At 73.8% G+C, this 112,379-nt stretch carries 108 protein-coding genes, 2 pseudogenes and 2 riboswitches (2 of these 112 running past the window's edge); of the genes and pseudogenes, 61 read left to right on the top strand and 49 right to left on the bottom strand.

The annotated features are described in order from the left end of the window. The 5 genes from OG896_RS39085 to OG896_RS39065 form a co-directional block, all read right to left on the bottom strand. Positions 1-835, bottom strand: partial view of a sensor histidine kinase gene (locus tag OG896_RS39085; RefSeq protein WP_329373156.1) — the beginning only. The gene continues 857 nt to the left of window position 1, outside the view; only the first 835 of its 1,692 coding nucleotides appear in the window; it begins with the start codon at positions 833-835; its stop codon lies beyond the left edge, outside the window. 7 nt (positions 836-842) lie between these two features. After that, positions 843-1,640 (bottom strand): ABC transporter permease, encoded by a 798-nt coding sequence (locus OG896_RS39080; RefSeq protein ID WP_329373154.1) that lies wholly within the window; start codon positions 1,638-1,640, stop codon positions 843-845. A gap of 93 nt (positions 1,641-1,733) precedes the next feature. Then, positions 1,734-2,642: an ABC transporter ATP-binding protein gene (locus OG896_RS39075; RefSeq protein ID WP_329373152.1), complete on the bottom strand. Its 909-nt coding sequence runs from the start codon at positions 2,640-2,642 to the stop codon at positions 1,734-1,736. Between the two features lie 196 nt (positions 2,643-2,838). Continuing rightward, positions 2,839-3,894: a GlxA family transcriptional regulator gene (locus OG896_RS39070; protein WP_329373150.1), complete on the bottom strand. Its 1,056-nt coding sequence runs from the start codon at positions 3,892-3,894 to the stop codon at positions 2,839-2,841. A 5-nt stretch (positions 3,895-3,899) separates the two neighbouring features. Next, positions 3,900-4,547, bottom strand: coding sequence for an HD domain-containing protein (locus OG896_RS39065; RefSeq protein ID WP_329373148.1), 648 nt, complete (start codon positions 4,545-4,547; stop codon positions 3,900-3,902). Positions 4,548-5,115: 568 nt separating this feature from the next. Between OG896_RS39065 and OG896_RS39060 the strand changes: the two genes are divergently transcribed. From OG896_RS39060 to OG896_RS39025, 8 genes and pseudogenes are all read left to right on the top strand, one after another. Further along, positions 5,116-6,483, top strand: a complete 1,368-nt coding sequence (locus OG896_RS39060; protein WP_329373146.1) for a bifunctional o-acetylhomoserine/o-acetylserine sulfhydrylase — start codon at positions 5,116-5,118, stop codon at positions 6,481-6,483. Further along, the gene (gene metX, locus OG896_RS39055) at positions 6,480-7,694 is read left to right on the top strand and encodes a homoserine O-acetyltransferase MetX (RefSeq protein ID WP_443057292.1); all 1,215 of its coding nucleotides are present in this window, start codon (positions 6,480-6,482) and stop codon (positions 7,692-7,694) included. Before OG896_RS39060 ends, metX begins: the two co-directional genes overlap by 4 nt. Positions 7,695-7,725: 31 nt before the next feature. Beyond that, positions 7,726-7,851: riboswitch (cobalamin riboswitch) on the top strand. 37 nt (positions 7,852-7,888) lie between these two features. Next, positions 7,889-8,107 carry a CbtB domain-containing protein gene (locus tag OG896_RS39050; protein ID WP_402443661.1) on the top strand — a complete coding sequence of 73 codons (219 nt, stop codon included), beginning with the start codon at positions 7,889-7,891 and terminating at the stop codon, positions 8,105-8,107. A gap of 29 nt (positions 8,108-8,136) precedes the next feature. After that, positions 8,137-9,003: a CbtA family protein gene (locus tag OG896_RS39045; protein WP_329373142.1), complete on the top strand. Its 867-nt coding sequence runs from the start codon at positions 8,137-8,139 to the stop codon at positions 9,001-9,003. 50 nt (positions 9,004-9,053) lie between these two features. Continuing rightward, a complete protein-coding gene (locus OG896_RS39040) occupies positions 9,054-9,950 on the top strand; it encodes a (2Fe-2S)-binding protein (protein WP_329373139.1) in 897 nt (298 codons plus the stop codon). A gap of 171 nt (positions 9,951-10,121) precedes the next feature. Next, a complete protein-coding gene (locus OG896_RS39035; RefSeq protein WP_402443952.1) occupies positions 10,122-11,195 on the top strand; it encodes a HoxN/HupN/NixA family nickel/cobalt transporter in 1,074 nt (357 codons plus the stop codon). Beyond that, positions 11,153-11,719, top strand: a pseudogene (locus tag OG896_RS39030) (class I SAM-dependent methyltransferase); the annotation flags it as partial. The gene OG896_RS39035 and the pseudogene OG896_RS39030, both read left to right, overlap by 43 nt. A 482-nt stretch (positions 11,720-12,201) precedes the next feature. Further along, entirely contained in the window at positions 12,202-13,122 is a 921-nt protein-coding gene (locus OG896_RS39025) for a hypothetical protein (protein WP_329373136.1), read from the top strand. A gap of 45 nt (positions 13,123-13,167) precedes the next feature. Here the strand turns inward: OG896_RS39025 and OG896_RS39020 are convergent, their stop codons facing one another. After that, positions 13,168-13,548, bottom strand: a complete 381-nt coding sequence (locus OG896_RS39020; RefSeq protein WP_328459825.1) for a VOC family protein — start codon at positions 13,546-13,548, stop codon at positions 13,168-13,170. A gap of 183 nt (positions 13,549-13,731) precedes the next feature. Next, the gene (locus OG896_RS39015; RefSeq protein WP_329373133.1) at positions 13,732-14,742 is read right to left on the bottom strand and encodes an alcohol dehydrogenase catalytic domain-containing protein; all 1,011 of its coding nucleotides are present in this window, start codon (positions 14,740-14,742) and stop codon (positions 13,732-13,734) included. Positions 14,743-15,414: 672 nt separating this feature from the next. Here OG896_RS39015 and OG896_RS39010 point away from each other — a divergent pair. Next, positions 15,415-15,840, top strand: coding sequence for a hypothetical protein (locus OG896_RS39010; RefSeq protein WP_329373131.1), 426 nt, complete (start codon positions 15,415-15,417; stop codon positions 15,838-15,840). Between the two features lie 710 nt (positions 15,841-16,550). Here the strand turns inward: OG896_RS39010 and OG896_RS39005 are convergent. Continuing rightward, the gene (locus OG896_RS39005) at positions 16,551-18,086 is read right to left on the bottom strand and encodes an MFS transporter (protein WP_329373129.1); all 1,536 of its coding nucleotides are present in this window, start codon (positions 18,084-18,086) and stop codon (positions 16,551-16,553) included. An 87-nt stretch (positions 18,087-18,173) separates the two neighbouring features. Here OG896_RS39005 and OG896_RS39000 point away from each other — a divergent pair, with 87 nt between their 5' ends. Beyond that, complete coding sequence (locus OG896_RS39000; protein ID WP_329373127.1) at positions 18,174-18,794, top strand: TetR/AcrR family transcriptional regulator; 621 nt, start codon at positions 18,174-18,176, stop codon at positions 18,792-18,794. Positions 18,795-19,402: 608 nt separating this feature from the next. Beyond that, complete coding sequence (locus tag OG896_RS38995) at positions 19,403-20,029, top strand: NADPH-dependent F420 reductase (RefSeq protein WP_329373125.1); 627 nt, start codon at positions 19,403-19,405, stop codon at positions 20,027-20,029. A gap of 449 nt (positions 20,030-20,478) precedes the next feature. Here OG896_RS38995 and OG896_RS38990 read toward each other — a convergent pair whose 3' ends face one another. The 4 genes from OG896_RS38990 to OG896_RS38975 form a co-directional block, all read right to left on the bottom strand. Beyond that, positions 20,479-21,828, bottom strand: coding sequence for a tetratricopeptide repeat protein (locus OG896_RS38990; RefSeq protein ID WP_329373123.1), 1,350 nt, complete (start codon positions 21,826-21,828; stop codon positions 20,479-20,481). Next, entirely contained in the window at positions 21,825-22,559 is a 735-nt protein-coding gene (locus tag OG896_RS38985; RefSeq protein WP_329373121.1) for a class F sortase, read from the bottom strand. Before OG896_RS38985 ends, OG896_RS38990 begins: the two co-directional genes overlap by 4 nt. After that, entirely contained in the window at positions 22,556-24,274 is a 1,719-nt protein-coding gene (locus OG896_RS38980) for a DUF4331 domain-containing protein (RefSeq protein ID WP_329373120.1), read from the bottom strand. Before OG896_RS38980 ends, OG896_RS38985 begins: the two co-directional genes overlap by 4 nt. A 279-nt stretch (positions 24,275-24,553) precedes the next feature. Beyond that, complete coding sequence (locus tag OG896_RS38975) at positions 24,554-25,636, bottom strand: HoxN/HupN/NixA family nickel/cobalt transporter (protein WP_329373118.1); 1,083 nt, start codon at positions 25,634-25,636, stop codon at positions 24,554-24,556. A 520-nt stretch (positions 25,637-26,156) separates the two neighbouring features. On the opposite strand from OG896_RS38975, the gene OG896_RS38970 reads away from it, so the two are divergent. From OG896_RS38970 to OG896_RS38950, 5 genes and pseudogenes are all read left to right on the top strand, one after another. Beyond that, positions 26,157-27,869, top strand: coding sequence for a nickel/cobalt transporter (locus OG896_RS38970; RefSeq protein ID WP_329373115.1), 1,713 nt, complete (start codon positions 26,157-26,159; stop codon positions 27,867-27,869). Positions 27,870-27,886: 17 nt separating this feature from the next. Further along, a complete protein-coding gene (locus tag OG896_RS38965) occupies positions 27,887-28,231 on the top strand; it encodes a hypothetical protein (RefSeq protein ID WP_329373113.1) in 345 nt (114 codons plus the stop codon). Between the two features lie 186 nt (positions 28,232-28,417). Continuing rightward, the gene (locus OG896_RS38960; protein ID WP_329373111.1) at positions 28,418-29,749 is read left to right on the top strand and encodes a hypothetical protein; all 1,332 of its coding nucleotides are present in this window, start codon (positions 28,418-28,420) and stop codon (positions 29,747-29,749) included. A gap of 219 nt (positions 29,750-29,968) precedes the next feature. After that, a complete protein-coding gene (locus OG896_RS38955; protein WP_329373109.1) occupies positions 29,969-30,445 on the top strand; it encodes a hypothetical protein in 477 nt (158 codons plus the stop codon). Between the two features lie 64 nt (positions 30,446-30,509). Further along, positions 30,510-30,605 (top strand): annotated as a pseudogene (locus OG896_RS38950) (sigma factor-like helix-turn-helix DNA-binding protein); the annotation flags it as partial. Between the two features lie 116 nt (positions 30,606-30,721). Here the strand turns inward: OG896_RS38950 and OG896_RS38945 are convergent. From OG896_RS38945 to OG896_RS38915, 7 genes are all read right to left on the bottom strand, one after another. Then, complete coding sequence (locus tag OG896_RS38945; protein ID WP_329373107.1) at positions 30,722-31,528, bottom strand: putative protein N(5)-glutamine methyltransferase; 807 nt, start codon at positions 31,526-31,528, stop codon at positions 30,722-30,724. 203 nt (positions 31,529-31,731) lie between these two features. Beyond that, entirely contained in the window at positions 31,732-34,224 is a 2,493-nt protein-coding gene (locus OG896_RS38940) for a glycoside hydrolase family 2 protein (RefSeq protein WP_329373105.1), read from the bottom strand. A 151-nt stretch (positions 34,225-34,375) separates the two neighbouring features. Continuing rightward, positions 34,376-35,032 (bottom strand): hypothetical protein, encoded by a 657-nt coding sequence (locus OG896_RS38935; protein WP_329373103.1) that lies wholly within the window; start codon positions 35,030-35,032, stop codon positions 34,376-34,378. After that, positions 35,029-36,450: a DUF58 domain-containing protein gene (locus tag OG896_RS38930; RefSeq protein WP_329373101.1), complete on the bottom strand. Its 1,422-nt coding sequence runs from the start codon at positions 36,448-36,450 to the stop codon at positions 35,029-35,031. Before OG896_RS38930 ends, OG896_RS38935 begins: the two co-directional genes overlap by 4 nt. Beyond that, positions 36,447-37,457 (bottom strand): AAA family ATPase, encoded by a 1,011-nt coding sequence (locus OG896_RS38925; RefSeq protein ID WP_329373100.1) that lies wholly within the window; start codon positions 37,455-37,457, stop codon positions 36,447-36,449. Before OG896_RS38925 ends, OG896_RS38930 begins: the two co-directional genes overlap by 4 nt. Positions 37,458-37,593: 136 nt before the next feature. Further along, the gene (locus OG896_RS38920) at positions 37,594-38,142 is read right to left on the bottom strand and encodes a hypothetical protein (RefSeq protein WP_329373097.1); all 549 of its coding nucleotides are present in this window, start codon (positions 38,140-38,142) and stop codon (positions 37,594-37,596) included. Beyond that, a complete protein-coding gene (locus OG896_RS38915; RefSeq protein WP_329373095.1) occupies positions 38,139-39,077 on the bottom strand; it encodes a DUF4129 domain-containing protein in 939 nt (312 codons plus the stop codon). Before OG896_RS38915 ends, OG896_RS38920 begins: the two co-directional genes overlap by 4 nt. Before the next feature lie 192 nt (positions 39,078-39,269). Here OG896_RS38915 and glsA point away from each other — a divergent pair, with 192 nt between their 5' ends. The 5 genes from glsA (at position 39,270) to OG896_RS38890 (ending at position 44,578) form a co-directional block, all read left to right on the top strand. Next, positions 39,270-40,655: a glutaminase A gene (gene glsA, locus OG896_RS38910; protein WP_329373093.1), complete on the top strand. Its 1,386-nt coding sequence runs from the start codon at positions 39,270-39,272 to the stop codon at positions 40,653-40,655. 195 nt (positions 40,656-40,850) lie between these two features. Then, positions 40,851-41,948, top strand: coding sequence for a baeRF3 domain-containing protein (locus tag OG896_RS38905; RefSeq protein WP_329374564.1), 1,098 nt, complete (start codon positions 40,851-40,853; stop codon positions 41,946-41,948). A 131-nt stretch (positions 41,949-42,079) separates the two neighbouring features. Beyond that, positions 42,080-42,514, top strand: a complete 435-nt coding sequence (locus OG896_RS38900) for an XRE family transcriptional regulator (RefSeq protein WP_328459855.1) — start codon at positions 42,080-42,082, stop codon at positions 42,512-42,514. Between the two features lie 266 nt (positions 42,515-42,780). Then, positions 42,781-43,341 (top strand): ParH-like protein, encoded by a 561-nt coding sequence (locus OG896_RS38895; RefSeq protein ID WP_329373091.1) that lies wholly within the window; start codon positions 42,781-42,783, stop codon positions 43,339-43,341. Continuing rightward, positions 43,334-44,578 (top strand): MAB_1171c family putative transporter, encoded by a 1,245-nt coding sequence (locus tag OG896_RS38890; RefSeq protein WP_329373089.1) that lies wholly within the window; start codon positions 43,334-43,336, stop codon positions 44,576-44,578. Before OG896_RS38895 ends, OG896_RS38890 begins: the two co-directional genes overlap by 8 nt. 97 nt (positions 44,579-44,675) lie before the next feature. Here the strand turns inward: OG896_RS38890 and OG896_RS38885 are convergent, their stop codons facing one another. Continuing rightward, on the bottom strand, positions 44,676-45,290 hold the full coding sequence (locus OG896_RS38885; protein WP_329373087.1) for an SRPBCC family protein: 615 nt from the start codon (positions 45,288-45,290) through the stop codon (positions 44,676-44,678). 222 nt (positions 45,291-45,512) lie between these two features. Here OG896_RS38885 and OG896_RS38880 point away from each other — a divergent pair, with 222 nt between their 5' ends. After that, on the top strand, positions 45,513-45,977 hold the full coding sequence (locus OG896_RS38880; protein ID WP_328459863.1) for a universal stress protein: 465 nt from the start codon (positions 45,513-45,515) through the stop codon (positions 45,975-45,977). An 81-nt stretch (positions 45,978-46,058) separates the two neighbouring features. Here OG896_RS38880 and OG896_RS38875 read toward each other — a convergent pair whose 3' ends face one another. Both OG896_RS38875 and OG896_RS38870 read right to left on the bottom strand, forming a co-directional pair. Further along, entirely contained in the window at positions 46,059-46,679 is a 621-nt protein-coding gene (locus tag OG896_RS38875) for a winged helix-turn-helix domain-containing protein (RefSeq protein WP_329373084.1), read from the bottom strand. A gap of 107 nt (positions 46,680-46,786) precedes the next feature. Continuing rightward, positions 46,787-46,915 carry a hypothetical protein gene (locus tag OG896_RS38870; protein WP_328459867.1) on the bottom strand — a complete coding sequence of 43 codons (129 nt, stop codon included), beginning with the start codon at positions 46,913-46,915 and terminating at the stop codon, positions 46,787-46,789. A 163-nt stretch (positions 46,916-47,078) separates the two neighbouring features. On the opposite strand from OG896_RS38870, the gene OG896_RS38865 reads away from it, so the two are divergent. Then, on the top strand, positions 47,079-47,219 hold the full coding sequence (locus OG896_RS38865; protein ID WP_328459869.1) for a hypothetical protein: 141 nt from the start codon (positions 47,079-47,081) through the stop codon (positions 47,217-47,219). A gap of 146 nt (positions 47,220-47,365) precedes the next feature. Here OG896_RS38865 and OG896_RS38860 read toward each other — a convergent pair whose 3' ends face one another. Then, a complete protein-coding gene (locus OG896_RS38860) occupies positions 47,366-48,598 on the bottom strand; it encodes an acyl-CoA dehydrogenase family protein (protein ID WP_329373081.1) in 1,233 nt (410 codons plus the stop codon). 207 nt (positions 48,599-48,805) lie between these two features. Here OG896_RS38860 and OG896_RS38855 point away from each other — a divergent pair, with 207 nt between their 5' ends. The 6 genes from OG896_RS38855 to OG896_RS38830 all read left to right on the top strand — a co-directional run bounded on the left by OG896_RS38855 (position 48,806) and on the right by OG896_RS38830 (position 55,193). Next, a complete protein-coding gene (locus OG896_RS38855) occupies positions 48,806-49,453 on the top strand; it encodes a TetR family transcriptional regulator (protein WP_328459874.1) in 648 nt (215 codons plus the stop codon). Positions 49,454-49,796: 343 nt separating this feature from the next. Then, positions 49,797-51,035 (top strand): Mur ligase family protein, encoded by a 1,239-nt coding sequence (locus OG896_RS38850; protein ID WP_328459876.1) that lies wholly within the window; start codon positions 49,797-49,799, stop codon positions 51,033-51,035. A gap of 86 nt (positions 51,036-51,121) precedes the next feature. Then, entirely contained in the window at positions 51,122-51,850 is a 729-nt protein-coding gene (locus OG896_RS38845) for a type 1 glutamine amidotransferase (RefSeq protein WP_329373079.1), read from the top strand. Positions 51,851-52,049: 199 nt separating this feature from the next. Then, positions 52,050-53,075, top strand: a complete 1,026-nt coding sequence (locus OG896_RS38840; protein WP_328459880.1) for a 6-phosphofructokinase — start codon at positions 52,050-52,052, stop codon at positions 53,073-53,075. A gap of 132 nt (positions 53,076-53,207) precedes the next feature. Beyond that, positions 53,208-54,188: a cytochrome c oxidase assembly protein gene (locus tag OG896_RS38835; RefSeq protein WP_329373076.1), complete on the top strand. Its 981-nt coding sequence runs from the start codon at positions 53,208-53,210 to the stop codon at positions 54,186-54,188. A gap of 18 nt (positions 54,189-54,206) precedes the next feature. After that, positions 54,207-55,193 carry a hypothetical protein gene (locus OG896_RS38830; protein WP_329373074.1) on the top strand — a complete coding sequence of 329 codons (987 nt, stop codon included), beginning with the start codon at positions 54,207-54,209 and terminating at the stop codon, positions 55,191-55,193. A gap of 309 nt (positions 55,194-55,502) precedes the next feature. Here the strand turns inward: OG896_RS38830 and OG896_RS38825 are convergent, their stop codons facing one another. Beyond that, entirely contained in the window at positions 55,503-57,092 is a 1,590-nt protein-coding gene (locus OG896_RS38825) for a TROVE domain-containing protein (RefSeq protein ID WP_329373072.1), read from the bottom strand. 577 nt (positions 57,093-57,669) lie between these two features. Here OG896_RS38825 and OG896_RS38820 point away from each other — a divergent pair. Next, a complete protein-coding gene (locus OG896_RS38820; protein ID WP_329373070.1) occupies positions 57,670-58,713 on the top strand; it encodes an NAD-dependent epimerase/dehydratase family protein in 1,044 nt (347 codons plus the stop codon). A gap of 150 nt (positions 58,714-58,863) precedes the next feature. Here the strand turns inward: OG896_RS38820 and OG896_RS38815 are convergent, their stop codons facing one another. Continuing rightward, positions 58,864-59,637: a DUF1707 SHOCT-like domain-containing protein gene (locus OG896_RS38815; protein ID WP_329373068.1), complete on the bottom strand. Its 774-nt coding sequence runs from the start codon at positions 59,635-59,637 to the stop codon at positions 58,864-58,866. A 187-nt stretch (positions 59,638-59,824) separates the two neighbouring features. Between OG896_RS38815 and OG896_RS38810 the strand changes: the two genes are divergently transcribed. Both OG896_RS38810 and OG896_RS38805 read left to right on the top strand, forming a co-directional pair. Beyond that, positions 59,825-60,655, top strand: coding sequence for a TIGR02452 family protein (locus tag OG896_RS38810; RefSeq protein ID WP_329373066.1), 831 nt, complete (start codon positions 59,825-59,827; stop codon positions 60,653-60,655). A gap of 57 nt (positions 60,656-60,712) precedes the next feature. Then, positions 60,713-61,288, top strand: a complete 576-nt coding sequence (locus OG896_RS38805) for a YbaK/EbsC family protein (RefSeq protein WP_329373064.1) — start codon at positions 60,713-60,715, stop codon at positions 61,286-61,288. Positions 61,289-61,348: 60 nt separating this feature from the next. Here the strand turns inward: OG896_RS38805 and OG896_RS38800 are convergent, their stop codons facing one another. The 7 genes from OG896_RS38800 to OG896_RS38770 all read right to left on the bottom strand — a co-directional run bounded on the left by OG896_RS38800 (position 61,349) and on the right by OG896_RS38770 (position 66,563). Continuing rightward, positions 61,349-62,092, bottom strand: coding sequence for an urease accessory protein UreD (locus tag OG896_RS38800; RefSeq protein ID WP_329374562.1), 744 nt, complete (start codon positions 62,090-62,092; stop codon positions 61,349-61,351). 104 nt (positions 62,093-62,196) lie between these two features. Continuing rightward, positions 62,197-62,880, bottom strand: a complete 684-nt coding sequence (gene ureG / locus OG896_RS38795) for an urease accessory protein UreG (RefSeq protein WP_329373062.1) — start codon at positions 62,878-62,880, stop codon at positions 62,197-62,199. A 189-nt stretch (positions 62,881-63,069) separates the two neighbouring features. Further along, positions 63,070-63,819 carry an urease accessory protein UreF gene (locus OG896_RS38790; protein ID WP_443057291.1) on the bottom strand — a complete coding sequence of 250 codons (750 nt, stop codon included), beginning with the start codon at positions 63,817-63,819 and terminating at the stop codon, positions 63,070-63,072. A 6-nt stretch (positions 63,820-63,825) separates the two neighbouring features. After that, on the bottom strand, positions 63,826-65,565 hold the full coding sequence (locus tag OG896_RS38785; protein ID WP_329373058.1) for an urease subunit alpha: 1,740 nt from the start codon (positions 65,563-65,565) through the stop codon (positions 63,826-63,828). Next, positions 65,558-65,890 carry an urease subunit beta gene (locus OG896_RS38780; RefSeq protein WP_329373056.1) on the bottom strand — a complete coding sequence of 111 codons (333 nt, stop codon included), beginning with the start codon at positions 65,888-65,890 and terminating at the stop codon, positions 65,558-65,560. Before OG896_RS38780 ends, OG896_RS38785 begins: the two co-directional genes overlap by 8 nt. A 12-nt stretch (positions 65,891-65,902) precedes the next feature. After that, positions 65,903-66,205: an urease subunit gamma gene (locus tag OG896_RS38775; protein ID WP_329373055.1), complete on the bottom strand. Its 303-nt coding sequence runs from the start codon at positions 66,203-66,205 to the stop codon at positions 65,903-65,905. A gap of 67 nt (positions 66,206-66,272) precedes the next feature. Next, positions 66,273-66,563, bottom strand: a complete 291-nt coding sequence (locus tag OG896_RS38770) for a type II toxin-antitoxin system Phd/YefM family antitoxin (RefSeq protein ID WP_329373053.1) — start codon at positions 66,561-66,563, stop codon at positions 66,273-66,275. Positions 66,564-66,751: 188 nt separating this feature from the next. Between OG896_RS38770 and OG896_RS38765 the strand changes: the two genes are divergently transcribed. The 3 genes from OG896_RS38765 to OG896_RS38755 all read left to right on the top strand — a co-directional run bounded on the left by OG896_RS38765 (position 66,752) and on the right by OG896_RS38755 (position 68,950). Continuing rightward, positions 66,752-67,417 carry an ATP-dependent Clp protease proteolytic subunit gene (locus OG896_RS38765; RefSeq protein ID WP_329374560.1) on the top strand — a complete coding sequence of 222 codons (666 nt, stop codon included), beginning with the start codon at positions 66,752-66,754 and terminating at the stop codon, positions 67,415-67,417. 6 nt (positions 67,418-67,423) lie between these two features. Then, entirely contained in the window at positions 67,424-67,759 is a 336-nt protein-coding gene (locus OG896_RS38760; protein ID WP_329373051.1) for a hypothetical protein, read from the top strand. 558 nt (positions 67,760-68,317) lie between these two features. Beyond that, positions 68,318-68,449: riboswitch (cyclic di-AMP (ydaO/yuaA leader) on the top strand. A 3-nt stretch (positions 68,450-68,452) separates the two neighbouring features. Then, positions 68,453-68,950, top strand: coding sequence for a C40 family peptidase (locus tag OG896_RS38755; protein ID WP_329373049.1), 498 nt, complete (start codon positions 68,453-68,455; stop codon positions 68,948-68,950). A 197-nt stretch (positions 68,951-69,147) separates the two neighbouring features. Here the strand turns inward: OG896_RS38755 and OG896_RS38750 are convergent, their stop codons facing one another. The 5 genes from OG896_RS38750 to OG896_RS38730 all read right to left on the bottom strand — a co-directional run bounded on the left by OG896_RS38750 (position 69,148) and on the right by OG896_RS38730 (position 72,918). Beyond that, the gene (locus OG896_RS38750; RefSeq protein ID WP_329373047.1) at positions 69,148-69,330 is read right to left on the bottom strand and encodes a hypothetical protein; all 183 of its coding nucleotides are present in this window, start codon (positions 69,328-69,330) and stop codon (positions 69,148-69,150) included. Positions 69,331-69,373: 43 nt separating this feature from the next. Further along, a complete protein-coding gene (locus OG896_RS38745; protein ID WP_329373046.1) occupies positions 69,374-70,546 on the bottom strand; it encodes a permease in 1,173 nt (390 codons plus the stop codon). 108 nt (positions 70,547-70,654) lie between these two features. After that, positions 70,655-71,587: a hypothetical protein gene (locus OG896_RS38740; protein ID WP_329373044.1), complete on the bottom strand. Its 933-nt coding sequence runs from the start codon at positions 71,585-71,587 to the stop codon at positions 70,655-70,657. 98 nt (positions 71,588-71,685) lie between these two features. After that, the gene (locus OG896_RS38735; RefSeq protein WP_329373042.1) at positions 71,686-72,132 is read right to left on the bottom strand and encodes a hypothetical protein; all 447 of its coding nucleotides are present in this window, start codon (positions 72,130-72,132) and stop codon (positions 71,686-71,688) included. Between the two features lie 117 nt (positions 72,133-72,249). Further along, positions 72,250-72,918 carry an ADP-ribosyltransferase gene (locus OG896_RS38730; RefSeq protein WP_329373040.1) on the bottom strand — a complete coding sequence of 223 codons (669 nt, stop codon included), beginning with the start codon at positions 72,916-72,918 and terminating at the stop codon, positions 72,250-72,252. 239 nt (positions 72,919-73,157) lie between these two features. Between OG896_RS38730 and OG896_RS38725 the strand changes: the two genes are divergently transcribed. Continuing rightward, positions 73,158-73,907, top strand: a complete 750-nt coding sequence (locus tag OG896_RS38725; protein WP_329373038.1) for a GNAT family N-acetyltransferase — start codon at positions 73,158-73,160, stop codon at positions 73,905-73,907. Between the two features lie 29 nt (positions 73,908-73,936). Here OG896_RS38725 and OG896_RS38720 read toward each other — a convergent pair whose 3' ends face one another. Continuing rightward, a complete protein-coding gene (locus tag OG896_RS38720) occupies positions 73,937-74,365 on the bottom strand; it encodes an ATP-binding protein (RefSeq protein ID WP_329373036.1) in 429 nt (142 codons plus the stop codon). A 265-nt stretch (positions 74,366-74,630) separates the two neighbouring features. Between OG896_RS38720 and OG896_RS38715 the strand changes: the two genes are divergently transcribed. Both OG896_RS38715 and OG896_RS38710 read left to right on the top strand, forming a co-directional pair. Beyond that, positions 74,631-75,485 carry a helix-turn-helix domain-containing protein gene (locus OG896_RS38715; protein WP_329373034.1) on the top strand — a complete coding sequence of 285 codons (855 nt, stop codon included), beginning with the start codon at positions 74,631-74,633 and terminating at the stop codon, positions 75,483-75,485. After that, positions 75,482-75,733, top strand: coding sequence for a DUF397 domain-containing protein (locus OG896_RS38710; RefSeq protein WP_328459929.1), 252 nt, complete (start codon positions 75,482-75,484; stop codon positions 75,731-75,733). The genes OG896_RS38715 and OG896_RS38710 overlap by 4 nt, the downstream gene beginning before the upstream one ends. On the opposite strand, the gene OG896_RS38705 is transcribed toward OG896_RS38710, so the two are convergent. After that, positions 75,705-76,904, bottom strand: a complete 1,200-nt coding sequence (locus OG896_RS38705) for an 8-amino-7-oxononanoate synthase (protein ID WP_329373031.1) — start codon at positions 76,902-76,904, stop codon at positions 75,705-75,707. The two genes, OG896_RS38710 and OG896_RS38705, sit on opposite strands and share 29 nt — an antisense overlap. 120 nt (positions 76,905-77,024) lie before the next feature. Here OG896_RS38705 and bioB point away from each other — a divergent pair, with 120 nt between their 5' ends. Together bioB and OG896_RS38695 are read left to right on the top strand one after the other, a co-directional pair. Next, entirely contained in the window at positions 77,025-78,263 is a 1,239-nt protein-coding gene (bioB, locus tag OG896_RS38700) for a biotin synthase BioB (RefSeq protein WP_329373029.1), read from the top strand. Beyond that, the gene (locus tag OG896_RS38695) at positions 78,256-79,560 is read left to right on the top strand and encodes an adenosylmethionine--8-amino-7-oxononanoate transaminase (protein ID WP_329373027.1); all 1,305 of its coding nucleotides are present in this window, start codon (positions 78,256-78,258) and stop codon (positions 79,558-79,560) included. Before bioB ends, OG896_RS38695 begins: the two co-directional genes overlap by 8 nt. Positions 79,561-79,669: 109 nt before the next feature. Here OG896_RS38695 and OG896_RS38690 read toward each other — a convergent pair whose 3' ends face one another. Further along, a complete protein-coding gene (locus OG896_RS38690; protein ID WP_329373025.1) occupies positions 79,670-80,890 on the bottom strand; it encodes a 3,4-dihydroxy-2-butanone-4-phosphate synthase in 1,221 nt (406 codons plus the stop codon). A 372-nt stretch (positions 80,891-81,262) separates the two neighbouring features. Between OG896_RS38690 and bioD the strand changes: the two genes are divergently transcribed. Further along, the gene (gene bioD, locus OG896_RS38685) at positions 81,263-82,000 is read left to right on the top strand and encodes a dethiobiotin synthase (RefSeq protein WP_329373023.1); all 738 of its coding nucleotides are present in this window, start codon (positions 81,263-81,265) and stop codon (positions 81,998-82,000) included. 58 nt (positions 82,001-82,058) lie between these two features. Here bioD and OG896_RS38680 read toward each other — a convergent pair whose 3' ends face one another. Both OG896_RS38680 and OG896_RS38675 read right to left on the bottom strand, forming a co-directional pair. Then, positions 82,059-82,430: a fic family toxin-antitoxin system, toxin component gene (locus OG896_RS38680; protein WP_328459940.1), complete on the bottom strand. Its 372-nt coding sequence runs from the start codon at positions 82,428-82,430 to the stop codon at positions 82,059-82,061. Beyond that, a complete protein-coding gene (locus tag OG896_RS38675; RefSeq protein WP_328459941.1) occupies positions 82,427-82,663 on the bottom strand; it encodes an antitoxin in 237 nt (78 codons plus the stop codon). Before OG896_RS38675 ends, OG896_RS38680 begins: the two co-directional genes overlap by 4 nt. A 157-nt stretch (positions 82,664-82,820) precedes the next feature. Between OG896_RS38675 and OG896_RS38670 the strand changes: the two genes are divergently transcribed. From OG896_RS38670 to mug, 8 genes are all read left to right on the top strand, one after another. Further along, positions 82,821-83,243 carry a GNAT family N-acetyltransferase gene (locus OG896_RS38670; protein WP_329373020.1) on the top strand — a complete coding sequence of 141 codons (423 nt, stop codon included), beginning with the start codon at positions 82,821-82,823 and terminating at the stop codon, positions 83,241-83,243. Between the two features lie 181 nt (positions 83,244-83,424). Continuing rightward, on the top strand, positions 83,425-84,789 hold the full coding sequence (locus tag OG896_RS38665; protein WP_329373018.1) for a hemolysin family protein: 1,365 nt from the start codon (positions 83,425-83,427) through the stop codon (positions 84,787-84,789). After that, positions 84,786-85,802 (top strand): hemolysin family protein, encoded by a 1,017-nt coding sequence (locus OG896_RS38660; protein ID WP_329373016.1) that lies wholly within the window; start codon positions 84,786-84,788, stop codon positions 85,800-85,802. Before OG896_RS38665 ends, OG896_RS38660 begins: the two co-directional genes overlap by 4 nt. Positions 85,803-85,995: 193 nt before the next feature. Further along, positions 85,996-87,726: an aa3-type cytochrome oxidase subunit I gene (ctaD, locus tag OG896_RS38655; protein ID WP_329373014.1), complete on the top strand. Its 1,731-nt coding sequence runs from the start codon at positions 85,996-85,998 to the stop codon at positions 87,724-87,726. A gap of 27 nt (positions 87,727-87,753) precedes the next feature. Next, positions 87,754-88,095 carry a hypothetical protein gene (locus tag OG896_RS38650; protein ID WP_329373012.1) on the top strand — a complete coding sequence of 114 codons (342 nt, stop codon included), beginning with the start codon at positions 87,754-87,756 and terminating at the stop codon, positions 88,093-88,095. Positions 88,096-88,162: 67 nt separating this feature from the next. Continuing rightward, a complete protein-coding gene (locus tag OG896_RS38645; RefSeq protein WP_329373010.1) occupies positions 88,163-89,017 on the top strand; it encodes an SGNH/GDSL hydrolase family protein in 855 nt (284 codons plus the stop codon). Positions 89,018-89,057: 40 nt separating this feature from the next. Next, positions 89,058-90,491 carry an adenylosuccinate lyase gene (gene purB, locus OG896_RS38640; RefSeq protein ID WP_329373008.1) on the top strand — a complete coding sequence of 478 codons (1,434 nt, stop codon included), beginning with the start codon at positions 89,058-89,060 and terminating at the stop codon, positions 90,489-90,491. After that, positions 90,488-91,117 carry a G/U mismatch-specific DNA glycosylase gene (gene mug, locus OG896_RS38635; RefSeq protein ID WP_329374558.1) on the top strand — a complete coding sequence of 210 codons (630 nt, stop codon included), beginning with the start codon at positions 90,488-90,490 and terminating at the stop codon, positions 91,115-91,117. Before purB ends, mug begins: the two co-directional genes overlap by 4 nt. Here the strand turns inward: mug and OG896_RS38630 are convergent. Continuing rightward, on the bottom strand, positions 91,104-92,066 hold the full coding sequence (locus OG896_RS38630) for a LysR family transcriptional regulator (RefSeq protein WP_329373006.1): 963 nt from the start codon (positions 92,064-92,066) through the stop codon (positions 91,104-91,106). The two genes, mug and OG896_RS38630, sit on opposite strands and share 14 nt — an antisense overlap. A gap of 159 nt (positions 92,067-92,225) precedes the next feature. Here OG896_RS38630 and OG896_RS38625 point away from each other — a divergent pair, with 159 nt between their 5' ends. Further along, complete coding sequence (locus OG896_RS38625) at positions 92,226-92,969, top strand: SDR family oxidoreductase (RefSeq protein WP_329373004.1); 744 nt, start codon at positions 92,226-92,228, stop codon at positions 92,967-92,969. 82 nt (positions 92,970-93,051) lie between these two features. Here OG896_RS38625 and OG896_RS38620 read toward each other — a convergent pair whose 3' ends face one another. Then, positions 93,052-93,360: a DUF2255 family protein gene (locus OG896_RS38620; protein WP_329373002.1), complete on the bottom strand. Its 309-nt coding sequence runs from the start codon at positions 93,358-93,360 to the stop codon at positions 93,052-93,054. Between OG896_RS38620 and OG896_RS38615 the strand changes: the two genes are divergently transcribed. Together OG896_RS38615 and OG896_RS38610 are read left to right on the top strand one after the other, a co-directional pair. Beyond that, positions 93,317-93,796 (top strand): MmyB family transcriptional regulator, encoded by a 480-nt coding sequence (locus tag OG896_RS38615; protein ID WP_329373000.1) that lies wholly within the window; start codon positions 93,317-93,319, stop codon positions 93,794-93,796. The two genes, OG896_RS38620 and OG896_RS38615, sit on opposite strands and share 44 nt — an antisense overlap. 234 nt (positions 93,797-94,030) lie before the next feature. After that, positions 94,031-95,188: an ROK family protein gene (locus OG896_RS38610; RefSeq protein WP_328459958.1), complete on the top strand. Its 1,158-nt coding sequence runs from the start codon at positions 94,031-94,033 to the stop codon at positions 95,186-95,188. A gap of 181 nt (positions 95,189-95,369) precedes the next feature. Here the strand turns inward: OG896_RS38610 and OG896_RS38605 are convergent, their stop codons facing one another. Next, complete coding sequence (locus tag OG896_RS38605; protein ID WP_329372998.1) at positions 95,370-96,134, bottom strand: GntR family transcriptional regulator; 765 nt, start codon at positions 96,132-96,134, stop codon at positions 95,370-95,372. 356 nt (positions 96,135-96,490) lie between these two features. On the opposite strand from OG896_RS38605, the gene OG896_RS38600 reads away from it, so the two are divergent. After that, a complete protein-coding gene (locus OG896_RS38600; protein ID WP_329372996.1) occupies positions 96,491-97,237 on the top strand; it encodes an SDR family oxidoreductase in 747 nt (248 codons plus the stop codon). Positions 97,238-97,560: 323 nt separating this feature from the next. Then, positions 97,561-99,039: an NCS2 family permease gene (locus tag OG896_RS38595; protein ID WP_329372994.1), complete on the top strand. Its 1,479-nt coding sequence runs from the start codon at positions 97,561-97,563 to the stop codon at positions 99,037-99,039. Positions 99,040-99,397: 358 nt separating this feature from the next. Here the strand turns inward: OG896_RS38595 and OG896_RS38590 are convergent, their stop codons facing one another. Continuing rightward, positions 99,398-100,384 carry a DMT family transporter gene (locus tag OG896_RS38590; RefSeq protein ID WP_329372992.1) on the bottom strand — a complete coding sequence of 329 codons (987 nt, stop codon included), beginning with the start codon at positions 100,382-100,384 and terminating at the stop codon, positions 99,398-99,400. 47 nt (positions 100,385-100,431) lie between these two features. Here OG896_RS38590 and pdxR point away from each other — a divergent pair, with 47 nt between their 5' ends. The 4 genes from pdxR (at position 100,432) to OG896_RS38570 (ending at position 106,259) form a co-directional block, all read left to right on the top strand. Next, positions 100,432-102,018, top strand: coding sequence for a MocR-like pyridoxine biosynthesis transcription factor PdxR (gene pdxR / locus OG896_RS38585; RefSeq protein ID WP_443057214.1), 1,587 nt, complete (start codon positions 100,432-100,434; stop codon positions 102,016-102,018). An 81-nt stretch (positions 102,019-102,099) separates the two neighbouring features. Continuing rightward, a complete protein-coding gene (locus tag OG896_RS38580) occupies positions 102,100-103,572 on the top strand; it encodes a GNAT family N-acetyltransferase (RefSeq protein ID WP_329372990.1) in 1,473 nt (490 codons plus the stop codon). 218 nt (positions 103,573-103,790) lie between these two features. Further along, positions 103,791-105,479, top strand: coding sequence for a DUF885 domain-containing protein (locus tag OG896_RS38575; RefSeq protein WP_329372988.1), 1,689 nt, complete (start codon positions 103,791-103,793; stop codon positions 105,477-105,479). 255 nt (positions 105,480-105,734) lie between these two features. Beyond that, a complete protein-coding gene (locus tag OG896_RS38570) occupies positions 105,735-106,259 on the top strand; it encodes a GNAT family N-acetyltransferase (protein ID WP_329372986.1) in 525 nt (174 codons plus the stop codon). Between the two features lie 66 nt (positions 106,260-106,325). On the opposite strand, the gene OG896_RS38565 is transcribed toward OG896_RS38570, so the two are convergent. Beyond that, complete coding sequence (locus OG896_RS38565; RefSeq protein ID WP_329372984.1) at positions 106,326-106,841, bottom strand: rhodanese-like domain-containing protein; 516 nt, start codon at positions 106,839-106,841, stop codon at positions 106,326-106,328. 93 nt (positions 106,842-106,934) lie between these two features. On the opposite strand from OG896_RS38565, the gene OG896_RS38560 reads away from it, so the two are divergent. Then, the gene (locus OG896_RS38560) at positions 106,935-107,381 is read left to right on the top strand and encodes an Lrp/AsnC family transcriptional regulator (RefSeq protein WP_329372982.1); all 447 of its coding nucleotides are present in this window, start codon (positions 106,935-106,937) and stop codon (positions 107,379-107,381) included. Positions 107,382-107,442: 61 nt separating this feature from the next. Here the strand turns inward: OG896_RS38560 and OG896_RS38555 are convergent, their stop codons facing one another. Further along, a complete protein-coding gene (locus OG896_RS38555; RefSeq protein WP_329372981.1) occupies positions 107,443-108,156 on the bottom strand; it encodes a TetR family transcriptional regulator in 714 nt (237 codons plus the stop codon). Between the two features lie 148 nt (positions 108,157-108,304). On the opposite strand from OG896_RS38555, the gene OG896_RS38550 reads away from it, so the two are divergent. Further along, complete coding sequence (locus OG896_RS38550) at positions 108,305-109,192, top strand: SDR family NAD(P)-dependent oxidoreductase (RefSeq protein ID WP_329372979.1); 888 nt, start codon at positions 108,305-108,307, stop codon at positions 109,190-109,192. After that, a complete protein-coding gene (locus tag OG896_RS38545) occupies positions 109,189-109,932 on the top strand; it encodes an SDR family NAD(P)-dependent oxidoreductase (protein WP_329372977.1) in 744 nt (247 codons plus the stop codon). Before OG896_RS38550 ends, OG896_RS38545 begins: the two co-directional genes overlap by 4 nt. A 234-nt stretch (positions 109,933-110,166) precedes the next feature. Here the strand turns inward: OG896_RS38545 and OG896_RS38540 are convergent, their stop codons facing one another. Beyond that, a protein-coding gene (locus OG896_RS38540) for an AAA family ATPase (protein WP_329372975.1) crosses the window boundary here: on the bottom strand, positions 110,167-112,379 show its 3' portion. 1,090 nt of this gene lie beyond the right edge of the window; 2,213 of the gene's 3,303 nt are visible here — the last part of the coding sequence; the start codon falls outside the window, past its right edge — the gene reads right to left on this strand; its stop codon occupies positions 110,167-110,169.

Below are 112,379 nucleotides of genomic sequence, written 5' to 3'. Positions count from 1 at the left end.
TGCGGCGCTGCGGGTCGGCGTCGAACCGGTCGGCGGCCTCCAGCTGGGTGACGATGCCGGTCAGGCCCTGCGCGATGGTGTCGTGGATCTCGCCGGCCATCCGCTGCCGCTCGTCGAGGATGCCGGCCTCCCGCGCCTGGGTGACCAGTTGGGCGTGCAGACCGGCGTTCTCGGCCATCGTCTCGCGCAGCCGCCGGTTGGCCTCGGCCAGCTCGTCGATCATCCTGGCCCGCCGCCGGCTGCGCTGGTCCTCCTCGATGCCCTGGTAGGTGATGGCACCGGCGACGAGCATGTTGACCAGGACCAGCCCGACGTACGCGGCGACGCCCTCGCCGTGCAGGTTGCGGACGCCGCCGACCTGGCTGAGGGCCATCGCCGCCGCGTTGACCGCGATGGCCGGCGGCCGCAACCACCGGGGCAGCAGGGCCGCTTGGAGATAGCCGGTGAAGCCGAAGAAGCCGAAGAACGGGTTGAGCAGGATCAGGCCCACGATGAAGGCCATCAGCCCGGCGTAGAAGACGATCGCCCGGCCCTGGCGCGCGGCGGGCGTCGGGTACGGCACGTCCATGAACCGCAACCACAGCGCGGCGCCCGCCGACAGGACCACCGCCACCCCGATGTACAGCGCGCGGTAGGGCCCCAGGCCGACCGCCAGCACCAGCGAGACCGCGAGCCCGCCGTAGGGCAGGTAGTGCTGGAGCTGCTGGAAGCGCTCGTCCTTCGCCTGCTCGCCGCCGGGTGCGGCCGGCGGGCGCACCCGCACGGGGGCGGGCGCCCGCGGGATGCCGTGGGGCGGCTCCGAGCCGGTACTGCGCACTGTCCGCTCCGCGTTCACCGGCTCATCATTCCCAACGGAAGGCGCGGACCGCCACCACGCTGCCGGCCACGGTGTACCCGGCCAGCACCAACAGGTGCTGCCACAGGGCCCCTTCACCGGACCACGCCGCCATCACCGCGCCGAAGGGGACGTAGCCGCCGATCTCCCGCAGCGCGTGCGGCATCTGCGCGACGGGGAAGTACAGGCCGCTGAAGAAGAAGTTCAGCACCATGACGGGCACGCCCGAGCCGCTGGCGGCGCCGGCGGTGGGCGCCAGCGCGGCGACCACCAGGCCGAGGGCGAGGACCGCGGTGCTGCCGAGGACGAAGGACGCGATCACGGCGCCGATGTCGGACGGCGGCCTGACGTGGAAGGCGAGCCGGCCGACGGCGATGATCAGCGCGACGCCGACCGTGATCAGCGCGGCCATGACCGTGAGCAGCGCGGCGAGCATCCCGGCGACCGGCACCGGGCTGACCGACAGCCGCCGCAGGATGCCCTTCTCGCGCAGGCTCGCCATGTTCATCGGCAGCATGACGCAGCCGAGGAAGAGCGGCACCATCGCGGCGATGGTCGGCACGTAGACGTCGATGACGCTCCTGCCGCCCAGGGAGTCCGAGTCGGTCCTGAAAGCGGGGATGTTGCCGAAGAGGATCACCATGCCCAGCGGGAAGAGCAGCCAGAACACGGCGGCCGGCTCGCGGAGCAGCAGCCTGGCCTGGGTGGCGGTCAGCGCGCGGAAGCCCTGGCGGGTCATGCGCGGAACGGCGGGTGCGGACGGCGCGGTGGGTGCGGTGGGTGCGGTGGGTGCGCTGGCGCTCATCGGGGTGTCCTTGTCTGTGGCGGCGCGGAGGATACGGGGATGCGGGACGGCGGCCTACGGGCCGGGGCGGGCCGCGGTGCGGGCGATACGGGCCTACGCCCCGCTGTCGTCACCGGTGAGCGCGATGAACGCGTCGTCGAGGGTCGCCTGCTCCACCCGCAGGTCCGCGGCGATGATGTGCCGCCGGGCGAGCAGCGAGGTGACGGCGAGCACGAGATTGCCGTCGCCGGTGATCTCGACCTGCGAGCCGTGCCAGGTCAGGGTGCTCACCTCGGGCAGTTCACGCACCAGGGCCTCGTCGAAGCCCGTCGAGGGCCGGAAGCGCATCCGCTGGGTCCGGTCGCCGCGCGTGGCCAGCCCCGCCGGGGTGTCGACGGCCACGACCCGGCCGGCGTCGATCAGTGCGACCCGGTCGCACAGCCGCTCGGCCTCCTCCATGAAGTGGGTGACCAGGACGACGGTGACGCCGGACGCCCGGACCTGCTCGACCAGGTCCCAGGTGGTGCGGCGGGCGTGCGGGTCCAGGCCGGTGGTCAGCTCGTCGAGGATGACCGCCCGGGGGCTGCCGACCATCGCCAGCGCGATCGCGAGGCGCTGCTTCTGGCCGCCGGAGAGCTTCTTGTAGCGGGCGTCCGCCTTGGCGCGCAGGCCGAGCCGGTCCAGCAGCTCGCCGATGTCGGCGGGCCGCCGGTGGAACGACGCGAACAGGTCGAGGATCTCGCGGACGGTGAGCCTCTCCGGCAGCCCGCTCTCCTGGAGTTGGACGCCGAGCACCTGGCGGAGCGCGTCGCGCGCGCGGGCCGGGTCGTGGCCGAGTACGGACACGGTGCCGCCGTCCGGGACCCGCAGGCCCGACAGGCACTCGACGGTGGTGGTCTTGCCGGCGCCGTTCGGGCCGAGAACGCCGAAGATCTCGCCCTGTTCGACCGTGAACGAGACGTCGTGCACGGCGGTGACGTCGCCGTAGCGCTTGTGGAGCCCGTCGACCTCGATGACCGTCATGCCGTGCGCCTCTTCCCGTCGGGTTCTTCCCCGGTGGACGGCGCGTGTTCGCCGTCGTGGAGAAGCCTCCCGCCGCTGCGCGGGCGGGCGGATCGACCACCGGGGCGGGGCGCGGGCGCGATGGGTGGACGCGGCCGTCCACCGATCGGTTGATGCCCCGCGCCCTGAGCCGTACGGCCGTCGGGGGCGGTACGGCTCAGGGCGCGGGGTCGAGGACGCGGGCGGTGCTGCGGAAGCGCGCCCGGTAGGTCGTCGGGGCCACCCCCAGGGACTGCTGGAACGCGCGGCGCATGGACTCCGCCGAGCCGAACCCGGCCTGCTCGGCGACGGTGTCCACGGCGTCGTTGCCCGCCTCCAGCAGGGCCTGGGCCGCTTCCAGGCGGACGGACTCCGCGTACTGCCCGGGGCTCAGTCCGGTCTCCGCGCGGAAGAGCCGGCCGAGGTGGCGGGGGCTGACCCCGGCGGCGCGGGCGAGGTCGTCCATGCGGTGGGCCGCGGCGGGGTCGGCGCCCACCGCGTCCATGACCTGGCGCAGCGCCGGGTGCCGGGCCTCGCGCGGCACCAGCCGGGCGCTGAACTGGGACTGCCCGGCCGGCCTGGCCATGAACACCACGAGCTGCCGGGCGACGGCCCTGGCCAGGTCGGCGCCGTGGTCCTCCTCGACCAGCGCGAGCGCGAGGTCGATGCCCGCGGTGACACCCGCCGACGTGGTCACCCGCCCGTCGCGGACGAAGAGCGGGTCGGGCTCGACGGACACCCGCGGGTAGGCGGCGGCCAGTTCGGCCGCGAGCTGCCAGTGGGTCGCCGCGCGCCGGCCGTCGAGCAGGCCCGCCTCGGCGAGCAGGAACGCGCCCGCGCAGACCGACGCGACCCGGCCGGAGCGGGCCGCGAGCGCCTCGACGGTGCCGGTCAGCGTGAGGTTTCCGACGGCCTGCCGCCAGTCGGCGCGGCCGGGGACGACGAGGGTGCCGAGCCGGCCGGGGAGCGTGTCGGCCGCGCTGTCGGCGCCGATCCGCACGCCCGCGGAGGTGCGTACGTCGGCGCCCGCCGCGCTGACGATCCGTACGTCGTAGCGGGCGCCGTGGGCGTTGGCGGTGGTGAAGACCTCGACCGGGCCGGTGACGTCGAGGAGTTGCACCTGGTCGAAGGCGAGCACGGCGACCAGGTGGCGGGGGCGCGCGGCGGCCCGGCCCGTAGCCCCCGCCGTTCCGGACGCACCCGGGGTTCCGGGCGCCCCCGGGATTCGCGTCATCGGCCTCACTCCGGCCACGGTGAGTCGAGGATCGTGGTGACGAAGTCGCCGCGCTCGAAACCGGGGACGTACGCGGCCAGCACGTCGGCCTTGACGTTGCCGAAGGTGGTCTCCGGCTTGGAGCGGATGCCCTCGGTGAAGGCGGCGAGGATGCGGCGCTTGAAGTCGGGGCGGGGGTGCAGCGCGACGATCGCGGCGCGGTCGGCGTCGCTGATGTCGCGGTAGCCGATGCCGAGCACGTCGTACTCCACGCCCGCGGTGGTCAGCGCGACTTCGGGCTCCATGTGCTCCGGGATGCCGGGCGTGGTGTGCAGGGCGATCGCGGTCCACACCCGGCGGACGCTGTCCTCGGGGACGCCGTGGGCGTGCAGGAACCGGCGGGCCTCGTCGGCGCTGTCGACCTCGAAGCGGCGGCCGCTGTCGTGGAACCGCTCGCCGAGGCCGAGGTCGTGGAACATCGCGGCGACGTAGAGCAGTTCGGGGTCGAAGCTCAGGTCGCGGCGGCGGCCCTGGAGGCTGCCGAAGCAGTAGACCCGCCGGGAGTGGTGGTAGATCAGCTCGGTCGCGGTGTCGCGGACCAGTTCGGTGGCCTCGCGGGCCAGGGCGGTGTCGGGGAAGCGGACGCCTGTCTGCTCGAGAGCTTCGGTCGTCATCGGTGTCACCTGCGCAGTTCTTCGATCAGCCGGCCTGCCGGTTCGCCGGTCCTCCGGATACGGCCGGGGTCCCGGCCGCCACTCCTCCAGGATCGGCTCGAACCCGTCCGCCCGCCATGGCCGTGGCGACCTGCTCCCCACAGATCCGGACATCGTGCCACGGCCCCGGCGCGGCGAATACCAACGGCGTGTTAAGCCTTCGCCGGGGCCGGGACACCCGGGTGGGGCCGTGCTTCCATGGCGCCATGACCCCGTTGGTGAGGCGCCGCCACGTGGACTACGCGCGTGTCACGAGCACGGGCTGTCCCGGCGCGCGCTGACGCCTCCGCGCCGCCGCCCGGCAGCCGACCGCGTCCTTCTTCCGCGCCCCTCCCCCGCCCTCGGTACGCACCCGGGGCGCCCGCGGGGAGCCGCGTACGTCCAGCGGCCGGCCGTCACCGCCGCCGCGCAACGCCGCCCCCGCGCCCCGCACCATCGACCGCGCCACACCCACGCCGCACGTCTCACACCACGCACCACACGCCACACCCGCAGTGACACCGCACGCACGACAGCACCTGGGAGAGCCATGACCGAGCAACAGCCCGTCGACTCCGTCACCGCCGGGCACACGCCCGAGACCGCGGCCGCCGCGGCACAGGAGGAGCCGAACTGGTCGTTCGAGACGAAGCAGGTGCACTCGGGGGCCGTTCCCGACCCGACGACGGGGGCGCGGGCGGTGCCGATCTACCAGACGTCGTCGTTCGTGTTCCGCGACACCCGCCATGCCGCGGACCTGTTCGCGCTGGCGGAGCCGGGGAACATCTACACCCGCATCCACAACCCCACCCAGGACGTGTTCGAGCAGCGGATCGCCGCGCTGGAGGGCGGGATCGCCGCGGTGGCGCTGGCGTCGGGCCAGGCCGCGGAGACGCTGGCGATCCTGACGCTGGCGAGCGCCGGCGACCACGTGGTGGCGGGCGCGTCGCTCTACGGCGGGACGTACAACCTGTTCAAGCACACGCTGCCGCGGTTCGGGATCGAGGTGTCGTTCGTCGACCCGGACGATGTCGAGGCGTGGCGTGCGGCGGTGCGGCCGAACACGAAGGCGTTCTTCGCCGAGACGCTGGGCAACCCGCGCGGGAACGTACTGGACGTGCGGGCGGTGGCGGACGCGGCGCACGCCGAGGGGGTGCCGCTGATCGTGGACAACACGGTGCCGACGCCGTACCTGCTCCAGCCGCTGCGGCACGGCGCGGACATCGTGGTGCACTCCGCGACGAAGTTCCTCGGCGGCCACGGCACCACCATCGCCGGGGTGGTCGTCGACGGCGGCACCTTCGACTTCGGGGCGCACGCCGACCGCTTCCCCGACTTCAGCACGCCCGACCCGAGCTACCACGGGTTGGAGTACTGGCCGGCGCTCGGCCCGGGGGCGTACGCGATCAAGCTGCGCGTGCAGTTGCTGCGCGACCTGGGTCCCGCGCTGTCGCCGCACTCGGCGTTCCTGCTGCTCCAGGGCGTCGAGACGCTGTCTCTGCGGCTGGAGCGGCACTCCGCGAACGCGCAGGAGCTCGCGGAGTGGCTCCAGGCACGCGACGAGGTCGCGGTGGTGCACTACCCGGGCCTGCCGTCCAGCGCCTGGTACGAAGCCGGGCAGCGCTACCTGCCGCGCGGCGCGGGCGCGGTCCTCGCCTTCGAGCTGCGCGACGGAGCGGAGGCGGGCAAGCGCTTCGTGGACGCGGTGCGGCTCTTCAGCCATCTGGCGAACATCGGCGACGTGCGCAGCCTGATCATCCACCCGGCCTCCACCACGCACAGCCAGCTGGACGAGGAGCAGTTGGCGGCCACCGGCACCTCGGCCGGCCTGGTGCGGCTGTCGGTCGGCATCGAGAACGTCGCGGACCTCAAGGCGGATCTGGACGCCGGGTTCCGCGCGGCCAAGGCCGCGTCCTGACCGTGCCGGGGCGCACGGCCGCGGAGGTCCCCCTGCCGCCCGCCTCCGGGGCGTGGCGGCCGGGGGACCCGCCCGGGCGGCGCCGCTGGCACCCGCTCTCCGACCCGCTGCCGCTGGAGGCGGGCGGTGAACTGCCGGGCGTGCGGCTGGCGTACGAGACGTGGGGGCGCCTCGCGCCCGACGCGTCGAACGCGGTGCTGGTGCTGCACGCGCTGACCGGTGACAGCCATGTCGCGGGTCCGGCCGGACCCGGCCATCCGACCGCCGGGTGGTGGGACGGGCTGGTCGGGCCCGGCCTCGCGCTGGACACCGACCGCTTCTTCGTGGTGGCGCCGAACGTCCTGGGCGGCTGCCAGGGCAGCACCGGACCGGCGTCCGCGCGGCCGGACGGCCGCCGGTGGGGCAGTGCCTTCCCGTTCCTGACCCAGCGCGACCAGGTCGCGGCGGAGACGTCCCTGGCGGACGCGCTGGGCGTCGAGCGGTGGGCGCTGGTGGCCGGCGGGTCGATGGGCGGGATGCGGGCGCTGGAGTGGGCGGTGGGCCGGCCGGAGCGGGTCGGGTCGCTGCTGCTGCTCGCCTGCCCGGCGGCGGCGAGCGCCGAGCAGATCGGGTGGGCGTCGGTGCAGCTCCGGGCGATCAGGGCGGACCCGGGCTGGCGCGGCGGCGACTACCACGACGCGGCCCCCGGCGGCGGCCCGCACGCCGGGCTCGGGCAGGCCCGGCGGCTGGCGCACCTGACCTACCGCAGCGAGCCCGAGCTGCGGGAGCGGTTCGGCCGCGCCGCGCAGCGCGCCGAACGCCCCTGGCACGGCGGCCGGTACGCGGTCGAGTCGTATCTCGACCACCACGCGGACAAGCTGGTCCGCAGGTTCGACGCGGGCAGCTACGTGGTGCTGACCGAGGCGATGAACGCGCACGACGTCGGGCGGGGGCGGGGCGGCACCGCGGCGGCGCTGCGCCGCGTAACGGCGCCGACGCTGGTGGCCGGGGTGGACTCCGACCGGCTCTATCCGCTCTCGCAGCAGCGGGAGTTGGCGGCGGGCATCGCGGGCGCGGACCGGATGCGGACGGTCCGCTCGCCGTACGGGCACGACGGCTTCCTGATCGAAGTCGATCAAGTGGCGTCGCTGGTCGGCGAGCTGACGGCGGGTCTCCGGCTGCCGTATCCGGACCGGGAGCAGCCGGACCGCGGTGTGGCGAAGGGCACGTGACATGCGTTGACGTGCACATTCCTACGCCCGTACGCTGATGGTTCGTGAAGGTGTGAGGAAGCCGGTGGGAATCCGGCGCGGTCGCGCCACTGTGTACCCGGTCGCCTCCAGGGGCGTTCCGGGAAGTCAGACACTTCGCCGTCACGAAGCCCCATATGACCGAGGGACGCAGCATCCCCGAAGGAGGCACCACCGTGAGTTCTCTGTCCACCCACACGTCGTCCGACGCCACGCCGGTCGTCCTGCCCGTCTCCAAGGCCGTGCTCTGGCTGGCCGGCACCACGATCCTCGCGCTCGCCGTGTACTACTTCATCGGCGTCGACCAGGGCGCGGTCTCCGTGTTCGGCAGGGACATGCACATCCACGAGTTCGTGCACGACGCGCGGCACTTCCTCGGTTTCCCCTGCCACTGACGGCCCTCACGGCAGGCGGACAACTCGACATGGAGAAGCGACTCATACTGCGCGGCGTGCTCGCCGGCGCGATCGCGGGGCTGCTCGCGTTCGTCTTCGCCCGGATCTTCGCCGAACCGCAGATCAACAAGGCGATCGACTACGAGAGCGGGCGGGACGCGGCGCAGAACGCCCTCGACAAGGCCGCGGGCCTGCCGGTCTCCCCGGCCGGCCCCGACCTGTTCAGCCGCACCGTGCAGGCGGACGTCGGTATCGGCGTGGGGCTGATCCTCTTCGGCGCCGCGATGGGCGCCATCTTCGCGGTGGTGTACACGGTGTGCCTGGGCCGGGTCGGCAACGTCCGGCCGCGCACCCTGGCGCTGCTGGTGGCCGGCGGCGGCTTCCTCGGCTTCTACCTGGTGCCGTTCGTGAAGTACCCGGCGAACCCGCCGGCGATCGGGCACGAGGACACCATCAAGGCCCGCACCGGGCTCTACCTGATCATGGTGGTCTGCTCGATCACGCTGCTCGCCCTGGCGGTGTGGCTGGGACGGCGGCTCCAGGAGCGGTTCGGCACGTGGAACGCCACGCTGCTCGCCGGCGCGGCCTTCCTGGTCGTGATCGGCGTGGTGATCGGCCTGCTGCCGGCGCTGGGCCATCTCGCCACCAACCGCGAGCAGTACGGCAACCACGGCACCGAGACACCGGTGCCGCTCACCGACCCGCACGGCCGGATCGTCTACCCGGGCTTCCCGGCGGACGTGCTGTTCAAGTTCCGGTTCTACTCGGTGGCCGCGCAGTTGCTGCTCTGGTCGGCGATCGGGCTGGTCTTCGGGCCGCTGGCGGAGCGGGTGCTGAGCCCGGCGCCGGCCGGCCGGGCCGTCCGGGCGCCCCGGGCCGACCCGGTGGAGGCGTGACGGCGCGCGCCGCGCACGGCCACCCGGCCCTTCGGTGACATGGTGGCGCGGTGAACGACGATGACGTGAGGGCGGCCCTGGCGGAGCTGGGGCCGTTCTTCGCGGTCGAGGCGATCAAGGCGGTCGAGCCGGTCCAGGCGGCTGGGAGGGCCGAGGCGGCCGGCGAGGGCCCTGGCCCGTGGCGGTCGATGGCCGAACTCGCCGACCCGGCCGACCCGGCCGACGGTAGCGGGGTGCTGGCCGCCCGGGTGGCCGCCGTACGGGGGGTGCTGGCGGCGGGCGGCGGGCAGCCGGCGGAGGCGGTCGAGGAACGGGTGGCCGCGTCGGTGGTCCATCTCGGCCTGGTGGCGCGGCTGCTGTCCCCGTACCTGGCGCTGGCGGTGCTGTACGGGCGGGTGCCCGGGCGGGTGCGGCTGGCCGATCTGCGCTGGCGGCCCGCGCTCGGCGGACCGTACCCGCTGGCGTTGCCGCTGCCGCTGCCGCCCGGGACGGACCACATGCCCGGGACGGCCGCAGATCGTACGGGCGTCGCGGCCCTCGGTACGGGCGCTGACCTCGGTACGGTCACGGACATCGGTACGGGCGCGGACCTCGCGGCGCTCGCCGACCGGTTCTCCGCCGCGCTGTGCGAGGGCGCCGTGCGCGAGGTCGAGTCGGCGTGCGCGGGGTTCCGCGTGTCGCCGCACGTCCTGCGCGGCAACGCCGCGTCCGCGGTGAACGGCGCGGCGCGGATGATCGCCGCCGCGCGCCCGGACGCCGCCGCGCGGGCCGAGGCGCTGACCGGGCTGCTGCTGGAGCGCGGACGCTTGCGCGGGAGCGGACGGCGTACCCCCGGTGGCGGGTTCCGGCGCAACAGCTGCTGCCTGATCTACCGGGCGGCGCCCGGGCACGCGGGCGCGTTGTGCGGGGACTGTGCGCTCTCGCGTGTCCCCGTGCGCCCGGGATGAGCCTGGTCGGAGCGATGGGAGTACGCCGACGCCCGCTTGTTGCAAGCGAGTCGCAACAAGTAACGTGTCGCGTTGAGAAGTCCCCGTCCCCTCGCAAAGGACCCCACGTTGAGTTCCACCATCGAGGCCCCCTCCGCTCCGGTGTCCCGCCTGCACCGGATATCGGCGTCGATGTCGCGCGCCGAATGGACCCGGTTGGGCGGCATGGCCGCGTTCATCGTGGCGCTCCACGTCATCGGCTGGTTCACGCTCGCCGTGATCGTCGCACCGCACCACTACAAGACCGGCACCGGGGTGTTCGGCGTCGGCATCGGGGTGACCGCCTACACGCTCGGGATGCGGCACGCCTTCGACGCCGACCACATCGCGGCCATCGACAACACCACCCGCAAGCTGATGGGCGAGGGCAAGCGGCCGCTGTCGGTGGGCTTCTGGTTCTCCCTCGGCCACTCCTCGATCGTCTTCGCGCTGGCCTTCCTGCTCTCCATCGGCATCAAGTCGCTCGCCAACCCGGTCGAGCAGGACAACTCCGGCCTGCACAACGTCACCGGCTGGGTCGGCACCACCGTCTCGGGCACGTTCCTGTACGCCATCGCGCTGGTCAACCTGCTGATCCTGGCCGGGATCTGGAAGGTCTTCCGGCGGATGCGGCACGGCGAGTTCGACGAGGCCGCGCTGGAGGACCAGCTCAACAACCGCGGCTTCATGAACCGCCTGCTCGGCCGCCTGATGAAGTCGGTCACCAGCCCCTGGCAGATGTACCCGATCGGCCTGCTCTTCGGCCTGGGCTTCGACACCGCCACCGAGATCGCGCTGCTCGTGCTGGCCGGCTCCGGCGCCGCCTCGGGCCTGCCCTGGTACGCGATCCTCTGCCTGCCCGTCCTCTTCGCCGCCGGGATGTGCCTGCTCGACACCATCGACGGCTCGTTCATGAACTTCGCCTACGAGTGGGCGTTCTCCAAGCCGGTCCGCAAGGTCTACTACAACCTCACCATCACCGGCCTGTCCGTCGCCGTCGCCCTCATCATCGGCACCGTCGAACTCCTCGGCCTCGTCGCCGACAAGGCGAACCTCCACGGCGCCTTCTGGGACTGGGTCGGCGGGCTCGACCTCAACATCGTCGGCTATGTCATCGTCGGCCTGTTCTTCCTCACCTGGGCCGTCGCCCTGACCGTCTGGAAGTTCGGCAACATCGAGGAGAAGTGGTCCACCGGGCTGCGTGCCACGGACACCCCCGCGGAATAGGGCGTGGCGGCCGGACCGGCAGGTCCGCTACGGTCAGATCCCGGCCGTGGAGTGCCGGGTCCCAGGGGGTTGATGCCGCGGTGACCGGTTTCGACGGGCGCGGGTTCGACGAGAGCGGGCGCTCGATCTGGTCGGGGCGGGCCGTCGCGTACGCGGAGTCCTTCGCGGCGGTGTGCGCGTATCCGATCGGGGCCCTGCTCGACGCCGTCGGGGCCGGTCCCGGCGTCCATCTGCTGGATGTCGGCACCGGGTCGGGGAACGTCGCCGCGGCGGCGTACGCACGGGGCGCGCGGATCACGGCCGTCGACGCCGAACCGGGCATGGTCGAGCTCACCGCGCAGGCGGTGCCGGCGGCCGACGTCCGTGTCGCCGAACTGCCGGTCCTGCCCTTCGCCGACGCCACCTTCGACGCGGTGACCGCCAACTTCGTGCTGGACCACGTCGGCCGGCCGCGGCGCGCGCCGGCCGAGCTGAACCGGGTGACCCGGCCGGGCGGCCGGATCGCGGTGACGGTGTGGTGCGTACCGGCCGGGAGCGGGCAGGCCCTGCTGGGACGGGCGACCGAGGCCGCCGGCGTGCGGCGCCCACCCCACCGAGCGGTGCTGCCGCCCGAGACCGACTTCCCGCGCACCGAGCGGGGCCTGCTGGACCTCCTGCCGTCCGCCGGCCTCGCCCACCCGTCCTGCCGCACCCTCGCCTGGGACCATCTGACCTCCACCGGGCAGTGGTGGCAGGGCGCGGCGTCGGGCGTCGGCTTCACCGGTCACCTCATCGCCGCCCAACCGGCCGCGACCCGGGCGGAGATCAAACGGCACTTCGATCTGCTCAGTGCGGGGTTCACCACTCCCGACGGCCGGCTCGCCCTCCCGCACCAGGCCCTGCTCGCCGGCGCGACCGCCCAGCCGGGACGTACCGGTACCCCGGACCGGTTGACCGTCCCCGGCCGGGCCGTCGCCGGGCGGTCTCTCACGGAACCGGCCCTGTCGCTCCACGCGTCTTGTGTGCCATGGCTTCCGACCGGCAGCAGGACCACGCGGGCGGGTCCGAAAGCGTCCGGCCGAGGTCGCCCGCCACGCCCACCACCCTCGCCGCGCCCGGCGAGCCCGCCCTTCCCGTCCCCAAGAGCCGAGCGGACACCCGGGGCGAGGAGTTGGTCGGAGAGGCCACGGAAGGCGGGCCGATCATCGTCGTCACCGCCATCGCGCTCAAGCCGCGCGTCCGCGACGCCCTCGCCCAGCGCCTCGGTCCCGGTCACATCCTCCTGGACATCCGCCACGCGGGACCGGACGCCGACATCGTGCTCATCCCACCCGCCAGCGCCCAGCTCCTCGGCCACCTGCGCCGGCAGTTCCCCCAAGCGCGCATCCTCGCCACCGAGTTCACCGACGACAGCTACTGCGCCGACTTCCGGGGCCCCATCAGCCACATCCTCGACAGCGACATCGACGGGTACTTCATGGCACCGACCCTCGACGACCTGGCGCGCGTCACCCACAGCGTCGGCCGAGCCGTTGCCGGAGCCCTCGCCGGCGGCACGGGAAGCGGCTCGCGGCGTCCCGTCGACTTCCTCGCGGCCAACCGGCGCCTTCTGCTGGAGAGCGGCCACGCGGCCGAACCGAGCCCCACCGATCCGAGCCCCGCCGAACCGAGCCCCGCCGAACCGGACCAGGCCGAACCGGACCAGGCCGATCCGGGCCAGGCCGACGCCCCCGCGGAGGGCGGGGTCACGATCGATCTCGACGCGTGGGCCCGCACGCTCGAAGGCAGCGCGCCGATCCTGGCGGGCCTGGCATGGCCGCTGATCCTGCAGTTCCTGCGGCAAGGTGTGCCGGTCACCGTCGTCGGCGGCCCGCCCGGGAGCTGGACCGACCGGGCACGCACGGCAGGGGTCCAGGTCCGTCCCTCGTCTCGGCGGCTCCCCGGCTGACGTGCGGGCGCCGGGCACCTGGTGCCGGGGCGGGACCCACGAGCCTCACAGGGGGTTGAGGCGAGCCTTGAGCAGGCAGAACTCATTGCCCTCGGGGTCGGTCAGGACATGCCACGACTCCTCCCCCGTCTGGCCGATGTCGGCTGGGCGCGCGCCCAGCCCCAGCAGGCGTTCGAGCTCGGCGTCCTGGTCCCGGTCGGTGGCGTTGACGTCGATGTGCAGCCGGGACTTCCCCGGCTCCGGCTCGTCCCTGCGGCTGAGGAAGATCGTCGGCTGCGGACCGCCGAACCCTTCGCGCGGCCCGATCTCCACCGAGCCGTCGTCCTCGCGATCGAGCACGACGAAGTCCAGGACCTCGCACCAGAACCGCGCCAGCACCTCGGGGTCGCGGCAACCCAGCACGAGTTCACCGATACGACACGCCATCACGCAACCTGCTCTCAGCCAGGGAACCGCGGGGGAACCGCCGGGGAACCCTCTCGCCCACCCGTGGGCGCCCGGCGGAAACCAACCCCGCGACCGTACCGGACCGGCCGAGCGCGGGCGAAGCGATTTCGGGGCCCGTCCGCCAGGACGTCGGTGCGGCCGATACGAATGTCGAGAGCGCGGTCAGGCGAAGGTGATGACGCTGCGCCCGTGGGCGGTGCCCGCGTCCATCGCGTCGAGCACGGACGGCGCCTGTTCGAGGTCGACGGTGCTGATCTCGGGGAGGATGCCGTGCTGTACGGAGAACGCCAGGGTGTCCCGCAGGTCGTGGGGCGAGCCGGACGGGTTCGCCACGATGTGCAGCCGGTTGAGGATCATCAACTGGGCGGGCGGGGAGAAGGGTTCCGTGTTGTAGCCGCACAGCACGAGCGTGCCGTCGGGCGCCAGCCCGCTCATCGCCGCGACGGCGGGCGCGTTGGAGGGAGCCGCGTTCAGGACGACGTCCGCGCCGCCGTCCCACGCCCGCAGGGTCTCGCCGGGGTCCTGGTCGTCGGTGGCGACGAACAGCTCCGCGCCCAGTGCCTTGGCGGCGTCCTCACCGCGCCGCGACCGTGCGACCACCGCGACGCGGGCGCCCATCGCCACGGCGTAGCGGATCGCCAGGGCGCCGATGCCGCCGGCACCGACCACGGCGACCCTCGACGAGGCGGTCGCCCCGCCCTGCCGCAGGCCGTTGAAGGCGGTCAGGCCCGCGCACATCAGGGGTGCGGCGGCGATCGGGTCGAGGCCGGCCGGAAGGGGCGTGGCGAACCCCTCCTTGAGGACGGTGTACTCGGCGTACCCGCCGTCGACCACCACCCCCGTGATCCGCTTGCGCGGGCACAGGATCGGCTCGCCGCGCGCACAGTAGTCGCAGTGGCCGTCCGAGTCGTGGAGGAACTGGCCCCCCACGGCGGTCCCGACCTCGGGCCAGCTCACCCCCGGGCCGAGCGCCGCCACCACCCCGCTGATCTCGTGCCCGGGGACGACCGGGAACGCGGCGAACGGGTACTCGCCCTTGAGGAGGTTCAGATCCGAGTAGCAGATGCCGCACGCGGTGACCTTCACCAGCAGCTCGCCGGGTCCGGGTTCGGGGACGTCACGCGTGGTGAGGGCGAGCGGTTCGTGAACTCCTGTCGCAACAGCGGCACGCATCAAGTCCTCCAGAGATCGAGCCAGTCCGCCGGCCCGCGACCCTCCGCGCCGCTCCTCGGCGCTCCTCGGGCCCTTCACGGTGGGCCTCAGCCCGGCACCCGGAGATCCCGCGCAGCCGTTCCCAGGCTAGAACGGACAAAACGGGCACGCAATGCTGAAGGGAGCCTGCCCCTGGGCCCGCCCCTCGCCGCCCGCTTCCGACCCCACCGCGGGGTCACGGCGGCGCCCGGACCCCGCCCCGGCCACCGCCGACGCGTCCTGCACCGCGCGATACCGCACGAAAGCCTCCCTCGGTGAAGGCCGGGCAGAGCGACCGAAGCGCGGGGACGGGCGACGGGCTCGCCCCTCGGGCTGTCGGGGCCGTGCCGGCGAAGGCCGGCTGAATCGTCGGCGCGGCCAGGGTGCGGCGTGGCCAGGGTGCGGCCATGGCTGTCATGGATGTCCGCAACGATTCCAAGGGTGAGGAACTTGGACACTCGAAGATCAGCTGGTGGCCGCCTTTCCATGCGGACGCCAATCCGAACGCCGGGGCAAACCGCCCGATCGGGTCCGACCCGCCACACCACTTCCGGAGACGCGACCGTCGCCGGTGCCGTGGGGATATTCGCTGGCGCTGCCCGTGTGCCCGGATGCATCGTGCGTCCTTGGGTATTCCGAGGCGGGGAGGACGGCGTGAAGACGAGACTGCGCGTGTTGCGTGTCGGCAACCGCAGATGCGCGTGGACAGCCACGATCGGCCATGTGCCGGGCGATGGCGACTGCCACCGGGTCATCCGCTTGCGTGTGTGGGGCTCCGGGAAGAACGGCCGAGTGCTGCAGGTGGACCTGCTGTCGAAGACCCCGTCGGGACCCTGGGGCGCCTGCGCGACGGACGGCGCCCATCCGACGTCCCGCGATGTGCGGGCGGTCGTCGAATACGCGCTGGCCCACGGATGGGAGGCTGACGAGGTCGGAGGGAGGTTCCTGCTGACCGAGAACGAGCACGCCGCAGCATTCGAGCTCGCCGACTTCCTGATCACTGATCGAGTCCGGGACCCGGACGCGCCGGACCCGAGCGCGCGGGTGCTCGCGCTGCCGCGCGGTGTGTCTGCTCGGTGACCGCGCCGGACGTCAGCCGCACGAGCCGATCACGGTGGTCCGGGCGGCTGGTGGTCGCGTCACCGGCCGGGCCTGAGTGAGCGTGGCTCGAAGATGGACGATCTCCTCGTGCCGGGCCGAGAGCCGGGCGAGTGCCGGGCGAGTGCCGGGGCGCGGAATTCGGGCAGGTCCCCGTTCGCGTTCTGCGACGCGACCAGGCGTGCCTTGACCCCAGCCACCGGCCCCGACAGGTAGTGCGCGGCCGCGAGCACCTTCCGCAGCGTCGAGGTCGTCCCCGCCGGCCGCGCCGGAGTCGGCACGCCGCCAGATCCCGGGCCACGCGCTCCGAGGGCCCAACCGGCGGCGCCGGGTCCTTCATCCGCATCTGATACAGCTCCGAGGCCCGCACCCCGACGATGTAGATCGACGTCGACATCACGTGGTCCCCGCACGCCACCGCCCCCTTGCGGGCGTGCGCCGACTCCCGCCGCAGGCCGGCGAAGAACCCGCCGATCGCCCGCGTCGACGACGGTACCCGCAGGACGAAGTCACCGCGGTGTGCGTGCCTGGTTGAACGGGTCGATCGGCGAGTCGACCGCCGCCCCGAACCGCCGGAAGATCCCGCGCGCGGAGCGCTGCTCCCGGAACGCGAAGAAGCGGTCGATCCGGCTCAGCGGCCCCGGGGAGGAGAGGGGGACCGTCGGGACGCGCGGGCGCCGCCGATCGACGGATCAGCCGCGCTCGGGGGATGCCTCGCGCAGGTCGATCGAGGAGGACGCGAACTCGCCGGCGAGGCTCAGCGCCTCCTCCTCGCGTTCCTCGGTGGGGGTGAGCCGGCTGCTGGTGGTGCGGGGGATGCCGAAGAGGGCCAGCAGCGCGGCGAGCAGGAAGAAGGCGCCGCCCAGGCCGAAGGTCCAGACGAAGGCGCTCTCGGTGGGGAGCGAGACCGGCCCGGTGGGCAGGCGGTGGGTGGCGACCTGGCTCGCGAGGATCGTGACGACGAGCGCGCTGCCGATGGCGCCGCCCACGGTGCGCATGATGGAGTTGATCGAGTTGGCGACCCCGGTCTCGTGCGGGCCCACGTTCATGACCAGGAGCGTCGGCATCGACGCGTACGCGACGGCGATGGCCGCGTTGCAGATGATGACTCCGACGATGACCTCGGCGGTCGTGTCGTGGAGCACGGCCAGCAGCGCCATGCCGACCAGTCCGATGACGCAGGCCAGCAGCAGGACCAGTCGCGGGCCTATTCGGGCGACGAGACGGCCGGCCAGCGGTCCGGTGAACATCGAGACGATCGCGCCGGGGAGCATGAAGACGACGCTGGTGCGCAGGATCGACGCGGTGAAGCCGTACCCGGCGACCGCGTCCGGGGTCTCCACGAAGTAGGTGATCCCGAGGAAGACGCTGAACATCGCGAAGCCGATGCACAGCGCGGCCAGGTTGGTCGCGAGGACGGGCCGGCGGACCAGCAGGGCGAACGCGACGAGGGGTTCGCGGGTACGGCGCTGCAGGACGATGAAGCCGGCCAGGATGACGACCGCGGCGACGAAGAGCCCGATGACCTTTGCCGAACCCCAGCCCCACGCGTGCCCCTGGGACAGCGGCAGGAGCAGGCAGACGAGCCCGACGCCCAGGACCGCGGCCCCGCGGTAGTCGACCCGGCCGCCCTGGCCGGGCAGCCGCGGGATCGCGATCGCGGAGAGGACGAGCACCACCACGGTCATGCCGACGCAGAGCCAGAAGATCCGCCGGTAGTCGGCGCCGCCTTGTGTCAGCAGGCCGGTCGCGACGAGGGCGATCCCGCTGCCGACGCCCAGCGCGGAGGCGGTGACGGCCATCGCGCCGGTCAGCTTCTCCTTCGGCAGCGCCTGGCGCAGGACGCTGATCGCGAGGGGGAAGAGCCCGAAGCTCGCGCCCTGCAGGACGCGCCCGGCGATCAGCAGCTCGATGCTGTGCGTGACTGCCGCCAGGATGCTGCCGGCCAGCGTCACGACCAGCGCCGCGAGGATCACCCGACGGTGCCCGAAGACGTCGCCGAGCCGGCCCAGCAGGGGCGTCACGGCGGAGGCGGTGAGCATGGTCGAGGTGGTGACCCACCCGACGGCGGTGGCCGACGCGCCCAGTTGCGTACCGATCTCCGGCAGCACCGGGACCACGAGCGTCTGGATCATGGAGAGAAGGAAGACCGCCGCCGCCATGGTCACGACGACAAGGCGCGCCGGGACCGCTGGTTCGACCCCGGCCGAGGTTCGTTCATCAGGCATGGGGAGCACAGTAACGCGCGGACTCGACGGATGTCGATTATTGCCGACGCCCGTCGACAACACAGGACGGGAGGCTAGGATCGGGGCATGGCATCAGACACCGGCGTCCGTCCCGCCAGGCGGCGCGGCCGGCCGAGCAAGGGCGAGTTGCGCGAGGAGCGGATTCTCGACGCGACGCGGCGCCTGGTCGGCGAGCGCTCGATGGCCGACATCACCATCGACGAGATCGCCGCCGCGGCCGGCATCTCCCGGACCAGCTTCTACTTCTACTTCCCGACCAAGCAGGCGGTGCTCGCCGCGCTGATGGACCAGGTGTGGGAACGCCTCGGCCAGACCCACGTGTGGTTCGGCAGCGGGGGTCCCAGCCCGGACGAGCTGGGCGAACAGCTCCGGCGAGTGGCCGGGATATGGCAGGAGAACAGCAGGGTCCTCGCCTGCGCCATGCCCAGCGGGTTCGCCGGCGGCTACCCCCCGATGGAAGAGCTCATGGGCCGCGCGAAGCAGCGGTTCGTGGACGGCGTCGCGGAGAAGATCCGGCGCGACCGGACTGCCGGGCACGCCCCCGAAGGCATCGACGCCGCCGTACTCGCACGCATGGTGTCGGTCGTGCGCGACCACAGGCTCGCGGAGATCGTCGAACTGCCCGAGGCCGAACGGGAACGCGCCCTGGACGACCTGGCCGGGGTGATCCTCCGGATGATCTACTGACCCGCCACCGTCCCTCCGACCCGCGCGCGTGACAGAGGGCCCGCGCGTGACCGCGTGACCGCTGGTGACCGGTGGGAGCGACGACCGATCCCGACCTGCCGCGGCTGACGCGAACCGGAGGGCGTCGGCCCTGTCGCGGCCCCAGGCCCCAGGCCCCGGGCCCCGGGCGCACACACTCGCCGCCCTGGATACGGCGCTCCGCCGGTCACGCCGAGTCGCCGCTCCGGATGCGGGCGTCCGCGGCCTCCCGCAGGATGGCAGGGGCGCCGACGTCCCAGGTCGCGTCCGCGAAATCCCCGCCCCGACACCCCGGCCTCGGCCTTCCGGAGCACGACCCACCGGGCCGGAGCCGGAGCAGCGCGGCACCACCCGGCGCCGGTGGTACGCGCATCGCCCGGCGCGTCCTGGCCGTGCCCGACGGTATCGACCTGTTGCCGGCGCCGCCCGAGGGCCGCGCAGCGACCTGAACGCACCTCCCCGGACGGGGAGTCGAGTACCCGGGCAGCGTCACCGGACCGTACCGCTCCCCGATCGACCCGCGGCGCGGCGCCGCCCGCGCTGACCGGACCGGCCGCAGCCCGGCGCCCTTCACAAGGAAAGAGGCACCCATGGAGATCACGATCGTCGGCGCGGGCAAGATGGCCCGCGGCATCGGCACGCGCGCTCTGGCGGGCGGCCATCGGGTCCGCCTCGTGGACAACACCCGGGCCAAGGCGGACGCTCTCGCCGCCGACCTCGGCGGGGGTGCGAGCGGCGCCGACTTCGACGCGCTGGACGGCGCCGACATCGTCGTGCTCGCCGTGCCGTTCGAGGCGGCGAAGAGCGTGGCCCGCGAGCACGCACAGGCCCTCGCGGGCAAGGTCGTGGTGGACATCTGCAACCCCGTGGACTTCTCCACCTTCGACTCGCTCGTCACCCCGCCCGGCGAGGCCGCCGTCTCCCTGATCGCGGCCGAGGCGCCGCGGGCCCGCTTCGTCAAGGCGTTCAACACGACCTTCTCGACCGCGCTGGTGGCGGGCGAGGTGGGCGGGCTGCCCCTGGACGTCTTCATCGCGACGGACGACGACGCGGCGCGGTCCGCCGTCACCGAACTCGTCAGCAGCGGCGGCCTGCGCCCCGTCGACGCGGGCCCCCTGCGCCGGGCCCAGGAACTGGAGGCGTTCCAGTTCCTGCACATGACGCTCCAGGGCCGGCTCGGCCTGAACTGGTCCAGCGCGATCAAGATCCTGCCGTAGCCCCGAGCCGCCCCGCCACGTCCGGCGGTTCCGCGTACCTCGCTCCCCTGCACTCTGACTACGACGAGCCACCCGGGCTCGCGTCGGCGGGCTGATCGAGACCGGCGTCATCGCCCGTGTGACGGGGTGGGCCCTGTCCGCCGGAGCCGACCTGGCCCAATGCCACCGCGATCGGCGCGCCCGCCGACTCCTCCGCCTCCGCTTCGATGTCCTCGACGCCGCTCGGCCGTCCCGCCCACGTCCCACGTGCCTACATCGCTGCGGTGGTCAGCAACGTGGCGCCGCCGGATGCACGAGCTCCGACCAGTACGGCGTGCTGCCGTCCCGGCGCAGCCGTCCGCTCCGAGCGGGTGCGGCCCCACCCGTCCGGCGCGTGCCTCCGGAGCTGCCCCCGACTGCGCCTTCCACGTGTCGCCTACTGCTGAGGGACTGCGGCTTTGCTGCTCCGGTCACTTCAGGGTTGCGAGGGCGGCCCGTGCTTTGGGGGCGAGCAGGGGGCTGAAGTGGGGGTTGATGGCGAGGGCTTGGGTGAGGTCGTCGCGGGCTGAGGCGTTGTCTCCGAGGGATCGGTGGATCATCGCGCGGTGGTAGTGGAAGAGGGCGTTGCGGGTGCCTTGGGCGAGGGCCTTGTCGGATTCGGCGAGGGCTTCGGTGTCCTGGCTGTTGACGTGCAGGGCCCAGGCCAGGGCGTCGTAGGTGTCCATGAAGGGGCGGGTCTTGATGCCTTGTCGGGCGATGGTGAGGGCTTGCGCGGCGTTGCCGTGGTCGGCTTCGAAGAGGGCGGCGTCGGAGTCGAGGGCGACGCCGTTGGTGCTGAAGAGTTTCTGTTCGGCGCGGAAGACCTGGTACTGCTGTTCGGCCTGCCGGGTGCGGCCGAGGGACTGGTAGAGCTCGCCGAGTTGGAGGATGTACTCGGGCTGGGGAACCCGTCCCACGGCCTCGGTGAGGTCGGTGATGGCCGCGCCGGTCTTGCCGAGAGCGGTTTCGGCTCGGGCTTTGGCCTGGAGGAGGGCGGTGTAGGTGGGGGCGATCCGCAGGCCGGTCTCCGCCTGGTGGAGTTCGGTGGCCGGGTCACCGTTGTTGAAGGCGAGTTCGCCCAAATAGTAGTAGGCGAATGCCTGGTCGGCGGGGCCTGCGGAGTCGTCGAGGGCACGTTGCATGTCGGTCCGGGCGGTGGGGATGTCGCCGTTCAGTTCCGCGACGTAGGAGGCGCGGGACAGGGAGGGCGATCCGGGCCGGATGTCGACCATGTGCTGGACGGCGTCCGCGGCGTCGGAGTACCGGCCGAGTTGGGTGTAGGCGTCGGCGAGCGTGCCGTAGAGCGAGGAGTTGTACGGGTTGGCGGCGAGAGCCCGTTGTGACCAGGTCAGTGCCTGGGTGAAGTGGTGGCGGCCGGCTTCGAGGGCGGCCATGCCGCCCATCGCGGTGAAGTTCCCCGCGGACTGCAGGGCCAGTGACCGTTTGAGGACGCCTTCGGCCTTGGGGTAGTACGTCGGGTCGGCGGTGGCCTTGGCCTGCTGGACGTAGTCGAGGCCGAGAGTGGCGAGCGCGACGGCGTCGTCCGGGGTCTGGCGCAGGTGGGTCTGGATGCCGGTGATGTCGGCGGCGAGGGGATCGGCCGGAGAGGCTGCCGCCCCTGCCTCGGCGGCAGGGGCCGCTCCGTGACCGGTCGGCGCGGCGGGCCAGGGGGCCAGTCCCACGCCACCGGCGAGGAACAGCCCGACTCCCAGGGCGGTGGTGAATCCGGCGGCCAGTACGGTGCGGCGCCGCGAGGGGCGCCTGCGAGGCGATGTGGTCAATTCCTGCTCCGGGTGGGTGTGGTGGGGGCCGTCGGGTGGGGCGAGGAAGTGGCGGCGCGGCCGGCGAGGGTGGCGTAGACGACGACGTTGTCGCGGTATCCGCCCTGCGCGTGGTCGTAGGAGCCGCCGCAGGTGATCAGGCGCAGGGCGGGGGCGCCGGTCAGTGCGTAGACCTGGCTGTCGGGGAAGTGGTCCTTGTCGTAGAGCCGCAGGGCACGGACGGTGAACGCGACGCGGGTGTGGTCCGCGCGGTCGACGGTGATCGCGTCCCCGGGGCGCAGCGAGGAGATGTTGTAGAAGGCGGCCGGGCCGGTCGTGGAGTCGACGTGGCCGACGATCACCGCGGCGCCCTGGTCGCCGGGCCGGGGCCCGTCACTCCACCATCCGACCTGGCTGGGCTGCTGGGGTGCGGCGAGGTGGCCGTCCTGCTGGACGTCGAGCCGGGTGAGCGGGTCGTCGAGGGCTATCCCGGCGATCCGGATACGGGTGGGCGGCGCGGCGGACGGTGCCGGTGCGGCCGCGCCCGCGGTCGGCAGGGCGGGCAGTGCTCCTATGTCCGGCGCGGCCCGCGGATGGGGCCGGGAGACGAGCCCCCAGGCACCGACCGCGGTCAGGACCAGTCCGGCGGTCACCGCCAGCGCGGCGGCGGTCAGCGGCAGGGTCAGCCCGCGCCGGGGCCATCCGCCCTCCGGTGCGGAGGACGGACGGCCGGTGTCGGCGGGGCTGGTCACACCCGGCTCGTACGCCGCCGGCGCAGGGCCAGGACGCCGGCCGCGGCCAGCAGGGAGCCGCCGCCCAGGGCGGTCACGGGCACGATCGGGAAGCCGCCCTTGAAGGCGGTGCCGCCGAAGCCGGCGCCGACGCCGCCACCGGGCTGCACGGAGTCAGCCTGGTTCACCGCGGCAGTGTTGGGCAGCGCCACGTACGGGAAGGTGGACCCGGGCTGACGGTAGGGGGTGTTGACCCCGTCACCGGAGGCCAGTCCGGGAACGATCTTGCCGGTCTGCGCAGCGCCTTCGAGGGCCTGCAACTCGATGTCGACGACGTCGTCGTTCAGCCGACGGCCGTTGGGGAAACCGCCGAGGTCCTGGCCGAGCACGCCGAGCCGGTTGGGCGTGGCGGTCGGCGGGACGGACATGTTCAGCCGCAGTTCCTCGGACGGGGTGAAATTGGCCTTGTTCACGTCGGCGTTGAGCAGCTGCGAGTTGAGGTCGGCCTTGATCGGCCCGCACGCCTTGCAGACACCGGTCAGGAAGATCTCCACCAGGTCGTTGCGGGGGGTGGCGGGCGCCGGGATGCCGTAGATGCTCTGGATGAGCTTCGGCACGATCGGGTTCTTCACCGCGTTCACGACCGGCGTCACCGTGTGGTCCTGGTCAGGGTTGAGGGTGTTGAAGGCGTCCTTGTAGTTCAGCGGGACGACCACCTCGTTGACCAGCGGGTTGCCGAGCCGGGAGACCTGGTGCCAGCCCGTCGCACCGTCCTTGCCGGGCAGCGCCTTGGCCGGCGCGTCGGCGTTGACGGCGTCGTCCGCGCCGGAGTTGGCGGTGCGTTGGGAGGCGCTGCCGTGGGAGGCGGTGCCTTCGCTGCCCTTGCCCGCCGACGAGGCGACTTCCGCGCCCTGCCGGTCGGTGGTGGACCAGACGCCGATCACCGGATTGCGGGTGGCGTTGTGGTTCAGCGCCAGGTCCTTCTTGGGGACCTGGAGCGCGATGGTGTTGACGTTGTAGCCGGCGAGCGTGTTGTGGCCGGTCTCCTTGAGGTTGCCGCCGTACAGCAGGTCGAAGATCCGCAGGTCGAGGAAGAACGGGTCGGCCGCCTGGCCGGCGTAGGTCCGGCCGCCGCCCGGCAGCGCGACGGTGGCCTGCTTGCGCAGCGACGCATAGTCGGGCATCGACGCCTTGCCGACGTTCGACGGTGCCGCGGGCGCGTCCTTCAGGATCGTGCGGGTGTCGCCGTGGGCGTCGGTCTCCGTCAGGGTGTACGTCTGGCGGAAGTTCAGCGTCGGGTCGTCGAGGTTGTTGACGACGCCGGTGTTGTAGAGGAACTGGTTCTGGCCGTCGCGCAGGTGGTCGGTGAAGGACCAGGTGTAGGTGGTGTCGGCCTTGCCGTCGCCGTCACTGTCGATCTTGATGTTGTAGTGGGCGTCGTTCGCGAACGGGTAGAAGTTCGGGCCGCCGTTGGGCTCCTCGAACGGAATCCAGTTCGCCACCATGGTCACCGTGTCGGGGTTGTCCGGGCTGGTGAACGCGTACACGTCGGTGTTGTCGGCCTTCGGGTCACCGGCGATCAGCGGCGCCTCGCGGTGGCTGGAGGCGGAGCTGACGCCCGGCGTGAGACCGGCGACGGCAGCGGCGCTCAGCAGGGTCAGGGAGCCGATGGTCGCGAGCACACGCTCAGCGGGCCGGGCGAATATTCTGCGGCGCGGCAGGCGGGGACGATGCATGGGTCATCCGTTCGGGGCAGGCCGTGCCCCTTCCCGGAGCGCGGCGGCGGAGATCAGAGACGCTCGAAGCCCCACACGGAAATCCTCACGGCCGCGCCACCCGTGGGCGGCGGCTACTCGAGGACCCGCTCGTTGTGCGGCTTAAGCTCCATGTAAAGGCACCACGGGTGATCGGGGGTCGCAATCCGTCGCCGCCGAACGGGGGGCGTTCCCCGCGGTATCGGGTCCATGCGGGTGGTGCCGGCACCGACCGAGCACGCGGCCTCGGTGGGCCGGCGTTCACTCGGCATCCTGCGCCTGCGGCGCGGTCACCGGGATCGCGGCGGCCCATCGCTTCTCGATGTGCGCGAACCTCCACACCAGCAGCGCGCCGGCCCACGCCACGGCGAACAGACCGACCACGACGAAGCCGACCGTGTTGAGATTCAGCGAGGAGACCCAGGACCAGAAGCCGCCGTGCAGCGCCAGCTTGTCGGCGAGCAGCGCGAGGAGTTCGACGGTGCCGATCACCAGGGCGACGGCCACCGACAGGCCCGTGATGGTGAGGTTGTAGTAGATCTTGCGGACCGGTTGGGAGAACGCCCAGCCGTAGGCGAAGTTCATGAACGATCCGTCGATGGTGTCCAGCAGGCTCATGCCTGCGGCGAACAGCACGGGCAGGCACAGGATGGCGTACCAGGGCAGGCCGGTGGCCGCGCCCGAGCCGGCCAGGACCAGCAGCGCGACTTCGGTGGCGGTGTCGAAGCCGAGGCCGAAGAGGAGCCCGACGGGGTACATCTGCCAGGGCTTGTCGATCGACCTCATCACCCGGCCGAGCAGCCGGTTCAGCAGGCCCCGCTTGTCGAGTTGCTCTTCCAGCGCCTGCTCGTCCAGTTGCCCCGCCCGCATCCTCCGCAGGACCTTCCAGATCCCCACCAGCACCACGAGGTTCACCGCGGCGATGGCATACAGGAACGTTCCCGAGACCGCGGTCCCGACCAGGCCGGTGACCGTGTGGAGCGTCGATGAGTCGTCCTGCAGCGGCCCGGCCAGGGATTTCACCCCGAAGGAGAGCAGGAGGGTGAGGCCGAAGACGATGCTGGAGTGGCCGAGGGAGAACCAGAAGCCCACCGACAGCGGGCGCCGGCCCTGACCCATCAGCTTGCGGGTGGTGTTGTCGATGGCCGCGATGTGGTCGGCGTCGAAGGCGTGCCGCATACCGAGCGCGTAGGCGGTGACACCGATGCCCAGACCGAAGGACTGCCCGCCCGCGCTGTAGTGCCCGGGCGCCACCACCGCGACGAGCGTGAACCAGCCCACGATGTGCAGGCCCGCGATGAAGCTTCCCATCGCGGCCAGACGTCCCCACTCGGGGCGGGTCATCAGGCGCGCCAAGCGGGCGAGACGCGAGGGAGAAGCTGCGGCGGGGCGGGGGGTGCGGTGGCGGCCATCGGCGCTCGTCTTTCGTCCGCAGGGGCGCGCTGGTGTCAGGGCACGAAGCTCCTTGTTGCAAGGTAGAGGCAGATACGACCACCAGGCAGGCGGTGTTAGCGCACACGGGGGGGAGAGCCCGGCCGAGCCCCGCGCGCTCGGGCGGCGCCCGTGGCCCACGGGCCAGGGCCCCGCGGGCGGCGTCCGAGAGCCGTGCGGTCGGCGCGAACAGGCCATGCATGGGGCCGACCGGGTCGTCCGGCAGGGCCGCGTGGGTGATCGGAGTGCGATGCCACGGCGTGGGAACCCCGCATCCGGTCATCACTCACTGCGTTGTCCCCTGCCCTCGACGGTCGGCGTCCGATGGCGACGCCCACGGTGCCAGCGGACCAGGCCGAATGTCCGGCCACGCCCTGAGCACGGTGACAGGCCGCACGCACTGAGCTCCCCCGCTGCTCCAGGAGGCCATCCCATGACGAAGCGCCCGCTCGCCTGCCGGGTGGCGGCCACCGCTGCCGGCGTCACGTGGCTGCTCGCGGCAGCCGTGCCCGCCGCTCAGGCCCACCCGCTGGGGAACTTCTCGATCAACCACTACACCGGGTTCACGCTGCGCCCCGACCGCGTCGACGTCCTCGCGGTGACCGACACCGCCGAGATCCCCACGCTCCAGGCCGCCCCGAGCGTCGACAGCAACGGCGACGGAAAGCAGAGCGCGGCGGAGCGTTCGGCGTGGGCAGCCGCCCGCTGCGCCGAGACCGCACGCAAGCTCAAGGTCACCGCCCCGACGCGCTTGAACTGGACGGCGGCCTCCGCCACGTTCGCCTACCGTCCGGGCCAGGCAGGTCTGCATACCAGCCGGCTCGAATGCCGCCTGCACGCCCCGTTGAACCTGACGGCCGGTCCGGTCACACTGCGCGTCGCCACCGGCGCCGACACCAGCCGCGTCGGGTGGAACGAGATCACCGCGACAGGCGCCGGCACCCACCTGCGGCAGTCCACCGTCCCCCGGAAGTCGGACTCCGACGAACTGCGACACTATCCGCGCGACCTGCTCGCCACCCCCCGCGGCGACATCACCGCACAGTTCACGGCGGTCAACGGAGAGGGCACGTCGACCACCGCCGGAAGCGGCCCCTCCGTCCACAGCGGTGGCCTGACCGCACGGGTCGAGGCACTCTCCCAGCACCTCACCGCACTGACAGGGGCCCGGCGCCTCACTGTCCCCGTCGGTCTCCTGGCCGTCCTGCTCTCCATCGTCCTGGGCGCGGGACATGCCCTGCTGCCCGGACACGGCAAGACCGTCATGGCCGCCTACCTCGCCGGCAAGCGCGGGCGGACCCGCGACGCCATCACCGTCGGCGCGACCGTGACCGCCACCCACACCGCCGGCGTCCTCATCATCGGCCTGTGCCTCACCACCTTCTCCTCACTGGCAGGCGACACCGTCCTGAACTGGCTCGGCGTCGCCAGCGGCGCGCTGGTCGCCGTCGTCGGCGCGGGCCTCCTCCTCGACGCGACGAAGCGCGCCCGCAACCAGGCCCGCTCCTCACTCGACGACGCGGCGGCAACGGACCTGCCACAACCCGCGCTCGTCGGCGCGAGCGGTCCGGCCGCGGTCGCCACCACTGCCCAGGACGCCCCGCCTCACAGCCACGACCACGTGCACGGCACCGCGGGCCACCACGCACACGACCGTCCCCACGACCACGACCACGACCACGACCACGACCACCATGAGCAGGACCACGACCACGGTGTGGGCCACGCCCACGATCACGGACACGGAAAACCGCACCGGCATGGCCTGTTCGGACACCACCACAGCCACGCACCGACCCCCTCCGGCGCCCAACCCTTCACCACCCGCGGCCTGGTCGGTCTCGGCATCGCCGGCGGACTCGTTCCGAGCCCCTCGGCCCTGGTCGTCCTCCTGGGTGCCATCGCCCTGGGCCGGACGGCCTTCGGCGCCGGACTCGTCGTGGCCTACGGCCTCGGCATGGCAGCCACCCTCACCGGCGTCGGCCTCCTCCTCGTACGGCTCGGCGGCCGGTTGGGCGGCCTCAGTGACCGGCCGATATTCGCCCTTGCCCGCCGCATCGCCCCGCACACCGCGTTGCTGACCGCCGCACTCGTCCTTGTCGTCGGCCTCGGACTGATGGCACGCAGCCTGCCGACCGTCCTCTGACCAAACGGGAGCACGACATGATCCGCCGCCCGCTCGCCGCCGCTCTCACCACCGTCTTCGCCGCGGCCGCCCTCAGCGCCTGCGCGGGCCCCACGACCGGACCGCTGGACGCCCAGACCACCACCCCCTCCCCCACCTGCCGGGTGCACCAGACCAAGCAACCCGCGCTCCCCTACACGGCGGGCGCCCACGCCGACACCATCTCCGTCCTCCAACTCATGCACTACTACACCGCCAACGGCACCAAGGCGTTCTGCGACGGCAAACCCCCCACCGACGCCGACCGCCAGTGGACGGACCTCTACACCAGGCTCGGTGGCGCGCCCGCTCACCTGTCCGCCCGGACCGTTCGCACCCCCTGAACTCCGTAAGCCTCCAAGCGCCCTCCCGACCGCTGCGGCGCCCGGCCGCAGTCCGGTTCCGGCCGTATGCGGCCCTCAACGGATGGACGCGGCGCACCGGGGGTACGCATAGCGGCGCCGCGGGAACGTGAGGTCCGGCATCGATGCCCCGAGACCGCGTTCCCGCATCGTCCAGGGGGTGAGGTCATGCCGACGACCGGACACGGGATTCTCGCGCTGATGGGCTCCGGCGAGACCAGCCCCACGATGGTGACGCTGCATCGGGAACTCGCCGCCCTGCTGCCCGCCGACCCGGACGCCCTGATCCTGGAGACGCCCTACGGGTTCCAGGTCAACCGCGACGACATCTCCGCCCGCGCCCGCGAGTACTTCCAGCGCAGCGTGGGCCTGGCCACCGTCGTGCTTCCCGACGACGCCCCGGCGGGCGCCTCGGCGCATGCAGGCCCGGACGCCGCTCGCGACCACGTGCGCAGGGCCGACTGGGTCTTCAGCGGTCCCGGCAGTCCCTCCTACGCACTCGGCCGATGGGAGGCGCAGGGTCTCGCCGAGGTCTTCGTCGAACGGGTACGCCGGGGCCACGGCGTCACGGTGATGGCATCCGCGGCAGCCTGCACCGTGGGGCTCGCCGCGTTGCCGGTGTACGAGATCTACAAGGCCGGGCACCCGCCGCGGTGGCTGAGCGGACTCGACCTGCTCGGCCCTCTCGGCCTTCCGGTCACCGTGATCCCGCACTACGACAACGCCGAGGGCCGCACCCACGACACCCGCTACTGCTATCTGAGCGAAACCCGCCTCACCGCGATGGAACGCCAACTCCCCGACGGCAGCGCCGTCCTCGGCATCGACGAGCACACCGCGCTCGTCATCGACCTGGCGCACCACCGAGCGCGCGTATGGGGACACGGCGTCCTGACCGTACGCCGCGGCGGCATCAGCACCACGGTCCCCGCCGGCACGAACTTCACGCTGGACGACCTGCGTGAACTCGTTGCCGGCGGCACGGCCGTGCCCATATCCGTACCCGGCCCGCACGAGGCCGGCGATCGACCGTCGGCGCAACCCGTACCCTCGCCCGTGACCCTCCAGGAAGCCGTCGGCGCGGCCGAGGCCCGCTTCGACACCGCGCACGGGGTCGGAGACGCCGCAGGCATGATCGAGGCGGTGCTCGACCTGGACGCGGTGATCGCCGAGTGGTCCGCCGACACCGAGGAGGACGAGGGCGGCACGCAGTGGGCCCGGACCGTTCTTCGCGGCATGATCCGGCAGCTCGGTCCGGCCGCCCAGCAGGGCATGAGCGAACCCGGCCGCACCCTGGACCGGGTCCTCGGCCCCCTTCTGGAGCTGCGCCGATCCCTGCGATCCCAGGGCGCCTACGAACTCGCCGACCGCCTGCGCGCGGCTTTTGCCGCCGGAGGCGTCGAGATCCGCGACGGCGCCGAGCGCACCACGTGGCGGCTCACCGAGGACGAACGGCCGAGACCCGCCTCTCCCCACTCCACTCCGCCGTCATACGGGTGACCTCCCGGGGCTCTCGACATGCCACTGCACATACTGCGCAATAAGGTCATGTCGCGGCCTCAGCGCGCCCCGTCGAACTGCGCACGGCCGCGACACCCGGCACCACTGCGTCGCCCGAACGCGAAGGCGGAGCTCCTCGTGCACGACACCAAAGGTCCTGTCAGACGGGACGCGCCCGCTCCTCACGTTGCATCGCCACCGGTCCTCGTCGAGGCCCTCGTGCTGCGGCACGACCCGGTCGAAGGACTCGTCTACCGCCGACTCCTCGGCCGCCTCGAACATCGGGCCGATCCCGACGACACCGCCCGCGGACTCGCGTGTCTCGACGAGGACGACGACAACCACCTCGTGCACTCCACCAGTTGGCGGGCCACCGACGAAGGACACATTGTCCTGACCTACCTCGTCCACCCGGACCCCGAGCCGAGCCGCCCCGCGACAGCGGTGGCCCCGCCCGACACGATCGCTCACGCGGCCCGACCTGGCCGTCCCACTCCCCCACGCCTTGCCACCGACCATGTCGCGACCCACGCGATCAGGCACCTCGCGTTCCTCAGCCGCACCGACCCCGCTACGACCACCCACCTGGCACAGCACCCTGACACGCGCGACGCCCTGATCGGCATCCCCGGCCACCCCGCCGGCCGCCTCCCCCGACCCGAGACCGTCGAAGCCGGCGCAAGCGCACGCCCGTAGGGACTCGCCGGGGCCAGGTGTCCCGCCGCCCTTCTCAAACTGGACGAGCGGCGGCGAGCGGCATCCGGAAGCGGCGGAACGCCTGGGTGTCCCCGTCGGCACCGTGAAGTCCCGTATCCGGGACGGCCTCGCTCGGCTGCGCAAGGATCTGGAGGGGTGAACGCGCTGCCGCCACGCGGCCGCGCCGTCCCGTGAGAAGCTGCCGGCCGGGCCCTCCGCCTTCCGCGTGGTGTCCTGCCGGGGGAGGCGTGGACCGCACGAAGGCGCCCCGCGGGGCTACTCCCGGGTCGCCATCAGGACCGTGGCGTCCAGGTCGGGGTCGTGGGCCGTGGTCGCGGTGAAGCCGCCGGCGCGCAGGGCCCGCAGGGCGGGGGGAACCTGCGGCTCGCTGGTCTCGGAGAGCAGCGTGCCGCCGGGGGCGAGCCAGGCGCGGGCGGAACGGGCGACGCGGCGCAGGAGGTCGAGCCCGTCGGCGCCGCCGTCGAGCGCGAGCGGCGCCTCGTGGTCGCGCGCCTCGGACGGGAGGAGGGGGATGTCGCCGGTGGGGACGTAGGGGACGTTGGCGGCGAGCACGTCCACCCGCCCGCGCAGGCCGGCGGGGAGCGGCGCGAAGAGGTCGCCTTCGTACACCCGCCCGCCCGCGCCCGCGAGGTTGCGGCGGGCGCACCGTACGGCCGCGGGGTCGAGGTCGGCCGCGTGCAGTTCCACCCCGGGCACGGCCGCGGCGAGCGCGGCGCCGACCGCCCCGGACCCGCAGCACAGGTCCAGCACCACCGCGCCCGGGCGCAGGAGGGCGGCGGCGCGGGCGACGAGGAACTCGGTACGCCGGCGCGGCACGAACACGCCGGCGTCGACCTCGATCCGCAGCCCCGCGAACTCGGCCCAGCCGACGACGTGTTCGAGGGGCAGCCCGCTGGCGCGCCGCGCCACCATCGCGGTCAGCTCGTCCGGGGTCCGGGCGACCTCGAGGAGCAGGCTCGCCTCTTCCTCGGCGAAGACGCACCCGGCGGTGCGCAGTGCGGTGACGACGTCGTCGGGGTGCGGCCACAGCGGTCGCGGGGAGCGGGCGAGGGGTTCCGACATGCGTGGGGTGCCTTTCGGGAAGCGTGCTGCGCTCCCCCGGCCGTGCCGGCGCCGCGTGACGTCGACGTCAGTGCGCGCGGCCGTACGGTGGGAGCGACCGGTGTGCGGTGCTGCGGTTGATCGGTCCCACCTCCTCGGCTCGTCGCGGGGCGCGCTGCGGCGCCGCGCCCAACTTACCGTACGACCGCCTGCCGTACGACCGTCTACCGTTCGACCGCCGCGTTGACGGTGTGCAGGGCGGCGGTCGCGGCCTCGGCGGTGGGGTGCGGCCAGCCGTGCACGGTGATGGTGGCGCGCTCGCCGGGCAGCAGCGTGGTCAGGCCGCGGTCGGCGGTCGCGGCCGGGCCGAGCCGGTCTGCTTGCAGCAGCAGGTCGCGCAGCAGCGTGCGGGCGGTGACGGTGATCTCGACCGCGGGCGCGGCCCCCTCCGGGCCGCCGGCGCCGTCCCCGCGGACGGCCAACTCCAGGTCCCAGCGCGGCCGCGGGTACGCGAAGTCCTTGTCGCGGGCGGGGAACCAGTACGCGCGCAGCCCGTCGGCGCCGGAGCCCGCATCCGCATCGGCATCCGCATCGGCATCGGCGGTGAGGAGTTGCGTCGTGCTGCCGGCCGCGGGCCGGAGCTGCTCGGGGACCGGGAGGTCGGCGACGGTGCGGGCGGCCGCGGTGAACGGCACCCGGGCCTCAGCGAGCACCTCGCCGTCGACCGAGACGCGGCGCAGCAGCACTGCGCCGGACCACCCCTGCCCGGCCTGGTTGACCACGGCGAGCACCAGGGCGCCGTCCCGCTCCTGGAAGGTCAGCAGCCGGTCGGCGTAGAGCCGCTTCAGCTCGTGGTGGAGCGGCTTGGGCCGGCCGTCGCCGTCGATCGCGGCCCACGAGGTCACCGGCCAGCAGTCGTTGAGCTGCCAGACGATCGTGCCGGCGCAGCGCGGCCAGTGCGAGCGCCAGTGCTCGACGCCGGTGGCGACGGCCCTGGCCTGGTTGACCTGGGTGAGGTAGTGCCAGGTGTCGAAGTCGGCCGGGACCGGGAAGTGGCGGGCCAGGCCCCGTTCGAGCTTGCCGTTGCCGTCGCCGGCCTTCTGGTGGTGCAGCATGCCGGGCGAGTCGGGTGCGAGCGGCTCGTCGCCGATCGCGCGGCGGACGGTGGCGTAGGCGGGCGGGGCCTGCCAGCCGAACTCGGCGACGAAGCGCGGGACGCTGTCGCGGTATTCGGTGTAGTCGGTGCGGTTCCACACGTCCCAGGAGTGGGCGGTGCCGTGGTCGGGGTCGTTGGGGTGGTGCTGCCAGGAGCCGGACCAGGGGCTGCCGGGCCAGTACGGGCGGGTCGGGTCGGTCTCGGCCACGATCCGCGGCAGCACGCCGAGGTAGTAGCCCTCGCCCCAGGAGTCGGTGGCCAGTTCCGGCTCCCACTCCCAGTCGCGGAAGCCCCACAGGTTCTCGTTGTTGCCGTTCCACAGCACCAGCGAGGGGTGCGGGGCGAGCCGGGCCACGTTCTCCCGCGCCTCCGCCTCGACCTCGGCGCGCAGCGGCTGCTCCTCGGGGTAGGCCGCGCACGCGAAGAGGAAGTCCTGCCAGACCAGCAGCCCCAACTCGTCGCAGGCGTCGTAGAAGTCGTCGCTCTCGTAGATCCCGCCGCCCCACACCCGGACCAGGTCCACGCCCGCGTCGACGGCCTGCTCCAGCCGGGTCCGGTAGCGCCGCGCGTCGATCCGGCTGGGGAAGACGTCGTCGGGAATCCAGTTCACGCCGCGCGCGAAGAGCGCGGTGCCGTTCACCACCAGGGTGAACGCCGATCCGTGCGCGTCGGGCGCGGTGTCCAGCTCGACGGTGCGGAAGCCGATCCGCCGCTGCCACGCGTCGAGCGGGTCGGCGCCGTCCAGGACGGTCACCTCGCAGTCGTACAGCGGCTGTTCGCCGTAGCCGCGCGGCCACCACAGCCGGGCGTCGGGCACGTCGCAGGCGACCGTGAGGTGGTCGGTGCCGGGCGCGGCGGTGGTCTCGGTGACGGTGTCGCCGACCCGCAGCCGTACGGTCAGCGGCCGGGCCGTGCCGGAGGGGGTGCGTTCCAGGTCGATCCGCGCCTCGACCCGGCCGGTGCCCGCGTCGATGGTGGCCAGCGGGATCACCCGGGCGAGCCGGGCGGTGGACCAGCGCTCGACGCGCACCTGCTTCCAGATCCCGGCGGTGACCAGCGTCGGCCCCCAGTCCCAGCCGAACGAGCAGGCCATCTTGCGCAGGTACTGGAACGGCTCGGGGTAGGCGTTCGGCCGGTCGCCGACCAGGGCGCGGACCCGTTCGGCCTCGGTGTAGGCGGAGGTGAAGGCGACGGCCAGCGGGGTGCCGCCGGTGGCGTCCGGCCGGCCGGTGACGTCGAAGCGGTAGCCGCGGTGCATGTTGCGGGTGGTGCCGAGCACGCGCCCGCCGAGCCGCACCTCGGCGACGGTGTCGAGCCCGTCGAAGACCAGGTCGGTGCGCTCGTGGCCGGGCCCGTCGAGCCGCGGCAGCGCCGTTTCGTACGTCCAGTCCGCGCGGCCGACCCAGGCCACCTCGGTCTCGTTGCGGTCGAGATACGGGTCGGGGATCACCCCGGCGGCCATCAGGTCGGTGTGCACGCAGCCGGGCACCTGCGCGGGCACGCTGCCGCGGTCGGGAAGGCGCAGCTCCCAGCCGTCGGCGACCGGCGTGATGTCCTTCATGCGTACTCCCCTGCCTGCTGGTCCGTCGGCGCCAAAGGACGGCGCGGATCAAACGGTAAAGCACGCCGAACACGACATGACAGAGGGGGCACTTGACGAGCGGGGGGCCGCGCGCTGAACCGCTCCAGTCGCGGCGGGCGCGCCGGCCCTGCTACCGGCCGGCGACCGGGCCCCCGCCCGCCCCACCCGGACGGCCCGCGCCGCCCGGACTGCCCGGACTGCCCGGACCGCCTGCCCCGTCGTGCTCGGCCGCTCCGGCGCGGTCGGCCGCCGCGCCGCGGTGGCGCAGGGCCAGCGCCAGGCAGGTGGTGGTCGCGGCGACGGCCGGCGCGGCGACCAGCCGGGCCCACGAGGTGTGCGCCAGCGGCGCTTCCGCGGCGAGGAAGACCAGCGCGCAGGCGGCCGCCGTCACCAGCGCGGTACCGGGCTCGGGGCGCCCGGTGGGGGCGGTGGCGCCGGTGGTCCAGGCGTCGGTGAGCAGCAGGTAGGCCAGCAGCAGGGCGCCGACGCACGCGCCGAGCCACACCGGCGGGTCGGTCATGGCGGCGATGACGATCGAGGCCGCGGCCAGGATGGTGCAGCGGCGTCGGGCCGCCAGCGCGGGCCAGCGCATCGAGGTCTGCGCGGGCCGCTCGTCGACCATCGGGCTCGCCCACCAGCCCAGGACCGCGGCCGCCACCACCAGCGCCACCATCAGCTTGGAACCGTGCACGGCGGCCGGCGGGTCGCAGGCGGCCACCACGAGCGCGGTGCCCACGCAGCGGACGGCGAGCCGGGCGACACGCGGGCCGCCCGCCATACGGCTCATCGGGAACCTCCGTGGATGCGGGTGCGCAGCAGCGGCGCCAGCGCCAGGTCGAGGGTCTGGCCCGGCTGGTGGGCGATCAGCGCGATGCCGCGCTCGATCAGCGCGAACCGGATCGCCTGGCGGTTGGCCCGCCACAGCCGCAGCGCCATGGCCGCGTGGTCGTCGCCGGGTTCGACCTGCGGGTCGCCGGAGGGGATCTCCACGACGACCATCGGGTTGGCGCCGGCCCGGATCTGGTGCAGCGCGTCGAGGATGCGCTGGTCGGTGAGCGGGGTGAAGACGTAGACGAGCGCGCCCTCGGGCAGCGCGCGCGGGGCCAGCCGGATCGGTCCCGCGCCCCGGTGGGCGAAGTCCTTGCGGACCTCCAGCACGCTCTCCACGATCCGGTAGAAGTAGGCGTCGCCGCTGCCGGGTTGCAGCCACCGCGTGGTCCCGCCGACCGCGACCACCCCGACCCGGTCGTGCGTCCGCAAATACGCCCGGACCAGGCCCGCCGCCGCACGGAACGTCTCGTCCAACGACGACAGACCCGTCACCGGATCACGGATGTCGCCCAGCACATCGAGCATCACCACGGTGTCAGCGGCCCGCTCCGCCGCGAACTGATGCAGTTGCAGCGACCCGCGCCGCGTCGTCGCGGGCCAGTTGATCCGCCGCTGCCGCTCCCCACGCACGTACGGATGCACCCCGATCACCTCGATCCCCTCCCCCCGCTGCGGCGACGCGTGCTCCCCCAGCCGCGTCGGCAACCGCACCGGAATCGGCGTCAGCCCCGCCGCCGCCGGCAACGGAAAGACCGCCACCTCACCCAGATCCACCCGCACCGTCCGCCGCGCCACACCCCCCGCGTCATAGAGATCGACATCCACCGTGCCCAACGTCCACCGCCCCCACCGCTCAGCGGTGAACCGCAGTTCCAGATGGGCCCCACCCACGGCAAGCGCGTCCAGCCGCACGCCCGGGCCGAGCATGACCCCGGGGTCGAGCCGGCCGACGGTGCCGTCATGGGCCACCGCGATCCTGGCGACGACCTGCTCGCCCTCGAAGCAGCGCCGCGCGTCGACCCGCACGGTGGTCTCGACCCGCCCCGGGCGGGGGCCGAGCGGCAGGGACAACGCGAGCAGCGTCAGCGGGATCGCGGCGAGCGCGAGCACCCACGCGTGCCCGCTGACCAGGGCGGCGGCCAGGCCGACCACGGCCACGGTGCTCCAGCCCAGGGCGCGTTCGCCGACCCGCCAGCCGCGCGGCGGCTCGGGCGGCGCGTGGGTGGCGGCGCCCTCCCCCGCCTGCGCCCTGCCGCCCAGGGCGCGTTCGACGGCCCGCGCGCGCCGGTCCGACGGGTCCATACGGGCCCCGGTGCCGGTGGTGCGGGTGGGGCCGGGCGCGGGCGGGCCGCCGGGCGGCGCCGTCCCGGTCATGACGAGGCGGTGGCTCGGGGCAGCGTCTGCGGCGCGGGCACGGTCGCGACGATCTCCCGGATCACCTCGTCCGCGTCGATCTGCCGCACCCACAGCTCGGGCTTCAGCGTCACGCGGTGTGCCAGCGCCGGCACCGCGACCGACTTCACGTCCTCCGGCGTCGCGTAGTCCCGCAGCGCCATCACCGCGCGGGCGCGCGCCAGTTGCACCAGCGCCAGGCCGCCACGCGGCGACGCGCCCACCTGCACGTGCTGGTGCGCCCGGGTCGCGCCCACCAGCGCCACCACGTACTCCAGCAGGTCGTCGTCGACCTCGACGTGCTCCACCGCGGTCCGCATCGCCAGCACCTCGGCCGGACCCGACAGCGGCCGCAGCCGGGCCTCCGGCGCCGCGCGCGCCACCCGGGCCCGCAGCATGCCGACCTCGTCGTCCGCGGGCAGGTATCCCATCCGCACCCGCAGCAGGAAGCGGTCCAGCTGCGCCTCGGGGAGGGTGTACGTCCCCTCGTACTCGATCGGGTTCGCGGTCGCCACCACCACGAACGGGTCGGGCAGCGCCCGGGTGCTGCCGTCCACGGAGACCTGCGACTCGGCCATCGCCTCCAGCAGCGCCGCCTGCGTCTTCGGCGGGGTCCGGTTCACCTCGTCGGCCAGCAGCAGGTGGGTGAAGACCGGCCCGGCCCGGAACACCATCTCGCCCGACCGCTGGTCGTAGAACGGCGCCCCGGTCACGTCGGACGGCAGCAGGTCGGGGGTGAACTGGATACGCCGGAAGTCCAGCCCCAGCACGGTCGCGAAGGAGCGTGCCAGCAGCGTCTTGCCCAGGCCCGGCAGGTCCTCGATCAGCACGTGCCCGCCGGCCAGGATGCCCAGCATCACCAGCGCCAGCGGCTCCGGCTTGCCCACCACCGCGCCCCGCACCTCGTCCAGCACCTCGGCCGCCCGTGCCCCGGCCTGTTGCGGCGACAGCGTCACAGCGTCCTGGGCGGACGATTTCTCACTACTCACAACGACATTCCTCACTTCGCGAAGGCTGGGCGAACAGGGCGGACGGGGGTGGACTCGGTGGGCGGGGCGGCCCGCTCGGGGGCGAGCGGGCGGGGGCGGGGGCGGCGGGCGGGAACGTGTGGACCGCGGCGGCAGGTCACAGCGCTTCGAGCCGGTCCAGCAGCGCGGCGAGCACGGGCTCCGGCAGTTCGGGCTCCGGCGGCGGCTGGTTCAGGTCGATCCACGGCCACAGGTCGGCGCCGACCAGCGCGGCGGCCCGCTGCGGGGCGCGCTCCGGGTCGATGCCGTGCTGCTCGGCCAGCCGGGCCGCGAAGACCCGCTGGAGTTGCGGCCGCAGCGTGGTGGCGAAGTGCACGGCCCCCTTCTCGCCGAGCGAGTGGTCCACGATCCGCTGCCACTCGCCGAGCGCGGGGGCGCGGCTGTTCAGCAGCCGGACGGCCCTGCGGTAGCCGCTGTCCTGGGCGTCGCCGCCGGCGACGTAGCGGGCGGCGACGAGCGCGACGACGGCGAGCAGCACCAGCGCGGTGCCGGCCGCCGCGACGCCGTCCGTGAGGGCGACCAGCGCGACCGCGAGGACACCGCCCGCGACGAGGGCGGCGACCAGGGTGCGCGAGGACGCCGGCCGGTCGGAGGGGTCGGCCTCGGGGGCATGGGGGGCCGACCGGGCGTCGGGTGCGCGGGTCACGAGGCGGCCCCCGCCCCGGCGGCCTCGGCCGACCCTTCGGTGCCGTCCGTGCCGTCGGCCCGCCGTTCGAGCTGTGCGGCGATCTCGGACAGCGCGTCGGAGGCCCTCCGGCGGTGGCCGTCGTCCATGGGGTGGGTGGAGTAGCGGGCCTCGCGGAACAGTTCGGTCAGCTCGCCGGCGGCCGGGCCGGCCGGCAGACCGCCCGCCGCGGCCCGCTCCAGCAGGTCCTGCGGGCTGTCCGAGGCGCGCCGGGCGACCCCGGACGCGGCGAGCGAGGTCTCCATCGCCACGTAGCAGGCGATCACCGCGGCCCGGGCGTCGTCGTTGTCGAGCAGCGCGCGTCGGCCGGAGCGCACGGCCTGGGCGAGGAGTTCCTCGTCGTCCGCCACGACGCTGAAGACGCCGCTGGGCGCCGTGTGTTCGACCCGCCGCAGCATCCGCAGCAGGTACCGGACGGCATAGGCGACCGCGGCGACGGCGACGGCGATCAGCAGGCCGACCGCGAGGTGCAGCAGCCAGCCCGGGATGTGCAGCGACCCCTTGTCGGACGAGACGTGGGAGGGCTTCACCGTGCGGGGCGGCACGGTCTGGAACGAGCGCGGCCGCCCGGGCCGGTAGTCCAGACCGGGGCCGGTCCGGAAGTCGTGCAGGGCGAGCAGCAGCACGGGCACGGCAGCCGGCGCGATCATCAGGGTGTGGCGGACGACGTCCGCCAGCCGCTGCTGGGTGGCGGTGCGGTGCTCGTCGTACGGGCTGAACCGCTCGCGGTAGCGCCTGTTGGCCGCGATCGCGGCCACCAGCCACAGGACCGCGACGCCGAACGCGGCTGCGTTGCCGCCCAGCGGCCCGCGGCCCCGGCTGTCCGTCAGGCTGTCGGGGCGCAGCAGCAGGGCCGCCACGCCGATGCCCGCCACCACGATGACGGCCAGGGCCACTCGGCCCCCGCCCGATCCCGTGCCGCTCGCGCCTGTTCCCGGTTCCCGCCCCGTCAATCGCAACGCCTCCCCCTCGCGCTGGGCAGCTTGGCACACCGCGCTGTGCGCGTCACGGGCAGGGGTCGGCCGCCGCTCCCCCGGTGCCCGCTCTCCCGCGTTGCGGACCGCCCACGCCGCGCCAAGCATGGACGCATGGTCGACACGGCTCCGTTCGACGTGATCAGCGCGGGTCTCGCCGAGGTGCACGGGCAGTTCCTGCCGGTCACGGACGGCGAGGTCGCGTCGTACATCCCCAAGCTCGCGCTCGCCGATCCGAACGACTTCGGGCTGGCGCTGGTGAGCATGGACGGACACCGCTACCAGGCCGGGCGCTCCCAGGTGCCGTTCTCGATCCAGTCGGTCGCCAAGCCCTTCGTGTACGCGCTGGCGCTCGCGGAGCTGGGGCTCGACGAGATCCACCGCTGGGTGGGCAACGAGCCGAGCGGCGACGCGTTCAACGCGATCAGCCTGGAGCGCGGCACCGGGCGCCCGGCGAACCCGATGATCAACGCGGGTGCGATCGCGACCACCGACCTGGTCCCGGCGGACAGCCCGGAGGAGCGGTTCGCGCGGGTACTGGAGGGCCTGAGCGCGTTCGCCGGGCACCGGCTGGAGGTCGACGAGGAGGTGTACCGCTCGGAGTCCGCGACCGGCGACCGCAACCGCGCCCTGGCCTACCTGATGCACGCCGCCGGCTCGCTGCGCACCGAGCCGCGCGCCGCGGTGGAGACGTACTTCCGGCAGTGCGCGGTCCGGGTGAACACCGTGGACCTGGCCGTGATGGCGGCGACGCTGGCCACCGGCGGCGTCAACCCGGTGACCGGAAGGACCGTGGTGCCCGAGCGGGTCGCGGTGCAGGTGCTGGCGGTGATGGCGACCTGCGGGATGTACGACGCGGCCGGCGACTGGCTGGTACGGGTCGGGCTGCCGGCCAAGAGCGGCGTGTCGGGCGGGCTGGCGGCGGCGAGTCCGGGCCGGTTCGGGCTCGCCTGCTACAGCCCGCCGCTGGACCCCACCGGCAGCCCGGTGCGGGCGGTGGCGGCGCTGCGCGAGGTGTCCCGGCGGCTCGGGCTGCACCTGATGCAACCGCCCGCGCCGGGCCCGGCCACGGTCACGGCGTGCACGACGGCGGAGCACTGGCCCCCCGCCGCGGACCGCCCGCCGCAGGAGCGGGAGCTGCTGGCGCGCGAGGCGCGGCGGATCGCGCTGGTGGCCGCGCGCGGCGAGCTGGACTTCACGGCGGTGGAGCGGGTGCTGTACGCGCTGGCGTCGGTGGCGCCGGACCGCCCGGGGTGGCTGGTGCTGGACCTCGCCGAGGTGATGTGGGTACGGCCGACGGCCCGGACGATGCTGACGGCGGCGCTGGCGCGGGTCACCGCCGCCGGGCACCGGGTGTGCGTGGTGACCGGCGCGGAGCCGTACGGGCACGGCGAGCTGACGACGGGCGCGGAGGTGCGCGGGAGCCGGGCGGACGCGGTGGCCTGGGCCGAGGACGGGCTGGTCGGCGAGTCCGCTGGGCTGCGGAAGTCGACTGATTGATATATCCAGGAAAGGACAGAAGTGGAAGACAACCGCAAGACGACCAGACGGTTCGGGGGCCGCGTCCGCGGCTGACGGCGCGACCGCACGCCCCCAGCCGTACGCGTCCGCCCGCTCCGGCCCCGCGCGCGTCCCACGCGCTCCGTCGCCGCCCGCGTCTTCGCCAGCCGCCGGAAAGGTCCGCCCATGCCCTCCATGCACCAGCCGCTGACTCCTGCCGCGCTCGCCGAACTGCGCCGGCCCCGCAAGTACCCGGCGGTCTCGGTGCTGCTGCCCACCCACCGGCGCGAGCCGGACAACGCGCAGGACGCCGTACGGCTGCGCAACCTCCTGGAGGAGGCGAAGAACGCGGTGCACAGCGACCCGGAGGTGGCCAGGGCGGACCGGATCGACGTGATCGGCCAGCTCGACCAGGCGCTGGCCGAGGTGGACCTGGTGTACGCGGAGGAGGGGCTGGCGATCTTCGCCGCGCCCGGCGAGCACCACGTGTGGTCGCTGGAGCGGTCGGTGCCGGAGCGGGTGCTGCTGGCGCAGACGTTCCTGACCCGCAACCTGGTGGCGGCCTACGCGGCGAACCAGCCGTTCCGGGTGCTGGCGCTGTCCGCGGACGTGGCCACGATGTGGAGCGGCGGGCGGCAGCACACGCCGCGGCAGGAGAAGGGGCCCTTCCCGGTGCGGCGGGCCCCGATCGACTTCGACCCGGAGCGGCAGGAGCGGATCGGGGACACCCCGAGCATCTTCAACGACGAGGACACCCGGGTCTTCCTGCGGGAGGTCACCGAGGCCGTGGCGGCGGCGCAGGCGGCCGACCCGCGGCCGCTGTACCTGGTCGGCGAGCCGGAGGCGATCAGCGCGCTGGACGAGGTCGGGCCGGTGGCCAGGGACGCGGTGGCGCACGTCGGCCACGGCGGTCTGGCCCAGGGCCCGGGCGAGGCGCTGGCCAGGGCGGTCGCCGACGCCGACCGGGAGCGCGACGAGCGGGCGGTGGCGGCCGTGCTGGACGACCTGGACCGGGCCCGCGGCCGCAAGGAGTTCGCCGGCGGCGTGGACGAGGTGTGGCAGTCGGTGACCGAGGGCCGCGCCTCGCTGGTGGCGATCGAGGACGGCTACCGGACCACGGTCAGGGACGACGGTGAGCACCTGGTGCCGGCCGCTGCGGAGGAGCACGGCGCGCGCGACGACATCGTGGACGAGATCGCCGAGCAGGCGCTGGACACCGGGGCGCGGGTGCGGTTCGTCCCCGACGGGCACCTCGCGGACTCCGGTCACATCGCGGCGGTACTGCGGTACTGACCGAGCCGGGCGCGGGCGCCGACGGGTGCCGGTCCCACGGCTCCGGAAGGAGTCCGCTCGGCAGTGCCAACTGCCGCTCCACACCTATACGATGAGGTTCCGGTTCACGGCGGGGGCGGTGGAATCAACACATGGTTGACGGGGACGGGGCGGCGCCCGGGGCGGCGACCCTGGCGGAGAAGATCGACGCGCTCTTCCGCGTGGTGCGCAGGCCGGACCGCGAGGCGTACACCCACGAGGAAGTCGCGCGGGCCTGCCGGGAGGCGACCGGGGAGAGCTTCTCGACCACCTACCTGTGGCAGTTGCGCACCGGGCGGCGGACCAATCCGACCAAGCGCCATCTGGAGGCGCTCGCGCAGTTCTTCCAGATTCCGGTCGCGTACTTCTTCGACGACGAGCAGGGCGCGCGGATCGCCGCCGAACTGGAGCTGCTCGGCGCCCTGCGGGACGCCGGAGTGCGCAGTGTCGCCCTGCGGGCGGTGAACCTCTCGCCGGAAGGCATGGGCACCATCAGCGACATGATCGATCTGATCGCCAAACGCGAGGCCGAGCGGAACTCGCCGTAGCGCGGGGCCGTTCCGCATCGTCAGGGAGTGCGGCGGGCGGGGTCCGGGACGCGGGGGTTCCGGGGCCCGAGGCAACAGGGGTTCGAAGGAAACCGAGCGAGACGGGACCCGAGGGAAGCAGGGTTCCGGACAGGCGGGACCGTTCGGTGCCGGGACGCGGGGGTCCCGGCACCGGCGCCGGGGGTCCCGGAGTTCCGGTCAGTGCGCGGCGTCGGGCATCGGCGTCGCGCGAGCGGCGGTCGCCGGTGGCGATGGGGGTGATGCACGTGAGAGCGCGGGCAACCACACACGGCGTGCTGTGGGACAAGTACCGGCAGGCCATGGGCGACACCGTGCTGCCCAGACCGTTCGACGAGCTGGCGCTGATCGCCCGGCTCGCCGCGCGGCGCGGCCGGCCGATCGAGCTGATCCCGGTCGACGCGTTGCCGAACCTGCCGTGCGGGCTGCTGATGGTCACCGACCAGGCCGACTGCATCGTCTACGCCACGGACACCAGCACGCTGCACCAGCGGCACATCCTGCTGCACGAGGCGGCTCACCTGGTGTGCGGGCACGACCGGGTCGAGCCCGTCCCCGGGGCCGGGGGCCGCGATGTCCCGCCGGGGTCGCGGGCGCTGCTCCCCCACCTGCCCGACGCCCTGGTCCGCCGGGTGCTGGGCCGGACCGTCTACAGCGAGCCGCAGGAGCACGAGGCGGAGTTACTGGCGTCGCTGATCTGCTCGCGCGTCGCGCGCGAGGCGGACACGCCGCAGCTCGCGGAGGGCCAGCAGCGCCGGCTGGGGTCGATGTTCGGCGCGCCGCCCGCCCGGGGCGGGGCGCGTGGTTGACACCGGGACGTACGGCGCAGGCGGCCTGCTGATCGCGTTCGCCTGCTACCGGATGGTGGTCGCCCGGCGCGGCGAGCCCGACCCCGCGATGCGGTACATCGGCTGGTTCGCGATGTCGATGGGCGCGGCGCTGCTGGTGCTGGCGCCGGCCTCGGTGGCGGCGCTGGACCGGTTCGCGCCACTGCCGCGGGCGGGGGTGCTGCTCGGCGCCGAGCTGAAGATGTGCGCGCTGACCGCGCTGGCGCTGATCGCCCGGGCGCTGGGCGAGCCGGGACACGGCACGCAGCGGCGGCTGACCTGGCAGGCGCTGGCCACGGCCGTCGCCATGGCCGCGCTCTTCCTCCCGGCGGGCCTGCGCGACCAGGGCGGCACCGGGTTCGTGGACGGCACCTCGGACCGCTGGCTGCTGGCCGGCTACGACCTGCTGTTCGTGGTGTACTCGCTGCGCTGCCTGGCGCTGTTCACCACGCTGCTGGGCCGCCACGCCCGCCGGATGCCGCCCAGCGCGCTGCGCACCGGGCTGCGGCTGATGCAGGCGAGCGGCGCGGTCGGGGCGCTGTGGACGCTGCTGCTGCTCCCGGACGCCGCGCACGTCCTGCGCTGGGGCCGGCAGGACACCGCGGAGGACTTCGGGTCGGCGGCGCTCGCGGTGGCCTGCGTGCTGCTCGCGGTGGGCGGGGCGACCGCCACCACGTGGCGCCGGGTGCTGGCCGCGCCGGTGCGGCTGGTGCGCGCCGCGCGTGCGTACCGGGCGCTGGAGCCGCTGTGGTCGGCGCTGTACGAGGCGCACCCGGGGATCGCGCTGCGGCCGTCGAAGGCGGGTCGGCGCCGCACCGGGAAGCCGGCGCTGCGGGACATGCAGTTCGCGCTGTACCGGCGGGTGATCGAGATCCACGACGGCCGGCTGTCGCTGCGGCCTTACTATCCGGCCGACGTCCGGGCCTGGCTGGCTGAGCGGGGCGCGGCCGGGGCGCCTGCCGTGTCGGGTCCGGCCGCGGTGGCGGCGCTGCCGCCCGGCTGTGCGTCGTCGGACGCGGTGACCGAGGCGGCGGCGCTGGCGGCGGCCGTGGAGGCGCGCCGCGCGGGGCTCCAACCGCCGCCGCGGCGGGCGGCGTTGACGGCGGCCGCCCTGCCGCGCACCGGGACCATCGACGGGGACGTGGCCTGGCTGATGGTGGTCGCGCAGGCGTTCACGGCGCTGACGGCGGCGGGCCGGCCGGTGGAACGCCGGACATGAAAGCGCCCCGGCCGGGACGGGGGGACCAGGCCGGGGCAGTCACGAGGTGATCCGGCGCGCACGTCAGGCGCTCCCGATCACAAACTTAGTTTAACACTCAATGAGCGTAGTCGAATCCACGGGGGGTCGGCGCGGTCCGCATGGGGGTCGCGGCCGGCACAGAGGCGTCGTCGGCCTGCGCGTCGGCGGCCGCCTCGGCCCCGGCGCCCGCACCGCCCTCCGCGCCCGCTCCGGCCGCACCCGCTCCGGCCGCGGCCGTGGGCAGCGCCTCGGCGGCGGGGCGGTCCTCGCCCAGCAGGTCCCGGAACTTCAGACCGTCGGCGGGCAGGTCGCGCCGCCACGCCATCGCCACCAGGGGCGCGAACAGGGCGAGCCCCGCACTCAGCGAGCTGGTCACCGACAGCCGCACCAGCGTGCCGTCGGCGTGCGGCAGCAGGTCGAAGCCGTAGAGCGGGACCTGGGTGCCCAGCGGGCCCCACATCCGCTGACCGCGGAACGCTATCCGGCGACCGGGCTCGAAGTCGGCGCAGACCAGCCGGTGGAACCGGCGCCGGCCCGGGAAGCGGTAGCGGTAGACCGCGTTGACCCCCGGCTGTACGTACGCCGACGCGACCGAGGACACCCCCGAGCTCCACAGGGCGAGGTTGCGGGCGTCGGCGAGAAAGTCGAAGACCTCCGTCGGTGTACGCCGCACGAACACGTTCGTGGACACGCAAGGCATCGCAAAACCTCCCCGGTAGCGGCGTGGGCGGCTGCCGTGCGCGGGCGCGGACCGATGGACGGTTCGTGCGCCGGACGGGCGGTCGCCTGCTTCACTCCTCTTCCACAGCGTGCCCCGCAAAACCGCCCATGTCGTGGCAATGGGACCAATCGAGTGAGAACGCTGCGTGCACGGGGGTGATCAAGCGGTGCCGAGGACCGATAGCCTGACCTGGTGGAAGAGCAGAAGTTGCCGGCACGTTTCGAGCGCGGCACCGACGGACCGAAAGTGATCGTCGCCGGGCTCGACGGCTCGGATTCCTCCTGGCGGGCCGCGGCGTACGCCGGTGGTCTGGCCCGCCGGCAGCACGCCCTGCTCGCACTCGTGTATGTGCAGCCCTACATCGCCGGCGGCGCCGCGCTCGGCGTGCCGGTGTCGGAGGCGGACACCGGGATCGCGGAGCAGCTCCTCGCCGACATCCGCGACTCGGTGGAGCGGATGCGCGGGACCTTCACGGTGCGCTGGGAGTTCCACACCTTCCGCGGCGACCCCTACAACGGCCTGGCGATGGCTGCCGACCAGCTCACCGCCGACGCGGTCGTGGTCGGCGCCTCGGAGCGGGCCGGGCACCGGCTGGTCGGCTCGGTCGCGGTGCGCCTGGTGAAGTCCGGCCGCTGGCCGGTCACGGTCGTGCCGTAGCCCCCTCGCCATGGTCCCGGTCGCACGCGGGCGTGCGACCGGGACCCGACCGGCATGCCCGGTCCGCCCCCTCGGCCTCCCTCAGCGGGCGGCCTGGGCGGGCGCGTACTTGTAGCCGACCCGGCGGACGGTCACGATGCTGCCGCGGTGCTCGGCGCCCAACTTCCGCCGCAGCCGGGCGATGTGGACGTCCACGGTGCGGCCGTCCCCGACGTGGCCGTATCCCCACACGGTGGTGACCAGCTGGTCGCGGGAGTGCACCCGGTGCGGGTGCGCGACCAGGTGGGCGAGCAACTCGAACTCCAGGTAGGTCAGGTCCAGCGGGCGGCCGTCGACGGCGGCGGTGCGGCGCTCGCCGTCTATGAGCACCGGCGCGACGGGCAGCGCCGGCCCGCCCCGCTGCTGCTCCACCACGGTCTCGACGACCGGCTCGACGGCGTACTGGTACGGGTCGGCGGCCGGCACCGGCTGATCGGCGCGGGCCCGGTCGGCCGGGACCAGCACCAGGTAGCCGACCATCGGGGCACCACCGGCCACCGCGGGCAGCACATGCCCGGGCGCGGGCAGCCAAGTGGCGCCGGGCGGAAGGAAGTCGGGGGCGGGCGGGACCTCGTCGGGCCGCACCGCGCGCAGCCGCTGCCGGGCGGCGGGCGGCGCGGGTACGGCGGCGGGTGCGGACGGGATGTGCGAGACGTTCGACATGGTTTCGGCTCTTTCGCGCGATGGGTCGGGAGGACTCCGTCGTGCGCGGGACCGGAAACGTGCTGGTGCCGACGGCAACCGGCGCTGGGGCCGGAAGCGGTGCGAGGTCAGCGGGCGACGTGGTTCCGCGCGGGGATCGCGCGGCAACACCAGCGGTCGAAGTGGTGCTCCTGCCGGGACGGCCAGAAGGGCTCGAGGTCGTCGCGACCTGTCCCGGGGTCAGTGATGCTGGCCATGCCCCTATTGAACCAGACCCCGCGCCCCCGGTGTGAGGGTCCGGCAGGGTCCGCGACGTGTCCGCGGTCACGCTCCCGGCGCCACGCCCCGCCGTCCGCACCCCACTCGGCGGTCGCGGCACCGCCCGGGGCTACGCTGAGGCGTCGAGCTGAAGGAGTCGCCATGCAGATCCACCACGTGCTCACCACCCTGGCGGTCAACCAGTCCCCCGGACCCGGGCCGGTGATGCGCACGTTCATCGTGGTGTCGGTCGTCGGCGCCGCGTTCCTGGGCTGGTTCCTCCTCCGCGGCTACCGCGACTGAGGAAGTACGGCGCGACAGTTCGCCCGGGCCCCTTGGAAGCAGCTGCTCTCCCGCGGAAGAGCAGTGCCTGATTCAGGGGCGCGGGGAACTGCGCGACCAGCCACCCACCGACCGCAAGGTCCGGGTAGCCACAGGACGGGCCACCCTCAGCGGATCGGCACCCCGGCCAGCGTGCGGGCTATGACGAGCCGCTGGATCTCGCTGGTCCCCTCGAAAATCGTGTAGATCGCGCTGTCCCGGTGCATCCGCTCCACCGGGTACTCCCGGGTGTAGCCGTTGCCCCCGAGGATCTGGATCGCCTGCGCCGTGACCTTCTTCGCGGTCTCGCTGGCGAACAGCTTGGACATGGAGCCCTCCGCCGAGGTGAACGGGCGGCCGGCGGTGGCCATCCAGGACGCCCGCCACACCAGCAGCCGCGCCGCGTCGATCTGCGTGCGCATATCGGCGAGTTGGAAGGCGACGCCCTGGTTGTCGATGATCGGGCGGCCGAACTGCTCGCGGGTCTTGGCGTATTCGAGGGCGTAGTCGTAGGCAGCGCGCGCGGTGCCGACCGCCATCGCGCCGACCGCCGGGCGGGACGCCTCGAACGTGGCCATCGCCGCGTTCTTCACCCTCTCCGCACCGTCGCCGGACTTCGCCCGCTGACGGGCGCGGGCCAGCCGCTCGTCGAGCTTCTCCTTGCCGCCGAGCAGGCAGTCGCCGGGCACGCGGACGTCCTCCAGTACGACCTCGGCGGTGTGCGAGGCGCGGATGCCGTGCTTCTTGAACTTCTGCCCCTGGGACAGGCCGGGGGTGCCGGGCGGCACGATGAAGGAGGCGTGGCCCTTGGTGCCGAGTTCCGGGTCGACCACGGCCACCACCACGTGCACGTTGGCGATGCCGCCGTTGGTGGCCCAGGTCTTGGTGCCGTTGAGCACCCACTCGTCGGTGGCCTGGTCGTAGACCGCGCGGGTGCGCATCGAGCCGACGTCGGAGCCGGCGTCCGGCTCGGAGGAGCAGAAGGCGGCCACCTTCACGTCGGCGGCGTCGCCGTACATCTGCGGCACCCAGGTGCCGATCTGCTCCTCGGTGCCGTTGGCGAGCACGCCGACGGCGGCCAGGCCGGTGCCGACGATGGACAGCGCGATGCCCGCGTCACCCCAGAACAGCTCCTCCATGGTCATGGGGATGCCCAGGCCGGTCGGGTCGAAGAACTGCTGGGCGTAGAAATCCAGCGAGTACAGCCCTATCTTGGCGGCCTCCTGGATGATGGGCCAGGGCGTCTCCTCGCGCTCGTCCCACTCGGCGGCGGCCGGGCGCATCACGTCGGCGGCGAAACCGTGAATCCATTCGCGCACGGACTGCTGTTCGTCGTTGAGTTCGAGCGTGAAGTCGCCCATGGTCCCCTCCACGTACTGGTTACTTGCGGTAACAGCAGTCTGTTACCGTGCGGTAGGGAATGTCAACTCACCGAGCGCCGAGCCGTGGAGTGCCCCGGGGGTGTTACGTTGCGCGCATAAAGCTGCAGTACACGAGCAGTGCAGACGAGCAGTTGACCCATGGCGCCCGGTGACACACGAGCGCGGCGAACGACCGGGAGGCGCACGGTGGACACCGGGCATCGGCAGGATCAGCGGACCGCCACCGAGCGCCGCCGTACCGAACTGCTGGAGGCCGCCGAACGCGTGGTGCTGCGCGAGGGCCCCGAGGCGTCGATGAACGCGATCGCCGCGGAGGCGGGCATCACCAAGCCGATCCTCTACCGGCACTTCGGTGACAAGTCCGGGCTGTACCGGGCACTGGCCAAGCGGCACACCGACGCGCTGCTGGCGACGCTGCGCACCGCGCTGGACTCCCCCGGGGACCGTCGCGACCGGGTCGAGGCGACCTTGCACGCGTACCTGTCCGCGATCGAGACCCGGCCGCAGGTCTACCGGTTCCTCATGCACCCGGCGGAGACGCCCGCGGCCGACGGAGAGAAGGGGTTCGACGTCGGCCGCCACCAGGTGCCGCTGCTGCGGCGGATGGGCGAGGACCTCGGCGACGTGATCGCCGAGCGGCTCGACCTCGGGCCCGACACCCGGCAGGTCGCGCGCGTGTGGGGGCACGGGATCGTCGGGATGATGTACGCCGCCGGCGACTGGTGGCTGGGCGAGCGGCCCTGCTCCCGGGACGAACTCGTGCGGACCCTGGCGGATTTGCTGTGGGGTCGGCTCACCCTCGCGGGTGACCGCGCCGGCAGCCGCGGACTGTAGGGCGCCGCTGACCCCCCGGGCCGCCCGGTCCCGTCCGTCCAGGGGCCACCTCGCGGTGGTGGGTCAGCGCGCGGTTCCTCGCACCCCTGACCCCCCGGGCCGCCCGGTCCCGTCCGTCCAGGGGCCACCTCGCGGTGGTGGGTCAGCGCGCAGTTCCGCCCTCAGCGCTTCGCCTGGGAGGCGCCCTCAGCGCCCACTTACGGGTGCACGCCGTCCGTGGCCTGCCCCCGCCGGCCCGTGGCCGGGCTGCGGCGTCGACCGTCGCGGCGGTCGTCTCCCCCATCCGGAAGTCGATAGGCTGGGCCTGGCCAGCTCGGCCGAAGTCGAGGAGGAAGCACCCACGATGGCAGGCAACTCTGAGCCGCTGACGCCGCGGGCGAAGCTCGCCGTGACGGCGGGCAGGGCCGCGGCGGCGGTCTCCCGCGCCGCAGGCAAGGGCAGTGGATCGGTGATCGGCGGCAAGGTCGCGCTGAGGTTCGACCCCGACCTGCTCGCGCGCCTCGCCCGCCACCTGGACGTCGTACTGGTGTCGGCCACCAACGGCAAGACCACGACGACCCGGTTGCTCGCCGAGGCGCTGCGCGCGGGCGGCCCCGTGGTCTCGAACGCGCTGGGCGCGAACATGCCCGCCGGCATCACGTCGGCGCTGGCCGGCGGCTCCGACGCCAGGTTCGGCGTGATCGAGGTGGACGAGAAGTACCTCGCGGGCGTGGCGCGGGACACCACCCCGAAGGCGATCGCGCTGCTCAACCTCTCCCGGGACCAGCTGGACCGGGCCGCCGAGACCCGGATGCTCGCCGAGAAGTGGCGCGAGGGGCTGGCCGGTTCCGAGGCGATCGTCGTCGCCAACGCCGACGACCCGCTGATCGTGTGGGCCGCGTCGTCGAGCCCGACCGTGGTGTGGGTGGCCGCCGGCCAGGAGTGGAAGGACGACGCCTGGTCGTGCCCGTCCTGCGGCGGGGTGCTCCAGCGCCCCTCCGACGACTGGTTCTGCTCCGAGTGCGGTTTCCGCCGCCCGACCCCGACGTGGGGGCTGTCCGGCGACCACGTGGTCGATCCGTACGGCGTCGCGTGGCCGATCCACCTCCAGCTGCCCGGCCGCGCCAACAAGTCCAACGCGGCGGTGTCCACCGCGGTCGCCGCGGCCTTCGGCATCGACCCCAAGGTCGCGCTGGAGCGGATGTACAAGGTGCAGGCGGTCGCCGGGCGCTACGACGTGGTCACCTACCAGCAGCGCCAGGTGCGGCTGCTGCTGGCGAAGAACCCGGCGGGCTGGCTGGAGACGTTCTCGCTGATCGACCAGCCGCCGGCGCCGGTGATCCTGTCGGTGAACGCGCGCGGCGCCGACGGCACCGACACCTCCTGGCTGTGGGACGTGGACTACACCCGGCTGGCCGGGCACCCGATCATGGTGCTCGGTGACCGCCGGCTGGACCTGGCGGTGCGGCTGGAGGTGGCCGGACTGCAGTTCCGGGTCTGCGCCGACCTGGACGAGGCGGTGCGCAACGCGCCGCCCGGCCGGATCGAGGCGATCGCCAACTACACCGCGTTCCAGGACCTGCGCCGCAAGGTCGGAAACTGAACGGGCAGGCGGGCCCCGCGGACGACCCGTGGTCGCCGCAGGCCCGGCCCCAGGCCCGATCCCGACGGACCCGAGGAGAAGCACGCATGAGTGATTCCAGCCTGCGCCTGGTGTGGGTCTACCCCGACCTGCTCAGCACCTACGGCGACCAGGGCAACGCGCTGGTGGTGGAGCGGCGCGCGCAGCAGCGCCGGGTGCCGGTCACCCGGGTCGACGTCCGCTCCGACCAGCCGATCCCGACCTCCGGCGACATCTACCTGATCGGCGGGGGCGAGGACCGCCCGCAGCGGCTGGCGGCCGAGCGGCTGCGCCGTGACGGCGGGCTGAACCGGGCGGTGGCCAACGGCGCGATCGTCTTCTCGGTGTGCGCGGGCTACCAGATCCTCGGCCACGAGTTCGTCAACGACCTGGGCCGGCCCGAGGCGGGCCTGGGACTGCTGGACGTGGTGAGCACGCGTGGCGAGGGCGAGCGCTGCGTCGGCGACGTGCTGGCGGACATCGACCCGCAGTTGGGGCTGCCGCCGCTGACCGGGTTCGAGAACCACCAGGGCGTCACGCACCTCGGCCCGGCCGCCCGCCCGTTCGCCCGCACCCGGGTCGGCCGCGGCAACGGCACCGGCGACGGCACCGAAGGGGCGTTCAACGACACGGTGTTCGGCACGTACATGCACGGCCCGGTGATGGCCCGCAACCCGCACATCGCCGATCTGCTGATCAAGCTGGCGCTGGACGTCAACGCGCTGCCGCCGGTCGACGACCAGTGGTACGACGCGCTCCGCGAGGAGCGGATCGCCGCGGCCGTGCAACCCGCCTGACCCGTACCGCGGGCGGTGCCGGAGCCGGCAGCGGTCCGGCACCGTCACGCTGTGCGGAGGTGACCTGCTGTTGGGGTAATCGTCAGGTGTCCGAAGTGCGGTCGCCGTGGAGGCGTGGACGGCGCGATCGGTAAGCTGGGCCCGATCCATCCGGACGACGGGGTCCGGCCGTCCGGTTGAGTTGCAGGAGTAGCGAGCGATGCGTATTGGTGTCCTGACCAGCGGCGGCGACTGCCCCGGGCTGAACGCCGTCATCCGGTCCGTGGTGCACCGCGCCGTGGTCGACCACGGTGACGAGGTCATCGGCTTCCACGACGGGTGGAAGGGCCTGCTCGAATGCGACTACCGCAAGCTCGACCTCGACGCCGTCAGCGGCATCCTGGCCCGCGGCGGCACCATCCTGGGCTCGTCCCGGGTGCAGCCGGCGCATCTGCGCGGCGGGGTGGAGCAGGCCCGCGGCCATGTCGCCGACCTCGGCCTGGACGCGATCATCCCGATAGGTGGTGAGGGCACCCTCAAGGCGGCCCGGCTGCTGTCGGACGCGGGCCTGCCGATCGTGGGCGTGCCGAAGACGATCGACAACGACATCTCCTCCACCGACGTCACCTTCGGCTTCGACACCGCCGTGACCGTCGCCACCGAGGCGCTGGACCGGCTGAAGACCACCGCGGAGTCGCACCAGCGGGTGCTGATCGTGGAGGTCATGGGCCGGCACACCGGGTGGATCGCGCTGCACTCGGGCATGGCGGCCGGCGCGCACGCGATCGTGGTGCCGGAGCGGCCGTTCGACGTGCAGGAGCTGACCGACGTGGTCGGCAAGCGGTTCGAGGCGGGCAAGAAGTTCGCGATCGTGGTGGTCTCCGAGGGCGCCAAGCCCCGCGAGGGCACGATGGACTTCACCTCCGGCGCGACCGACGTCTACGGACACGAGCGGTTCACCGGTGTGGCCAACCAGCTCTCGGTGGAGCTGGAGGAGCGGCTGGGCAAGGAGGCGCGCCCGGTGATCCTCGGCCACGTGCAGCGCGGTGGCACCCCCACGGCGTACGACCGGGTGCTCGCCACCCGCTTCGGCTGGCACGCGGTGGAAGCGGTGCACCACGGCCGGTTCGGCATGATGACGGCGCTGCGCGGCACCGACATCAACCTGGTGCCGCTGTCGGAGGCGGTCGAGCACCTCAAGACGGTGCCGGCCGAGCGGTACACCGAGGCCGAGTGCGTGCTGTGAGCCGTACGCCCCGCCTGTCCTCCTGAGCACGCCGCGGCCGCCCGCCGCGACCCGCTGTTGACGCCCCCGGTCGGATCGACGACCGGGGGCGGTTCTAGTCTGGTGCGGGCACATCGGGTGAAGGAGTGACAGATGGATCACGGCGGTTCGGCCTTGCTGGCCATGCCGGGAATGCCGGGCATGGACGCGGACCTTCCGCCGTTCACGCTCGGCCGCGGGCTGGCCTTCGGCGGTGACCCGTTCTTCCTGGTGCTGTGCGTGGTGCTGCTCGCGCTGTACGGCTGGGGGGTGATCCGGCTGCGGGCGCGCGGCGACCGGTGGGCACCCAGCCGCACGATCTCCTTCGTGGTCGGCGTGCTGACCGTCGGCCTCACGATGTGCACCAAGCTCAACGACTACGGCATGGCGATGTTCAGCGTGCACATGGTGCAGCACATGGTGCTCAGCATGCTCTCGCCGATCCTGCTGCTGCTGGGCGCGCCGGTGACCCTGGCGCTGCGGGCGCTGCCGACCGCCGGGAACGGCCGCACCGGCCCGCGCGAGCTGCTGGTGAAGCTGCTGCACAGCCGCCTGATGCGGGTGGTCACCCACCCGGCGTTCACCATCCCGCTGTTCGTGGCGAGCCTGTACGGGCTGTACTTCACGCCGATCTTCGACAGCCTGATGCGCAGCCAGGCCGGGCACATCGCGATGATGGTGCACTTCCTCGCGGTCGGCCTGGTGTTCTTCTGGCCGATCATGGGTGTCGACCCCGGGCCGCATCGGCCGGGCTATGTGATGCGGATGCTGGAGCTGTTCGCGGGGATGCCGTTCCACGCGTTCTTCGGGATCGCGCTGATGATGGCGAGCCAGCCGATGGTCACCACCTTCAAGCACCCGCCGGCCTCGCTGGGCGTGCACCCGCTCAGCGACCAGACCGCCGCTGGTGGTATCGCCTGGGCGTTCAGCGAGATCCCGTCGGTGGTCGTGCTGGTGGCCCTGCTGTTCCAGTGGTACACCTCCGAGAAACGGCAGGCGCGCCGCACCGACCGGGCCGCCGACCGCAACGGGGATGCGGAGCTCGTCGCGTACAACGCCTACCTGGCGTCACTGCAGGCGCGCAGTCGCGGTTGACCGAAGGGGGGCCCGTGGATGGGCGGACAGGTGCGGGTCTCGGAGGGGGCGCTCGAGCTGCCCGGCGGGGCCACCGTACGGTTCATGCGGACGCTGCGGCTGCCGGAGACCGGTACCCATCCACTGCCGCCGGGGCTCGGCGGCTTCCCGCTGCGGTGGGTCGCGGACTACCCGGATCAGGCGCCTGACCAGTGGCTCGGCCACGGCGGGGTGCTGCTGCCGGTCTTCCAGCGCGAGGCGGTGTGGCTGAGTTTCTCCGCGTCGGCGCCGGTCGCCCTCCAGGTGGGGGTGGGCCAGCTGTGCGCGGTGTCGGGGCGGCCGTGGAGCGACCAGCTGGCGCAGGACCCGCAGAACTACGTGGTGCTGCCGCGCCAGCCGTGGCTGGACGGGATCAACTCCGGGCGGGGCACGATCCGCCAGCTCGTCGCGGTGCCGCCGGAGCCGGGGACGGTCACGGCGCCCCGCGGACCCGCCTCGGAGGACTGGGTCGGCGTGCAGTTGCAGGTCTTCGAGCTACGGGCCCGGGTGCGGGCACGATGGCAGGCGGCGCAGCGGGCGCGAGCGGTGCGCGGGCGCGATGTGGCGGGGTGGGGCGAGGTCGGCGGGGCGCGGCCGGGCCGGTTCGGGCCCGCGCCGGGGGTGCCGCTCGCGGCGGAGGCCGGGCCCGGCGAGCCGGCGGGGCCTGCCGTGACCGCGCCGGGCCTGGGCGCGGGCGGCCGGATGCGGCAGGAGGTCTACCGGGACCCGCGGCCGCTGGACGACTGGGAACGCGAGCCCTCCGGCCGAGTGTTCGTGCATCTGGCGACGGCGGCGCAATGGCGGCGGATCACCGGGGAGCCGGCGCCCGCCTCGCCGGTGGACCGGGCGGCCTACGCCTCGGCGGGACTGCCGTGGTTCGAGCACTACGACGCGGACGCGGCGGACATGGCGGCGCCCGACCCCGGGCGGACCGCTCGCCTCGGGGACGGGGACGGGCAGGGGCAGGCGGCGGACCGGGAGCGGTAGCCGGCCGCCGCCATCCTCACGCCCCGCCGCACCGCCCACGAACCAAGGCACCCCTGCCCCTCCCGACTCGGCGTCCACCCGCGGAGGGAGCCGCACCTGCACAGGGGCGCGGGGAACTGCGCGACCAGCCCACACGGACAGGTGGCCCCCGACCCGCAGGAGAAGGCACCCCTGCCCCTCCCGACTCGGCGTCCACCCGCGGAGGGAGCCGCACCTGCACAGGGGCGCGGGGAACTGCGCGACCAGCCCGCACGGACAGGTGGCCCCTGAACCGGCGGAACGGGACACCCGGGCGGGTCAGGGCCCTCCTTACCGCTCCCACGGCCACGTGGCGTCGCGGCTGCGGCTGAGCAGGTCGACCATCGTGAACAGCTTGTCCGAGAACCCCCCGATCTCGTACCGGTTCGGCGTCGCCGTGTCCAGCGCCGCGGGGGCGTACCCCGCGGTGTTCACGCCGAACACGGGCACCGCGGCGGGCACCGCCGTCGACACGGTCACGCCGCACGCGCCGGTGCCGGGATGGGCGAACGCCTGCATGTCCGAGAAGAGCACCACCCGGTCGTGCCGCCGGTACGCGGTCTTGAGCGCGGTGACCGTCTCGGTGCCGTGCCCGACCTCGCCGACCCGCGCGCAGAACTCCTCGGCCTGCCGCAACACGCTGCCTCCGCGCCGCAGCCGGTGGCCGAACACGCCGGTGGCGAAACCGGCCAGGTCGACCTCGCAACCCCGCGCGGCGAGCGCGACCGCGAACAGCGCGCCCACGTCCACGTGCCGGACCAGGCTGCGTTCCGCGACCGGCTGCCGCATCGACGCCGACGTGTCGACCAGCACCAGCGTGCGGCCGGGCAGCGCCGGCACGTTCGCGGTCGAGGCGAGCAGCGCCCGCTCCAGCGCCGGGCCCCACCGCAGCGACGGCGCGGTGCGGTACGCGGACAGGAAGCGGTACGGGAACTGCCGGGAGCGACGCACCTGCACGGGGTCGGCGAGCCGCGCCGCGACCTGCTCGGCGACGTGGTCGGGCACACCGGCCTCGTCGAGGTTGCGCAGGTTGCGGGTGAGCGCCATCAGCCCCATCCGCGGCAGGATCGCGGTCCAGGCGGCGGCGTCCATCGCGCCGAGCGAGGAGAGCTGCTCCCACGTCATCCCGGCCGCCCCCAGCCGCGCCGGGTCCGCGAGGAAGTACGCGCGCCGCTCGGCCACCGGCATCGCCATGGCCGCCCGGTAGGCGGTGAGCACCGGCAACCGGTCCGTGACCCGGACGCTGTCGCGCTTCCAGCGCCGGTCGGCGAGGTAGTCGAACAGGTCGGCCTGCCAGGGGCCGGCCGGGCGCGGCTTGGCGAGCGCCACCACGTCGGCCATCCGCCAGGCCGCGGCCACCCCGTCGTACTTCAGGGCGGTCCGCTCGGTGTAGAGGCGGGCGACGGCGTCGGCGAGACCGCGCTGCACACCGCCGGGCAGGGTGACCTTGCCGGTGCGGGCCTTCCAGTACGCGAGGAACTCGGCGGGCTCGTCGGCGCGCAGCAGCGCGGAGTCGACCAAGGTCCGTACGGACACGGTCGGTTCGACGTCGGTGCCGGCCCGGCGGGCCAGCGCGGACTCGGCGGCGACCACGACCGCGGCCGAGCGCATGTTCAACTCCCGGCGCAGGTAGGGCACGAAGCGAGCCACCCAGTCGGGGTCGGTCCTGGTGGCGGCATGGACCAGCCGGCGGAAGCGGTCGTCGCGGTCGCCCGCGGACTCGTAGAAGCTGTCCTCGCCGACCATGTTGGCCGCAGCGAGGAGGAAGAGGTCGCTCTTGGCGTCCCGGGTGAAGCCGGCGCCGCCTTCGTGCGTGCGGGTGCGGCCGGTGGTGGCCACCGGGCCGGTGGGCGCGCGGCGGCGCGCGGCGAACTTGCTCATGGTGCGCGTCTCCTGACGTGGTGTCATCGCATGGTGTCGTGATGTCGTGACGGTCCCCGGGGCGACCGCGGCCGGGCAGCACGAAGCCGCCGAGGGCGGTGCGGGTGGGGGGCGTACGCCGGACCGGCGGGTGGACCCGGACGGGTGCCGCGAGTTCCTGTCGCACGGGCGTTCTGTGGTGCTCTGCCACTGAGCTACCGGCCCTGGATGGTGGGCCGGGCGGGAGTCGAACCCGCGACCTCCCCGTTATGAGCGGAAGTATGCCCGTGCTGCGCTTCGCGGCGCTTTCCACTGTAGGCAGCCCAGCGGGCCGGCGCACCGCGATTTCCACGGCGCGCGACCGGGTGACGGCCTGGACGCCGGCGCGGATGCGGGCCGGATGCCGGGGCCGATGCCGGGGCGGATGCCAGGGCGATGCCGGGGCGGGCATCCGACCGGACGCCTGCCGGTGCGTCGCGTGCGGGCGCGAGCGGGCGCGGGCCGGTGCGGGCCTGTGCGGGCGGGTTGCGCCGAGGGCGAATCCGCGCACGGCGAAACGCCCTGGTCCGCCCGAGCCCGGCGGCCGTAGCGTCGCGGCATGACAGGAACTGCGTTCGTCCTCGGAGCATCAGGGCAGATCGGCCGGCAGGCGGTACAGGCGCTCGCCTCGGACGGCTGGCAGGTGACGGCGGCCTCGCGCGGCGGCGGCACCGACACGGGGTGGCCGCCCGGTGTCCGCACGGTCCGGGTGGACCGCGCCGACACGGCCGCGCTGGCCGCCGCGCTGGGTGACGGTTGCGACGTGCTGCTGGACTGCGTCGCCTACGACGCGCACCACGCACGGCAGTTGCTCTCCCTCGCCGACCGGATCGGGTCGGCGGTGGTGATCTCCAGCGCCGCCGTGTACAAGGACGAGCAGGACCGCAGCTTCGACACCCAGGACGAGCCGGACGGCTCGCCGCGCTATCCGGTGCCGCTGCCCGAGACGTGGACGACGGTCGACGCCGGTCCGGCGACGTACGGCACCCGCAAGGTGGAGCTGGAGCAGACGCTGCTCGCGGCCGGCGGCGAACTGCCCAGCACGCTGCTGCGGGCCGGCGCGATCCACGGCACCCACAGCCCGCTGCCGCGCGAACTGTACTTCGTGAAGCGGGCGTTGGACGGGCGCACGGTGCGGGTGCTGCCGTACGAGGGCAGTAGCCGCTTCCACCCGGTGCACGCGTCGAACATCGCCGAGCTGGTCCGGCTGGCCGCGCGCACGCCCGGCTCCCGGGTGCTGAACGCGGGCGACCCGCGGGTGCCGACGGTCGCGGAGATCGGTGCCGCGATCGACGCGGTGCTGGGCCGTACCACCGAGACGGTGCTCGTCGACGGCCCGCCTCCGGCGCCGACCGTGGGCAACCACCCGTGGGGGCTGCCGCACCCGATGGTGCTGGACATGTCCGCCGCAGAACGGGAGTTGGGCTACCGCGCCGTCACCACGTACGAGGACTCGCTGCCGGAGACGGTGGCCTGGCTCGCGCGGGAGCTGGAGGAGCACGACTGGAAGGAGCGGTTCCCGCTGCCCGCACGGCTGTCGGACGAGGGCGACGAGTGGTTCGACTACGCGGCGGAGAACGCCTGGCTGGCGCAGCGGAGTTGAGCGCGTAGGTCAGCGGCGGGGGTCGGTGGGGCGCGGTCGTGTGGTGCGGCGGCGAGGCTGTGCGGCGGGTGGGCCCTCCGCCTTGGCCGGTGGCCCGGGACACCCGGGGCACCGGCGGCCGCACGTTCAGGCGCTCACGGGTTCAGGCGCTCACGCGTCGCGGTCGCGGCCGCTGCCACGACCCCTCCGACCGTCCATGTGGCGGCCCATGTTCCCCATACGCTCCATATGGCGGCTCATGTGCTCCATCCGCGCCTCCATGTGCCGGGTCATGTGCTCCATGCGCTCCTCCACGTGACCGCCCATCTGGTGGCCGATCCACCAGGCCCACTTCGAGCCGCGCATCACCCGGACATGGCCGAACACCGAGCGCCCGGTGATCCGCACCACCGGACCGTCGTCCTCCTTGCCCTCGCGGCTCCCGACCTGGGACCGCTTCCCGAACAGCGCCGACCCGGTGTCGTAGACGTTGGCGTTGTCCGGGACCAGGATCTCGACCTTGCCGAAGAACGACCCGGCCTCGATCACCACCTCACGGCGGGTGAACATCGCCTGCCGCAGGTCGATCACGATCGCGCCGAAGCGGGCGCGGGCGACGGTGTACGGCGGCACGGGCCACGGCCCCGAGCGCCGCACCTTGGCGAACAGCGCCTCGATGGGCGCGCTGTCGCCGGGTTCGGTCGGGGACACGCCGGGCGTGAGGGCGGGCAGGTCCGCGGTGATCGGGACGAGTTCGCCGCGGGTGCGCGCGGCGTACACCGCCTCCAGCCGCTCGGCGTGCTCGCCGACGTCGATCCGGCCGGCGGCCAGCGCGTCGCCGAGCAGGGCGGCCGTGTGGTCCCGCTCGTCGTCCGAGACCCGCAGGTGCGCGTCGTCAGCCGCACCGTCCGACCCGTGCGACTGCCGTGGCGACCGTTCGGACACGAGGGACCTCCTGGGGGACGGAACGGAACACCACTCACGCTATATCGCGTCTTGCGGGGGGTGCAAGGCGGCGGCCCGCCGTATCGCGTGACGGCCGAAACGCTCGCCCCCCGCGTCCTCGCCCTGGTCCCGGGACACCCGATAACGGATCGCGCGGGAGCGGGCTTTGACCGTACCGTGCCGGGGCATGAGCGCACGACTGCGGAACATCGCCCACGAGAACGAACGGATCGTGACCGAGGGCGGTTACCCCGGGCCGGACGGCCGATGGGTGGACCTGGCCGAGCCGGTGGCGCGGGCCGCCGACGGCACCAGGATGTACGGGCCCGAGCCGGTCGAGGTGCCGGACACGACGGCCCGCGGCACCGGCACCGGCACCGGCTGCACGGTCACGTCGGAGGGCAGCACCCAGGCGGCCCGGCGGCTGGTGGCCGAGGGCGGCGGCGCGGTCGCGGTGCTCAACTTCGCGTCCGCCCGCAACCCCGGCGGCGGCTACGTCAACGGCGCCCAGGCGCAGGAGGAGGCGCTGTGCCGCGCCTCCGCGCTGTACCACTGCCTGCTGCGCGCCCCGGAGTTCTACGCCCACCACCGCGAGGTCCGCGACACCTTCTACAGCGACCGGGTCATCCACTCCCCCGGTGTGCCGGTCTTCCGCGCCGACTCGGGCGCGCTGCTCGCCCGGCCGTACCTCGCGGGTTTCCTCACCTGCCCCGCGCCGAACGCGGGCGTGATCGCGCGTACGATGCCCGAGCGGGTGCGGGAGGTCGGGCCGGCGCTGGCGGCACGTGCCGAGCGGGTGCTGGAGGTGGCCGTCGCGAACGGCTACCGGCGTCTGGTGCTCGGGGCGTGGGGCTGCGGGGTGTTCCGGAACGACCCGGCCGTGGTCGCCGGTGCCTTCGCGGCGCTGCTCGGTCCGGGCGGGCGGTTCGCCGACTCCGTCGACGAGGCGGTCTTCGCCGTGCTGGACCGGCGCGAGGACTCCCCCACCCGGGCGGCGTTCACGGCCGAGTTCGCGTGACGACGCGCCCGCACCACCATCACGAGCACCACCATCACGAGCACAGCGAGCGGGGACATGAGCGAGCAGGACACGCAGCGGCAGGACACCCACGAGGCGGGCGACGGGTCCGGGACCCACGAAACCCACGAGACCTACGACCGGTTGATCGCGCTGCTGGACGAGCAGGGCGCGCAGTACCGCACCATCGACCACGAACCGGAGGGCGCCACCGAGGTGGTGAGCGCGCTGCGCGGCAACTCCCTTGCGCAGGCGGCGAAGTGCATCGTGGTGATGGTCAAGGTGGGCAAGAAGGTGACGCGTTACGTCCTCGCCGTGGTGCCGGGCGACCGGCGGGTGGACCTCGGCGCGGTGAAGGCGCTGCTGTCGGGCACGTACGTGTCGTTCGCGTCGCGGGACATCGCCGAGCGGCTGGCCGGGAGCGTGAGCGGCACCGTGCTGCCGTTCTCCTTCGACGAGAAGCTCGAACTGGTCGTCGATCCCGGGCTGTTGGTCCACGACGAGATCTACTTCAACGCGGCCCGGCTGGACCGCTCGCTGGCGCTGAGCACGAAGGACTACGTCCGGGTGGCCGCGCCGCGTACCGAGCCGATCGCGGGGGAGCCGGCGGCCGAGCAGCCCGCCGCGGGCTGACGGTCGCGACGCGCGGCGCGGCTACGGTCCGCCGGCGGTCGACCGGGGCTCGACTGGCGTTCACGTGGCGCTGAACCGCCGCAGGTAGCCGTCGAGCAGGGTGCGCAGGTGCCGGCCGTCCGGGGCGATCGCGGTGACGAGCAGGGCGGGTCCGGCCAGCGCGGTGAGGGCGGCGCGGCCGTACTCCGCCGGCACATCGGCGAGTTCGGCCGCGTGGTCGCCCAGGTCCGGTGCCACCAGGAGGAGTTGGCCGACCGCGCGGTGGCCGCCGAGCACGGCGGGGCCGTCCCATCCGGGTGCGGTGCCTGGGCCGAAGGACAGTTCCTGGTCGAGCAGCGGGCGCCCTTCGTACTCGACGGTGAGGCGGGTGGCGAGGCGGCCGCTCGGCTCGTCGTGGCGGCCGAGGACCTGTTCCTCCCGCAGCACCAGCCGGGCGCCCGGGGCGAGTCGGGCCCGGGTGGTCATCGTCAGGTCGCTGCCGCGGGCGGCGATCAACGGCTCCGGCAGCCAGCGCAGTTCGGCGCCCGCGCCGACCGTGAGCCGTACGTCGTAGCGGGCCTGTTCGCCGCCCCGGCCGGGCAGCGACACGGTGGCCGCCGACGCGCCGACGGTCAGCCGCGCGCCCGCCGCCGCCTCGGCCTCGATCCGCAGCCGGTCGCCGCCGAGCGGAGCCGTCATCGCCCCCACCACGGTGACGTGGGCGCCGGTTCCCCCGGGCGGCCCGGTCCTGCGCAGCGCCAGCGGCCCGTCCCCGGCCAGCAGCGGCAGCACGGTGCCGCCGCGCCCGTCCGGCACCGCCCGCATCCGCGCGACGGCGGTCACTCCGCGCGCGGCCGTATCCGTGGTGCCGGCCGTGTCCGCCGGGGCTGCCGAATCCGCCGTGTCCGCCACCGCCGTCGGCGCCGCCGTCACGTACGGACCGCCGCCCACGCGGCCAGGCGCTCGCCGACCCACGCGGCGATCGGGTCCACGCCGCCGGGCTTCTTCACGGAGGTGAACACCACCGGCAGTTCCCCGCGTTGAGCCGCCGCGTCGGCCGCCATCCGCTCCAGGTCCGCGCCGACGTACGGGGCCAGGTCCGTCTTGTTCACCACCAGCAGGTCGGCGGTGGTCAACCCCGGACCGCCCTTCCTGGGGATGTCGTCCCCGCCCGCCACGTCGATCACGAACACCTGCGCGTCCACCAGGCCGCGCGAGAAGGTCGCCGTCAGGTTGTCGCCGCCCGACTCCACCAGCACCAGATCCAGTGGGCCGACCGCCTCCTCCAACTCCTCGACCGCCTCAAGGTTCGCCGAGATGTCGTCCCTGATCGCGGTGTGCGGACACGCCCCCGTCTCCACCGCCACGATGCGCTCGGCGGGCAGCACCGCCTCCCGCACCAGGAACTCCGCGTCCTCCCGGGTGTAGATGTCGTTCGTCACCACCCCGATCGCCACGAAGTCGCGCAGTGCCCGGCACAACGCCGCCACGGTCGCCGTCTTCCCCGACCCCACCGGCCCCCCGAACCCCACCCGCAGCGCCCGCTCCCCCGCTCCCGCCTCCACCGACGCCGTATACCGCTCGGGAAACACCTCAGGATGATCCACGTGCATGCCGACCTCTTCTCCACTCGTCAACGGCCCGCCCCGAGAGGAACGAGCACCACCGCACACCCATCCGCCCCCGCGGTGCGGCGACGCGGGAGCGCGGGGAACCGCGCGACCAGCCACCCGCCGGCGAAAGGTCCGGGTACCCGCGGCACCGGGCAGCCCGTGCGGACCCGGCACCCCTCACCGTCGCTCTCATGACGCGAAGAGCCGCACGGGCCACGTGACATGCGCCTCCGCGCCGAGGTCCAGGAGGGGCGAGGAAGCGGCGGGAAGGGCGCCGAGCCCCTCCCGCAAGGCTCGCCGGGCGGCCTCCTCCGCTGCGCCCGCCACCGCGTCCACCTCGTTCCCGAGCCGCCCCAGAACGCGCACCGCGTGAAACGGATCGAGCCCGAGCAACCGCACCGCGGCGAACGCGGGCGTGCTGACGCAGTCGTACGCGGCGGCCTGCGCAGCATCGGCCGGCCGCAGCCCCGCCGCCGCGGCGGCGAGCCCGAGCACGACCGGCTGGTGCGCGCCGCGCGGGCGCGCCGCGGCGAGTTCGTCCAGCGCGGGCGCGGGCCACACGGCCCGTGCGGCCCGCAGGAGTTGGCGGCCCAGCCGCCGGGAGACCGCCCGCAGCGCCGCGGAGGGCGTCCGCGCGTCGGCCGCCTCGTCGAGGCCGAGCGGATCGGCCCCGGCGGTCGCCGCCGCGGCCAGTGCGGCGGCGACCAGTCCTGTGGTGTGCAACCGGCCCCTGCAGAAGTCCGCGAGCGTACCCGCGTCCCGTACCCTCCCCTCGGCCACGGCCGCCTCGACACCGCCCGAGTGGGCGTGGCCGCCGGCCGGGAAGCGGCCGTCGGCGAGCAGCAGCAGCGCGGCGCGCGCGCCGGGACCGTCAGCGCCGACCGGACCGTCAGAACGGTCGGGACCGTCACAGCCGCCGGTTGCGGATTCCGTCGCCATCATGCCTCAGAAGAGGAAGTACCGCTGGGCCATGGGAAGTTCGACGGCGGGCGCGGGCTCCACCGTCTCCCCGTCGATCCGCACCGTGAACGTGTCGGCGTCGACCTCGACCCGGGGCAGCGCGTCGTTCTCCCGGAGGTCGGCCTTGGTGACGGCGCGGGTGCCGCGGGTGGCGGTGAACGGCTTGGCCAGGCCGAGGCGTTCGGGCAGCGCGTCGTCGATGGCCGCCTGGGTGACGAAGTTGACGGAGTTCGCGGCGGGCGCGGCGCCGACGCCGCCGAACATCGGCCGGGGCAGCACGGGTTGCGGGGTGGGGATCGACGCGTTGGCGTCTCCCATCTGCGCGTAGGCGATCTGGCCGCCCTTGATGACCAGTTGCGGCTTGACCCCGAAGAAGGCGGGCTGCCACAGCACCAGGTCGGCGAGCTTGCCCGCTTCCACCGAGCCGATCTCCGCGTCGAGGCCCTGGGCGATGGCGGGGTTGATCGTGTACTTGGCGACGTAGCGGCGCGCGCGGTGGTTGTCAGCGGGGCCGTCGCCGGGCAGGGCGCCGCGGCGGCGCTTCATCACGTGTGCGGTCTGCCAGGTGCGCGTCGCGATCTCGCCGATCCGGCCCATCGCCTGGGAGTCGGAGCTGATGATGCTGATGGCGCCGAGGTCGTGCAGCACGTCCTCGGCGGCGATCGTGGAGGGTCGGATGCGGGACTCGGCGAACGCGAGGTCCTCCGGGACGGCCGGGTTGAGGTGGTGGCAGACCATCAGCATGTCGAGGTGCTCCTCGACGGTGTTGACGGTGTGCGGGCGGGTCGGGTTGGTGGAGGACGGCAGCACGTGCGGCTGCGAGACGACGGTGATGATGTCGGGTGCGTGCCCGCCGCCCGCGCCCTCCGTGTGGTAGGCGTGCACGCCGCGTCCGGCGATCGCGGCGAGGGTGTCCTCGACGAACCCCGCTTCGTTCAACGTGTCGGTGTGGATGGCGAGTTGGGCGCCGCTGCGCTCGCACACGCGCAGGCACGCGTCGATCGCGGCCGGCGTCGCGCCCCAGTCCTCGTGGATCTTGAAGCCGACCGCGCCGTCCCGCAACTGCTGGTGCATGGCCGGCTGGTTGACGGTGTTGCCCTTGCCGAGCAGCCCGATGTTGACCGGGTACGCCTCCAGAGCGGCGAACATCCGGGCCAGGTGCCAGCCGCCGGGGGTGATGGTGGTCGCCTTGGTGCCCTCGGCCGGGCCGGTGCCGCCCCCGACGAGGGTGGTGACGCCGGAGGCGAGTGCCTGGTCGATCAGGGTCGGCGAGATGAAGTGGACGTGCGCGTCGATGGTTCCGGCGGTCAGGATGGCGCCGTTGCCCGCGATGATCTCGGTGTCGGGGCCGATGACCAGGTCGGGGTGGACCCCGTCCATCGTCTCCGGGTTGCCCGCCTTGCCGAGCGCGGTGATCCGGCCGCCGCGGATGCCGACGTCCGCCTTGACCACGCCCCAGTGGTCCAGCACGACGGCGCCGGTGATCACGGTGTCGGGGGCGCCCTCGGCGCGGGTGGCACGGCCCTGGCCCATCGACTCGCGGATGACCTTGCCGCCGCCGAAGACCGCCTCGTCGCCCGCGGTGCCGGGGTGGTCGGAGGTGCCGGGCCCGCCCGCGAGGTCGCGTTCGACCTCGATCAGGAGGTCGGTGTCGGCGAGGCGGATACGGTCGCCGGCGGTGGGTCCGTAGAGGTCGGCGTATACGGCCCGGGACAGTTCAGGCACCGGCGGCTCCGCTCTGCTCGTCCAAGGGCCCGGCGGTCTCGCCGCGCAGTCCGGCCACGACGCGCTGCCCGGCGACGGGCACCAGCTCGACCTCGACCGGGATGCCCGGCTCGAACCGGACGGCGGTGCCCGCCGCGATGTTCAGCCGCAGGCCGCGAGCGGCGGCGCGGTCGAAGCGCAGCGCCGGGTTGGCCTCGGCGAAGTGGTAGTGGGAGCCGACCTGTACCGGCCGGTCGGCGGCGTTGAGCACGGTGAGCCGGGTGACCGGGCGGCCGACGTTGAGCGGCACGGCACCGGCAGCGGTCAGGATCTCTCCGGGGATCACGGGCGCCGCCCCTCAGACGATCGGCTGGTGGACGGTGACGAGCTTGGTGCCGTCGGGGAAGGTGGCCTCGACCTGCACCTCGGGGATCATCTCGGCGATGCCGTCCATGACGTCCGCCCGGCTGAGCACGGTCCGCCCGGACGCCATCAGCTCGGCCACCCGCCGCCCGTCGCGGGCGCCTTCGAGGATGTGCGCGGTGATCAGCGCGACCGCCTCGGGGTGGTTGAGCCGCAGCCCGCGGGCGCGCCTTCGCTCGGCCACGTCGGCGGCCACATGGATCAGCAGCCGCTCCTGCTCATGGGGGGTCAACCGCACAGCCGCACCTCACAGTCTCCGGGCCCGTGAGGCTAGTTCGGCGCGGTTTCGAACGCGTTAACAGCTGTTACGGGCGGCGGTCGCCCGGCTGGGGGCCGCGGTGCTCGGCGGCGATGCCGAACCGGTGGCGTTCGCCCGTGGCGGACGCGCGGCCGCCCAGCGTGGAGACCGTACTGATCACCTGCTCCTCGGCCTGCTCGTCGAGTTCCCGCAGTCGTTGCAGGTCAGCGGCGGAGACCAGGCCGACCAGGGGCTTGCCGTGCCGGGTCAGCACCACCTGCTCGCCGCCGTAGACCACGCGGTTGATCAGTTCGGCGAGCTGCGCGCGGGCTTGTGTCACCGGGACGTCATGGGTCATGCTCCCCATCATAACGAGATGTACGTCCTGTACATTTTGACCTGACGGATTGATGCCGCGACCGATGTCCGCGCCGGCCCCCGCCCCCGCTCCCACCCCGGAACCGGCGGCCGAGCCGGCGGGCGCCGACGCGGCACCGACGGAGGTGTGCGATGACCGACCACCCGACGCCCGCGACCCCGAGCTTCATGACGCACCTGGCGTCCGCCTCTCCCCTGGCACCCACGGCCCGTTACGTGCTGCCCGAGTTCACCGAGCGCAGCAGCAACGGCGTCCGCACGATGGACCCGTACTCCAAGCTGCTCCAGGAGCGCATCGTCTTCCTGGGCACGCAGGTCGACGACACCTCGGCCAACGACGTGATGGCCCAACTCATCCATCTGGAGAGCGCCTCGCCCGACCAGGACATCAACCTCTACATCAACTCCCCCGGCGGCTCGTTCTCGTCGATGACTGCCATCTACGACACGATGCAGTTCGTCACCTGCGACGTGGCGACGGTCTGCATCGGGCAGGCCGCGTCGGCGGCCGCGGTGCTGCTGGCGGCGGGCGCACCGGGCAAGCGGATGATCACACCGGGGGCCCGCATCCTCATCCACCAGCCCTCGCTCGGCGACGTGGTGCGGGGCGACACCTCGGACCTGGAGATCCAGGCCAACGAAATGCTGCGCACCCGCGACCAGTTGGAGGCCCTGCTGGTGCGTCACACCGGTCAGCCGGCCGAGCGGGTCTCCGCCGACCTCGAACGCGACACGATCTTCGACGCGAATGCGGCGGTCGCGTACGGGCTGGCCGACGCGCTGACCACCAGCCGCAAGGGCGGCAACGGTTCGCGCGGCACCGGCCCGCGGTGAGCCGGCGTGGCGCCCGAACTCCCGCCGCTGCCCGCCCTCACGCGCTCCGAGGGCGAACTCATCGACTGCTACCTGGAACTGGTCGACCTGCTCGGCCGGATCAACCCCTCCCGCACCACTGACACCTACTCGGCGCTCCGGGCCGCGCAGGCACTCGTCAGCCGGGCGTTGGCGATGCGGGACGCGCTCACGGTGATGCACCTGCGCGGCGAGACGGACCTGCACCACGCCACCCTCGGCCGCGCCCTGCGGGTACTGGACGGGGAGCGGCGGGCCGCGCGGGTCGCGGTGGCGCCCGAGCCGGCGGCGGACCCGGGGGGCAGCGGCGACCCGTCGGCGTAGACCGCGGCAGCGCGCCGTCAGCGGCGCGTGGTCGGCATGGCACCGTCGGCGGCGGGTGGTCGGGCCGCACCGTCGGCGACGCGTGGTCGGGCCGCACCCTCGGCGGCGCCACGGAGGAGGCGGCACCGCGGAGGCGCGGTCGCGCGCACCCGGCCGAACCCGCCCGCCGTCACCGCGTGTCACCGTTTTCCGCGACACGACCGCCGGTCTCATCAGCCCATTGGCGTATCGGAAGTTCTCGTGGCAAACGGGTGCGCGATTGCGCGTGTCGGCTGGACTGCGACTTCGCCGGTACCGGTCGGCGCAGTTCAGGGGGTACGGCGGGGGTACGCGAGCGGCTCGCGGGGGCGGCGGTTCACCCGGCTGGATGCAATGTGATGAAGGTCACATCGCGCGTTTCTGTCCCGGCGCCGCCCCGTCGTGTGCGTAACCATCCGTGGTGACGACAAGCCCCCGCCGCCGTGGCGGGGCGGTCCGTGCGGATGCCCAGTCCTGCCGACGCGCGGATGCCAGGTCGACACGAGTGCAACGGCAGGAGCGGAGGACCCAGCACGACGGGTCGCTCCGGCGCCCACCGGTCTCCGGCGGGCGCCGGAGCACCCTTGGGGTGAAGCCGCTTGCATGCGGCCGGGCATCTTCGCCAGCCCGAACCCGACAGGTCATCCTTCGCAGGCTGATGACGAAGGGTCGCGCATGTGCACGCCCAACCGCATCTGCTTTCGGCCGGCCACTTCCCGGCTCTCGCGGCTCGGAGCCGCCTCTCTGCTCACCGCAGCGGCCGTCGCCGTCCCGATCCTGCTGCCGGGCAACGCCCAGCGGGCCGACGCCGCCACCATGGCCGCCAGGGCGCTGAGCATCGCCGCGTCGAAGAAGGGCTCGCCCTACCAGTGGGGGGCCACCGGGCCGTACCGCTTCGACTGCTCGGGGCTGACGCTGTACTCGTTCAAGCAGGCGGGCGAGCAACTGCCGCGCACCGCCGCCGCCCAGTACAACCGCACCACGCACATCTCGGCGGGTTCCCGCCGGGCGGGCGACCTGGTCTTCTTCCACAGCGGCTCGTCCGGCGCATCGGTCTACCACGTGGGGATCTACGCGGGCGACGGCAACATCTGGCACGCGCCGAAGACCGGCAGCACGGTCCGGCTCGAACACATCTGGACCAGCGGCGTCTGGTACGGACGGGTGAACTGACGCCGCCCGGCGGCCGGGCACTCGACCGCACGCGCACCGCGCCCCCGACGGTCGACGCGGGCCGGGCCCCGGGCCCCCTCCACGGCGGCGCGAGGCTCCGTCCGAGCCCAGGTCCGCGCTCAGGTCCGCGCCCGGCCCCGAACCACGCGCCCGCCCCTGCCCGCCGCGCCCCTACGGCTCCACCCGCTGACGCCTCGTCACATCGCCGTGGCCCGGCCCCACCCGCGGGACACCCGCCAGGCCGCCGTCGCTCCCCCGGCCACGGCCACGGCGAGGAGGGCCGCAATGCCGGTGAGGGTACGGCCGGTGTCGCCGACGGCGGCGTGCCGCGGGCAGTCGGCCCCCCAGTAGCCCGGCGAGGCGGGGCCGGACGCGCGCACCCACCCGGGCAGGGTGCCCGGACCGCTCTGAGCGCCTTCCCCGTCACCCGTGCCCGGCGTGATCCGCGTGCTCGGCGTCATCGGCGTCGGGGGCGCCGCCCATCATGCGGAGCATCCCGGCGCCGCCGGTCCGGAAGAAGCGCACCAGGAGGGCGGCGGCCAGGACGAGGAAGGCGATGTTGAGGAAGGAGGTGTAGTTCCATCTGACGCCCTGCGTGGGGATCTTCGCGTCGGCCTGGTCGGGGATCAGGCCGAGGCCGCCGAAGAGGAGTTCGACGACGTATCCCGCGACGGCCATGGCGAGGTAGAAGGTGCCGAGGATGAACAGGGCCATGCGTGCGCCGTAGTACTTCCGGTAGATGTTCAGGATCGGCAGGATCAGCAGGTCGGCGAAGATGAACGCGACCACCCCGCCGAAGCTGATGCCGCCCTTCCACAGCACCACCGCCAACGGCACGTTGCCGATGGAGCAGACGAACGACGCGACCGCGACGAGCGGCCCGATCAGCGGCCCCCACAGCTTGGACGCCAGCGGGTGGCCGGAGAAGAAGAAGGCCCGCCAGAAGGAGTCCGGCACCCAGGCCGCGATCGCGCCGGCGATGAGCAGCCCCACGACCAGGTCGCGCAGGATCGCCGCCCATTCCATGACGAACACGTGGGCGGTGGCGGTGACCCCCTCGCGGGACAGCAGCCGGCGGGCGAACGAGCCCTCCGTCCGTACGGACATGTCCATCGCGGCGTGGCCCTCCATCGACCCGGCCACGCCGCGCTCGGCCTGCTCGCGGGCCTGGCGCAGCAGCCGGTCGCGCAGGAACAGCCGGAACAGCACGGCGAGCAGGATGATCATGACGGGGCCGCCGATGAACTCGGCCAGCGTGAACTGCCAGCCCATCAGCAGCGCGAGGATCACGCCGAGTTCGACGACGAGGTTGGTGGAGGCGATCTCGAAGGCCATCGCGGCGGTGAAGTCGGCGCCCTTGCGGAACAGCGAGCGCGCCAGCGCCACCGCCGCGTAGGAGCAGGACGAGGAGGCGACTCCCAGGCCGGTGGCGACGGCGAGGGTGCGGGGGCGGTCGTCGCCGAGCAGCGCGACCACCGTGGACTTGCGGATGATCGCCTGGACGACGGCGGACAGGGCGAAGCCCAGGATCAGTGCCCAGGTGATCTCCCACGTCATGGAGCCCGTGATGGACAGCGCGTGCAGTACGGCGTGCATGGACGAAACCTTCCCTGCCGGGTGCTCCTTGGAGGGCGGGCCGGTGCGAGGTCGCGGGGCGGCCCGGAGGCGCGGGTGGGGGCCGCCACCCGGGCGGCCCCCACCGGTTCAGCCGACGTCGAGCGTCAGTGCGGCGGTGTGCAGGGTGCCGGCGGTCCGGAACTGCAGGAAGAGCCGCCAGTCGCCGGCCGAGGGAAGTTCCGCGTGGAAGGACAGCTGCGGCCCGCCGTGGTCACCGTCCACCCGCGCGGTCGGGTGCAGGTGCGCGAACGCGCCGTCGCCCTGGTGGAAGGCGGTCAGGTGGGCGTACGAGTCCAGATACGGCTGTAGGTCGGTGACGGGCTTGCCCGCCTTGGTGATCGTGACGGTGAGCGGGTGCTCCATCCCGGCCATCAACCCGCCCGCGACGGCGACGGTGTAGCCGTCCACCCGTACCGACGGCGCGGGCGCGGGCAGCGCCGCCATGGTGGCCGGCCCCGGCACGGCGACAGTGCGGGACAGGACGAACGCCGTGCCCTTGCCCGGGCCGCTGCCGGGCGTGAAGGACGCGAACATCCGCCAGGCGCCGGGCTTCAACTCGGCCAGGTCCGCGGTCCACGTCCCGTCGGCCGCCATGACCGGATGGAGGTGCTGGAAGCCCGTCAGGTCCGAGCGGACGGCGTAGAAGTGCAGGCGCTTGGTCTGGTCGACCGCGAAGTCGGTGACCGGCCTGCCGTCCGGCCCGGTGACCGTGAACCGGTAGGCGCCCGGCCGGCCCGCCGGGAGCGTCCTGGTCGCGCTGGTCAGCTGGTAGCCGTCCATGGCGGCGGACAGGCCGTCGCCGCCGGCCATGTGGTCCATGCCGGGCATGGTCGGGCCGTCGTGGGCGGAACCGACGGACGAGGGCGTCGCGGCAGCCGTGGACGGGGCCGTCGATCCGGCCGGGGCCGAGGCGGCGTCGCCGGAGGAGCCGCACCCGGCGAGCGCCAGCGCGAGTACGGCGGCCGCGCCGGCCGCGAAGAGGGCGCGGTGGTGTGCGAAGGTACGGAGGAAGGAGGACATCGGGAGGTTCTTTCCGGAGGGGCGCGCCACGACGGGCGCGCGGAGCGAGCAGGACGCGTCGCCGGAACCGGCACAACCGCCGTTCCGGCACGGCCTGCTCAGGTCCGCGCGACGCCCACCCGAAGCAGCAGGTCGCGCCCGCCCGTCGGCGGCCCGCGCCACCACCTGCGGCCGACCGGTGCGGCGCGGCCGACCAACACCGGTACGGCGGCCACCGTGACGACGGCCGCGGACGCGTTCACCGGCAGCGGGCCGCGCGCGCGGGCCGGGGTGGACACGCACTTCTCCCCGTGTGCCGCGACCGGCGCCGCCGCCCGCGCGCCGTGGTCGACGGCACCGCCGGAGCGCGGCGCCGTCGCGGGTCCGCGAACCGCCATCGGCCCGCCACCATCCGCGTGCATGGCGGCGAGCGACGTCACGTCACCGTGGCACCCTTCGGCCGCGGTTGACGGGGCGCCGTGCATGAGGAACAGGCCGGCCAGAACGGCGCAGGCCAGCAGGAGCCGGGCGATACCCCGCCGACCGGCCACCCCCACGCCTGCCATCACCCGTTCCCTTCCCGCTCGACGTCCTGCGCCACGCAGCCGCCGGACCAACCGGCCGCCACGCCGCGGCCACCCCGACCGTATACCCACACGGGGTATACGGCGCGGGCGCCCCGGTCAGTTCGCCGGGAGGAGCTCCGGGCCCTGGGGCTCGGGGGCCGGGACGAGACGCCAGGGGGTGTAGAAGGGGTTGCGCACGCAGCCGGAGAGGACCTCGCTCTTGGTCGCCTTGTCCACCGGGCAGGCACCGACGACGAAGCGGCGGTCGATGCCGCCGGCGAAGGCCACTTCGTGCTGGCCGGCCCACTTGTGGGTGTCACCGATCGTGGCGTTGACGTCGATCCCGCCGGGTGCGTCGATGTAGTAGTTGTACGCGGACTTCCACTGCTTGTAGAGGTCGTGGTCGTAGCTGGTGCTGACGTACGGCGACGGCTGGTTGACCTCGACGTAGGCGGCCAGGTCGTACTGCCCGTCCTGCGGGGCCTTCGGCTGGAAGCCGTCGTGGAAGACCACGGCCGGCGCCCGCCCGTCCGCGCGGTACAGCTCGCCGCAGGTGCGGCGGTAGCTCGGCGGGTCGGGGACGATGCGGTGGACGTCGACGCTGCGGTCGGCGGCGGCGAAGAGCGGGTCGTGGACGACGGGGCAGAAGTCCGCGGCGGCCGCGGGCGCTTCGGGAGCCCGGGTCGGAGCCGCCGTCGCCGCACCGGAGGACGTCTGGGTGGCGAGAACGGCGGTGAGGGTCAGCGCGCCGGCCGCGGCGAGCGACCGGACTCGGTTCATGATCATGGACGTAGCGTGCCGGTCACGGAAGCCGGGACCGCTGAACGTCACCCGATCGTAGGCGCGTCCGCACGTCGGTGAACCCGTACCGGTGCTGTTTCAGAACGGAGTTGACGTGAAGTCAGCGCGGCATTGACGCGCCGGAGTCTCGCCGCGCGGGAGCGGTCCCCCGCTGGGGACCTGCCGGGGACCTGCCAGGGACCTGCCAGGGACCGGTCCCCCCCGCCGGGGGCGAGAATGCGGGGATGGCCCGCCCCACCGAACTCGCCCGCCTGCTCGCCGATGTCGCGCGCGGCGCCTTCCCGCCGCCCGACGGCACCGTCGCGTTCGTGCCGCAGCCGTCGCTCCGGGATGCCGGGGTGATCGCGTTCACCGCGCACAGCGTGGTGTTCGCGGACGTGGACGCCGGGCCGGACGACCGGGAGGACACCGGGGTTGCCCTGCGGGAGCTGCTGCCGGCCGGTGACCTGTCCGCGCCGCTCAACCCGCCGTTCCTGAGCGCGCTCACGGCCCGCACCGGCCGCCAGGTCAACAACATCGACGTCCTCGCCGTGGCGGGTCCGCTGCCGGGGCCGCCGCCCGGCCCCGCGCTCGTGGAGACCAACGACCGCTCGCACCCCCGGATCGTGCGCGCGCTGCGGCACCGTGACGGCGTGCGCGCCTGGACCGTCCCCGGCGCGACGCTGCTGCTGGGCCGCGGTGTGGCCGGCCGCTGGGAGGCGGCCGTGGAGGTCGAACCCCGGGCCCGCGGCAGGGGTCTCGGGCGGTCGCTGGCCGTGGCCGCGCGCCATCTGGTGCCGGACGGCGCCCCGGTGTGGGCGCAGATCGCCCCGGGCAACGCGGCGAGCCTGCGCGCCTTCCTGGCCGCGGGTTTCACCCCGGTCGGCGCCGAGGCCCTGCTGCTGCCGGCCCCGGACCCGCTGCCGCCGGACCCGTACCCGTACCCGTACCCGTACCCGCAGGCCCCGCCGGCCGCGGACCGGAACGGCGCGTGAGGCGCGCGCCGACGGCCCGGGGCGGCTGGTCAGAGCACGGGGATCGCCCAGGGGATCATGATCCAGACCGTCTTGCCGCCGTCACAGGTCGGGATGATCCGCAACGTGCCGCCGGACTCGGCGACGAGGTGGCGGACGATCGCCATGCCGCGCCCGTTGTCCTGCTGGACGGCGCCGGGCAGGCGCTGCGGCCAGCGCGGGTGCGAATCGGTGACGCCGATGTGCAAGTGCTCGCTGTGCTCCAAACGGATGTCCACGGTGAAGTTGGGTGACAGGCCGGAGGTGTGCAGCACCGCGTTGGTGGCGAGTTCGGAGACGACCAGACGTACGGAGTCCAGGGTCGGCGCGTCGGGCGGCAGCCCCCACTCGGCGAGCCGTGCGCACACGTAGGCCCGCGCCGCGGACACCGCTACGGGGTCACTCGGCAGGGTGACGGATGCTTCCTGAAGGTCAGCCATGGTGACGCTGTTCCCTTTCTCGCCGGGTCCGGACGCCGGCGCGCACGGAGGAGTCCGTACGTGCCGGGTCCGGATGCGGCTGATTCGCGCCAGAGTGTCATCCATCGTGCCGCCATTAGGACCGGAGAGCGCGCTATGCATATATCTGTCGCTCAAAACGGTGAACTCTGCTACGTGAGAACGCATTTGGTCGGCACACTGTCGTATCGCAGTGTTCGCGACGGACGACGACTGCACCACTTCAGCCCAGGAGGCGCGAAACATCATGGAACGAGTCCCGGCCGTACGCCGGCGCCGGCTCGGCGAGGAGCTGCGCCGGCTGCGCGATCTGGCCGGACTGACCAGCGGGGAAGCGGCCCGGCTGGCCGGCTGGCACCAGTCGAAGGTCAGCCGGATCGAGACCGGCCGCAGCAGCGTGCGCCCCGAGGACGTGGAGGTGCTGCTGAGCGTGTACGCGGTACGCGACGGCGACCTGCGCGACCTGCTGGCGACGCTCGCCGGCCGCGGCTACCAGCGCGGCTGGTGGCACGACTTCCGCGACGTGCTGCCGCCGGAGTACCGCGACTTCATCACCCTGGAGACGGGTGCCAGCCGGGCCCGCTCGATGGAGAACAGCGTGGTGCCGGGACTGCTCCAGACCCCGGCGTACGCCCGCGCGCTGACCCGCGACGTGATGCCCCAGCTCACCGAGCGCGAGGTGGACGCGCTCGTTGACGTCCGGATAGCCAGGCAGGCGGTCCTGCGCCAGGACCGGCCGCTGGAGCTGTGGGCGGTGCTCGACGAGTCGGTGCTGCGGCGGTGGGTGGGCGGCCCGGAGGTGATGGCCGAGCAACTGCTGCGGCTGCGCGAGGCGATGGAGCTGCCCCAGGTGCGTCTGCAAGTGCTCCCGTTCGCGGCCGGCGGACACCAAGGAGTGACGAATTCTTTCGTCATCTTCTCATTTCCGCGCATTGCCGATCTCGACGTGGTGGTTGTCGACCATTTGACGAGTAGTCTCTACGTCGATCGGAAAGAGGACATCGCGGCGTACGGAGCAGCGTTCGCCCGATTGAGTGGCCGCGCTCTTCACCGGGAGGAGTCGGCTGAAATGATCAACAGCATTCGTAAGGAGGTTTCATGACAACGCTGCCCCGTTTTATTTCCTCCAGCGAGACGCTCGGCGGCGCTAGTTGGCGGCGCAGCAGTCACAGCACCGCGGCGAACAACTGCGTGGAGGCCGCCAGGCTCCCCTCGGGTCTGACCGCGGTCCGTGACTCCAAGGACGTACGCGGGCCCGCGCTGCTCTTCGCCCCGCAGGCGTGGAGCGACTTCGTCCGGGATCTGGCCGACGGCGGGCCGCTCAGCGCGGTGGAGCGGCCCGGGCGATGACGTCGACCGCGCGGTGGACCTGAGGGCCGGTCAGGTCGCACCGCGCGGTCAGCCGCAGCCGGGAGACCCCGTCCGGCACGGACGGCGGGCGGAAGCAGCCGACCGCCAGGCCCTCCTCCCGGCAGCGCGCGGCCCAGGCGAGGGCGTCGTCGGGCGAGGGTGCGCGCACGGACACCACGCACGCGTCGGGCGCGGTGGCGTCCAGGTCGCGCCCGGTCAGCAACCGGTGGAAGTCCCGGGCCACCTGGCGGGCGCGGGCGGCCCGGTCCGGCTCGCGTCGCAGCAGCCGCAGCGCGGCCAGCGCGGCGCCCGCGGCGGCGGGGGCCAGTCCGGTGTCGAAGATGAAGGTGCGGGCCGCGTTGACGAGGTGCTCGATCACGGCGGCCGGCCCGAGCACCACCCCGCCCTGGGCACCGAAGGACTTCGAGAGGGTGGCGGTGCACACCACGTCGGGCGCTCCGGCCAGCCCGGCGGCGTGGGCGCTGCCCCGGCCGCCGTCACCCATGACGCCCAGGCCGTGCGCGTCGTCGAGCAGCAGCGCCGCGCCGTACGCGCGGCAGGCGGCGGCCAGTTCGGGCAGCGGCGCCGCGTCGCCGTCGACGGAGAAGACCGCGTCGCTGACGACGAAAGCGTTCCCGCCCGCGCCGTCGGCGGGCGGCTCGCCGCTGTCGCGTGCGCCGAGCGCCTTGCGGACCGCTTCGGGGTCGGCGTGGCGGACCACCTCGGTCCTGGCCTTGGACAGCCGGCAGCCGTCGATCAGGGAGGCGTGGTTGGCCGCGTCGGAGACCAGCAGGGTGCCGGGGCCGGTGAGCGCGGTGATGGCGGCGAGGTTGGCGGCGTAGCCGGAGGCGAAGACCAGGGCGGCCTCGAACCCGGTGAACGCGGCGAGCTCCGCCTCGAGTTCGGCGTGCAGCGCGGTGCTGCCGGTGACCAGCCGGGAGCCGGTGGAGCCGGCGCCCCAGCGCAGGCAGGCGTCGGCGCCGGCCCGGACCACCTCCGGGTGCCGGGTCAGGCCGAGGTAGTCGTTGCCCGCCAGGTCCAGCAGCGGCGAGTCGGCCGCCCGGGGCCGCAGTTCGCGGCGCAGGCCGGCGGCCCGCCGCACCCGGTCCTGGGCGGTGAGCCATCCGAAGGGGCCGTCGGCGCGTCCGTGCTGCTGAGAAGTGCTGTCCACGCCAGCAACGTACTGGGTGAGCGGCCCGATACCGGGTGTGGTGATGCACACATACCCGGCCGCTGATGTTGTGCGGTGCGCCATTGGCCGGGCCCGCCGCCGTACGCGAGGATTGCGGGCATGGATCTGCTGACGGCACTGGTGGGCAAGGGTCTGCGGCGCGAGCCGCCGACGCGGGACGAGGCGCTGGCGGTGCTCGCGACCTCCGACGACGAACTGCTGGACGTGGTGGCCGCGGCGGGCCGGGTGCGCCGGCAGTGGTTCGGTCGCCGGGTCAAGCTCAACTACCTGGTGAACCTCAAGTCCGGTCTCTGCCCGGAGGACTGCTCGTACTGCTCGCAGCGGCTCGGCTCGCAGGCCGACATCCTCAAGTACACCTGGCTGAAGCCGGACGAGGCGGTCGCGGCGGCCACGGCGGGGGTGTCCGGGGGCGCGAAGCGGGTGTGCCTGGTGGCCAGCGGGCGCGGGCCGACCGACCGGGACGTGGACCGGGTCTCGAAGACCATCGAGGCGATCAAGGACGGCAACGAGGGCGTGGAGGTGTGCGCCTGCCTCGGGCTGCTCTCCGGCGACCAGGCGGAGCGGCTGCGGGCCGCGGGCGCGGACGCGTACAACCACAACCTCAACACGTCCGAGGGCACCTACGCGGACATCACCACGACGCACACCTACGCCGACCGGGTGGACACGGTGCGGCAGGCGCAGGCGGCGGGGCTGTCGGCGTGTTCGGGGCTGATCGCGGGGATGGGCGAGAGCGACGCGGACCTGGTGGACGTGGTGTTCTCGCTGCGGGCGCTGGACCCGGACTCGGTGCCGGTCAACTTCCTGATCCCGTTCGAGGGCACCCCGCTGGCCAAGGAGTGGAACCTCACCCCGCAGCGGTGCCTGCGGATTCTGGCGATGGTGCGGTTCGTCTGCCCGGACGTGGAGGTACGGCTGGCCGGCGGGCGCGAGGTGCACCTGCGCAGCATGCAGCCGCTCGCGCTGCACCTGGTCAACTCGATCTTCCTCGGCGACTACCTGACGAGCGAGGGGCAGGCCGGGCAGACCGACCTCGACATGATCGCGGACGCCGGCTTCGAGGTGGAGGGCGCCGAGACCACCACGCTGCCCGCGCACCGGCGGTCCGACGAGGCGCGCACGGCGGCCGGTTCGGGCTGCGGGTCCCACGACACGGCGTGCGGATCGTGCGAGCACGGCGAGCCGGCTACGGCTACGGCTACGGCTACGGCTACGGCTACGGCTACGGCTACGGCTACGGGCCAGCCTGCCGGCACGGCGTCGGGTTCGGGTCCCCGTACGGACCTGGTCGCCGTGCGCCGGCGAGGTGCGGGGACGGACCTGCCGCCCAATGCCTGAACCGCTGCCGGTGGACGTGCTGCTGGACCTGGACCGGCAGCACGTCTGGCATCCTTACGGCCCGATGCCCGGCCGCCAGGAACCCCTGGTGGTGGAGTCGGCCTCGGGCGTACGACTGCGGCTCGCCGCGCCCGCTCAGGGCAGGACCGAGCTCGTGGACGGCATGTCGTCCTGGTGGTCGGCGATCCACGGCTACCGGCACCCGGTGCTCGACGAGGCCGCCCACGCCCAACTGGACCGGATGAGCCACGTCATGTTCGGCGGGCTCACCCACGAGCCTGCGGTGCGGCTGGCCGCGCGGCTGGTCGAGATCACTCCGGAGCCGTTGCGGCACGTCTTCCTCGCGGACTCCGGCTCGGTGTCGGTCGAGGTGGCGCTCAAGATGTGCCTGCAGTACTGGCGTTCGCTGGGGCGGCCGGGCAAGCGGCGGCTGCTCACCTGGCGCGGCGGGTACCACGGCGACACCTGGCAGCCGATGTCGGTATGCGACCCGGATGGCGGTATGCACCATCTATGGTCCGGTGTGCTACAGGAGCAGGTCTTCGCGGACGCGCCGCCGCCCGGGTTCGACGCGGAGCCGTCGGCCGCGTACGCCGCCCACCTGCGCGAGCTGATCGGGCGTCACGCCGACGAGTTGGCCGCGGTCGTGGTGGAACCCGTCGTCCAGGGCGCGGGCGGGATGGCGTTCCACTCCCCCGCGTACCTGCGGGTGCTGCGGGAGGCGTGCGACGAGTACGACGTCCTGCTCGTCCTCGACGAGATCGCCACCGGGTTCGGCCGCACCGGACGGCTGTTCGCGGCCGAGCACGCGGGGATCGCGCCCGACGTGATGTGCGTCGGCAAGGCGCTCACCGGGGGGTACGTCTCCCTCGCCGCGGCCCTGTGCACCTCCCGGGTGGCCGAGGGGATCTCGCGCGGCGAGGTGCCCGTGCTCGCGCACGGCCCCACGTTCATGGGGAACCCGTTCGCCGCGGCCGTGGCGAACGCGTCGCTGGACGTCCTGCTCGCCCAGGACTGGGCGACCGAGGTCAAACGGATCGAGGCCGGGCTGCGGGAAGGGCTCGCGCCCGCCGCCGAGTTGCCCGGGGTGCGCGATGTCCGCGTGCTCGGCGCGATCGGGGTGGTCCAGCTCGACCACCCCGTCGACATCGACGCGGCCACCCGCGCCGCGGTCCGCGCGGGCGTGTGGCTGCGGCCCTTCCGCGACCTCGTCTACGCGATGCCCCCTTACGTCACCGGGGACGAGGACGTCGCCCGGATCAGTGCGGCCATCGTCGCGGCGTCCGCCGCCGGCTGAACCCGGGGCACCCCGGCCGCCCGGGGTGCCCCCGCGCCGCCCTCCCGCAGGGAGCGGCACCCGGCGAAGAAGCGCGGGTCGTCGTGGAGTCCACGGCCGCTGACCGGCCTCACAGGTGCCGGGCCAGGTCGGCCATGTCCACCAGCGGCAGGCCCCAGCGCAGCGCGGCGATCTCCAGGTCGGCCGCCTTGGCCATGGTGCCGTCGTGGTTCATGACCTCGCAGCAGACGCCCACCGGCGGCAGTCCGGCCGCCGTGCACAGCGCGACGGTGGCTTCCGTGTGGCCGGCACGCTCCGCGAGGCCGCCCGGGCGAGCGGCCAGGGGGAAGACGTGCCCGGGCCGCAGGAAGTCCGCCGGCCGGGCGTCCGGATCGGCCAACCGCCGTACGGTCGCGGCACGTTCTGCCGCCGAGACACCGGTGCCGGTCGCCGCCGCCAGGTCCACCGGGACGTGCGGCCGGGTGCCGTGCCGGTCGCCGGGGCCCGGCACCGGGCCGAGCTCCAGCCGTTCGAGCACCTCGGGCGCGCACGGCACCGTGGAGTGGCCGCAGACCTGGGTGAGCAGGAAGGTGAACGCCTCGGGGCGCAGCCGCGCCCCCGCGAACACCACGTCGCCCTCGCACTCCCGCTCCGGGTCCCAGATCACTACCCCACCGCCGGCCGCGAGTTGCGCCACTGCCTGCTGCACGCCCCGGGCGCCGGCGACCCGTCCCGCCCACGGCAGCGCCGCGACCACCTCGGACACCGCCCGATGCGGGTCCTGCGGCCAGCGCCGCGCCAGTCGGGTGACCAGGTCGGGCTCCAGGTTGACCTGGTCCCCCACGGACAGGTCCGCCAGCGTGGTGGCCTGGAGCGTCAACGGGACCAGCGCCACCGCGAACCGGTCCCGGGCCACCTCGGCGACGGTGAGGCTGACCCCGTCGACCGCCACCTGGACCTTGGCCGTGACCAGCGCGTGGAACCGCTCGGGCGGCTTGATCCACATCCGCCGCATCGGGCCGTCGTCATCGATCCGTACGACCTTGCCGACGGCCTCGACGTCGCCCTGGACCAGGTGCCCGCCGCTGGGATCGCCGAGCCGCAACGGTGTCTCGACGTTGACGCGCGTCTGGGGCGGGATACGGCCGAGCGTCGACCTGCGCCGGGTGTCGGCCGACACGGCCGCCGCCAGGACACCGTCCTGCCCGGCGACCGGCGCCACCGTCAGCCCCACGCCGTTCACGCAGATCGAACAGGCCGCGGACCTGGCCGCTTCGGGCGCCCGCACCATGATGAAGTCCGGGCCCTCGGCCACCACGGTGCCGACCTCGTGAATGTGTCCGGTGAACAACTCGTACCACCTCTCGTCAGCGGCCGGACGACAACCGGCCGCGGGGAGAACCGCGCAGGGGCCCGCGTCGGGCCCGAGAGGTGGCGGGGTGTCACCGCTTGGCGCCGGAATCACACCGGCTCGTCCCACCGCGACGGGTGGAACCGGCGGGCTCTCACCGCCGCACCTTGGAATCGCACCGCCGCCATCCAACACGAGCCGCAACTGCCGGGCAAGCAGCGCGCGCGGCCCACTCGACCGGCTCCACCCGGCTGCTTACGGGCCGGCGCGCGCCGCCTTCGCGCCGGTCGCCAGGCCCGGGACAGGGGGCTCGGTTTGTGCGAGGTGGGGGGTGGGCGGGCATGCTGGGGGCTTTCCGAGGGGAGTGCAGGTATGGCGATCGTTGTGGTGACCGGGACGGGCACCGAGGTGGGCAAGACGGTGGCGACGGCGGCGGTCGCGGCTGCTTCGCTGGCGCAGGGGCTGAGCGTGGCGGTGCTGAAACCCGCGCAGACGGGGGTGCTTGAGGGCGGGCCCGGGGACGCCGCGGAGGTCGCGCGGCTGGCCGGTGAGGTGACGGCGGTGGAACTGGCGCGCTACCCGGAGCCGTTGGCGCCGGCCACGGCGGCGCGGCGGTCGGGGCGGCCGGCGGTGACCCCGGAGGAGATCGCCGAGGCCGCGGCGAAGCTCTCGGCCGTGCACGACGTGGTGCTGGTGGAGGGCGCCGGGGGGTTGCTGGTGCGGTACGACGAGAAGGGCTCCACGCTGGCGGACACGGCGTCGCTGCTGCACGCGGGCGTGCTGCTGGTCGCACCCGCGGGGCTGGGCACGTTGAACGCGACGGCGCTGACCGCGGAGGCGATGCGGGCCCGCAAGCTCACCTGCCTCGGTGTGATCATCGGCAGTTGGGCGAGCGAGCCGGGCCTGGCCGAGCGCTGCAACGTGCTGGACCTGCCGGAGTCGGCGGGGGCGCCGCTGCTGGGTGCGTTGCCGCAGGCTGCCGCGTCCCTGTCGCCGACGGCGTTCCGCGCCGCGGCCCGTGACTGGCTCGCGCCGCAGCTGGGCGGCGTGTGGGACCCGGCCGCCTTCGCGCACGTCTACGGGCCCCCGCAGCCCACCGCGCAGGGGTAGGGGCAGGGGCGGGGCGGGGGTTGGTGGCCCGGTCCGGATCGGCGCCCCGGCGACACCCTCAGCCGGTCCAGGCGCGCAGCTCGCGGGCGATCCGGTCGACGCCGACGCCGCCGTCCTTGACCAGGCGGGCCAGATCGCGGACCTGCTCGGGCGAGGTGGTGACCTTCAGCCCCTCCGCGACGAGGTAGGCGTAGGCCACGGCGGTGGCGAACAGCGCGTTGGACCGCTCCAGGGCCGGGACGTGCAGCAGCAACTGGAGCAGCGCGGCCGCCCGCAGGTGCTCGTCTCCGTAGACGGGGCGGCCGAATATCTCGGCGCGGTGCCGGCTCACGGCGGCGACGAGCGCGCCCCAGTCGGTGACCTGCGGGTCCCCCGGCGTGTTGTGTTCGGCGACCATCAGCAGCCAGGCGAGGTCGATCCGCAGGGTCAACGGGCGCCTTCACCGGTGGGGGGCGTGCTGCCGAACTCCTCGTCGAAGACCGCTTCGTACCGCTTCATGAAGTCGGCCGCGGCCTGGACGAAGGCCCGGCCGTTCTCCCCCTCGTCCTGCTGGACGAGTTCCTCGATGTAGCGGTTCACGCTGATGCCGCGCTGCGAGGCGCGTTCCCGCGCCGTCTCCGCGGTGGCTTCTTCCACCCGCACGTTCAACTGGGTTTTCGCCATGCGTCCACGCTAGCGCTCGGGTGCTAGTAGCGGCAAGAGCGCTCTGCGGGATCGCCCGGGCCGCGCGGCCCGTGGCGCGTCGTCGGCGTGTCCCCCGCGTGTCTCGGATCGCGAAATCCTCCGGGGCGCGGCGAGCCGGGCTGGTTGGCTGGGGCGCATGAGCGATCTTCGGATACGGCCGGCAGCGGTCGCGGACGCCGGCGCCGTACTGGCCTTCTGGCAGGTGGCCGCGGAGGGCACCAGCATCAGTGACGACGAGACAGGCGTGGCCGGGCTGGTCACGCGGGACCCCGAGGCCCTGCTGCTCGCCGAGCGCGACGGGGCCCTGGTGGGGACGGTGATCGCGGGGTTCGACGGGTGGCGGTGCCATCTGTACCGGCTGGCCGTTCACCCGGATGCCCGCCGGCAGGGTGTGGCCCGGGCGCTCCTGGAGGCAGCGGAGGAACGGTTCCTCGCGCTCGGGGGGCGACGCGGCGACGCGATGGTGCTGGAGGCGAACGAACGGGCGCAGCACGCGTGGCGGGCCGGCGGCTACCTGCCGGAGGAGCAGTGGCGGCGCTGGACGAAGTGGTTGGGCTAGCGCCCGACGTGGGCGGGCCCCCCAGGGTGCCCCGTACTGTCGGTTCCGGACCGATCCCCCGACGGGGGGCTTGTCGCGCGGTTCCCCGCGCCCCTTGATCGGGCACCCGGGCGCACTTCGCCGGGTTCGTGTGGGTGCGGGTGGGCGGGGGCTGGTTGATCATGGGGGGTGAGGTGTTCCGATGATCGAAACGCTCCTGGTGGCGGTGGCGCTGCTGCTCACGTTCGTGTGCGGTGTGTTCGTCGCCGCGGAGTTCTCGTTGACGACCGTCGAGCGCGGCGAGCTGGAGCGCGCGGCGGCGGGCGGGGAGCGCGGGGCGGCGGCCGCGCTGGCCGCGGTCCGTTCGCTGACCGTGCAGTTGTCCGGCGCGCAGCTCGGGATCACCGTCACCGGGCTGATCATCGGCATGCTGGCCGAGTCGTCGGTCGCGAAGCTGCTGCGCGGGCCGCTGCGTGCCGCGGGGCTGCCCGCGTCCGGGGCGGCGTCGCTGGCGCTGGTGCTGGGCACCGCGCTGTCCACGGTGGCGCTGATGGTCATCGGCGAACTCGTGCCTAAGAACTGGGCGATCTCGCGGCCGCTGGAAGTGGCGAAGGCGGTCGCGACCCCGCAGCGCGCGTTCAGCACGGCGTTCGGGCCGCTGATCCGGCACCTGAACAACACCGCCAACCGGGTGCTGCGCCGGATGGGCCTGGAGCCGGCCGAGGAGCTGGCCTCCGCGCGCGGCCCGCAGGAGCTGCGCGCGCTGGCCCGGCACTCCGCGAAGGCGGGCGCCCTGGAGCCGGACACCGCCGAGCTGTTCGTCCGGACCATCGGCCTGGCCGACCTGACCGCCCAGAACGTGATGACGCCCCGGGTCCAGGTGACCGCCCTGGAGGCGCGCGCCACCGCCGAGGACGTCGCGAACGCCACCCGCGCCACCGGACTGTCCCGCTTCCCGGTCTACCGCGGCACCCTCGACGCGGTGATCGGCACCGTGCACATCAAGGACGTGCTGGCGGTCCCCGCCGACCGCAGGCCCCGGGTGCCGGTCACCGAGCTGCTGCGCGAGCCGCTGCTGGTCCCGCACTCCCTGGCCGTGGACCGGCTGCTCGACCGGTTCTCCGCCCGCCGCTCGATGGCCGTGGTGATCGACGAGTACGGCGGCACCGCGGGCGTCGCCACGCTGGAGGACATCGTGGAGGAGGTGGTCGGCGAGGTGCGGGACGAGCACGACCCGCTCGAAGCGCCCGACCTGCTCTTCCTGCGCGAGGACCCGCTGGGCCGCCGGATCTACGACGCGGACGGCGCGGCCCGCACCGAGGACCGGCTGGAGCGGATCGGGCTGCACGCGCCCGACGGGCCGTACGAGACGCTGGCCGGGCTGGTCGCGCAGCGGCTCGGGCGGATTCCGGAGCGCGGTGACGTGGTCGAGGTGGAGGGCTGGCGGATCGAGGTGACCGACGCGAGCGGGCGGCGCGCGGCGCGGGCCCGGCTGGTGTCCCCGCCGAGCGGGCCCGGCACCGACGCCACCGGTACGGCCGCCGACGGGACGGGGGCCGCGCGGTGACCGCCGTCCAGCTGGTGGTGGGCCTGCTCACCATCGTGGTGAACGCCTTCTTCGTCGGCGCCGAGTTCTCGATGATCTCGGTGCGCCGCGACCAGATCGAGCCGCGCGCCGAGGCGGGCGACCGGCGGGCGCGGCGGGTGCTGTGGGGCCTCGAACACGTCTCGCCGCTGCTGGCCGCCGCCCAGCTCGGCGTCACCGCCTGCACGCTGGTGCTCGGCATCGTCGCGGAGCCGGCCATCGAGCACCTGCTGGAACCGCTCTTCCATGCCGCGCACGTGCCGGACGGCGCGGCGCGCCCGGTGTCGTTCGTGATCGCGCTGGCGGTGGCGACCTATCTGCACATGCTCTTCGGGGAGATGGTGCCGAAGAACATCACGCTCGCCGACCCGGTGCGGTCCGCCCTGCTGCTGGGGCCGCCCCTGGTCGCGCTCACCCGGGCGCTGCGTCCGCTGATCTTCGCGATCAACGCGCTCGCCAACGCGGGGCTGAAGCTGGCGCGGGTGGAGCCGCGTACCGAGATCGCCGCGGTGTTCTCCGACGACGAGCTGTCGCGGATGGTGGTGGACGCGGGCGCCGCCGGGCTGCTGGACGAACGGGCCGCCGAGCGGCTGCGGGACGCGCTGGAGCTGGGGCGGCGGCCGGTCGGCGAGATCGTGGTGCCGCCGGAGCGGGTGGTACGTGCCCGGCTCGGCATCACCGCGGAGGGGCTGGAGGCCCTGAGCGCGCGGTCCGGCTTCTCCCGCTTCCCGGTCGCCGACGACGACGGGCGCGTCCTCGGCTACCTCCACGTCAAGGACGCGCTCGACGCCGAGCCGCGCGACGCGCCCTTCCCCCGGTCGGCGCTGCGCCGGATCACCCGCGTCGGCGCGGCCACCCCGCTCGACGACGTCCTCACCGCGATGCGTGCCGGCCGCGCCCACCTCGCCGCCGTCGTGGACGCCGACGGGCACGGGGTCGGCCTGGTCACCATGGAGGACGTCCTCAAGGAGCTGGTGGGGCGGGGCCGGCCCTGACCCTCGGGCACCCGACCGGCGCGCACGGCAATTCCGGTGTGCCGCGCAATGCGCATTCCCGACTTTCGATCTACCCGATTATTGATCAACCCGGCTGACCTCTCGGCGAGGCCGCTTCGGAAAAGACCTGGTGGATTGCCATTCTTCCACTACGGCCGATGACCGGCCGGCGTCGATTTCGGGGAGTGATGAAGTGACGGCTGGCAGCACCGCGGAGCCGGTCGGCGTCGACGATTCGTACGAGGACGAGGTGCCGGCCAAGCGGAAGCGCCCGGGCAGCGTGTTCGTGAGCTGGGCGACCACCACCGATCACAAGACCATCGGCACGATGTACCTGGTGACGACGTTCGCCTTCTTCCTCATCGGCGGCATCATGGCGTTGCTGATGCGGGCCGAACTCGCCCGCCCCGGCCTTCAGTTCCTGTCCGCGGAACAGTACAACCAGGCGTTCACGATGCACGGTACCGTGATGCTGCTGCTGTTCGCGACACCGCTGTTCTCGGGATTCACCAACTGGATCATGCCGCTGCAGATCGGCGCGCCCGATGTCGCTTTCCCGCGGCTGAACATGCTCGCCTACTGGCTCTATCTCTTCGGCTCGCTGATCGCGGTCGGCGGATTCCTCACCCCGCAGGGCGCGGCCGACTTCGGCTGGTTCGCGTACTCGCCGCTGAACAACGCGATCAACTCGCCCGGCATCGGCGCCGACATGTGGATCATGGGCCTGGTGATGACGGGCTTCAGCACGATCTTCGGCGCCGTCAACTTCATCACCACGATCATCTGCATGCGCGCCCCCGGCATGACGATGTTCCGGATGCCGATCTTCTGCTGGAACGTGGTGCTCACCTCGCTGCTGGTCCTCTTCGCCTTCCCGGTGCTGGCCGCCGCGCTGCTGTGCCTGGAGGCCGACCGGAAGTTCGGGGCGCACGTCTTCGACGCGGCCAACGGGGGCGCGATCCTGTGGCAGCACCTGTTCTGGTTCTTCGGCCATCCCGAGGTGTACATCATCGCGTTGCCGTTCTTCGGGATCATCACCGAGATCATCCCGGTCTTCTCCCGCAAGCCGATCTTCGGATATCTGGGGCTGGTCGCGGCGACGATCGCCATCGCCGGCCTCTCGGTGACGGTGTGGGCGCACCACATGTACGTCACCGACTCGGTGCTGCTGCCGTTCTTCTCGTTCATGACCTTCCTGATCGCGGTACCGACCGGGGTGAAGTTCTTCAACTGGATCGGCACCATGTGGAAGGGCTCGCTGAGTTTCGAGACGCCGATGCTGTGGTCGATCGGCTTCCTTATCACGTTTCTCTTCGGCGGGCTGACCGGCGTCATCCTGGCGTCGCCACCGCTGGACTTCCACGTCTCGGACTCCTATTTCGTGGTCGCGCACTTCCACTACGTGGTCTTCGGCACCGTGGTGTTCTCGATGTTCGCCGGATTCCATTTCTGGTGGCCGAAGATGACCGGCAAGATGCTCGACGAGCGGCTCGGCAAAATCACCTTCTGGACGCTGTTCTTCGGCTTCCACGGGACTTTCCTGGTCCAGCACTGGCTGGGCGTCATCGGAATGCCGCGCCGCTACCCGGACTACCTCGCGGCCGACGGCTTCACCACGCTCAACACGGTCTCCACCATCAGTTCCTTCCTGCTCGGCATGTCGATGCTGCCGTTCCTCTACAACGTGTGGAAGACCGCGAAGTACGGCAAGAAGGTCGGGGTCGACGACCCGTGGGGCTACGGCCGTTCGCTGGAGTGGGCGACCTCCTGCCCGCCGCCGCGGCACAACTTCGTCACGCTGCCCCGGATTCGGTCCGAGTCCCCGGCGTTCGACCTGCACCACCCGGAGATCTCGACCCTCGACGACGCCTCGCACCGGCCCGACCGCTCCATCACCGTGCCGCGGGGCGACACCCACCAGTAGCTGCCGACGACCGGACGGGACCCACGCGTGGGCGCGGACAGGAACGACCACTCAGGGCTCGACCGGATCGAGGGCTACCTGCTGTGGAACGCGGAGCTGGCGCAGGCGCGCCGCGAGGCTGCCGGTTTCACCGCCCATCTGCCCTGGCTGACCACCGCGCAGCGCGAGGAGGTCGAACGGGTCTATGTCGCCGACCGGGTGCGGCTGTCCCGCGAGACGCTGCGGCGCGTCATCGACCGCGCCGCGGAGCTGCGCGGCGAGTACGGCGAGCGCTACGAGTACCTCAGAAGGCGCTGCGTGGCGGCCGCCGTGGTCGGCGCCGGGGCGACGGCCGGCGCGCTGGGCGCCGCCGCGTACCTGACCCGCTGACGGCACACACCGGCGGCGCCGGGGGCGCCGCCACCACCGCGTTTCCCGCCGGTAGGATCTGCGTGCCATGCAGACGCCAGCCACGTACTCCAGCCTCGTCGCCGTCGGGGACTCCTTCACCGAGGGCATGTCGGACCTGCTGCCCGACGGTTCGTACCGCGGGTGGGCGGACCTGCTCGCGGCGCGGCTGGCGGCCGCGTCCCGGGAAGCGGGCGGCGAGGGCGTGCGGTACGCCAACCTCGCGGTGCGCGGCAAGCTGATCCGGCAGATCTCCGACGAGCAGGTGGACGCGGCGGCCGCGATGCGCCCGGACGTGATCACGCTGGTCGGCGGGCTCAACGACGTCCTGCGGCCCGGCTGCGACGTGGCGGCGGTGTGCGAGGTGCTGGAGAGCTGCGTGCAGCGCCTCGCCCCGGCCTGCGACCGCCTGGTGCTGATGCGCAGCCCGATCAGGCGGGGCCCGGTGGCGACGCGGTTCCTGCCGCGGATGGTGGAGCTGTTCGACTTCGTGGAGTCGCTGGCGGCCGCGCACGGCGCGGTCGTCGTCGACCTGTACGGGGCACAGGTGCTGGGCGACGCACGGATGTGGGCCGAGGACCGGCTGCATCTGACCGCGGAGGGCCACGAACGGGTCGCCGAGGCGGTCTGGCAGGCGCTCGGCCTACCCGAGCAGGCGGAGTGGACCAGCCCGCTGCCGCCGGAGGTGCGTGCCGGCTGGGCCGCCCGCCGCGTGTCCGACCTGCGCTTCACCCGCGCCCACCTGTTGCCGTGGATCGGCCGCCGCCTGACCGGGCGGTCCAGCGGCGACGGCCGCAGCCCCAAGCGCGCCGAGTTGCTGCCGTACGACCTGCCCGGCGACCTGCCGTCCGCCCCGTCCTACGCGCGGGGTGCCGCGCGCACGGTCCCGAGCGGCGAGGGCTGACCGTACGGGACACCCCGCGCGACCAGTAGAATCTCCCCACGTGACAGCCAAGCCGCGTATCCCGAATGTCCTCGCCGGTCGCTATGCCTCCGCGGAGCTGGCCGCGCTGTGGTCGCCCGAGCAGAAAGTGGTGCTGGAGCGCCGGCTGTGGCTGGCGGTGCTGCGCGCCCAGGCGGACCTGGGCATCGAGGTGCCGGCGGGGGCCGTCGAGGACTACGAGCGGGTGCTGGAGCAGGTCGACCTCGACTCGATCGCGGAGCGCGAGAAGGTCACCCGGCACGACGTGAAGGCGCGGATCGAGGAGTTCAACGCGCTTGCCGGGCACGAGCAGGTGCACAAGGGCATGACCTCGCGCGACCTGACCGAGAACGTCGAGCAGTTGCAGATCCGGCTGTCCCTTGAGCACGCGCGGGACCGCACGGTCGCGGTGCTCGCCCGGCTCGGCCAGCTCGCCGGGCAGTACGGCGAGCTGGTGATGGCGGGCCGCTCGCACAACGTCGCGGCGCAGGCGACCACGCTCGGCAAGCGGTTCGCCACCGCGGCCGACGAGCTGCTGGTGGCGTTCGGGCGGGTCGAGGAGCTGCTGGCGCGGTATCCGCTGCGCGGCGTGAAGGGCCCGGTCGGCACCGCGCAGGACATGCTGGACCTGCTCGGCGGGGACAGCGGCCGGCTCGCCGAGCTGGAGCACCGGGTCGCCGAACACCTGGGCTTCTCGCGGACGTTCAGCTCCGTCGGCCAGGTCTACCCGCGGTCGCTGGACTACGAGGCGGTGACCGCGCTGGTGCAACTGGCCGCGGCGCCCTCGTCGCTGGCCAAGACGATCCGGCTGATGGCCGGGCATGAACTGGTCACCGAGGGCTTCAAGCCCGGGCAGGTCGGCTCCTCGGCGATGCCGCACAAGATGAACACCCGCTCCTGCGAGCGGGTCAACGGCCTGATGGTGGTGCTGCGCGGCTACGCCTCGATGACCGGTGAGCTCTCCGGCGACCAGTGGAACGAAGGCGACGTGTCCTGCTCGGTGGTGCGCCGGGTGGCGCTGCCGGACGCGTTCTTCGCGTTCGACGGGCTGCTGGAGACGTTCTTGACGGTGCTCGACGAGTTCGGGGCGTTCCCGGCGGTCGTCTCTCGCGAGCTGGACCGCTACCTGCCGTTCCTGGCCACCACGAAGGTGCTGATGGGCGCGGTGCGGGCCGGGGTGGGCCGGGAGGCCGCGCACGAGGCGATCAAGGAGAACGCGGTCGCGTCGGCGCTGGCCATGCGCGAGCAGGGCACCGAGCGCAACGAGCTGCTGGACCGGCTCGCCGCCGACCCGCGTATCCCGCTGGACCGGGCCGCGCTGGACGCGCTGATGGCCGACCGGCTGTCGTTCACCGGCGCCGCAGGCGATCAGGTCGCGGAGGTCGCGCGCCGGGTCGAGGAGGTCGTCAAGGCGTACCCGCGCGCGGCGGCGTACCGGCCGGGGGCGATCCTCTGACGCCGGAGGAACTGGCGCAGGCCCGCACCCGCACCCTGCGGGACGTGGTCGGGCCGGGGCTCAACGTGCTGTTCTGCGGGATCAACCCGGGGTTGATGTCGGCGTACCGGGGCGAGCACTTCGCCCGGCCGGGCAACCGGTTCTGGCCGGCGCTGCACGCCTCCGGTTTCACCCCGCGCCGGTACGCGCCCACCGAGCAGGAGGACGTGCTCGCGCTCGGCTTCGGGCTCACGAACGTGGCGCCGCGGGCGACCGCGCGGGCCGACGAGCTGACCGCGGAGGAACTGGTCGCGGGCGGCCGGGCGCTGACCGCGAAGGTGGCCCGGCACCGGCCGCGGTGGCTCGCGGTACTCGGCGTCACCGCGTACCGGATCGCGTTCGCCGACAAGCACGCCGTGGTCGGGCCGCAGGAGCGCACGCTGGGCACCACCCGGGTCTGGGTGCTGCCCAGCCCCAGCGGCCTGAACGCGCACTGGACGCCGGCGGCCCTGGCCGAGGAGTTCGCCCGGCTGCGCGTGGCGGCCTTCGCCGAGAACCGGACGGGCACGGCCCCTGACCCGGCCCCGGACACGGACGCGGGCTCCGCTGCGGCGGTGGCGCCCGGCGCCCGGCTCAGGAGCGGCTGAACTCCCCCCGCGGAGGCCGCAGCAGGCGGCCCGCCGCCTCCCGGAACCCGGCCACCAGCGGGTTACGGTCGCCGGCCCGGGTGGCGACGACCACCTGGCACGGCTCGATCCCGTCGACCGGCACCACGGCGAGGTCGTCCCGGTCGGCGCACCGGCGGTCGTAGGCGGGCACCAGGGCGATGGAGCGCCCGTCCGCGACGCCTTCGAGCTTGTCCTCGAAGGTCTCGGCGAGCAGCGGGCCGAGCGGGGCGGAACCGCCGTCCGGATGCGGGTTCAGCCGCCAGAACGCGGTCCAGACCGCGGCCATTCCGGCGCAGGCGATGAGGGGCTCCCCCGCGAAGTCGTCCGGGCCGACCGACTCCTTGCCGGCCAGGCGGTGGTCCGCGGGCACCAGCAGCACGCGCGGCTCGTCGTAGAGCACGCCCACGCGCAGGCCGTCGTCCGGGATGGGCAGCGGGGTGCGGGCGACGAGCACGTCGACCTTGCGGTCGGGCAGGGCACGCGTCTCGTTCCAGTCCAGGTGCCGGGTGCGGACGTGGGCCTCGGGGTAGCGGCGGCGCAGTTCGCGCACCGCGGCGGTGACGACGAGGTCCTCGACGTATCCGACGGTGATGGTGTGGGCCCGCGCCGCGGAGCGGGCGGTGCGCGTCGCCTGGCCCGCGGCCTGGAGGAGCCCCTGCGCCTGCGGCAGGAAGGCCGCTCCGGCCGGGGTGAGGGCGCTGCCCTGCGTGGTGCGGTCCAGCAGCCGCACGCCGAGGGTGTCCTCCAGCCGCTGGATCTGCCGGCTCAGCGAGGGCTGGGCGACGTGCAGCGCCTGCGCGGCCCTGGCGAAGTGCAGGTGCTCGGCGACGACCACGAAGTACCGCACCAGCCGCAGGTCGAGGTCCGGTCCGGGGTCGGAGGCGGCGTCCGGACCGGATGCCGCCGCGGGCGGGGCGTCGTCGGGCATGCCGCCAGCCTACTCGTGATGCGGATTCCGCATGACGTGGTGCGAAACGGGTCTTGGACGCCCCTGCCCGGGCGGCTGTTGACTCGAACGTGTCCCCACCGAGGCCGGCCCGGAGGGACGTGAACCGGAAACCGACTCCTGGAACAGAGGGTGTCCGCCATGGGCAGGTACGAAGGAATGAACGTCGTGATCACCGGGGGCAGCAGCGGGCTGGGGCTGGCCACCGCCCGCCTCCTGGTGGGTGAGGGCGCCCGGGTCCTCGTCACCGGACGCGGCCAGGACGCCCTGGACGCGGCCCGCGAGCAGCTCGGCGGCGACGCGGTCGCGGTGCGCAGCGACGCGTCGTCGCTGTCCGACATCGACGCGCTGGCCGACCACGTGAAGGCCGAACTCGGCACGGTGGACGCGCTGTTCGCCAATGCCGGGATCAGCGGCTTCGCACCGTTCGAGGCGACAAGCGAGCAGCTCTTCGACGAGTTGCTGACGATCAACGCCAAGGGGCCGTACTTCACGGTGCAGAAGCTCGCCCCGCTGCTGGCCGAGGGGAGCGGCGTGGTGCTGACCACCTCCGTCGCCAACGTGCTGGGACTTCCCGCGCTGAGCGCCTACGCGGCGAGCAAGGCGGCGCTGCGCTCGATGACCCGCAGCCTGGCCCGTGAGCTGCTGCCGCGGAAAGTCCGGGTCAACGCGGTGAGCCCCGGCCCGATCGACACCGGCATCCTGGAGAAGACGATGCCCAAGGAAGCGGTGGAGGCGACCGTGGCCCAGATGGCCGCGGACATCCCGATGCTGCGCGTGGGCACCCCGGCGGAGGTCGCCAGGGCGGTCGCCTTCCTCGCCTTCGACGCCACGTACACCACCGGCGCCGAACTCGCGGTGGACGGCGGCGGCTCCCAGCTCTGAGGCCCGTGCCACGGGCGGGAGCGGACCGATGCCCGCTCCCGCCCGACCGCCCGCCAGCCCGTCGACCCGCACCGACCGCCCGTCAGCCCGCGGCTACCGCGTCCGCGCCGGCCCGCCCGTCCCCCAGAGGCGCGATCCGGACGGTGGCCGCCCGCATCCGGTCGCTCATCGCGCCGACGTCCCCGTACTTGCGCGCGTACGCGTCGTCGATCGCCCGCGTCAGCCGCGCGTCCGTCCACGCGGGGACGTCGAAGGCGACCTGCCGTACGGTGCCGTCCAGGCGGACGGCGCCGCGGTGCCGTTCCTGGGTGGCCCGGAACCAGCGGGACGAGGGCCCCGGGAGGCGGATGGACGTCCTGGCCTGGAACCGCGCGGCGGCCGCCCTGCTCACCGACTTCGCCGCGCTGCCCCCGGCCCGGCGCAACATCATCCGCCTGACCTTCCTCGACGACGCCTTCCGCGCGCAGTACGTGGACTGGCCGGTGGTGGCCCGCGAGTGCGTCGCGGTGCTGCGCATGGAGTCCGGCCGGCACCCCGACGACCCGGACCTCGGCGCCCTGATCGCCGAGCTGAACGAGAAGGACGCGGACTTCCGCGCCTGGTGGGCCGACTACCGCGTGGCCGGGCCCCGGCAGTTGACCAAGCGCATGCGCCACCCCACCGCCGGCGAGCTGACCCTGGACGTCCAGCAGTTGTCCGTCGACACCGACGCCGACCAGTTGCTGGCCGCGTACACCGCCCACGACGCGAAGTCCCGCGACGCGCTGGACTTCCTCCTGCGGTGGTCCAGCGGACCCCGCCCCGCGCGCGCCTCGTCGCAACCCTGATAACTTCGCCGCGCGGACACCGACGCGACCCGATGCCGGCCGGCATCCGGGCTCCGCTGCGCCGGCGTCCCAGCAGGTCGTACGGTGTGCGGCGGTGGCACGCGGCAGGCCGCTGCGGGGCTCGCCGGGCGTGGTCGGGCGCAGTCGGGCGGAAGGGTGCCCGGTGGCACTCGCCGGGTGGCTCCGCGCCGGGTACGATCCGCCACACACAGGTACAGGCTGGGAGGACACACCTTGGAGCGCCTCACCGGTGGGGACCCGTCCCTGCTCCGGCGGATCAACTCCGCGGTCGTCCTCCACGCGTTGCGCGGAGCGCAGACCCCCACGCTCACCGAGCTGGTGCACACCACCGGGCTGTCCCGCCCGACGGTCGAGGGCGTCATCGAGGGACTCACCGAGTCGGACCTGGTGGTCGAGGTCGCCCCGGAGCCGGGCGACACCCGCAAGCAGGGCCGGCCGGCCCGCCGGTTCCGCTTCCACGCCGAGGCCGGGCACCTGCTGGGCGTCGAGATCGGCGCGCACCAGGTACGGGCGGTCCTGTCCGACCTCAGCGGCCAGGTGCTGGACACGCTCGGCCACGACGTGGCGGAGGCGGCCGGCGCCGACGACCGGATCGACCGGGTCCGCGGCACCGTCGCCGACCTGCTGCGCAAGGCCGGCGTGGCGCGCAGCACGCTGTGGGCGGTGGGGGTGGGCAGCCCGGGCATCGTGGAGGCGGGCGGCGAGGTGCGGCTGGGCACGGCGCTGCCGGGCTGGACCGGGCTGGCGCTCGGCGAGCGGCTGCAACGCTCCTTCCGCTGCCCGGTGCTGGTGGAGAACGACGCGAACCTGGCCGCGGTCGCCGAGCACTGGAAGGGCGCCGCGGTCGGCACGGACGACGTGGTGTTCGTGCTGGCCGGGCTGAGCCCGGGCGCCGGTTCGCTGATCGGGGGGCGGCTGCACCGCGGTTTCGGCGGCGCGGCCGGGGAGATCGGCGCGCTGCACCTGCTGGGGCGCGAGGTGACCCCCGAGCACCTGCTGTCGACCACCGGGACCCCGCTGCACCCGCTGGACGAGCCCGCCGTGGAGCGGGTGTTCGCGCTGGCCCGCGAGGGCGATGTGCAGGCGAAGGACGCGCTGGACCGGTTCCTGCGCCGGCTGGTGCACGACGTGGCCGCGCTGGTGCTGGCGATCGACCCGGAACTGGTGGTGGTCGGCGGCTGGGCGGCGGGTCTCGACGGCGTACTGGAGCCGCTGCGCGCGGAGTTGGCGCGTTACTGCCTGCGGCCGCCGAACGTGGTGCTGTCCGCGCTGGGCCAGGAGGCGATCGCCACGGGGGCGCTGCGGCTGGCGCTGGACCACGTGGAGGAGCAGTTGTTCGCGGTCGAGCAGACGTCGCTGCCCCGGCACTGAGCGGACTCGGCCGGTCGGGGCGGCCGGCCGGTCGAACCGGGTCGGATACGGCGTACCGCGCACGGCGCCGGTACCGGCCCGGGACGCGCGGCGCCGTACGCGCACGACCGCGGCCCGCTCCCGTGGTTCACGGAAGCGGGCCGGGGGTGGAGCGCGGGCGGGCCGGGTACGGGCCCGGCCGTCAGGACGCCTGGCGGCGGCTGCCGGGCTGGTCGTGCAGCACTTCCAGCGCGCCGGAGTCGCCGAAGGTGAGCCGGCAGGTGTCGGCGCGGTACGTCGCGACGGAGGCGGCGGCGACGCGGCCGGCCGCATAGTAGCGGGTGGTGACCACCAGGACGGGCGCGCCGGGCAGCCGGTCGAGCTGCTTGGCGTCCTCGGCGCGGGCCGAGCCCAGCTCGACGGAGCGGTCCTCGCCCTCCAGCTCCAGGACGTGCAGTTCGCGCAGCACCGCGGGGCCGTGCTCGGCCGGGGTGAGCAGCGTCGACAGCCCGGGCACGGACGCGGCCGGCACGTAGAGCAGTTCGGTGGCGACCGGCTGGCCCTGGGTGACCCGCTCGCGCCGGACGGTGTGCACCGCCTCCTCGCGGTCGGTGCCGAGCAGCGCGGCGATCGGGGCGGGGGCGGCGGCCTCGACGCAGCCCACGGTGTTCCAGGCGTCGCGCACGGCACCTGGCCACACGTTCGCCGACGGGCCGACGGCCACGCCGATCCTGGGCGGCGCCACGGTGGTGCCCACGCCGCGCCTGCGCTGGAGCCGGCCCTCCAGCTCGAGCTGTTCGAGCGCCTGGCGGAGCGTGGCCCGCGCGACGCCGAAGCGCGCGGCGAGGTCACGCTCGTTGGGCAGGATCTCGCCGACCTCGAACTCCGAGTCGAGGGCGTCGTTCAGCACGGTCTTGAGGTGCCAGTACTTCGGCTCCTGCACCGCTTCGAGCTGCGTGGTCCCCACCCTGTCCTCGCAATCGCCGTGGTCGTGGCCGCCGGACCCTGCCGGGGTCACACCTTGTTAAGCCTTGTTTCCGAACCAGTGTTTATTAAAGGTCCTTGCACTACTAGGACGATAGAGGCGCGTCGCAAACTTGGTCAAGACCAATCCTCGAACCCACCCATGCGTGGCGGAACCGGATACATGTGACGTTCATACGATGTTGACGGTGTGCTGCAATAGCGTTCGTGATCTCCGCGGGACAGAGCGGGGACGGAGCACGGCCGGGCCGAGCAGGCGCCGAGGGCACGACGCCGCACGGCACGGACACGGCACGAACACAGCGCGACATGGCGAACGGCACAGCGAGGAGCAGGGCGATGGAGCAGGTCACCGTGGTCACGGGCGGCAGCCGCGGCATCGGGGCGGCGGTGGCGCTGCGGCTGGCCGCCGCCGGCCACCAGGTCGCGATCGGCTACGAGCGGGCGAAGGACGCCGCGGAGGACGTGGCCCGGCAGATCCGCGCGGGCGGCGGCACCTGCCTGGTGCACCAGGTCGACACCAGCGACGAGCAGCAGGTCGACACGTTCTTCGGCGCGGTGCGCGACGAACTCGGCCCCGCCACCGGCCTGGTGAACAACGCGGGCATCACCGGCCCGCTCGGCCGGTTCGCGGAGACCCCGGTCGAGGTGATGCGCCGGGTCGTCGACGTCAACGTGATGGGCGCGCTGATCTGTGCCCGCCGCGCGGTGCTGGACATGTCCACACGGTACGGCGGGGAGGGCGGCGCGATCGTGAACATCTCCTCGGGCGGGGCCACGCTGGGCAGCCCCGGTGAGTACGTGCACTACGCGGCGAGCAAGTCGGCGGTCGACGCGATGACGGTCGGCCTGTCGAAAGAACTGGCCGAGGAGGGCGTGCGGGTCAACTCCGTGCAGCCCGGGATGATCGTGACCGACATCCACGCGGCGATGGGTGACGCGCAGCGGCCGTGGCGCAAGAGCGACCGCATCCCGATGCGGCGCCCCGGGCAGCCGGAGGAGGTGGCCGGCGCGGTGGCGTGGCTGCTCTCGCCCGACGCGTCGTACACCACGGGTGCGGTCCTGCGGGTGACCGGCGGGCTGTAGCCACCGGCGGGCGGCGGACCGAGCGGGCGGCGGACCGAGCGGGCGGCACCGGCGGCGGGCGTCCCAGGCGGACCGGGCGGACCGGGCGGCGGCGTATCGGGCGGCGTACGGACCGGGCGGCGGGGCAACCCACCCGCTCCGCACGCCTCCCCCACCGCGTCGAGCCGCATCCGCGGTGATCTTTCCGCGGCACAAGTGTTGACCTGAGCATGGCCGAAACCCGACGGTGATACGGGGTAACCCGGGGGTAACCCGCGCGGCGCCTCGCGGGGGCACAATCCGGTTGCCCCGCAACCGACTTCGGACAACTTCAGAGGAGCACCATGCCCGGTTCCGTCGCCGACGACGCCGTGAAGCCCGCACCCGCGCCGCCGCCGGCCGGCCACCTGCTGGAACGCTGGTTCCGGATATCCCAGCGGGGTTCCACGCCCGGGCGGGAGGTGCGGGGCGGGCTCGCGACCTTCTTCGCGATGGCCTACATCCTGGTGCTCAACCCGCTCATCCTCAGCGGCAGCAAAGCCCACCCGGTGCTGGACAAGTACGGCACCAGCCTCTCCCCGGCGCAGGTGCTGACCGTCACCGCGCTCGTGGCCGCGGTGATGACGGTGATCATGGGCGTGGGCGGCAACCTGCCGCTGGCCATCGCCACCGGGCTCGGCCTCAACGCCGTGGTCGCCTACCAGCTGGCGCCCAAGATGAGCTGGCCGGACGCGATGGGCCTGGTCGTCCTGGAGGGCCTGCTGATCTGCGTGCTGGTCGTCACCGGCCTGCGGCAGGCGATCATGGAAGCCATCCCGCAGGCGATCAAGAAGGCGATCGCCGTCGGCATCGGCATGTTCATCGCCTTCATCGGCCTGGTCGACGCCGGGTTCGTCAGCCGTATCCCGGACGCGGCCAATACCACCACCCCGGTGCAGCTCGGCGGGACCGGCACCCTCACCGGCTGGCCGGTCCTGGTCTTCTGCGTCGGCGTCCTGCTCACCATCTCCCTGGTCGCGCGCCGGATGCGCGGCGCGATCCTGATCAGCATCGTGGTCATGACGATCGTGGCGCTCGTCGTCAACAAGATCGCGGACATCCCCGACCTGGCCTGGGGGCTCAACCCGCCGAGCGTTCCGCACAAGGCCGTCTCCACCCCGGACTTCGGACTGGTCGGCCAGTTCAGCCTGTTCGGCGGGTTCCGCGACGCCGGTGTGGTGACCTGCGTCCTGTCGGTGTTCACGCTGGTGCTGTCGGACTTCTTCGATGCGATGGGCACGATCGTCGGCATCTCCAGCGAGGCGGGCCTGCTCGACGAGGAGGGCCGGGTGCCGAACATCGGCCGGGTGCTGTTCATCGACGGCGCGGCGGCGGTCGCCGGGGGCATGGCGTCGTCGTCCTCCAACACCGCGTACGTGGAGTCGGCGGCGGGCGTCGGCGAGGGGGCCCGCACCGGGCTGGCGAGCGTGGTGACCGGCGTGCTGTTCGCGCTGGCGCTCTTCCTGTCGCCGCTGGCCGGGGTGGTGCCCTCGCAGGCGGCGGCGCCGGCGCTGGTCGCGGTCGGCTTCCTGCTGATGGCGCAGGTGCGCACCATCGACTGGACCGAGTACGACACCGCCATCCCGGCGTTCCTGACCATCGCGGTGATGCCCTTCACCTACAGCATCACCAACGGCATCGGCGCCGGCTTCCTGTCCTACGTCGTGCTCAAGACGGCGCTCGGCAAGATCCGCGAGGTGCACCCGCTGGTGTGGTGCGTGTCGCTCTTCTTCCTCGCCTACTTCGCGATCGACCCGCTCCAGCAGGCGTTCGGCGTCAAGTAGCCCGGCCCCGGCGGGCGGTCCGGCCGGGACCGCGCTCCCGCGGACGAGCGGCCCGACGGCCGTACGGAACCGGCGTGCCCGCCGGGCCCGCACCGTCCGCGGTCCGCCGGAGGAGGGGGCCGGCAGACACGCGGACGGGCTTCGAAGCTCCGACCGGGACGGGGGCGCCCGGTCGGAGCCGCTGGCCGAGCCGGTGCGCGCACCGGCCCGTACTGAGACAACTCCCCCCATCCCGGCGGAGTTCCCGCCCCGCGCGCATAAATGCGAACGGGGTTTCCGACCTGTGCGCCCCGCCGTTCCCGCACCGCTCCGCCGCACCCGCGACCGGCCCTCCCGAGCCGCCCCGGCCCGCCCCCGCTCAGCGCCGACGCGCCGCCGGCACCGGTTCCTCCCCGCCCGCCGGGCCGCCCACCGCCGTACCGGGGGCCTCCCACAGCGCCGAGCCGCCGCCGGAACCGTACGCCCGCCCGCGTACCCCGCGTACCCCGCGCAGCGCGCCCGAGCCGACCGCCACGCCCGCCGCGACCAGCGCGCTGCCGGCCAACTGGCCCGCCCCCAGCGTCCCGACCGAGACCACCGGCGCGGTCAGCGCCGCCGAGACCGGGATCAGCCCGGAGAAGAGCGTGGCCCGCTCGGTGCCCAGCCGCTGGAACCCGGCATACCAGCACACGAACCCGATCACGGTCGCGACGACCGCCTGCCAGCCCAGCGCCAGCGCCTCGGGTCCGGTCGGGGTACGGAACCCGTCGCCGACCGCGGCGAGCACCGCGGCCTCCACCGCGGCGAACCCGCAGACGCAGGTGGACAGCAGCAGCGGGCCCAGCGGCCGTACCAGCGGCGCAGCCAGCAACGCGAAGCCCACCTCGCCGCCCAGCGCCGCCACCGACCAGGTCAGGCCCCGGCTGTCCGTGCCGCCCCAGCCCTGCACGGCGAACGCGCCCGCCGCCACCAGCACCGCTCCCCCGGTGACGGCCCTGCCCGGCCGGCGTCCCGCGGCCAGCGGGACCAGCACGGCCACCACCACGGGCGCGCAGCCCACCAGCACGCCGGGCACCGCGGGTTGCGCGGTGCGCTCCGCCGCGAGCACCGACAGGTTGAAGCCGACCATGCCGACCGCGGCGACGGCCGCGACCAGCGCCCACCGCCGTACGCCGAGCGCGCGCAGCCGGCCGCTCCCACCGCGGCACGCCGGACCGGCCAGCAGCAGGAACGCGGCGCCGTAGCGCAGTGCCTGGCCGCCGGCGTGCGGGTAGTGGACGAGCGCGCCGCCGGCGGTGAAGGACGCGCCCACCAGGACGCAGGCGACCGCGGCGAAGAGCGCGCCGCTGCGGGAGGAGGAGTTCATACCCGGACCGTACGGACGCGAGGCGGTCTGCTTTAAGGTCCACTTTCATGGGAAGTAGGGGAACCACTTCAGCGGCGGGCGGCGGGTCCGGCGGCGAGTCGGGCGACGCGCCGGCCGATCCGCCGGGCGCGCGTCCCGGTGGCATGGCCGCGTGGGAGGTGCTGCTGCCGTCGCTGGACGTCGCCCCGCGCGGGCGCGGCCGGGCGCTCCGGTCGGCGCTGCGGGAGGAAGTGCGCTCCGGGCGCCTGGCGGCCGGGGTGCGGATGCCGTCGAGCCGGGCGCTGGCCGCCGATCTGGGCGTGTCGCGGGGCGTGGTGACCGACGCCTACGAGCAGTTGACCGCCGAGGGCTATCTGACCGGCCGGCAGGGGTCGGGCACCTGGGTGGCGCGGACCTCCGCCGGCCCCGCGGTGCCCGTGGCGAGCGGCTTCGCCGAGGACGACCGGGGCGGCCCCGCGGACCTGCGGCCGGGCCTGCCGGACCTCTCGCTCTTCCCGCGGGCGGCGTGGTCGGCCGCGCACCGCAGGATCGTGGCCCGGCTGCCGCACACCGCGTTCGGCTACCCCGATCCGCGCGGCCTGCCGGAGCTGCGCCAGGCGCTGGCCGAACTGCTCGTACGGCGCCGGTGCGTGGCCGCGGAGCCGGACCAGGTGATGGTGGTCTCCGGGGTGGCGCAGGCGCACACCCTGCTCGGCATGGTGCTGCGGGCCCGTGGCCACCGGGCGGTCGCGGTGGAGGACCCGGGCAGCCCGGAACTGCGCGAACTGCTGGCCGCGGTCGGCCTGTCGGCGGTGCCGGTACCGGTCGATCCCGACGGGCTGCGGGTCGACGCGCTGGCCGCCACGGGTGTGCGCGCCGCGATCGTGACGCCCTGCCACCAGTTCCCCTCCGGGGTGGCGTACTCCGCGCCCCGGCGCGCCGAACTGGCCGGCTGGGCGCGGTCGGTGGACGGCCTGGTGGTCGAGGACGACTACGACGGGGACTTCCGCTACGACCGGGCGCCGGTCGGCGCGCTCCAGGGACTCGCGCCCGGCCGTGTCGCGTACACCGGGTCGGTGAGCAAGTCCCTCGCGCCGGGGCTGCGGTTGGGGTGGCTGGTGGCACCGCCGGACGTGGTCGCGGAGGCCGCGGCGCGCAAGCGGACCATGGACCTGGGCAACCCCGTCACCGAGCAGGCCGTCCTCGCGCACTTCCTCACCACCGGGCAGTACGACCGGCAGTTGCGCCGCTGCCAGCGGCTCTACCGGCTGCGGCGGGACGCCCTCGTCACGGCCCTGGCCGAGCACCTGCCGGGCGCCCGGGTCAGCGGCATCGCCGCCGGGCTGCACGCGATCGTCACGCTGCCGGCCGTTTACGGGCCGCAGGAGAGCTTCCTCGCGCGGGCCGAGGCGGCCGGTATCCGGCTGCGCCCGCTGTCGGACTACCGCGCGGCGCCCGCCCGGGACGTGGCCACGGCGGACGCGCCGGCCCCGGACGAGGTCGCCCTCGTGGTCGGCTACGCGCACCTGGCACCGGAGGCGATCGGCCGGGCGGTGCGGGCGCTGGGCGCCTGCGACGGCGGCCGGGGCGCCGGCAACCGGGGCGACGGCGCCCGGCGCGGGAACCCGAAGGCGGCGAAGCGGCTCATACGATGAGTTAACCGAAAAGAGCACCCCTTTACCGTCCGGTCACGGTGTGTTCGTGATCGCGCAACACGCGTTCGGCATGGTTGCCGTATGCCGCATCCGACCTCCTCTGCCTCCGCACGGCGCCGTCACAGGGGCCGTGAACTCGCTTTCGTGGCCGCGTTGTCGGCCGTGACTGCCGCCTCGGGCCCCGTGGCCGCCATGGTGGGCGCCGACCCGGAGGGGAGAGCGCTGGCGATCGTCTCGGCGGGCGGGCTGCTGGTCGCCGCCGGTCTGGGCACGTGGTGGCGCGGCCGCGGCTCCGTACGGCTCGCGCCCGCCCCGGCCGGCGCCTCCCCCGTCCCGGACACAGCGTCGGACCCTGCCTCGGACTCCGCCCCGGCCGCGACCACGCTGTGGCGGATGCGCACGACCGTACGCGACACCCCCGGCAAGCTCGGCGCGGTGTGCACGGCCCTGGCCGGCCACCGGGTGGACATCGTCACCCTCCAGACACACCCGCTGGCCGACGGCACCGTGGACGAGTTCCTGCTGCGGGCGCCGGCCGCGCTCCCGGCGGCCACCCTCGCCGCATCCGTCGCGGACGCCGGCGGCACCGACACCTGGCTGGAGCGGGCCGACGCCCACGACCTGGTGGACACGCCGACCCGGATGCTCACTCTGGCCACCCGCACCGCGCTGGACGCCGCCGAACTGCCGCTGGCGCTGCGCCAGCTCTTCGGCCGCTGCACGATCAGCTCGACGCCCGCCGGGCAGCTCGACGAGGACATCAACGAGGACATCGACGCGAGCATCGACGCGCGCATCGGCTGGCAGGAAGGGCGCGAGGAGCCGGTGGAGCAGGACGGACGGACCGCGGCCGCCCGCTCCGGTGCGGACGCGCCGACGGTGATGCGGCTGCGCGACCCGTCCGGTGGCGTGATCACCGTGCGCCGCGAGCACCTGCCGTTCACGCCCACCGAATTCGCCCGGGCGCGCGCCCTGGTGGAGCTGGACGCCCGGCTCGGCGTGCGCGTGCCGCACCACCACGACGTCCTCACCCTCCCCGCGGGCCAGGAGATCAGCCTGCGCCGGGCCCACCCCGAGGACCTGGACGCCGCGCTCGCGATGCACGAACGCTGCTCGCCCGGCACCCTCACCCAGCGCTACCACGGCCCCGTCGGCGACGCGGACCGCTATCTCACCCACCTGCTCAGCCCGCGCTTCGGCCAGTCGCTCGCGGTCGAGACCGCCGCCGGTCGGCTGGTCGCCCTCGGCCATCTGCTGTGGGACGGCGACGAGAGCGAGGTCGCGCTGCTCGTCGAGGACACCTGGCAGCGCCGCGGCATCGGCGCCGCGCTGCTGCGCAGGCTCGTCGAACTCGCCGCGCACGCGGGCCGCGAGAGCGTCTACGCGGTCACCCGCTCCACCAACACCGGGATGACCGCGGCGATGCGGGAGCTGGACCTGCCGCTGGACTACCAGGTCGAGGACGGCACCCTCGTGATCACGGCCACGCTGCCCGCCTCGCCCGACGGCACGCCCGCGCCGCTGCCCTGGACGGCGATCGACCGCCCGGTGTGACGGCGTACCGCGAGAGCGGACACCCGCGTACGAGGCGGCCGGTGGCCGCGGCGAGACCGTGCGCGCCCGCCAGGAGCCGCCGGGCGGCGGGCAGTCGGTGAATCCGCCCTGCCGCCGGGCGGATCACCTGCCGCCATGAGCGGGCGAAGCGACGGCGCCCCGGCACCGCGCGATCAACCGAGGTGACGCCGCGCCACCCGTCATACGAAGATGGCCGCATGTCGACTCTCACCAGCAGCCCACTGCCCCGCCAGGTCGCCGACGCCTACGTCGACGACCTGGTCGCCCTCGACCCGTCCCTCGGTACGTACATCGGCGCGCCGGGCAGCGCCCGCCGGCTGCCCGACCACTCGCCCGCCGGCTCGCAGGCGCTGGCCGACCTGGCGCGGGAGACGCTGGCCCGGCTGGCCGAGGCCGAGGCGCGGCCCGGCGGCGACAGCCCGCAGGAGCGGCGCTGCGCGCGCCTGCTCCGGGACCGGCTCTCCGCCGACATCGAGATCCACGAGGCCGGTGAGCACCTGCGCGCGGTCAGCAACATCAACTCCCCGCTGCACGCCATCCGCGAGACCTTCACCTTGATGCCGACCGCGACGGCGGAGGACCACGCCGACCTCGCCGCGCGGCTGCGCGCGGTGCCCGCCTCGGTGGCCGGCTACCGCGCCTCGCTGGAGGAGGGGCTGGCCCGCGGCCTGCACGGCGGTCCCAAGCAGGTGGAGACCGTCATCGAGCAGCTCGGCACGTGGGTCGGCGACGGCGCGGCGGGAAGCTGGTTCGCCCAGCTCACCGCCGACAGCCCGGCCGAACTGCGGGCCGAGTCGGACGCCGCGGCGGGCGAGGCCACGGCCGCCTTCACGCAGATCCGCGACTGGCTGCGCGACACGTACGCGCCGGCCGTCCAGGGCGCCTCCGACACGGTGGGCCGCGAGCGCTACGCCCGCTGGTCCCGCTACTGGAACGGCGCCGACCTGGACCTGGAAGAGGCGTACGCGTACGGCTGGTCGGAGTTCCACCGGCTGATCGCCGAGATGCGCGCGGAGGCGGGCAAGATCCTGCCGGACACCGACCCGTGGCAGGTGATGCGCCACCTCGACACGCACGGCACCGTCATCGAGGGCGTGGAGGAGGTGCGCGAGTGGCTTCAGGGCCTGATGGACGAGGCGATCCGCGCGCTGGACGGCACCCACTTCGAACTCGCCGAGCGGGTCAAGCGGGTGGAGGCGCACATCGCCCCGCCCGGCGGCGCCTCGGCGCCCTACTACACCGCGCCCACCGAGGACTTCAGCCGCCCGGGCCGCACCTGGCTGCCGACGATGGGCCACACCCGCTTCCCGATCTACGACCTGGTCTCCACCTGGTACCACGAGGGCGTGCCGGGCCACCATCTCCAGCTGGCCCAGTGGGCGCACATCGCCGACAGCCTCTCCCGCTACCAGGCCACCATCGGCATCGTCAGCGCGAACGCCGAGGGCTGGGCGCTGTACGCGGAGCGGCTGATGGACGAACTCGGCTTCCTCACCGACCCGGAGCGGCGGCTGGGCTACCTCGACAAGCAGATGATGCGGGCGGTGCGGGTGATCATCGACATCGGCATGCACCTGGAGCTGGCCATCCCCGACGACTCGCCCTTCCACCCCGGCGAGCGCTGGACGCCGGAGCTCGGCCACGCCTTCTTCGCCGCCCACAACGGCAGCCCCGGGGAGATGATCGACAGCGAGGTGATCCGCTACCTCGGCATGCCCGCGCAGGCGATCGGCTACAAGATGGGCGAGCGCACCTGGCTGGCCGGACGGGCCGCCGCCCGGGCCGCCCGCGGCGACGCGTTCGACCTCAAGGCATGGCACATGGCCGCGCTTTCGCTCGGTTCGCTGGGCCTGGACGACCTCCTCGCGGAGCTGTCCGTGCTCTGAGCCCGTACGGCGCGGGCAGGTGCGGGCAGGTGCGGGCAGGTGCGGGCGGGTGCGGCGGTCCATGATCGGCGGGCCCGCCGCACCCGCCCCGCCGGGGTGCCGGCACAGTTGCGCGGGAGGCCCTGCCGGGGCGGGTGACCAGGGCGTAGGGTGCCTGGAGGGGGTCATCACGTTCCTCGCGCACACCTTCCGCGGTCCGTGTGCGCGGGTGCCGGCTCCCGCTTCCTTCCGTTGGCGACAAGGCGGTTCGGCCCGATGACTTTGCACGCTTCCCACGACGCCGGCAGCCTGGTGCTCACCCAGGGCCGGCTCATCCTGCGCGAGCAGCTTCCCGGGGAGGCCGCGCTGCTGGCCGACGGCAAGCCCGGCACGCTCACCTGGATCGACGGGGTGCCGGGCGAGGGCACGATGAGCGCGGCCTCGATGACGGTCGCCGCGGCGAGCGCGGGGGTCTACCGGCCCGGCTGGGGGCTGTTCGCGATCCAGCGCGCCGACGACCTGATCGCGGTCGGCGGTGTCGGCTTCCACGGCCCGCCGGACCGCGGCTCGGTCGAGATCGGCTACGACCTGTCGGAGTCCGGCCGGGGCCAGGGATGGGCCACGGACGCGGCCCGCGCCCTGTGCCAGTGGGCGCTCGGACAGCCGGACGTGGTGCTCGTGGTGGCCACCACCGAGCCCGGCAACCGGGCCTCGCAGGCGGTCCTGGAACGCATCGGGTTCGTCCGGGTCGCGAACCGCGGGGACCTGTGGGCGTACGAACTCAGGTTGATGCCGGTGTGACGGCGTTGGTCTGACGGCGCCGGTGTGATCGCGCTGAAGTGACGGCGCCGGCGCGGCCGGACGGGCTCAGCAGCCGCAGGCGCCGGCGGCCAAGGGCGCGGTGAGCGGATCGGCGTCGCGGCGGGCGGGGCCGGCGGCGGTCTCGTAGCCAAGGCCCTCGCGGGTCCAGTACTCCATGCCGCCGAGCATCTCCTTGACCTGGTAGCCGAGTCGGGCCAGCGCGAGCGCGGCGCGGGCGGCGCCGTTGCAGCCCGGGCCCCAGCAGTACACGACGACGGGCCGGGCCGGGTCGAGGAGGTCCGCGGCGAGCCGCGGGATCTGCGCGGTGGGCAGGTGCACGGCGCCGGGGACACGGCCCTGGTCCCATGCCTCGGTGCTGCGGGTGTCGACGAGGGTGAAGCCGGGGTCGCCGCCGGCGGTGAGTACGGCGGCGACGTCGGAGACGTCCGTGTGGAAGGCGAGGCTCGCGGCGAAGTGGGCGGCGGCGTCGGCGGGCGCGGCCGGGGGCACACCCAGCACAGGACTTGCGGCGGGGGCGAGGGCAGGGGCGGCGGGAGCGGTGGGGTCCGTGGTTGCGGTCATGCCGGGAAATCTACGGTCCGCGGCCTGCCCGCTGAAGGCGGATTCCCCGGCGCTCTCGTTGATCGGCCGGGCTTTCCCTGGTACTTCTGGGACATGGCCACGATTTCCCTGGACGCGACGGACTGGCGGCTGCTGGCGGCCCTGCAGCAGGACGGCCGGGCGACTTACGCGGAGCTGGCCCGTATCGTCTCGATGTCGCCGAGCGCGGTCACCGAGCGGGTGCGGCGGCTGGAGGAGGCCGGGGTGATCTCCGGGTACGCCGCGGTCGTCGACCCCGAGCGGGTCGGGCTGCCGGTGCTGGCGATGGTCCGGCTGCGCTACCCGACCGGCAACTACAAGCCCTTCCACGACCTGCTCGACACCACCCCCGAGGTGCTGGAGGCGCACCACGTCACCGGCGACGACTGCTTCGTGATGAAGGTCGCGGCGCGGTCGATGCGTCACCTGGAGGAGGTGACCGGGCGGATCTCCGGGCTCGGCGCGATCACCACGAGCGTGGTGTACTCCTCGCCGCTGGCCCGCCGTCCGCTGGTGCTGTGACGGCGCCGGGTCCGTGCGGGACGGCGCGGCTCAACCCGTGGTGGGCTCACCCGTGTTCGGCTCAACCGCGGTCGGGTCCGCCGGGTCCGGCCGGGCGGAGGGCGTAGCCGGTGAGCAGGGCGGTCAGGATGTCGGTCAGCCTCGGTTCGACGTCGACGATGGAGTGGGACAGCTCGGGGTCGGTCTCGTAGAAGGCGCGCAGCCGGGTGCCGGGGGCGGCCATCTGCCACAGGGCTCCGGCCATCGAGGTGGCGGTCGTCACCACGCCGCGCGCCTGGTCCGCGTCGAGCGGTGCGAGGGCGCGGAGCGCGGCGCCGACGTTCTCGACCTCCGCCACGGCACGCGTCTTGAACGTCCGGACGGTGTCGGTGGAGACGTTGCGCTCCAGGTTGAGCGGGGTGTGGGCCAGCAGGTCGCAGAAGAGCGGGCGGGCCACCAGCGAGCCGGCCAGCGTGCCGGCGATCGAGCGGGCCGTCTCGTCCCACTGCGGCGCGCCGGCGTCGGGACAGGGCGCGATGGCGTCGAGGAGGTCGCGCACCGCGGCCGACCAGTCGCGCCAGGCGGTGCCCGCCAGCCGCAGGAAGATGTCCTCGCGCGTCTCGAAGTAGCGGAGCATCGCGGACTTGTGCATGCCGACCTCGTCGGCGATGGCGGTCATGGTCACCTCCCTGACGCCCTTGAGCAGGGCGAGGCGCGACGCGGCGGCCAGGATCTCGGTCTCGCGGGCGGCCTTGGCCTCGGGGCTGCGCGCGCGCAGGAAGTCGGCTCTGGTCATGAATCCCTCCTCGTGGCCACGGCCCCATCGTAACGAAACCAGGTTTCAGTAATATCACACTTCCGAGACCGGGCGGCCGGGACGACGACCTCGGGAGAATTACCACAACCAAGTTGCACTAATAGCGCAACCGTGTTTCGGTAGAGGTATGGATACCCACACCGACACCTGGTTCATCACCGGCTCCTCGCGCGGCTTCGGCCGTCAGCTCGCGCTCGCCGCGCTGGCCGCCGGCGACAATGTCGTCGCCACGGCCCGCAGGCCGGAGCAACTGGACGATCTCGTACGGCAGTACGGCGACCGTGTGCTGCCCGTCGCGCTCGACGTCACCGACCGGTCGGCCGCCGTGGCCGGCCTGCGGGCGGCGGTCGACCGGTTCGGCAGGGTCGACGTCGTCGTGAACAACGCCGGATACGCCAACACCTCGGCGGTCGAGACCACGCCCGAGGACGACTTCCGCCGTCAGTTCGACACCAACTTCTGGGGCGTCTACAACGTCTCCACCGCCGCGCTGCCGCTGCTGCGGGCGCAGGGAGGCGGCACGGTCGTGCAGTTCTCCTCCATCGGCGGCCGGGTCGGCAGCACGCCCGGCCTCGGGTCCTACCAGGCGGCCAAGTTCGCCGTGGACGGCTTCACCCGGGTGCTCGCGGCGGAGACCGCGCCGTTCGGCATCAGGTACCTCGTGGTGGAGCCCGGCGGGTTCGCGACCGACTGGGCCGGGGCCTCGATGCAGGTCCCGGACGTCCCACCGGAGTACGACGCGACCGTGGGCGAGATGGTGCGCCTGTTCAGCGGTCCCGTGGCCCAGCAGGGCGACCCCAAGCGCGCCGGCGAGCTCCTGGTCCGCGTCGTCAAGCACCCCACCCCGCCCTCCCACCTCGTCCTCGGCGCCACTGCCGTCCAGATGGCACAGGCCTACTCCCGCGGGCAGTTGGAGGAGGTCGCCACGTGGGAAGCGGCGAGCCGGTCGGCCGACTTCGACCAGGACCCGGTCGAACTGCCCGCCCCCGCCCAGGAGACGGAGGACCGGTCATGACGCGGTTCCCGGGCAAGGTCGCACTCGTCACCGGCGCCGGAACCGGCATGGGCGCGGCGACGGCACGGCTGCTCGCCGCCCGCGGCGCGGCCGTCACCCTCGTCGGCCGGCGCGCCGACAAGCTCGAAGACGTCGCCCGGCAGATCAAGGAGGACGGCGGACAGGCGCTCCCCGTCACCGGCGACGTCAGCAACGCCGAGGACGTCGAGCGGGCGGTCGCCCGGACCGTGGACTCGTTCGGCGCGCTGCACTACGCCGTCAACAACGCCGGGGTGACCGGCAATTTCACCCCCACCGCCGACATGCCCCTGGACGCCTGGCACAAGGTCGTCGCGATCAACCTGGACGGCCTCTTCTACGGCCTCAAGTACCAGATTCCGGCGATCCTCGACGCCGGCGGCGGCGCGATCGTCAACGTCTCCAGCGTGTTCGCCGACCGCGGCGGCCCGACTGTCGAGTACTCCGCCGCCAAGCACGCCATCCGTGGCCTGACCCGCACCGCGGCCCAGGAGTACGCGGCCCGGGGAATACGCATCAACGAACTCCAGCCCGGCGTCATCGACACCGAGATGACCCAGGCCAACCCGGACGGCACCCAGCAGGTGGCCGAGCGCGGCATCCCCATGCGGCGCGTAGGGCGCGGCGAGGAGATCGCCACCGCCGTCGCCTTCCTGCTCTCCGACGACGCGTCCTACATCACCGGCGCCCACCTCGCGGTCGACGGCGGGTTCCTCGCGTAGCCCGCACCCGGCGCACCCCCAGGCGGGCCGCCCGCTCCGCGCGGCGGGCCGCCCGCCCACGGCCCGCGCCTCGGCACCGTCGCACGGCATCTCCTCCTCAACCGCCGGGACGGGCCGGATGAGGGAGGGGCCGGCTGACCGCACGGCCGGCCCGGTAGGCCACGCGGCCAAGGCGGCCTGCCATCGCTGCCATCGGCCCGCTGGGCGTTCACACGGGCGGCCCGGCGGCCCGGGTCAGCTCGCGGTGGTGCGCAGCCGGACGCTGGAGCCGTCGCGGTCCTTGACCACCCGGAGCTGGACGGGGATTCGGTGCCGCAGGTCGGCCACATGGCTGACGATGCCGACGGCCCGGTCCCGTTCGCGCAGCCCGTCCAGCACGTCCAGGACCTCGTCGAGGGTCTGCTCGTCGAGGCTGCCGAAGCCCTCGTCGATGAAGAGGGTGTCCAGCCGCATGCCGCCCGCCTCGTCGGTGACGACGTCGGCCAGGCCCAGCGCCAGCGCCAGCGACGCGAAGAAGGTCTCGCCGCCGGAGAGCGTCGCGGTGTCCCGCTCGGTGCCGGTCCAGGCGTCCACCACCATCAGCCCGAGGCCGGACTTGGCCCGGTTGCCCGCGCGGGCGTCGCTGTGCGCGAGCGTGTAGCGGCCCGCCGACATCCGCTGGAGCCGTACGCCCGCGGCGGCGGCGACCTGCTCCAGCCGCGCCGCCAGGACGTAGGTCTCCAGCTCCATCCGGTACCGGTTCTCCGCCGAGTTGCCCGCCGCGAGGTCCGCCAACCGCTTGAGCCGGTCGAACTCCGCCCGGGCCGGGGCGAGTTCGCGGACCCGCGCGGTGGCGATCCCGGTCAGCCGGTCGAGCTCCCGGCACCGGGTGGCGGCGGCGGACTCCGCGGACGAGGCGGCCCGCAGCCGGCGGTGCGCCTCGTCCGCGATCCGCTGCGCGCGCTCGGGGTCGGCGGCCGGCAGTGCCGCGGCCGCGGCCGGTTCGGGCGCCGCCAGGGCCGCCTCGATCGCGGCCTCCTCCCGCTGCCAGGCGGCCACATCCCGCTCGGTACGGGCCAGTTCGGCCGGCGCGAGCAGCGCTGAGGCGGCCTCCGCGGGCGACCCGAACCCGGCCGCGGCAGCGGCCTCGGCCACCGCGGACTGCGCCTCGGCCAGCCGCCGCTCGCCGTCGGCGCGCTCCCTCGCCGCGTCGACGGCCCGGTCCAGTACGGCGATCCGCGCGCTCAGCCGCGCGTGCCGGGCCCGTACGGTGGCGTGGCCGGCCCGGGCCTTGGCCAGCTCGGCGGTCAACCGCCGGTGCTGCTCGTCGAGTTCCTCGCGCCGGGAGGTGCGGGCCGCGGTGCGGCTGAGCGCCTCCTCGCGCTGCGCGGTCCGCCGGTCGCGCTCCTCCTCCGCGCGGGCGAGCGCGCGTCGCGCCTCCGCGAGGTCACCGGCAGCGCGCACCGCCGCGGCGTGCTCGGCCGCCGACTCCGCGTAGGCCGCGGCGAGTTCGGCGTACGGCGCGGCTCCGGCGGCGGCGTCGGCCGCGTCGAGTGCCGCACGCAGCCGGGCCGTTGCCTCGCCGGCCGCCGCATACGCCGAACGGCGCCGCTCGTAGGCCGCGTTCGCGGCGTCCTCGTCGGCCGAGGTGACCCGCGACCCCGCTTCGGGCCGCGCCGGGGCGGGGTGCTCCTGGGCGCCGCACACCCGGCAGGGCTCCCCGTCGACCAGGCCGTCGGCCAGCTCGGCCGCGATACCGGCGATCCGCGCCTCCCGCGCGTCCTGCCACGCCTCGCGGGCCTCGGCGGCCCGGTCCCGTGCCTCGCGCGCGGCCTCCTCGGCAAGGGCCGACTCCCGTGCCAGCCGGTCCCGTTCGGATGCGGCGTCCCGGCGCACCCGCGCCGCCTCGACCCTCCCCGCCAGCCCTTCCGCCCGCGCGGCCGCCTCCGCCGCCGTCTCCACCCGAGCCTGGAGCCCGCCACGCTCCCCCGCCCAACGCTCCAGCCACGCCTGCGCCTCGCGCACGGCCCCCTCGTCCGCCCGCTCCTCCCGCGCCAGCACCTCCCGGCGCCGCCCGATCTCCTCCAAACGGGCCTCGGCCTCCCCCGCTCCGGCCAGCCCGCCCAGCTCCTCCCGCAACTGCCCCACCCTGCGGGTCATGACCTCGACCGAAAGTCGTGCGCCCGCCGGCGCTCCCTGGGCGCCAAGCGTCCCGCCAGGCCGCTGCTCCCCCACGCCGCCGCCGTGCCGGACCGACTCGGACCTGAGCCCCTCATCAGCGGCCGATGTCCGCCCACTTGTCCCCGAGCTGCCTCGCGTCGCCCCTGCACCGACCCGATCGACTCCCGACCCCGACTCCCCCGGGCCACCGGGCCGAACGGGCGCGGCACCGCCCCGCTGGGCCGGAAAGGCGTCCGAGCCGCCAGCCCGGGGCAGCTCAGCGTCCGGCTCCGCCGACGAGGCGTCCA

Source organism: Streptomyces sp. NBC_00669, from assembly GCF_036226785.1.
In the GTDB taxonomy this organism is placed as follows: Bacteria; Actinomycetota; Actinomycetes; order Streptomycetales; family Streptomycetaceae; genus Actinacidiphila.
The sequence above is the reverse complement of the archived record's forward strand: the minus strand, read 5'-3'. Positions and strand labels throughout refer to the sequence as shown.

Excerpts from the sequence above, each read along its gene's own strand:
- OG896_RS39080 (WP_329373154.1), bottom strand. The coding sequence starts at position 1,640 with ATGAGCGCCAGCGCACCCACCGCACCCACCGCACCCACCGCGCCGTCC.
- OG896_RS39075 (WP_329373152.1), bottom strand. The coding sequence starts at position 2,642 with ATGACGGTCATCGAGGTCGACGGGCTCCACAAGCGCTACGGCGACGTC.
- OG896_RS39070 (WP_329373150.1), bottom strand. The coding sequence starts at position 3,894 with ATGACGCGAATCCCGGGGGCGCCCGGAACCCCGGGTGCGTCCGGAACG.
- OG896_RS39065 (WP_329373148.1), bottom strand. The coding sequence starts at position 4,547 with ATGACGACCGAAGCTCTCGAGCAGACAGGCGTCCGCTTCCCCGACACC.
- OG896_RS39060 (WP_329373146.1), top strand. The coding sequence starts at position 5,116 with ATGACCGAGCAACAGCCCGTCGACTCCGTCACCGCCGGGCACACGCCC.
- OG896_RS39045 (WP_329373142.1), top strand. The coding sequence starts at position 8,137 with ATGGAGAAGCGACTCATACTGCGCGGCGTGCTCGCCGGCGCGATCGCG.
- OG896_RS39035 (WP_402443952.1), top strand. The coding sequence starts at position 10,122 with ATGTCGCGCGCCGAATGGACCCGGTTGGGCGGCATGGCCGCGTTCATC.
- OG896_RS39025 (WP_329373136.1), top strand. The coding sequence starts at position 12,202 with ATGGCTTCCGACCGGCAGCAGGACCACGCGGGCGGGTCCGAAAGCGTC.
- OG896_RS39020 (WP_328459825.1), bottom strand. The coding sequence starts at position 13,548 with ATGGCGTGTCGTATCGGTGAACTCGTGCTGGGTTGCCGCGACCCCGAG.
- OG896_RS39015 (WP_329373133.1), bottom strand. The coding sequence starts at position 14,742 with ATGCGTGCCGCTGTTGCGACAGGAGTTCACGAACCGCTCGCCCTCACC.
- OG896_RS39005 (WP_329373129.1), bottom strand. The coding sequence starts at position 18,086 with ATGCCTGATGAACGAACCTCGGCCGGGGTCGAACCAGCGGTCCCGGCG.
- OG896_RS39000 (WP_329373127.1), top strand. The coding sequence starts at position 18,174 with ATGGCATCAGACACCGGCGTCCGTCCCGCCAGGCGGCGCGGCCGGCCG.
- OG896_RS38995 (WP_329373125.1), top strand. The coding sequence starts at position 19,403 with ATGGAGATCACGATCGTCGGCGCGGGCAAGATGGCCCGCGGCATCGGC.
- OG896_RS38980 (WP_329373120.1), bottom strand. The coding sequence starts at position 24,274 with ATGCATCGTCCCCGCCTGCCGCGCCGCAGAATATTCGCCCGGCCCGCT.
- OG896_RS38975 (WP_329373118.1), bottom strand. The coding sequence starts at position 25,636 with ATGACCCGCCCCGAGTGGGGACGTCTGGCCGCGATGGGAAGCTTCATC.
- OG896_RS38970 (WP_329373115.1), top strand. The coding sequence starts at position 26,157 with ATGACGAAGCGCCCGCTCGCCTGCCGGGTGGCGGCCACCGCTGCCGGC.
- OG896_RS38965 (WP_329373113.1), top strand. The coding sequence starts at position 27,887 with ATGATCCGCCGCCCGCTCGCCGCCGCTCTCACCACCGTCTTCGCCGCG.
- OG896_RS38960 (WP_329373111.1), top strand. The coding sequence starts at position 28,418 with ATGCCGACGACCGGACACGGGATTCTCGCGCTGATGGGCTCCGGCGAG.
- OG896_RS38945 (WP_329373107.1), bottom strand. The coding sequence starts at position 31,528 with ATGTCGGAACCCCTCGCCCGCTCCCCGCGACCGCTGTGGCCGCACCCC.
- OG896_RS38940 (WP_329373105.1), bottom strand. The coding sequence starts at position 34,224 with ATGAAGGACATCACGCCGGTCGCCGACGGCTGGGAGCTGCGCCTTCCC.
- OG896_RS38935 (WP_329373103.1), bottom strand. The coding sequence starts at position 35,032 with ATGAGCCGTATGGCGGGCGGCCCGCGTGTCGCCCGGCTCGCCGTCCGC.
- OG896_RS38930 (WP_329373101.1), bottom strand. The coding sequence starts at position 36,450 with ATGACCGGGACGGCGCCGCCCGGCGGCCCGCCCGCGCCCGGCCCCACC.
- glsA (WP_329373093.1), top strand. The coding sequence starts at position 39,270 with ATGGTCGACACGGCTCCGTTCGACGTGATCAGCGCGGGTCTCGCCGAG.
- OG896_RS38905 (WP_329374564.1), top strand. The coding sequence starts at position 40,851 with ATGCACCAGCCGCTGACTCCTGCCGCGCTCGCCGAACTGCGCCGGCCC.
- OG896_RS38900 (WP_328459855.1), top strand. The coding sequence starts at position 42,080 with ATGGTTGACGGGGACGGGGCGGCGCCCGGGGCGGCGACCCTGGCGGAG.
- OG896_RS38875 (WP_329373084.1), bottom strand. The coding sequence starts at position 46,679 with ATGTCGAACGTCTCGCACATCCCGTCCGCACCCGCCGCCGTACCCGCG.
- OG896_RS38870 (WP_328459867.1), bottom strand. The coding sequence starts at position 46,915 with ATGGCCAGCATCACTGACCCCGGGACAGGTCGCGACGACCTCGAGCCC.
- OG896_RS38865 (WP_328459869.1), top strand. The coding sequence starts at position 47,079 with ATGCAGATCCACCACGTGCTCACCACCCTGGCGGTCAACCAGTCCCCC.
- OG896_RS38860 (WP_329373081.1), bottom strand. The coding sequence starts at position 48,598 with ATGGGCGACTTCACGCTCGAACTCAACGACGAACAGCAGTCCGTGCGC.
- OG896_RS38850 (WP_328459876.1), top strand. The coding sequence starts at position 49,797 with ATGGCAGGCAACTCTGAGCCGCTGACGCCGCGGGCGAAGCTCGCCGTG.
- OG896_RS38845 (WP_329373079.1), top strand. The coding sequence starts at position 51,122 with ATGAGTGATTCCAGCCTGCGCCTGGTGTGGGTCTACCCCGACCTGCTC.
- OG896_RS38840 (WP_328459880.1), top strand. The coding sequence starts at position 52,050 with ATGCGTATTGGTGTCCTGACCAGCGGCGGCGACTGCCCCGGGCTGAAC.
- OG896_RS38835 (WP_329373076.1), top strand. The coding sequence starts at position 53,208 with ATGGATCACGGCGGTTCGGCCTTGCTGGCCATGCCGGGAATGCCGGGC.
- OG896_RS38830 (WP_329373074.1), top strand. The coding sequence starts at position 54,207 with ATGGGCGGACAGGTGCGGGTCTCGGAGGGGGCGCTCGAGCTGCCCGGC.
- OG896_RS38825 (WP_329373072.1), bottom strand. The coding sequence starts at position 57,092 with ATGAGCAAGTTCGCCGCGCGCCGCCGCGCGCCCACCGGCCCGGTGGCC.
- OG896_RS38820 (WP_329373070.1), top strand. The coding sequence starts at position 57,670 with ATGACAGGAACTGCGTTCGTCCTCGGAGCATCAGGGCAGATCGGCCGG.
- OG896_RS38810 (WP_329373066.1), top strand. The coding sequence starts at position 59,825 with ATGAGCGCACGACTGCGGAACATCGCCCACGAGAACGAACGGATCGTG.
- OG896_RS38805 (WP_329373064.1), top strand. The coding sequence starts at position 60,713 with ATGAGCGAGCAGGACACGCAGCGGCAGGACACCCACGAGGCGGGCGAC.
- OG896_RS38800 (WP_329374562.1), bottom strand. The coding sequence starts at position 62,092 with ATGCGGGCGGTGCCGGACGGGCGCGGCGGCACCGTGCTGCCGCTGCTG.
- ureG (WP_329373062.1), bottom strand. The coding sequence starts at position 62,880 with ATGCACGTGGATCATCCTGAGGTGTTTCCCGAGCGGTATACGGCGTCG.
- OG896_RS38790 (WP_443057291.1), bottom strand. The coding sequence starts at position 63,819 with ATGGCGACGGAATCCGCAACCGGCGGCTGTGACGGTCCCGACCGTTCT.
- OG896_RS38770 (WP_329373053.1), bottom strand. The coding sequence starts at position 66,563 with ATGACCCATGACGTCCCGGTGACACAAGCCCGCGCGCAGCTCGCCGAA.
- OG896_RS38765 (WP_329374560.1), top strand. The coding sequence starts at position 66,752 with ATGACGCACCTGGCGTCCGCCTCTCCCCTGGCACCCACGGCCCGTTAC.
- OG896_RS38755 (WP_329373049.1), top strand. The coding sequence starts at position 68,453 with ATGTGCACGCCCAACCGCATCTGCTTTCGGCCGGCCACTTCCCGGCTC.
- OG896_RS38745 (WP_329373046.1), bottom strand. The coding sequence starts at position 70,546 with ATGCACGCCGTACTGCACGCGCTGTCCATCACGGGCTCCATGACGTGG.
- OG896_RS38740 (WP_329373044.1), bottom strand. The coding sequence starts at position 71,587 with ATGTCCTCCTTCCTCCGTACCTTCGCACACCACCGCGCCCTCTTCGCG.
- OG896_RS38735 (WP_329373042.1), bottom strand. The coding sequence starts at position 72,132 with ATGGCAGGCGTGGGGGTGGCCGGTCGGCGGGGTATCGCCCGGCTCCTG.
- OG896_RS38730 (WP_329373040.1), bottom strand. The coding sequence starts at position 72,918 with ATGATCATGAACCGAGTCCGGTCGCTCGCCGCGGCCGGCGCGCTGACC.
- OG896_RS38725 (WP_329373038.1), top strand. The coding sequence starts at position 73,158 with ATGGCCCGCCCCACCGAACTCGCCCGCCTGCTCGCCGATGTCGCGCGC.
- OG896_RS38720 (WP_329373036.1), bottom strand. The coding sequence starts at position 74,365 with ATGGCTGACCTTCAGGAAGCATCCGTCACCCTGCCGAGTGACCCCGTA.
- OG896_RS38715 (WP_329373034.1), top strand. The coding sequence starts at position 74,631 with ATGGAACGAGTCCCGGCCGTACGCCGGCGCCGGCTCGGCGAGGAGCTG.
- OG896_RS38710 (WP_328459929.1), top strand. The coding sequence starts at position 75,482 with ATGACAACGCTGCCCCGTTTTATTTCCTCCAGCGAGACGCTCGGCGGC.
- bioB (WP_329373029.1), top strand. The coding sequence starts at position 77,025 with ATGGATCTGCTGACGGCACTGGTGGGCAAGGGTCTGCGGCGCGAGCCG.
- OG896_RS38695 (WP_329373027.1), top strand. The coding sequence starts at position 78,256 with ATGCCTGAACCGCTGCCGGTGGACGTGCTGCTGGACCTGGACCGGCAG.
- bioD (WP_329373023.1), top strand. The coding sequence starts at position 81,263 with ATGGCGATCGTTGTGGTGACCGGGACGGGCACCGAGGTGGGCAAGACG.
- OG896_RS38675 (WP_328459941.1), bottom strand. The coding sequence starts at position 82,663 with ATGGCGAAAACCCAGTTGAACGTGCGGGTGGAAGAAGCCACCGCGGAG.
- OG896_RS38670 (WP_329373020.1), top strand. The coding sequence starts at position 82,821 with ATGAGCGATCTTCGGATACGGCCGGCAGCGGTCGCGGACGCCGGCGCC.
- OG896_RS38665 (WP_329373018.1), top strand. The coding sequence starts at position 83,425 with ATGATCGAAACGCTCCTGGTGGCGGTGGCGCTGCTGCTCACGTTCGTG.
- OG896_RS38645 (WP_329373010.1), top strand. The coding sequence starts at position 88,163 with ATGCAGACGCCAGCCACGTACTCCAGCCTCGTCGCCGTCGGGGACTCC.
- OG896_RS38630 (WP_329373006.1), bottom strand. The coding sequence starts at position 92,066 with ATGCCCGACGACGCCCCGCCCGCGGCGGCATCCGGTCCGGACGCCGCC.
- OG896_RS38625 (WP_329373004.1), top strand. The coding sequence starts at position 92,226 with ATGGGCAGGTACGAAGGAATGAACGTCGTGATCACCGGGGGCAGCAGC.
- OG896_RS38615 (WP_329373000.1), top strand. The coding sequence starts at position 93,317 with ATGGACGTCCTGGCCTGGAACCGCGCGGCGGCCGCCCTGCTCACCGAC.
- OG896_RS38600 (WP_329372996.1), top strand. The coding sequence starts at position 96,491 with ATGGAGCAGGTCACCGTGGTCACGGGCGGCAGCCGCGGCATCGGGGCG.
- OG896_RS38595 (WP_329372994.1), top strand. The coding sequence starts at position 97,561 with ATGCCCGGTTCCGTCGCCGACGACGCCGTGAAGCCCGCACCCGCGCCG.
- OG896_RS38590 (WP_329372992.1), bottom strand. The coding sequence starts at position 100,384 with ATGAACTCCTCCTCCCGCAGCGGCGCGCTCTTCGCCGCGGTCGCCTGC.
- pdxR (WP_443057214.1), top strand. The coding sequence starts at position 100,432 with ATGGGAAGTAGGGGAACCACTTCAGCGGCGGGCGGCGGGTCCGGCGGC.
- OG896_RS38580 (WP_329372990.1), top strand. The coding sequence starts at position 102,100 with ATGCCGCATCCGACCTCCTCTGCCTCCGCACGGCGCCGTCACAGGGGC.
- OG896_RS38575 (WP_329372988.1), top strand. The coding sequence starts at position 103,791 with ATGTCGACTCTCACCAGCAGCCCACTGCCCCGCCAGGTCGCCGACGCC.
- OG896_RS38570 (WP_329372986.1), top strand. The coding sequence starts at position 105,735 with ATGACTTTGCACGCTTCCCACGACGCCGGCAGCCTGGTGCTCACCCAG.
- OG896_RS38565 (WP_329372984.1), bottom strand. The coding sequence starts at position 106,841 with ATGACCGCAACCACGGACCCCACCGCTCCCGCCGCCCCTGCCCTCGCC.
- OG896_RS38560 (WP_329372982.1), top strand. The coding sequence starts at position 106,935 with ATGGCCACGATTTCCCTGGACGCGACGGACTGGCGGCTGCTGGCGGCC.
- OG896_RS38555 (WP_329372981.1), bottom strand. The coding sequence starts at position 108,156 with ATGACCAGAGCCGACTTCCTGCGCGCGCGCAGCCCCGAGGCCAAGGCC.
- OG896_RS38550 (WP_329372979.1), top strand. The coding sequence starts at position 108,305 with ATGGATACCCACACCGACACCTGGTTCATCACCGGCTCCTCGCGCGGC.
- OG896_RS38545 (WP_329372977.1), top strand. The coding sequence starts at position 109,189 with ATGACGCGGTTCCCGGGCAAGGTCGCACTCGTCACCGGCGCCGGAACC.